A 115,343-nucleotide genomic window follows, 5' to 3' on the forward strand; every position below is an offset into this window, starting at 1 on the left:
TAACTTATCAAATTTCAGATGAAATAGAAAGTGAAACTGTCACATTTTAGGTGACAGTTTCATTGACAAGATCTTTTTTCAACAACGTGAATAGAAAAGCCTCCTTATTGAGGCTTTTCTATTTAAAACTTCATTATCCTTTTCTTCCCTCATAATGTCCTACGTAATAAACTTTACCTTCTTTATCATGTTTTACCTCTATTCCTTTCAGGTACCAATGAACTCCATTTTGATAAAAATAGTTAGCAAATCTATTATCATATCTGATTTCATCCCTTTTAAAAATCGAATCTAATGTACTGAATTCAGTTTTAGGACTAACAGTATTTTCTGTAGTTGTTGTACTTGCTGATGCAGCCCCAATTCCTCCTGTTAATGCAATACCTGTCGCTAAAGCTCCAACTACTAATTTCTTAAACATAACAATTCCTCCTTTAATAATTTTATAACTTACACCCTAAATATAACTTAATTTACAAAAATGTAAATATATTCAAATTATAGAAAAATTTGTTTAATTTTTAGGAATATTGAGATTCTACTTTATCAAAGATTACTAAAAAATATCGATTATACTAGAAGGCGACACTTCCTTATTTTTTAGTTTTAATAACTTGTTTTTAACTACATTACATTGCAAAGGAAAAGACATCTGAAGATCTCATGATTATGAGCCCTCACCAATCGGGCTGTTACGAGTAGCCCTACTCCCACCTATCTTCCTTGCTTCTCTCTGAATCTTGAGGTGGGCGTCTTACTGCCCTAAAATAGCGGGTTAAAAAAATCATTTCGGCACCATAATCTGTACCTTTTGTAAAATTCATTAAAGATATAAAAACAGCCATTCTTTCATGGAGTACCCATGAAAGAATAGCTGTTTTTGATGAAAATGATACATACGTAACCTTAAGTTGATAGATGTTTGACGTGCCCCCTTATTAGTCAAATAACCCGCAATTTATTATTATTTTTGATATAAAAAACAAGTTGATATACACTTCGGAATATATTAAAAATTAATAAATACATTAATCTATAAAAGGACCTACTTATATAGCAAGAAATAGGTCCTTTTATGCTTTAAATTACATAAATACTAAAATATCATAGATAGATTTTCGGCTATTTTACTCCTACTTGATTCCAAGCCGTTTCTACTGCTTTATATGTTGCACTACCATAACCATCATAATCAGCTGCAGATTGTAGTAAAGCTGTACGAGCTTGTTTAAAGTCACTTGTCGGTGTTAAATATGTTGTTAACGCACGATAATAGATTTTTTCTGCTTTCTCTTTACCAATAGCATTAATTGTCAAATATGCAGCCTTATTTGGGATACCACTATTAATATGCACACCACCATTATCTCCTTCTTCAGTTGCCGGAAGATATTGATAATCCCTCATATGAGAAGGTTGTCCATATTTCTCAGGGTTTGATAAACTACGAAGTGCATCTCCAGAAATACCAGGTGTATATACAGCTTCTCCTAAATCCCAGTTTGCAGGATCCACAAAATATCCAAATACGTCAGAGAACGATTCATTTAATGCACCGGATTGATTTACATAACGAAGATCAGCTGAATATTGTGTCACAGCATGAGTTAGTTCGTGCGCAACAACATCAAGAGAACCAGAAAGAGGAGCGAATACGCGCCCATCGCCATCTCCATAAACCATTTGCTGTCCATTCCAAAATGCATTATTTACATTCACTCCATAATTCACACCAGAACGAATTGTTTTTCCTTTTCCATCAAAACTGTTGCGATTATGAACATTTTTATAGTAATCATAGACTTTTCCTGCATGATAATGAGCATCAACCGCAGGTCTTTGTTCTTTATTTATCCAAGCATTATCATCATCCCATAAACGATAGTTAACTGGGTAATCTGCATTACTATGATTTACCGTAAATGTTTCAATATACCCTCCATTCATAGGCTTTGTCGTATCCTTTAAATAGTATTTCCCTTTTACACTGTCAAAAGTTGTATTCAATTCTTTTCGATCACCTAATACTCCGTATCCATATCCTTTTCGAGGACTATCTGCATCTGTAACTGCGTTATATGAATCTATAATTGTTCCATCTTCCGCATTCACATAAATCTGCCAGTTCGCTCCGTAAGGTTTGATAAATTGCAGTTGTACTTTAAACGCTAGATAATAAGTTCCGTCTTTTTCATATACAACTAAGTCTGCTTTTTCATTTGTAGATTCTAAGTTTTCTTTTACTTGATCTAACGTATTTCCATCCACTTTTACTAAAGTATCATTCTTTGTAAGTTTAATATGTTTCCAAGCATTTGAAAGAGCTGTTTCTTTTGTGATTTTTGCTTTTGTATCCCCTTTTAGGTTCTCTTCAGCAGCTGGGTGAATATCTCCATTTACTGTTGTTACCTTACCCTCTTTATCTGTATGAACAACGAATTGTGCACCATCAACAGGTACCTTATTTACAGACCTTGTATAAACATAATGTTTCATACCTAAATCATCAGACTTCACTTCTTTAAGTGTTAGATCCGTTTGTGGATTGATTTTAAATAGTTCTTTATTTTCTTCAAGAAACTCTTTTACTGCTTTTTGACTTTCTACCTTCTTATTAGATAATTCCCCTGAGAGAAATGCTGGACTTCCTTGTCCCTCATTCCAATTTTTTTGTTGGATTTCCATTTTATCCATTGCTTCTTTTTGAAGTGCTTGTTCTTCTGCAAACGCAGTTGAAAAAGGTGCACCTAACATTGTTCCTGCAGCAAGCAATGTAATAACAGTTTTTTTCATACATTTTCCCCCTTCAATATGAGTAAAATAAAACATATAATTACAAATTTAAATATACAATTATTTTCGAATTTTTTATATAAATATGAATAATTGCATATATATATTTTAAGTATAATGTCTATTTTGTAAACGAATGCAGAATATTCTGTCTCTAAAGCAGATAATGGATTTAAAAAAAAGTTGAAGATGTATTTTGAAAACTTCATTTGACCGTTAAAAAAATGAAACTACCTGTCCCCGATTGAGTATAGGGAACAGGTAGCGTAAGTGTTTTATTCCTGTCTCACATTAGTGGTCCAATTCACCATATTAATAGTTTTTTTATTGTGGTAAAAAATGAAACAAATAAAGTTTTATCAATTCTCCATTAATCTAATTAACTTTTACTCAGTCTATTTAATTGTTCCCTCAACACAATATTTTTCACCAGTCGAAGTAATATCGCCTTTAACTGTAATAATTTCATTAAAAATAATATTAATTTCACTTCCCCCCTTATGAACCTAAATTCTTCTTTGACAGATTTAACTTATATTAACTTAATAAAATTATAAAGTACTAGGAATGAAAAAGCCCAATTCAGAGCTGTAATCATTAAGTTAAGGTTATGACAGTCACCCTTTCATATATCAAAGGGTGACTGTTTTTTCATGTCCTCATGAAAGTTAGAAGACCTATCAAAAGTACTGGGAACACATATCGTTATATCAAAATTCACTTCAATAGGCTGCTTAAAAACAAATTATATTGAAGTCTTATTTGAGTACGCCGAATCATTCGTTTAATGATAATCCTAACTTTTCACTAAATACTTCCCGTAAATAGTCTTCTAAGATCCTTGTTGTAAATTTTTCATTACGACCTAAAGCAAATAATTCTCCATCTTGTACAATAATTGTATCAAGAGAAGTAGCTACTTTATCAACAATTTTTGTAATTTCAATTATATTATGTTCAGTATTCACTTCCGTTTTAAATTCGATATTTTCCACTACTATATGCGAACGTAAACCCGATGTAAAAAAAGAAAAATCGGGATTTCTTACAACCCCTATTTTAATTTCTAGTTGATATAAATATCGAAAGATCACATCTCTATGCCCATCCTTAATCATTTTTTCACTCTTCTCGTTTTCTAAATACTCTTTAACTCCTCTTGCAAATTCATCTAGGAAGCTCACTTTTTGATGCTCCTTTCTATATTTAGTATCAGCACGATAAATTAATACAATTGTATCATAGCGAAAAAACATGTTCCTATTAAATGAAAAATAAAAAGAGCAACTATACACAAAGTGCTCTTTCTTCAAAAAAACATATTTTTACAATTCATCTTTCCTATAATAAATATCATACCGTTACATCCTACTAAGTATTCAAAAATTGGTAGCAAAAAAATTGAATGAGCTGTTTAACGGAAGTGACCAAAGTAGTGACTTGTGATTTTTAGAGCAGAAGTGTTTCAATTGCTTTCTCTAATTCTTCTGGCTTTATTTGCGGAGCAAAACGATTCATTACTATTCCATCACGACCAATTAAAAACTTTGTAAAATTCCATTTTACAGCTTTTATTCCCAATATGCCTGGCGCTTGTTTTGTTATATATTGATATAGTGGATGAGCATGTTTACCTTTCACATCAATCTTTGCAAACAATGGGAAGGTTACCTCATAATTCATTTCACAAAAATTTAAAATCTCCTCTTCTTCTCCTGGTTCTTGTCCTCCAAATTGGTTACATGGAAATCCTAAAATTTCAAATCCTTGCTCTTTATACTTCTCATATAAAGATTGTAACCCTTTATACTGTGGTGTAAACCCACATTTACTAGCAACATTTACAATTAAAAGTACCTTTCCCTCATAATCTCGGAGCGACCTCTCTTCTCCAGTCATTGTTTTAACAGAAAAATGATAAACAGTCATCTAATTACACTCCTTTCTCTTCTCTCAAGTTCATTCCATCATATGTATTTTGTTCCCCTCTAATGAGAACGCTTTAATTTTGTTCAAAAATTCGACACAAAATACTAGACATTTTCTTTGGAAAGTTTTACAATTAAATTGTGAACAAAATGTGACAGTTTACATTCTAAATTGTGACATTTTCAATTCCATTATAAATCATAAAAGGATGGTGTTGATAATGAAAACTGCACAACATAAAATGCTTTCCAATCGTGAGTTTTATTTCGTACTATATATGATGTTATTATTTGTCGCTGGCTGGGTAATGGATGTAAACGGACTATTTTTAAGTAAATACTTTACTTTAGCTGGTATGATTACACTTCCACTTGTTGGAGGAATCGTTGGATTCTTCATTATGTCAATCAGTAAAAACCACTCAAAATAATAGCATTACATAAGGGTAGAAAATGATTTTTCATTTTCTGCCTTTTTCTTTTATAATAAAAAAATATGAACTTATAAGGAGCGGTTAAGGCGATTTAGATATACGGAATTTTTCTGACATCAAAAAAAGACATGGCTAATAGTAATTTATAGCCATGTCTTCTTTCCCTTATCTCGGTTTTCTTTTCCCAGTAAATGCAGGTTTCTTTTTCTTTGGTGCTTTCGGCTTCGACTCTACGAATGTGCCTTTAAAAATTTCTTGTTTCTTAAACACGATGCCTAATTTGTTCGCAAATTGCAGTAATTTACGTTCTTCCTGTGGTGTGACAAGAGAAATAACGGTTCCTTCTTTCCCCATACGTCCTGTACGCCCTGAACGGTGAATGTATTGGTCTAACGTATCTGGTAGTTCCAAATGAATGACATGTGTTAAGTCGTTAATATCCAACCCACGAGCCGCTACGTCTGTCGCAAGTAAAATTTCTAGTTTCCCGCTGCGGAATGCACGCATTGTTGCTTCTCGTTCTTGTTTACTTGCTTCTGCATGAAGAGCTGCTGCTTTCATTTTGCGATACTTTAATTTCTCTGCAATTTCATCTAAGCGGTACGGATCGTTTAAGAATGCTACCGCTTTCACTTGACCTGTATGCATAATTCTTCTTACATACTCATTTTTCTCACGGCGCTCACAAACGATATACATATGCTCTACTAAGCTTTTTGTTTCTGCACGTTTCACGCATATGAATTGTGGTTGCACAGCAAAATCACGTGCTACCTCTTCCGCCTCTTTTGTCATTGTTGCCGAGAAGAATACTAATTGGCGGTCACGCATTGTTGATTTGATGACATCAAATATCGTATCTATCATCTTTTGTTTTACGATTTGATCAAACTCATCAAATACAATTGTTTTCACTTCGTGCATTTTTAATTTTTTCATGCGAATTAATTCTAAAATACGTCCAGGTGAACCGACAATTACTTTCGGATGTTTCTTCAATTTCTCTACTTGTCGCTTTATATCAGCACCGCCAATTAAAGATGCACCGGAAATCTCCGTTCCCGCTGTAAACTTTTGAACTTCTGCATGAATTTGCATAACAAGTTCGCGTGTTGGCGCTAAAATCACAACTTGTGGCTGTTTTACTTCTGGATTAATCTTATGTAAAAGGGGTAATAAATACGCTAATGTTTTTCCTGTTCCTGTTGGAGATTCAGCAATAACGTCTTGTCCGTCTAAAATCGTTGGAATTGCTTGTGCTTGAATTTCAGTACACTCTTTAAAACCCGCCTTCTCCCAAGCTTGTTGTAAAAATGGTTGCATATCTTTTATCATTCGTTTTTCTCCTTTATCTCTATTTTTGAAGAAAATGCTGTATTTCTCGCACTGTTTCTATCATGTGAGAAACAACAGCTATTAAATCATCAACATGGTCTTCTGTAATCGCTTTTTGAAATAGAACTTCTGTCTTATTATAATATGAAGTCGCTTGCTTATTATATTCGTATGAAATTGTTTGCACAATCATTCGTTCTTTTCCCCATATCGACTGTAATAGTGTTTCTGTTTTAGGACACATTACTTCTGGTTGTTCTACCGGAAATGAAAATGCTAGTTTCATTTCGCATCCCGGTATAAATTGCGGGACTTCTAATATTTCACCAGACAAATTCTTTGCATCAACAGATAGCGAAAACGTTGCTTCAACCGCATGTTCTAATCGTTCTGTTAATTGAAATGAAATATTGTATATACGACGTAATGATGCAAGATCCATCATATCTTTTCGATTCGTAACAAGAATATCTCCGTGTAAATCGAAATCATAAATAGCTCCCTCTACGATTACTTTTAAATTTTCAAAAGCAGTTGGATCAAACATAATTTCCTCCAAAAAACAGGCGCCTTTCCATCGAAAGGCGCCATTTGATGTATATATAGTTTACAGATAAATGAGATGAATTACAACCTTTTAGAATAAACCGACTGCTTTACCATCTTCATTTACATCCATTTGAAGCGCAGCAGGTTGTTTTGGAAGGCCTGGCATTGTTAACATTGTTCCTGTTAACGCAACGATAAACCCTGCACCAATAGATGGTTTTAGTTCACGAATTGTCACAATAAAGTCAGATGGACGTCCCAATTTTGTTGCATCGTCAGAAAGAGAATATTGTGTTTTCGCCATGCATACCGGCAAGTTCCCCCAACCTTCTCCTTCAAATTGTGCTAACTGCTTACGTGCTTTCGGAGCAAATTCAATATCTTTTGCGCCGTACACTTTTTGAGCAATTGTACGAATTTTTTCTTCTAATGATGCGTTTAAATCATACAGTGGTGCGTATTTATTTTCACCTTTTTCAATTACTTTCAATACTTTCTCGGCAAGATCTACACCACCTTGACCACCTTTCTCCCAAACTTCTGTTAAGGATACTTCGTAGCCACGTTCGTTACACCATTTTTGTAAATATGCTACTTCGGCATCTGTATCTGTAATAAATTTATTAATTGCAATAACGAATGGAACTCCAAAGCTTTGAATCGTTTCAACGTGTTTTTGTAAGTTTTCCATTCCTTTTGCCAATGCATCTACATTTTCTTCTTTTAGCTGATCTTTCGCTACACCGCCATGCATTTTTAGCGCACGAATTGTTGCAACAATAACAACCGCTTCCGGTTTAATTCCTGCCGCACGCGCTTTAATATCAAGAAACTTCTCAGCACCTAAATCTGCACCAAAGCCAGCCTCTGTAATAACATAGTCGCCTAATTTCGCAGCCATTGTTGTTGCGATTACACTGTTACAACCATGAGCGATATTCGCAAATGGACCACCATGAATAATAGCGGGCGTATTTTCTAATGTTTGTACTAAGTTTGGTTTTAATGCATCTTTTAATAAAAGCGTTAACGCACCTTCTACACCTAAATCTTTCACTGTAACTGGTTGGTTTTCAAAATTATAAGCCACTACAATGCGAGATAAACGTGCTTTTAAATCTTGAATATCCGTTGCAAGGCAGAATACAGCCATAATCTCAGATGCTACTGTAATATCAAATCCATCTTCGCGCGGTACACCTTGAACTGGTCCACCAAGGCCAATTACAACATTTCGAAGAGCGCGATCATTTAAATCAACGCAACGTTTCCAAACAATTTTACGCGTATCAATTTGAAGTGCGTTTCCTTGTTGGATGTGGTTATCGATAAATGCCGCTAATGCATTATTCGCTGTTGTAATCGCATGAATATCGCCTGTAAAATGAAGGTTAATATCTTCCATTGGCACAACTTGCGAATAGCCTCCGCCTGCTGCACCACCTTTTAAACCCATCGTCGGCCCAAGGGATGGTTCACGAAGAGCGATGACTGCCTTTTTACCAATCTTATGAAACGCTTGCCCTAAGCCAACTGTAACCGTTGATTTCCCTTCCCCTGCTGGAGTTGGGTTAATTGCTGTTACTAAAACAACTTTTCCTTCTGTTTTTGTTTGTAAGCGCTTAAAAATATCGAGGGATAATTTTCCTTTATAATGACCGTAAGGTTCCAGTTCTTCTTCTAAAATGTCTAATTCAGCTGCAATGTCTTGAATCTTTTTCATACGAGCTTCTTGTGCAATCTCAATATCAGATTTAACTGTTGTAGTAGTTGTCATATACCCTAGTCCCCCTTTAATTGGTTCTGACCATATTGTATCAGTTTTTTGTATTTTCTGCACTCATTTCCCTCCTAAAACGTATGCCTTTCTTTAGATGTTATTTCTTCAACATAAATACCCACAAAAAAGTTAATGCTTGCCGTAGTTCTACAGATAATTGCTCAAGCATTTTTTCATTTACTCCCCGCTTATAAACACCCATGCCATCCACGACTTGGAACCCTTGTTCCTTCGCTAATTTTTCAAATTCCCACGGCATCATCGTATTACAAACAACATTTTCACCGTATAAACGGGGATAGCTATTTTCACGCGGTTTTGCTGTTGGTCCTAAAAGTGCTATGCAAGCATATCCACCACTATATAAAATACGCTTAATCTCATGCAATGACTGCAATGGATCTTCTGTCCATTCTAAAGAATTAATAGCTACTATCGCTGAAAAACGCTCATTTTCAAATGGCAATGCTAATAAATCTCCCTTTATAAAAGATAAATTCTCTCCTTCTCCTCGTTCTTTTGCTTTTTGAATCATCTGCTCCGATAAATCAATTCCGCATACTTTATACCCTGCTATACTTAATTTATATGTACCATACCCATCACCACAACCAATATCTAAAACCTTCTCTCCTTTTTCTACATACTTTTCAAAAAATGGGATAATTGTACTACGGCTACCATGATCCCACATTTCTTGACTATTTCGATTCCAAGATTCTGCATTACGATTCCATTGTTTCTCTGCTGATTTATGCCAATTAAACTTTGTCATCCCTTCCCCTACCTTCCTTTATTTTCATTCATTATCTTTCCACACATTTTTCCTTAATTCCTGTTTATTCTTCCAAAGAGCTGGACATGATAGCAACAGGCTCTATATTCACCAATTTTTTCTTCATTTGGATATAACTCATATTCATGTTCTCTTCTTTGTGAAAAATAATAAAGATACACCCAATTGAAAGAGGGGGATGTATATGCCAAGAAAACGAACACACCACTTTAAAAGTGGTCAAAAAAACGAAGAGTATGCAGCTGAAATTGCACCGCATCACCTTCCTATAAGAAAAAGGCATAAAGAAACCTCAAATGAAGTGGAAGGAAGTAACACAAGTACAATTATTGGTTATGTTGCTTTATTTCTTTCTTTATTTTCAATCGCCTTTTATCCTGTTACACTCGGTTCCCTTTCTATTTTAATTGGTTTGGTAGCTGTTAACTTCGGAGCGAAAACTCTCGGATATACAGCGATTGGGTTTGGTAGTTTTTCTGTCTTGTTTACTTTGTTATATCCGTTCGTTTTGTCAGCATTATAAAAAACACACCAAGTTTCACTTGGTGTGTTCACTCATGATATAACATAATATGTCCACATGCACAGCAGTGTTTTGCGATAATTTCTTGAAATACAGGATAATTCTCCTCATCTCGCTGTTCTATAAAGACTTTCTCAAACCGATACATATTCGGCGCATACGCCCAGTCTTGTTTTGTTCGAGCATATAATGTAGATGTAAAAAAATCCTCTCCTCCGCAAACAATACATACCTTCTTCATTCATACCCCTCCTATGCTTGTCTTACTTTATCTATATGAACAGAAAGATAAAAAAAAGACCTTCTATCACGAGAAAGTCTTTTCTGAAACAAACAAAAATGTACCAAATATACCAAATCCGCTATATTCTTTCTTTTTGCCTGCCTCTGTTTCGAATTTTTGTTTTATTGTTAGAAAGAATACACCATTTCGTGTATCCGTGCTTACAAATTGCATTTTTTCTTCTTGTTTTCCTACCTTTTGTATACATGTAAAGTCATCTTGATGGCAGTTTAAACCATACTTATCCTGTATATATAAGCGAAAATCAGCTTCTTTCGGACAAGTTAAGAGTAATACCGCAATAAGAATAAGACTCGCAATGCCTACAATCGTATAATATTTCTTCATTTGCTCTCCTTTCAAAACAGAAGAAAAACTTGACCAATCCCGTCAAGTTTTTCTTAGTCCGCAATCCATTGCCATTCTTGTTCTTTCTTATCAAAAATAAGCCAACCCGTTTCCGTTGCCTTTCCTTTTAATTCCTCAATGTTATCCACTATCTCGTCCGTACTTTCATACGAACCAATTACATATACAGGAATCTCTAACCCTCTTCTTGACTCGATCTTTCCACCCAAATCAATATACAATCCGTCTTCCATGAGCGGAATCAGTTCAAGAATCACTTCTTTTGAAATAGCTGGGAAAATTTTTGATTTCTGAAAGAACGGAAACCGTTTCTTTCCAAAAGAACCGAACTTATACGGAATCACCTTGCTCAGCATCCCTACAAAATCGGATATTCTACGGTAATATACTTTGTTATACCAACCATCATCATGTGAAAAATACACAAACCGATTTTTGAGCAATGGGAAGAACGCTCTTCCAAGCGGCTCTTTCTTATGAGCCAAGTATAGAAGCTCCGCAATTTCTTTCGGCTCTAACTCATCTAAATCGTTTGCATCATCAAAATCCACCCAACAAAACTCATCAAACTCATCAATTTCAGCTTTTATTAACTTATGTATATTGTCTTCTTCAACATATTCAAATAAAGTATGATAATGAAAATCAGTCCACTCAAAATTATGCTTCAAAAGCAATACTTGATGAAGAGGTGAAGGGATATTATTTGCAAACTCTTCAAATGTAATTCCAGAAGTAATAAAACAATGACCTCGACGATTACCATTAATATATATCATATTCTTTACTTGGTCAGATCCTCCAGACAAAGCACCTAGCCACCTTCGTTTTATATGTTTCAATTCTATAGCATATTTTATCATGAAAAATTTTAGAAACATAGAAAAAACTTCAAAAACTATTTACAATTTCGTAAGTTTTATTACATAGTGATTACAATTAAAAAAACCTGTTAAAAAACAGGCTTTTTTACGCAATTTCATCTGGATTTTGCGGGCGATGCGGCTCAGTCTGTTTTTCATTTTTTTGAAAAATAGACTGGATTTTATCAATGGTTTGCGGGGCCAGTTCTATTACTTTTTCAGCTAAATGCGTCGCATTTTGTAAGTGAAGAATATTCACACCGTCCTTATTCACAACAAGAAACGCTACTGGTGTAATAGAAACACCCCCTGCGCTTCCGCCACCAAATGCAGCATTACCGCTTGTTTTCGGCCCATCATGAGTTTGGAAGTCAGACCCTCCTGCTCCAAAACCAAACGCTACTTTGGATACTGTTAATACAACACCACCGTCAGCCGTTTGAACAGGTTCTCCAACAATTGTATTAACATCGACCATTTCCTTTAAATTTTCCATTGCCGCTTTCATCAATCCTTGAATTGGATGTTCCACCGTTCATAACCTCCTTTGTCATATCTTTCCTAGTTTTTCCGAAACTTCATGAACTAAACATAAATTTTCATATTGCATTTAAAACTAATAAGTAATAATATTTAGAAAAAAGAAAAAGAGGGAATTATAATGATACGGAAATTAACAAAGCGTGATCATGAACAGGTTCTTGCATTTCTAAAAGAGGAAATATCCATTAACCTATTTATCCTTGGTGATATTGAAGCATTTGGATACGATGCAGACTTTCAAGAATTATGGGGGTACTTTACAGAAAATAAAATGTTGCAGTCTGTATTACTACGCTTTCATGATTCATTTATCCTATATGGAAAGGGCAACTTTTCTATTGCGGACTATGAGGTTATTCTCTCTCCTCACAAACCACTTAAAATCTCTGGTAAATCAGACATTGTAGAAAAACTTGAAGATGTACATGGTATACATCTTGGAACAAAAAATAAAACATATTTTTGTGAATGTAAAGATGATACTGCCTTGCCAAAAACGATGATTCATACGGCAATTAAACAAGCAACATTAGAGGATGTCGAGCGCATTATGCATCTTCGAAACAATATTGAAGAATTTCCACAGTCGAAGCAATCTGAAAAAATATTACGACAATCACTCGAAACAAATACAGGACGTACATATTACATTGAAGAAAATGGAGAAATGGTCTCTTCCGCTTCTACATCAGCCGAAAATTCTTTATCTGCAATGATCGTTGGAGTATGTACACATCCGGATTATCGCGGCAAAGGATACGCTTCCTACATTTTACAAAAAATGATTCAAGATTTTAAGAAAGAAGAAAGAACACTTTGCTTGTTCTATAATAACCCAGCTGCCGGGAGGATTTATAAACGGTTAGGATTTCAAGACATTGGAACGTGGACAATGTATCGATAATAACGAAATCCCCCTGGCTATATCTCTCCTTTTCCCTCTACACAGATTTGAGGTGGAGAGGCTCTGTCTTTTTACTAAGGACCAACCATTTCACAGATAAACTTTTTCTTGGCATCTTAAATTTCATAATCCTTCCTTACTCATATTACTCCCTCCTAATCATTTATTATTTTTTGTACTGTGCTTTATAACCTACATATTCTTTTTTCGCGTCTTGATTGTTATCTTGTTTTTTATTAAAGTATGTTTTTATCTGAAATATATATTCTACTAACTTTCCCTCATCATTCTTTTTCTTGTAATCTATATCAATACTTACTTGTAGAATCTGCATTGGACCATTTGCGGAGCCAAGATGAAGTACAATTGTCGCCCCATCATATTCATCATATTGTATGTTTAGCTTATCATTAATAATAGTTTGAAACTCTGATTCCGTTAAGCTATATCCAACTGTATTCGGCTGATCAAATTTTTTTATATCATCACCTGGTTTCATCTTTAGTTTCCCTATTCCCTTTAAACGATCTACAAGTAAATTCACATATGAAACATCTTACGAATTTATATCATGCTTTCATATCAACTCATAAACGTAAAAAGTGCTTTAAATTTATTTCTCAGGATACCGTTCTTTTACAAGTTCTTCGATGTTATTACCTTTTTTGATTTCTTCTGATGATAACCAGGCTTTATATCTTGACCCATCCTTGTTGGTTAAATATATGTCAAATTTTTTATTATATAGTTCCTCTTTAAGGATAGTGGTCACCTTTATCAGATCCTCAATTAAAGGGGGATTGTTTTTAAATTCCATGCCATTGGTATTAATAACTACAGTCACTTTATACTTCGGACATTCTCCGTCTTTCGGATGTGGACAAGTAATATCTTCAATTGCAAAACGGTCGTTTTGAAATTCTTTTAACCTGTCTCCTACTTTTGTTTGAGTTTGAATCAAATATGTCCAATAACTGTCTAAAGTGTTTTTCATTGTTAGTAACAGCTCTTCTTTTGTTATAACTTTTTGTACATTTTTAAAAGGGAGACCTATAGATTTACCATTATGATCCTTAATCTCAAGTTCTGTTATCTTTCTATTACTCTTCTGAATAAGTTGGAATAAAGCATATAAACGATCTAATTCTGCTGATTCAAATTGACTATAATCAATCTCGTTACTCGTTTTTAAAGTTAATAACAACTCATCAGTTGGTTTTTCTTCATCATAATCAACTATATACTGAAGAACACTTTCTTTTTCAAATTCCTCGTATCCTAATTTTTTAATTTCTTTTAAAATTGGTTTAAATTTCTTATATTCCTCATATGTATTTTTTCCGTATTGGTATTCATCACCTTTTATTGTTGAATAGAAGAAGCCATCTACCTCTACTCGAAATTGCATATTTTTGTTGTTTTTTGCTTGAACAGTATGATATGTATGTCCCATATTTCCTTCATGTATACCGCCCCACTCTGTTACAACAACATCAATTCCATGTTTTTCTTTTATGTATTTTTTTACCTGATCTTCATTTTCATAATTACAGCCAATCAAAAATAAGAAACATACCACTAATAACATTACCTTTTTCATTCTTTTCATATACCCCCTAATACCCCTTCTTTCTTTATTTCTTACAGATTTGAATAAAAACATCAAATTTTTCATGTAATACCTACAAACTAACAACTTGTGTTCTAATATAGATTCATTTCCTGTATTATCTATTTTTCAATTTATTTTTTTATTGTGTTTTCGAAATCTCTTACACGCTCTCTCATTTTCTTCCCACGTTATGTTAAATGATTTAAATTTAAATCTGCAATAGACTAATAGTTGAAATTCAGCTGCACCGATTGCTACTGCATACATTAAAATAGCTCCTATTATATACCCACTAAAAGTATCTAACGTATAATCATTATGAAAATAAATTAAAATAAGAAGAATTAGTGCATATATTGCCCCCCCCAGTTATCACATTCCCCTTTTTTTTACTAAAAAATGAAGTGGATCTTTCATCCATACTAAACGCACCTTCACTCGCTTGTTTAAAAGTATCAATCGTTGTCACAATATGAACAATTACTGCTCCTAAAAATAATAAACCCGTATATATTAATGTAATCCGATCAATTGTATTACTGGCCATTTCAGACACAATTAAAGCTGTGAATAATATTGTTGCCATTTGAAATGCATATAATAATACGACAAGTGTTTGTAACTTTTGAAACTTTAAAATTGTAATTTCCCTTCGTCAGAAGATAGATTATAACGCTCCATTATTAACCTCAACTCCTTTCTAATTATTTACTACTATTGAATTGATTTTTATATTCTAGATATTTTGTTTTTGCATTTCGCGTATTTTCTTCTTTATCATCAAACCCTACTAATATTTGTTGAATATGTGTTACCATCTTTCCCTGATCATTTTTTTCTCGTAATCCACGGATATTTATCCGTCCATACTAAATGACCACTTTTATCATAATCATCTTTTGTAAAAGCATACGAATGTCCAGCGCCATTGGGAATTTTATACATTCTTCCAGGAGTGGTAAAATCACCAACGTTTATTCCAATGTGTAACGGATCATTTTCATTAATAATATTCCTAATATTCTTCATATCAAATCCGTCACCAAATTTTTCAACATCTCGATCTAGAACAGGAGCTGGATTTAATGTTAACGCTTCAATATTATCTTCTTGGTGTCTTAATGCTACCGCGTCAGCTATACCACCACCTAATGAATGTCCCGTTACACTAATTTTCGCAGAAGGATTTTCATGTCTCATCCTCATATAAAAACTATCCCCTTGATCATACTGTTTTACCATAAAATCATGGTTCCAAACATTACCCAATACTATTTTATTTGCATTCGTTATATTGTGAACACCAATTTCAGCATCTGTTATTGCATCCGTTCCATCTTCTGTTCCTACATATGTTATTACAATTTCTCCTGTGGTCTTATCTTTAAAAGCATATGCTGCAAATCCTGTCTTTTCATCTACTTCATGATACATAAGCTCTGCATTAAAATTCGCTTGTAATTTATCTATATTTTCTTCTTCGGTTAATTTATTATACGGAGGTTTCCCCGCTTTATAGTCATATATATCCTTACCAGCTAGCTCCAATTTCCCCCAATCAGAAGCTACCTTTAAATCTTTATCCTGTTCCTGTCCCACATTATTCTCCATACTAGGCTATCTCCTTTCTTAATTATTTTTTGTACTGTGCTTTATAATCTACGTATTCTTTTTTGGCATCTTGATTGTTATCTTGTTTTCCATTAAAGTATGTGTGTATCTGTAACGCATATCTTACTAAATTCCCCTCATCGTTCTTTTTCTTGTAGTCTACATCAATACTTACTTGCAGTATCTGCATTGGATTTTTTGCTGCGTCAAGATGAAGTACAATTGTCGCCCCACGATATTCATCATATTGTATTTTTAATTTGTCATTAATAACACTTTGAAATTCTGATTCAGTTAAGCTATATCCAACTGTATTAGGCTGATCAAATTTTTTGATATCATCGCCTGGCTTCATCTTTAGTTTCCCTATTCCTTTCAAACGATCCACAATTAAATTAACGTATGAAACATCAAGATTAGAATCTGCACTCTGTACCTGCCCATTTTCATACATAATATTTGTACTATAGACAATTTCTTTTTTATAATTTTCGTTTGTTCCTTTTTCCTTTTTATTCTCTATGTCAGTAGCAATTGTTTGAGTGGTATCTCCATATAAACTTTTATCTTTCGTATTATATACGCCTTCCGTAGTTTGACGGATTGTTTTAATGTGCTTTCCATCCTCTTTTTCCTCGTACATACTGTATATACCTCTTTGGGTCACATATGCATACCCATCATCACTCGCAGACATAACCGTCTTCATATCTCCTTCATCCAACGCCTTTACAAATGGTTCATATTCAATTTTTGTTTCAAATAAACTGCACCCGCCTAATAAACCCGCAACTATCGTCATAATAATCATCCCCTGAACTTTCTTTTTCACTTTCATACCGTCACCTCGTTCATTACTCTTGGCATTTCGAGTTTTATAATGCTTCCTTTTTGGTAGTAATAGACTTCGTCTTTTCCTAAAGGTGCTTCGTTACTTACGTATTTAATTCACATGAACGTTTATTTCATTTTCTTCTACGATGTAATGCATCACATTGTCTTTATATTGAACGAAGCTATACTCAGCTGTATCTACTAATGTTAAACTATCAAAATAGTCTTTATTCATTTGAGAAAGTATACTTGATACGACTTGTTTTCTCATATTATCATCTGCGCTGTAAATCATTAAATGATCGTTAACTGCAATATCGTGCGCAACAACTTCTATATTTGTGAAGTCAAGCCCAAGTGGAACTTGTCCTGCTTGTAATGTTTTGGCAACGTCCTTGTTTTTACGATATGCGAGAAGATCAATAACTTCTGGCATCATTGGAATTGCCTTCGGACGTTCTCCCCCCCCATTCTTGATCCATTTCACTTGCTTCTTGCTGCAGTAATTGAATTTGCTCTAATTCGTCTTCTGCTTTTGTTGGTAATGCCGACTGGAATAATGTCGGTGAATCTAGTTTTATAATTGCTCGTCCTGCTATTTCTTCTACTTTCAAATCAGATCGGCCTACAATGCCTGAGATTTCACTTTGGTCAATCATATATAGACATATTTGCAGTTTAATGTTGTTGTATAGTTGAATACGCAGTGCACTTTGTCGTCCTGCACTAATTAAGGTATGAATTCCTAGACTAGCTCCTTCTCGGACGATTTGCATAATTAGCATTTCAAATTCCTCATAAAATTTAGCTTCTTTCACTGCATCGTAATTATCGATTGCAACGATGATATTCGGTATTTGTTTACCGCTAGCTTTCTCATACATTTCTATGCTTGCGACGTCATATTCACTGATATGAACGAAACTTTCAAGTCCTTTCCCCATATTTCGGGTTAAAACAATATTTTAGGCAACCCAAAGTAGAGGGTACAAAATTGGGTGTTCCCTCTAAAAAACTTTATACGGAGAGGCGGGCATGATAACCTTACGGGTAAGCGCCAACTTCCTTTAGGAATTTGGTAGCTTGGCGTATGAATCATGTCCGCAGAGGCTCCGTGTCAAGTTTTTTTAAGCGTAATAAAAGCACAATATTCTGCATACTAGGCTATCTCCTTTCTTAATTATTTATTATTTTTTGTACCGTGCTTGATAATTTACATATTCTTTTTTCGCCTCCTGATTATTATCTTTTTTACTATTAAAGTATGTGTGCATCTGCAATATATATTGTACTAACTTTCCTCCTTCATTCTTCTTATAATTCATAACAACGCTCACTTCCAATATCTGCATGGAACCATTTACAGAACCAAGATCAATCACAATGGACGCTCTACCATATTCATCATATTCTATGTTTAGCTTATCATTGATAATAGTTTGAAACTCTGATTCCGTTAAGCTATATCCAACTGTATTCGGCTGATCAAATTTTTTTATATTATCCCCAGGTTTCATCTTTAGTTTCCCTATTCCTTTTAAACGATCTACAAGTAAGTTCACATATGAAACATCAAGAGTAGAATCTGGACTTTGTACCTGTCCATTTTTATACTTAATATTTGTATTATAAACAACTTCCTCTTTATAATTTGTATTATCACCAATGTTTTTCTCATTTTTTATGTCAGTGGTGATTTTTTGGGTTGTCTTTCCATATAAACTTTTATCCTCCGTATTATATACACCTTCTGTAGTTTGATAAATTGTTTTCTTGTGCTCCCCATCTTCTTTTTCTTCGTACCTACTGTATATATCTCGTTGAGTCACATGCGCATATCCATCATCACTCGCAGACATAACCGTTTTCATATCTCCTTCATCCAACGCCTTTACAAATGGTTCATATTGAATTTTTGTTTCAAATAAACTGCACCCGCCTAATAAACCCGCTACTATCGTCATCACTATCATCCCCTGAACTTTCTTTTTCACTTTCATACCGTCACCTCGTTCATTACTCTTGCATTTTAAGTTTCATAACACTTCCGTTTTGGTAGTCATACACTTCGCCTATTCTCAAAAATGCTTCTTTAATTACGTATTTAATATTGAAATAGCATGGCAATGATGCCCGCTAATAGTGTTCTAGGTTTATTCCTTAGGATATCATTCTTTTAGAAATTCTTCGGTGCTATTACTATTTTTGATTTCTTCTGGTGATACCCAGAGTGTATATCTTGTTCCATCCTTGTTGGTTAAATATATGTCAAAATTTTCATTATATAGTTCTTCCTTATGTAAGAAATGCTCCCTAGTTACGTAGCAAATTCAAAGCCATCTTTTCCCACAATTTAAAAAAGCTTTCCTCTTTCCATACAGGAAGAGGAAAGCTTTTCCTTCTTACTTATTTATTGCTACTCTTGCGTTTCTACCGCTTGATCTTGTTGCTTTCTTTTATTTTTCTCTATTACCTTTTCAACAAACTCATTCCGCCATATTTTAAACTTAGCCGCAAATTGACTTTCAATTTTATTTCGATATCCTTCAAATTTCACTTCTACAATATCAGAGTGATTAAATAGTTTATATGTTTCTGCTGTCAAGCCTACTGGATATAATACTCCTCCATAATCATAGAAAGTATTATCATCTAACAAAAGGCCCCTTGTAGTAATTACATAATCTGCGTCTTCCTCTTCCGCAAAACTTACTCTCACTACGCTCCCTAAAGGCAATACTTTTTCCATATAGTCTTTCATATTAATTTACCGTCCCTTTTAATACTACGATTTTCTCTTCGATTTTTTGTCTCTTTTTTTCAAGTTGACGAATTCGATCAATAAAGGCATCACGTGTTTTCCCTTGCAGGTTGCTATCGATACTGCTTTCTAACCTTCTAATATCACTCGTTAAAGCTGAGGCTGCTTTTTCAAGTTGCATAACAACATTTATAATTTGGTCACGTCCGCCATTATTTGAAAATGTACTATGAACTCGAGACATTATCATATGTAAATCCATATTTATTACTCCTTCTTTCATTCTATCAATATGAAATTTTAATAATATGCAACCGCACCTAATTCCTCATCTTTTGCCATCATAGAAAATACTGCTTCTGAAACATCTTCATTTAATTGTTTCAAATCTTTTGAGAGCTCTTTTACATCTTTTGAGATTTCACCTAATAATGAACGGTTTATTCCTCTACTACTATCATTCATAAAAAGATTCAATAAAGAATGACGATGAGCTAAAATATGTTCTGCAACAATCGCAGTCACATTGGTATCTATTTGGAAATCCCCTTTAAACATATCTAGTAAATCTTGTATATAAGAACCAGCTACTTCTTTGGCAATCTCTAAAATTTCACTTGCTGCTAAGTAAACATTGACACTTCCTGCTAAAAAGTCTACAGCTGCATTAAATACACTCTCCAGTACTTCTAATACCTTTTCTTTGCATTTAGCGAGTGTCGTCTCGATCCAATCTACAGCTGTATCTACTGCACTCTTAATTTCTATCGTAGCTGCTATACTAAATTTGATAGCTTCTGTTGCGACTGTTGACTTTATACTTTCGAATTTATTAGCTATTTGACTAAAGTCTCCCGCAGTCGTTATTGCAAATATTAGTGCACCAACTGGCGTACCATTTACCACTATATCTACTATAGCTTCTTCCTTTGCACTAAGATTTTTTTTTCCAGTAAGCCCCTTATACAAATTCCCTGCTGATCCTGACACCTCAAAAAAAGCAGGAGTCCAATCAGGCCCCGTATCATTCACAGCTTTAAGCATATCTAAGCTTAAATTTTTATTTTCATCAAAATATTTACCTTGACGAACATAGGAATGTGATTCCCCGTTCAGCATCATATATACCCTTCCAGGGATAACAAAATCTGCAACTTTTATGCCACCATACAAAGGGTCATTCTCATTTACAATACTGAGGTTATTCTTCATATTGGAACCATCACCGTATTTGGCAACATCCGTATTCAATACAGGTGCAGGATTTAAAGTTAATACAGGAATATTATCCTTTTGATTTCTTAATGCAACTGTATTTGCTATGCCTCCACCCAACGAATGTCCTATTAACGTTATATTATTATTTTGTCCATGATTTCTCTTAATTCTTTCATAAAAATCTACCCCCATATCGTACTGCCTAACGGGGTAGTCTGTATTAAACAAATTATTAAGGCCAATTGACGCATCTGCCCATACATCAGGAGAGTCAATCGCTCCGATACCAAAGTATGTTTGCTTTGGCTGTGTTCCTACATATACTATTGTAATGTCACCTGTATCAATATCTTTAAGCGCATAAGCTCCAAATCCAGTGATTTGATCGTCTTCAAAGTCTATGATTTTACAATTGAATGTACTTTCTAATTTTTCTCGGTTTATTTTTGCTGACTTACTATCATAGTCTCCTTCTCTCCCATTAAAACCATAAATATCTTTCGCTGCTAATTGTAATTTCCCTTCGTCAGAAGATAGATTATAACGCTCCATTATTAACCTCAACTCCTTTCTAATTATTTACTACTATTGAATTGATTTTTATATTCTAGATATTTTGTTTTTGCATTTCGCGTATTTTCTTCTTTATCATCAAACCCTACTAATATTTGTTGAATATGTGTTACCATCTTTCCCTGATCATTTTTTTTCTCGTAATCCACGGATATCTTTAATTCATCTATTTCCATAGGTTTTTCTTTTAGATCTTTGGCCCGGTTAAAATAAATAACAATTGAAGCTGTCCCAAATTTATCATATTGTAAATGTAATTTATCATTAATAATTTGTTGAAACTGCGATTCTGTTAAACTGTACGAAATTCTATTCGGTTCATCGAATCCTTTTCTGGCATCTTCTGGCTTTAATTTTCCAATTCCTTGTAAACGATCTATAATGAATTTAACTGGTAAAATATCAAGATTTTGATTTGAGCTTTGTACTTGTCCATTTTTATAAATGAAATTCGTGCTATATACTTCTTCTTTTTTATAATCATCATCTTTATGCGCTTTATTAGCATTCTCTATTAAATTTGTTGTAGTTTGCTTTGTAGTACCGTATATATTTCTTTCTTCCCAAAAATATATTCCATCTGTTGATTGATATAGCCTCTTAGTATGAGTACCATCCTCTTTTTCCTCCATAACAGATTGTATACTCTGTTCTTCTACATGAGCATACCCATCATCACTCGCAGACATAACCGTCTTCATATCCCCTTCATCCAACGCCTTTACCAATCTTTCATACTCTATTTTTGTTCCTGTCTGAAGTTTTGTCTTAGATGAATCACTACACCCACTAAATAAACCCGCAACTATCGTCATAACAATCATCCCCTTAACTTTCTTTTTCAATTTCATACCGTCACCTCGTTCATTACTCTTGGCATTTTGAGTTTTATAATGCTTCCTTTTTGGTAGTAATAGACTTCGTCTTTTCCTAAAGGTGCTTCGTTACTTACATATTTAATATTGAAGACACTTTGGTCATTTAATGGCATGGCGATGATGCCTGCTGTTAGTTTACTTCGCATTTTCATTGGTAAGGCATCACGGTTGCGATCGATATAGTCATGATGTCCTGCTAGGACAAAGTAAATACCAACTGTTCGAGATAGGTCCATTAAAGTTGTTGCGTCATCTGTTTCTAGGTAAACGAGTCTACTAAATTCTTCAACGTTCGTCATGATGATAAGTTGTTTTGTAAACACTGGTATTTCTCTACCTTCTTGTCTTGCTTGTGATAGTGCAAGAGATCGTTCGCGAATCACTTCCATCCAGTATTTCACATGAACGTTTACTTCATTTTCTTCTACGATGTAATGCATCACATTGTCTTTATATTGAACGAAGCTATACTCAGCTGTATCTACTAGTGTTACACTATCAAAATAGTCTTTATTCATTTGAGAAAGTATACTTGATACGACTTGTTTTCTCATATTATCATCTGCGCTGTAAATCATTAAATGATCGTTAACTGCAATATCGTGCGCAACAACTTCTATATTTGTGAAGTCAAGCCCAAGTGGAACTTGTCCCGCTTGTAATGCTTTGGCAACGTCCTTGTTTTTACGATATGTGAGAAGATCAATAACTTCTGGCATCATTGGAATTGCCTTCGGACGTTCTCCCCCCCATTCTTGATCCATTTCACTTGCTTCTTGCTGCAGTAATTGAATTTGCTCTAATTCGTCTTCTGCTTTTGTTGGTAATGCCGACTGGAATAATGTCGGTGAATCTAGTTTTATAATTGCTCGTCCTGCTATTTCTTCTACTTTCAAATCAGATCGGCCTACAATGCCTGAGATTTCACTTTGGTCAATCATATATAGACATGTTTGCAGTTTAATGTTGTTGTATAGTTGAATACGCAGTGCACTTTGTCGTCCTGCACTAATTAAGGTATGGATTCCTAGACTAGCCCCTTCTCGGACGATTTGCATAATTAGCATTTCAAATTCCTCATAAAATTTAGCTTCTTTCACTGCATCGTAATTATCGATTGCAACGATGATATTCGGTATTTGTTTACCGCTAGCTTTCTCATACATTTCTATGCTTGCGACGTCATATTCACTTAACATGCGTTTACGTTGTTTCATCTCTTGCGTTAATCTTTCAACTAATTTTAAGCACTTTTCTGCTTCGTCAATCGTAATTGTATCCGCAACATGCGGCAATCCTTTTAATGGTAAGAGGCCATTCGTACCAAGGTCGACTAAATACACATGCAAATGCTCCGGACTATTTTGACGCGCTACATCCATAATTAATGTTTGTAAGAACGTCGATTTACCGTACCCTGGGCTTGAGAAGACGGCAACATGTCCATCTTTACTTATGTCTAATGTTAGTGGAGTTTGTGATTGTAATTCTGGTTGATCTACTAAACCAACTGTTGCTTGCAATGGTTTCTTCGCTTCATTCCATGCTTCTTTAAAGTGAACTGGGTGTAAGTCTTGCAGGAATATTTTTTCTGGAAGCGGCGGTAACCATGGTCTTGCAAGTGCTTCGATTTTTCTATCTTCTGCGTAATCATGAATATAATCAATCACGGCTTCAAGTTCAGTTGGTACGGTTGAAACTTCTTTATTTTCTCCAAGTCCGCTTAAGTCCTCACTTAATATTTCATATTGACCTAAGTCGTTAATTGTATAAATAGTTGTATCAAGGTGATCTTGATCGTCTTTATTTTCCACGTAGTCAGCACCGCTCCACGCAGATTGGAATAATTCATAGATTTCATTATTTCCGACCTGTAAGTATGCTCGTCCTGGTAATGTAATTTCTGCTGCGTCAGGTGTTTTTAATATTTCATTACTGTCTGACGTGTTTTGCACTTTAAGTGCTAGTTTAAATTTCGAGTTACTCCAAATTTGATCATCGACAACCCCACTTGGTTTTTGTGTAGCCAGTATTAAATGAATACCGAGAGAACGTCCGATACGCGCTGTTGAAACTAATTCTTTCATAAAGTCTGGCTGTTCTGACTTTAACTCTGCGAACTCATCACTAATTAAAAATAGATGCGGCATTGGCTCTTTTACAATGCCTTCTTTGTATAATTTTTGATATTGGTTAATATGATTCACATTATTTTCGCCAAATAAGCGTTGGCGTTTTTGTAATTCCGCTTTAATTGAAGCAAGTGCACGCATACTTTGCGCACCATCTAAGTTCGTAATCGTCCCTAATAAATGCGGTAAATTTCTAAATAAGTTCGCCATACCTCCGCCCTTATAATCAATTAATAGAAAAGCAACTTCATACGGATGAAAATTAACCGCAAGAGATAAAATGTAAGATTGAATAATCTCAGATTTACCAGATCCTGTTGTACCAGCTATTAATCCGTGCGGTCCATGCGCCTTTTCATGCAGGTTTAAATTTACGATATCTTCTTTCCCTCGCAGGCCAAGTGGTACGGCTAATGATTTATGCGCTGCGTTTTTTGCCCATCTTTGTGTAATATTGAGTTCTTCTACTTTCTCAACATTATACATTTCTAGAAATGTCACACTTTCTGGAATACTATTTTTCAAGTTTTGTAAATGATTAAGTGGCGCTAGAGCTCGCGATACATCTTCTAAATGAAATCCTTTTGGAAAATGATCTGGTACAAAGTAACGATTTACTAGCTCTCCTTGTTCCAAAATAATGTTTCCTTTTTTAGCATCTCTTATATCAATAACTGTTTTTACTTGTTCCGGTAAGCTTTGCATAACATCTTGTACAAAGACAAGTGATACTCCTAAATCAATTGGGTCTTCATTAAAGAATTCCATAACGACATGATCTAACATTAATTTTTCATCAGTAATTAAGACAACATAATGTGGTGAAAAATAGATTTTTTCATTAGAATTGCTTTTTTCATCTACTTTTAATTTTCGTTCTTTTAATATTTGATACAAACTATTTAAAACTTGATCTCTACTTCGGTCATGGTAGACAAAACCTCTGACATTAATATCTCTGACACTTGCATGAGGTAACCAACGCATCCATTCCCACTTATGTTTCTCTTCTTCAGGAAATACAGTAATAAACTGTACATCATAGTAACTATGGAATAACGCTGTTTGCATAACTAATAATTGCAGTTGTTCTAATACTAACGAGCGCTGTCCAATATATCCGACTGGCCCATTCATTAAATCGGTTACAACTGGTACATCTTTTTGTGACAAATATTTTTGTCGCAATTCACGTCCCATTACAATTAGTTCATCTTTATGTTGACTGAACTCTTCTTCATTAAATTCAATCTCAAAACTCGTATCTACATCACCTTTTCCGACGCGGTAATGTAAGAAATCATGATGCATCATTGTTTTTTCATATATACGAGAATTCACTTCTTTTGCCATTTTGCGAATTTCTACAGCATCCGGATAATGATAGTGCAGTGCATGACGTTGTTTTTCACTTTCTGCATATAAATCTTTCGTCTTGCGCGCTAAATATTCGCGGTAACTTTTATCTCGTTCAGCAATGTCAATTTTATATTGTTTTACATTTTTTATGTAATACGTAATAGAAACAATGACAGTCACTAAAGTCATCGCTAAGGATGCATAAATAAAGAGTCCATATGTACGAAATATAGCTAAGATTACCGTTACAACAATCATTACAAGCGCCGGAGCAATTACTCTCCCTAGATGCTCCGTTGGTTTTGTCGGTTTACTAGATGGTTTAGCAATGACCATTTTTTCAACTGGCTCGCGATAAATAATGCGTGGTGAACGATGATAATCAGGATATTCATCGTGGTAAGGGCTGTCTGCTTCTAACAAACGAGGCAATGTCGATTCTACCCGATTTTTCGAAGCAAACATTTGAACATCTTCACTTCCGATATGAATCGTTACACCATCAAAATAAAGATGATCTCCATGTTCTACTATTGCTGTTTCTTCTACTTTTGAATAGTTATGAAAGACGCTTCCTTCATATACATGTATTTTGAACGGATCATCTAATGATTCACGAATGAGCAATACATCAACAGTAGCACCATGAACAGTTATATCATCATAGTCATTTTTACTAATGGCTATGGAACGCCGAGTGGATGTATCATATATAACGCTTTCTTCTACAGTTGTAATCCAAATTCGCATCGTCTTATCATTCTTTAGTGGGATGATATTGACTTCATTCAACAAAAGTGTCTGTCCTTTTATTTTCCAAACCGACAATTCACCGTCCCAATTCATTTCAATCGATTCATCTAAATCAAAATCTGTAATATGATTAGACCAGTCTTTCCCAATCGTTACTGTAGGACGCTCAGATGGATGTAGGCGGCATTTATGTAATTTATTCCCGTAACTTAGTGCAAGTAATTGCTCCATACTTCCCACTTCTCCTTTTGTTTTACTCTCTCTACCCCTTAATAAAAATTACAATTTTATTATTTAGCCTTTTCTTCATTTGTTGTTTCTTTTTCAGTTGATGGTTTTTTATACTTCTTCTCATACTCATTTAATTGTTGTTCAAATGTTTTTAATTTCTCATCACGTTCTTTACCAGATAAATCTGGATTATGTTTTACAGCTTCAATTTGCTTAATAAGCCCATACATAATCAATTGCGGATCATCAATACTTTTTGCTAAATCTAACGATTTATCGAAGTCTCCTTTTCCGTTATACATCCAGTACAATAAATATTTCTCATCACTTTTTAAAGTAACGTTTTTCATAATAGCCTCTTTTTGACTATCTGATAACTTTTCAACTTTAATATACGAGTATGCTAATTCATATTTAGAAGCAAATGGTAATGTTTCAAAGTCTTCCTTGCTCAAATTGCTAATTACCTTATCATAGTCTGTTGCTAAAAAGTTCTTATTTGCCTCTAATAATGTATTTTGATAAGGTATTTTCATAAACATATAATAAACAACTGGTATGAATAAGATGACCGTTGCTGCTGCAAATGAGAATGTTAAGTATTTAAATAACGTAAAGTGCTTTTTCGAAACAAACTGCATTGTTTGTTCTGTTTTAATTTGCTCTTTTTCAAAACTATTTTCGATTAACTCCATTAACTCATCAAAGTTATGTATATTTACAACGTTTTGTTCAAACGATGTGTCTTTCGCACTGTCTAATAAACCCTTATATAAATCATCATAACTATGCTTATTAGAAAAAAGAGCAACGATGAAACATTTAAACTGACGTAAAAATTGCGCTTCTGTAAGCGGTTTCGGCGGAAGGATATCTCGGATGCCTCTATGGATAATGAAAGGCATTAAATTTGCATCGAAAACAATATTCTCAGGATGTAGGAAGAACGTAATTCTTCTATGTAAATACTTATAAAAAGAAGACACATTTCGAATTAAACGAAGCTTGTCATTCCTCCCTAATTTTTGTAAATCTCCCCATTTTAAAAATTTCTTGTCAACTTTATATATAAAAGTAAAAGCATCATCTTGTTCTTCTATCGTTACCGGTAGAAAACCAGATGATGTGTCCATTAATAATTCTAATTGACGGTTGTCTTTTACTTGTGTTTGCGATTTAGCGAGTTCTAATTTCCAAATATTCTCTTCTATTTCAAATCGATATTCCATTGAATCAATCTGAATTGCTTTTTCCGTCATAATTTTCTACTTCTCCTTTTCCTTATCAGCCCTATATGTACTTTTTAAATCCTATATGTTTTATTATGTGATTTATAAAACCTTTAGTATATCTCCATCTGTTACTTTGTGATCTACTAATCTATCATCATCCGTTAATAGCATGGACTTATTTACCACTTTAATAACATAGTTCGATGTGTCATATGCTTCAATTCTCAATGTTTCAACTAAATTTTTAAGCAAGTATTTCACTGTTTGATGAATCGGAATTCGTAAATCATATGTACTTTCATTCCATTTACGAAAATCAACAGTGACGTTAATATGAGTTTGTACAGCCATTTATACTACTCCTTACATCCATATTTTCCGAATAATAATCCCTGTTACAACGCAAATAAATATAATACTAGCCATGATTAATCCGATTAAGACGGGGCTAATAGCGCTATCAGTATTAGTTTGACTTTGGTCCATTTCATTCCCATTCGATGTTACATAGTATTCTTTTGAAAACAACTGTTTCTCCGTTTCCTTCACATTATCAATTTTCTTTGGATTTAAAAATAAAGAGTTGGCTAACTCTTTCATTTCTTTCTGTTCATTCATTTGTTTGTCTTTCATTTGTTTTTCAACTTCTGAATTGAACAATTCAATCCCTGATTTATCAAGCTCTGTTTCCTGCTGCCCTTTTTCGTTTCTTTCTTGATTAGTCTGTTGTACTCGATCTACTTTAAATTCAAGTTTACCATTATCATTTAGGTAACTGTCTGCTGCGCTCCTTATCGGTAGCGCAGCAGACAAGAAAAGAAAAAGGACCAATGAGAATTTAACTTGCTTTATGCACTTCATCATCGCCTTTTTTTTCCTCCCAACCTTTATGCCGTACAAATAAATTAATAATAAACCCAACAATTGCCATCCCAAGAATTACCGCAAAGGTAACATGTCCGTTATTTTCACTATTTATAAAATGATTTAAGTAGTCTTCTACATATTGAAGTGGTGAAAATTCACGTAACTTACTAAAATATGAATCATCTTTCACTTTAATTCCTACAGCTTCTGTTAAAAATAAATATAAGCTTAAGAATGTTAATAAGATAAACATACCTATCATTTTTATTTGACGTAATAAATACGTTGAAATGAATACGAATGCCATCATTGTAATCGTAATAAAGGCTATACAAGTTAATTTTTGGCTACCACTGAATTCTAATAACTTGGCAGCAATGGTTCCAATAATAACCCCTTCAATAATAGCGATTCCAAATGTGATAGCTGTAATCGGCAAATTCATATCTAAAATTGATACCTTTTCTGTAAAGTTATCTTTTGGACTGCGTTTTCTTTCTTGATTAGCGATTGTGTATGATGTAAATAAAGAAACAATAAAGCATACTAACACAATTAAATACGGTGTAAATATATTCCCTGCTGTAATTACACCATCATTTTGTTTTAAAACCGGATTTGCTAAAAATTGATATAGCTTTTCGTTTTGACGATCTCCAATCCGGCTGTTTGCTAATACTTTATTAAAGTTTTTCGAAAAATCTTTATCATCGGTTACTTTTTTAGTTAAATTTTCCAATAATGTATTAGCTTTAGAAACGATGGTTACACCACTATCTTGAATTTCTTTTGCTCGGTTATTGATTTGATCAAATGTTTTATACACATCATCTGATACTTGCAATGTTCCTTTTGAAGTTTCAGCCAACGATTGACTTTTTGTTAATAGCGATTTAAACCCAGAATCTAATGTCATTACAGCTGTTCGTTCACCTTCACGACCACTAACTAAAGTTTTTTGGTCATCTACTAGTTTCAAACTATTTTCACGCCATTTTGCCAATGCATTCAAATACTCTCTTAAGTTTGTATTCATAACATTTGTTTGATCTGATATTTGCTTTAATTTTTCCGCAAAAGGAACAGAGGATTGCTCAGCGTTATTCACGATACTTTGAAACGCTTTCATCTTGTTCTTTAAATTCCCTATATCAGATGATACCTCTTCTTGAATTTCAGCTGAAACAAAGCTTGTAATCACATCGATTACATTTTGCTTATTTAACATGTAATAAAGCGATTGCGGCGAAGCAAGAGCATTTAATGAACTTGATTCCAACTGTTCTACTAAATTCTCTGATTTTAAATCCAAACCATAATATACTTGATATAGGTTCGATAACTTCTCATAATTTTCCACCACTTCGATTGCTTCTTTCATAAGCTCACTTGATGATACTGTTGATAAAGTCTCCGATTTTTGATGAACAATATGGTCATTCGTACGTTCAATTTGTTTCACAGAACCGTTTTCATCTTCTGGCTTTTGTTCATTTTCGTCATTCGGTTTTGTTGTATCTCCTGGCTTTTGTTCATCTTCGCCATTCGGTTTTGTTGTATCCCCTGGTTTTTGTTCGCCTTCGTCATTCGGTTTTGTTGTATCCCCTGGTTTTTGTTCGCCTTCGTCATTCGGTTCTTTTGTACCTTCTGGCTTTTGTTCGCCCTTGTTATTTCCAGCTGTTCTTTTGTTATCTACCACTTGGTACAGTGAATGTATAGGCACCTTTGCTCGATTTGTTAATTGTACAACTTGCACATTTGAATGATCATCATTGTTTTCACCTTGTTCCGAAGGCTTTGTCACTTCAGGATCAAGATTATTCGTCACCTTCTCAGATGTATGAGTCAAATCCCATTTCCACGTTACCGGTTTAAAAACATCGATATTTGCATCGTTATTCAGCAATTTAGCATGAACACGAATAGATAAATTCTCTTCCGCTTGCGCCGGCAACATAACATTTCCATTACTTAAATATTCCGCGGTGTAATCTATACCATTGATGATTAAAGCACCGGAATCTTCATATAGCCCAAATCCTTCTGGAAGTTGTAGAGTGAATGTTTGCGCTGCATCCATCTGTGGCTTTCTTTCTGTATCTTGAAAGACAACCCCATCCGTCATAAGTGTTGTTTTAATGGTTTCAATTGTATTGGTTAGCGGCGCTCCATTTTCTTCCTTATTATTAAAATCATTTTCATAACTATATTTTTTAGAAACCTCTACTACATTTTTCAAAGTTCTCTTCGTTTCATCAGGCAAAGTAAGCTTATCAATTTCTTCTATATTCATACTTGGAAGTTGATTAATGAGACTCTCAATTTGCTTTTTCATTCGGTTATTCGGTTCTTGCAATAATGTTGTTATATTTACTTCTTTTTTATCATTTCCAGACAGCTTTTCTTTTAATCTCGTATTGATGGACTCTTGCATATTTGTTTGTAACTTATTTGTTAGCTCCGCATCATAGTCTTTCATTTTATTATTTACATCTTTTAAATATTCTTGAATGATTGCCGCATCAAGTAAAACATTTGTCTGATTCTCCACTTTATTAAAATGATTGGCTATTGCTTTATTAGCGGATTCCAATAAGCTCAATTGTTTTAATGTATCAACTTCATTCAGTTCACTAGTAAATTGATTGAATTGATTGGAAAAGTTATTTTCTAATACGCTATTATTCTTTTTGAGATTTTGTAGATTATTAAATTCTTCTAAATAGGTATGATTCCATTTCGCATCTTCATCAATTGTTTGTCCAAACCGTTGTAATACACCTTGAAATCCTTTAAAACTATCAACAGATGCACCTGTATAATCTTGCACAGTTTTAAATTGGTTTGTATAGTTTGCCAGTGGACTATGTATATTTGACTTGTACATTTTCATATGCGATTGCTCTTTATCCACAATTGTTTCAATATTATCTTGAGCTGCCTGTAATTTCCCAATGATACTCGCGAAATAAACATCTATAATGCGACGATTAAAATCTTCTAAAATCGATGCAGCTGTTTTCTCAGCTTCTGCTTTCAATTCTTTATTTCCTATTGCATTTACTTTATAACTTAATGTCAATTTCTCTGGCGACTCAGAATTAATAGATACAGCCTTTCTAGAAAAATCATTTGGTATTACAATCATCAGATTATAGTTATTATTCTTCAAGCCGCTCTCTGCCACACCACGACTCACGACATACCATTGATGATTCTGATCCTTATTAATGTTGTTTATATATTGATCCCCAAATGCTATTTTATTTCCCTCAAAGACAGTTCCTTCGTCTTCATTCACTAAAGCAACCGCCATTTTCGGAGTGTATTTGCTATCTTCATTTTTTAACTTTTTATTTAAAGCTAAATAGGAAGTACTTGTTGCAAATACGAGTGCTAAAACAAGAAACAACAAAGTACTCCACTTCATTTTTTTCAATCCATATCACTCCTGCAAATAAAAATCATGATCCTAGTTGTAAAAAATTAACCATGCAACAGCAGTTGCATGGCTAATTGAAAAACTCACATATGTAGAGTAATCAGTGTCTCTTACTTTAGACCAAAATTACGTGATAGCTCTTCATCATGAGCTGCAACTGCTTCTGCAGTTTTTGAAAGTTGAATATTAATCTCTTGTAATAATTGTGCGAAGTTTTCTACTTTCGGTCTTAATTGATTAAATTGTTGATCAAATCCTTCGAAAGCACGTCCTTCCCATTCCCCTCTCAATTCATCTTGCAATCTTTGTAATCGACTCAGAATTTCATCGATTTGTTGTGAACTTTGTCCATATAAGCTAGCTTTTGACTTCAGCTCTTCTGGACTCATACGAATTTGTCCTGCCATACATATTTCCCCCTTAACAATAAAATGAAAGAATGTATATATAATTCATTCTTCTTAGTTAATTATAGAATAATGGTAAAAATTTGAAAAGTAGTTTTTTTACAACACTTAAAATTCATATATATCAAGATTGTTTCCCATTTTCTCATTTTCTCTTACGTATAACTGTAATACCCATCATTTTTTAACAAAAATATTATATCTTATAAGCGAAAACTATTTGCAGGAATTCAATCCATAGCCATCCTTTTATATTCCTTCACTCTTTCACTTCACGTAATTCCTCCCATTCTTCACGAATAATCCCCATTCGAATAGAATCATAATATATTCCATTATAATAACGGCATTTTCGCATGCGTCCTTCTAACTTCATTCCGATTTTCTCAGCCACTTTCATCATTCGCTCATTTCCAGACCAAGTTGTTAAGCCCACTCTACCAATTTCCATATTTTCAAATAATAAATCTCTATATAATTGTAAAGCCTCTGTACCATAGCCACCGTTCCAATATGCAGGATTATAAATGACAATCCCCATCTCTAACCAGCGCGTCGGTTTATACTCCCAATAAAAACCAACTATTCCGATAATTTCACCTTTAACCTCAATAATAAGTTGAGACAAGGGGTCCTCTTTTAACTTAGATTGTAACTTCTCCCTGTATTCCGAGTACTCTTGCATAGAAAATGGAAAATATGGGGCATCCCACTTTTTCCATTCCGGTTTTTCTTCTTTGTATATTTGTTCATATAACGAATGAATATCTGCCTCGTCTATCTCTCTCACAATCACTTTTTTACCTTCTAAATATATACGCTCCATACTCCCTCCTACATCAACCTAAATATTTGAATTTATTATATTATCAATATACATTGTAACATTACCAAAAAATTCTAACAACAATTCGCATTTCGTTGTATAATATTGTAAAAAGTTGATGGAGGAGGTTTCATGTTACATAAAATATTTTCATTCATAAGCAAACTTTTATCGATTATCTTATCACTCTTACTATTATTAAATTTACCTTACTTGTTTATCACACAAGAGAGATTTACCTTTCAGCCATTTCAATTTTTCAAGCATTTCTTTACTATGTTAAAAGAAGTTTTCTCACCAACGTCTTTAATCGTTCTATCATCAGATACGCCATTCGGTTATTCAAAAAAAATACCATTATTTCCAACCGTATTAGAACCTTACACATATTCTTTTACTGTTTTGTTCGCAGCTTTTATTCTTGCGCTCTTTCTTTCAGCTGGCATGGCATTTTTCTATTTTTTAGCAACGGATTCTATTAAAAGGTGGATAAACAGATTTATTTTTGTATTAGAGGCTATCCCTGATATGATGATAATGATTTGTTTACAAATGTTTTTCATCTGGTTTCTTAAGCAGTTCGGGGAATCTCCAGTCACCATTATATCTTTTCAAGAAAATCGAGCCTATTTACTTCCTATTTTATCCTTAGCAGTGTTACCTACTATACAAATGTTTAGAATGATGATTTTATACATATACGAAGAACATAGGAAGCAATATGTAGAGGTGGCTTATGGAAAAGGTCTATCATCAAGTTATATACTATGTATTCATTTATTCAAAAATATATCCATCCACCTCTTCCACCATTTAAAAACAATTTTTGTTTTCTTACTTTCTAATTTGTTCATCTTAGAATTTATTTTTAACATGCAAGGGATTGTTCAGTTTTTATTTAAAAAGGCATTTATTTCACCCTCTGCTATATTTATCATACTTATGATGATTATTTTACCGTTTTATATTATCTTTCAAATACTCTCTTTTATGATGAATAGATTGCAAAAACAAATGAAAGGAGAACTGTTATGAGGGGGATTTGGAAATCAAAACGCTTTTTAATCGGATTCACTTATCTTTTTCTCTTCATTACAGCTAGCTTTATTTATAGCTTCTTCTTTAAAGATAGTATACCGGAAGCCCCCTTGCTACTTTATAATGACAAGAACGAATTAATTGGAAAAGCTCCTTTTCCCCCATCTGTAATGCCACCTTTTGGCTCTGACCGTTTTGGAGAACCTATTTTCTTACAAATTTTAGATGGGGCAAAATTTACAATTTTATTTGCTATAACAATTAGTTTGTTACGTATTTTATTTGGAACATGTATAGGAATCTTCTTAAGTTTATATGCTGCAAAATTCAAGAGATTTTCCCAAGTATGTTCTGAAGTATTTTACTATATTCCAACTTTATTTATCGCGTTCATACTCATAGCACCCGTTAATATTCTCATCACATCAAATGCGGATCAACTAAACCCTAATATTTCATTTGCATTTTATCAAGCAATTGTACTCATTTTTATCGCTTTACCTACAATTTCTTTATATATTTCTTCGGAAGTTGATGAGTTTATGCAACAAGACTATATATTAAGCTCACAACTCATGGGAGCAACTCGTTTCCATATTATAAAGAAACACTTACGAGTCTTATTACTCGATCGCATATTCGTTCTATTTATGGAGCATATTGTTCAAACACTCATACTCATGATTCATCTAGCACTACTTAACATTATAATCGGTGGGATACAGATGAAAGAACTAACCGAAGGTGAGTTCAAACCTGTTTCACTCTCGAATGATTGGGCAGGCTTAATTGGATTAAATCATTATGAAATGAACCTTTCATTATGGATTATTTTTTATACACTCGTTACATTCTTTATTACGATCCTTTTTATTAAACTTATGATAACAGGAATACAAGACGCACGAAAAGCAAGAGATTCTCAAACAATTGTAACACTTTCTGTTCCAGATCAAAAAACATATGCGAAAGATAAAGATGCCTTTTCATTTGCTTCTTTAGAAAAAAGAAAACAATCTTCGCCGCATTTATAAAAAAGGAGCACACGAAAATTACTTCGAAGATGAACGAAGTAAGACATTAAATGAAATAAAAATTCGATATCAAAAATAAAGAAGGAGCTTAAAGATGCCCCTTCTTTATTTTAATTCCTTCCAGAACGAATAACTCACTTTTTTATATTTTGCTCTTTCATAAAAACGATGTGCATCTACACGCTGCATAGATGATGTCAGAGCAATGCACTTACAGCCTTGTTCTTTTCCCCATCGCTCTATATATGAGAGTAATGTTTCACCATATCCTTTTGATCGGTACGTTTCCGCTGTTACAAGGTCATATACAAAAACATGCTTGTTATTATAAAAGTTCGTACCCACAGCTACACCAGCAAGACTAACCGCTTCACCATTTTCGTTCATTAAAGAAAATAGCTGATAATGTTCTTCTTTCATCCGGCGAAATAAAACCCGTGCTTCCTCTTTTGTAAGAGTCGTTCGTAATTGTTGTAAAACGGGTAATACCTCCTCTAATTGTTCTTCTGTTTTTATTTCGATAATATTCATCCGATCTCCCCTAACTATTTATAAAACTTTCTGAATGTTATATCATTACTTTAAATCGAAACTGGCCTTCATTTAAGTGACAGTTCATTTCTTTTTTACAAGGCCAGTTATTGAAGGAGAGCAAATACTATGGATTTAATCATTCCTCTACAAGTAGAAAGTCGAACACCTATTTATATACAAATTTACGAATTTATAAAACAAGAAATTTGTAAAGGCACTCTTCCTGCTGGGACACGTCTTCCTTCTCATCGAAACTTAGCATTACAGCTTGGAGTTAGCCGCATTACAATTGAGTCAGCGTATCAGCAATTGTCTGCAGAAGGATATGTGGACAGTAAGCCAAAGCGTGGTATATTTGTCGCTGAAATAGATGCAAATGTGATTTCATATAAACAACAAATTCCCCCTTATCCATTTGAAAAAGTCTCAAACAAACAAATCTATTTTGATTGTAGTCAAGGAAATATTGATCAAACAGCCTTTCCTCTCTCAAATTGGAAAAAGGCACTTCAAGAATGCTTACTACAATATGAAAACGACTTATTTACAAAAGAAGACCCGCAAGGAGAGCTTATACTTCGTACTCATATTTCAAAATATTTATATCACGCTCGCGGAGTTCACTCTTCGCCCAATCAAATCATTGTTGGCGCTGGTATACAGCCACTTCTTTGGTTGCTTATTCAACTGCTTGGACGACAAAAAGTATATGCAATAGAAAACCCTGGATTTCATCGTGTAAAAGCTATTATCCAAAGCTGTGGTCTTCCTATTCACCCTACTCCGTTAGATGAAAAAGGAATAGACATTTCATTTCTCAGCAATTGTGATGCAAATGTTGCTTATGTTACACCTTCTCATCAATTTCCATATGGGATGATTATGCCACTATCAAGGAGACTAGAGTTATTAAAATGGGCAAACGATCAGGATGGCTATATTATTGAAGATGATTACGATGGAGAATTTCGCTATATTGGCAAACCCATTCCCTCACTGCAAGGACTTGATACAAATGAACGCGTCATTTACATGGGTACTTTTTCAAAATCATTTTTACCATCTTTAAGAATGGGGTATATCGTTCTTCCGAATCATCTTTTAGAAACTTACAACAAGCTTGGTGGCATTTTTAAACAAACCGTTTCCAAATTACAACAACTTGCTCTTGCTCACTTCATGCAAAAAGGAGACTGGGATCGACATTTAAACCGTGTTCGTACACTATATAAGAAAAAACATCATACATTAGTGAAATCCATTAGAAATCAAATGGGTGCAGATGTTAATATACTTGGAGAGCAATCTGGGCTTCATATTGTGCTCCATGTTCATAATGGCATGAATGAGCACGAACTCATTCAATCAGCTGCTGAAAAATGTGTAAAAGTTTATCCTTTATCCATATACGATTCAATCTATGATTTACAAAGAGAACCTTACGTTCTACTAGGATTCGGAGGGATACCAGTCAATGCAATTGAAACTGTTGTAACATTATTAAAAGAAGCTTGGTTTACTAAAAAAAGCTGTTTTTTGCAACAATAATTGCAAAAGCAGCTTTTCATACTTGATTATGTTAGTTTTTTGAACGTGATGATATTTCTAAACTTTTTACTTCATTTGTTTCCGTTGAATAAGAATCTTCTATTTATTTCAAAAAGAACGAGATAGCATCTCTTTTTTAAATTTCATTATTTCATCTACTGCTTTTTGATATCCTCCTGCTTTCCGTAAACTTAACCCTACTGTTCTACTTCCCTCTTTATAAATTTTATTATTAAGGAGATGACTTACCGCCTTTTGCAATGCAGCTGGTGTGATATTCTGATAATCTAAAACAATACCAGCATTTAATTCTTCAACCCGTTTTGCTACAAGAGGTTGATCATTTGTAATTGGTAACACAAGAAGTGGTGTATCATAATAAAGCCCTTCATTCACGCTGTTCATACCACCATGTGTAATAAATACATTCGTATATTTTAAGACTTCTAGTTGTGGAACGTAAGGACGCACAATAAAATGAGATGGAATATTTGTAAGTTTCGTCATATCCGTGTCCTTACCAACAGAAATTACAACTACTCCATCAAATTCTTCTAAAGCACGGAAACATGTGTTATATAGTTCGATCTGTTGATTCAGCTCCGTTCCCATTGACAAGTAAATTACTTCTTTTCCTATTAGCTTATCAAATGGAAATTCCACTCTCTCCTCACGTGCAATGATAGAAGGACCTATAAACTTCACATTACTATGAAATTGCTCTGCGTGTGGCTGGAAATATTCAGAAGTAAAAACGAATGTCATAGCACTCTCATAATAAAAAAGTTGTTTCATAGAAGTAATTTGCAGTCTATAGCGATTTCGGATTCTATCTAAAATCTTTTGACATTCCTTATATAAAGCTGAATCTACTTTACTTTTTGGGGCAGATAATTCCGCAACCATCTCTTTGCTGATTGCAAATGTTGTACAAGAAGCTATCGTTGGTAATTGTAGGATTTCAGCTAAAATTCTCCCTAACAAAAAATGTTGGTCGTAAATGATATAATCAAACTTTTCACAGCTCATCTCTTCCAAAAGAAAAGGAAGCGCCTTTTCAGTTGCATTTAAGAATCTATATATCATTTGCACTGGATTAAACATATCCTTCATTCTGTTTTGCAAACGAATTTCCTTCAAATAATCCTTATAATTTCGAAATTCAACACCAGTATTTTGTAATTTAGAACGATATTCTTCCTCACAATAGTAAATAACCTCTTCCCCTCTATCCACAAGCTCTTTGACAAGAGCTATTGTCGGGTTAATATGACCTTCTGCTGGAAAATTTATTACAAGTACTTTTGACATCAAAATCACTCCGTTTTCTATACATTTTCATTAGAGTAGATTTCTAGTTGTCACTTACTATTTTTTAATTGAAAGCATGATTTATGCATAGCACCTGAGGTGAATGTTACAATTTCATCGACAGCTCGTCTATATCCACCTGCCGCGTGTAAAGATTCCCCTATTTTACGACTTTTTTCTCTAAAACTTTTATTATCTAGTATCATTTCTACCGCTTCACGTAATATTTCAGGGGTTATATTTGTACGATCCAACTGAATTCCTGCTCCTAATTCTTCGACTCGTTTTGCCACAAAAGGTTGATCCCCCATAACGGGAATGACAACAAGTGGAACTCCATAATATAACGCCTCACTAGAACTATTCATTCCTCCATGTGTAATAAATACATCTGTATGTTGTAATATTTCTAATTGTGGTACATAGTTATACACATTAAAATTCGCTGGAATTTCTTCAAATTGACTGATATTTATTTTCCTCCCCACTACTAACACCACAGTTACATTTAAATCTCGAAATGCTTTGAAACATGTTTCATATAGTTCTGGTTGTTGGTTAAAAATCGTTCCCATCGAAATAAAAAGGACTGGCTTCTTTTTTGAAAATTTGAGTGGAAAGCTTTCCACATCTTTACGCGGTGCGATTGAAGGTCCAACAAATTTATATGATTCATCAAATGTATGAGCGTAAGGTTGATATTGTTTTGACGTATAGACAATCGTAATATCTCCTGGATGATTCATAATATCCAATAAGTCATTGCATTTGACTCCATATTTTTCTTCCCATTTTTTCATACCTAATACACAAGACTGATAAAGCGGAGAACTTTCATCTATTTGTCTACGTTCATTTTTATCATGAAGAGAGGTTTCTTTATTAAAAGCAAAAGTTGTACAAGAAGAAATTTTTGGTACCTGCAAGGTTTTCGCCAAAATGTATCCGACTGCAAAATGATTATCATAAATTAAATAATCATATTGTTCTTCTTTTATTTCCTCTAGAATATTCTCTACAATACGATCAGTAGCTTCAACCATCTTTGCCAACATCTCTAGAGGGCTATTCCCTTGTTTTATTCGCTCCATAATATTGATTTCAGGAAGAAAATTTTCATATATTCGAAATTCAACACCTGTCGTTTCAATTTTATTTCGATACTCTTCAATACAATACGAAACAACTTTTTCGCCTCTTTTTATTAATTCACTTAGCACTGCCAATGTCGGATTGATATGCCCTTCTCCCGGAAAATGAATTACAAGAACTTTCGCCATCATATTCTCCTTTCTTAATTATTAACAGAGTTAACTTAATAATTAATATTATTAATGATTTGTCATTTATTATATATGATAATCTATTAACTTTTTATATATTCAAACCACTTTTATTATTGAGAAATATTTGTATAATCATACTCTTTTCCACTTTACACATCTATTTTTCAACATTATATTCTTTATATATATCTAATTTCCCATTCAACACAATTTATGAATTCCTTATTATGCCCCTACTAATCATACAAAAAAATTGAAAAATATGATTTAGATAATTCCTATAGAAATAGAGAAAATTGAGGCTCGTGCTTTCCAAAAAGGTTACGAAACAATCATGCCCATTCCTGATGTAACACAATGCAGAGCACCATATCGATACTTATATCGATTACTATCCGTTCAAGGGAATATTGATTTAGATGAATGGTTACAACATCCTTCTTAATTTTTAATTATTGTAGATTACAACAGCTTTCTAATATACATATTGAGTTTTAAAAATGAAAAAGGACTAAATTACATTGCTGCAACTCAGTCCTTTTTCTTAGTTATTTTTTCTTAATATATTCACAACCGCAGTTGTTTCACCATTTTCTTTATAAGCGCGTGGAATTCTTCGATCTAACATACAAGTCACTTCATAGTTAATTGTATCTAATAAATCTGCAACTTCCTCAACCGAAATTTCTTCATCACCTTGTTTCCCGTAGAAAACTACTTCATCACCTACACGTACAGGCATCGCCTTTGTAACATCAAGCATTAATTGGTCCATACATACACGTCCAAGAACAGGTACACGAATACCATTGATTAATGCATGACCTTTATTTGATAACTGGCGATTGTAACCATCCGCATAACCAATCGGAACGGTTGCAATCCATTCTTCACCTGTTGTCATATACGTATTCCCATAACTCACACCACGATTTTTTTTCGCACGTTTAATATGAGCTACTTTCGATTTTAACGATAATGCTGGCTGCAAAGATACAACTGTATGATCTACTTCTCTTGAAGGGTACATACCGTAAATCCCAATCCCAACGCGAACCATATTTTGAAACGTATTGCTAAGTTCCATTGATCCTGCACTATTAGAACTGTGAATATAAGGGATTGGCATTCCTAGTTCTTTCGCCGTATTCACCGCTTTCTCAAACAACTTTGTCTGCATATTCGTATATGTTTTATCCAATTCATCAGCTGTAGAGTAATGCGTATACATTCCTTCTACTTCTATATGATTCATCTTTTGTAATTCTTTTAAAAAAGGAGCAACTTCCTCTTCTTGTAAACCGATACGACTCATACCGGTATCAATCTTCACATGAACACGTGCTTTCGTTTGAAGCTGTTTCGCAATTTCATTTATACTTGATAATTCTTCTATTCTATATACCGTCATCATAATATCATATTCGATTGCATCTTGAGCAGCTTCTACAGGTGTATATCCTAAAACTAAAATTGGAACTGTCACACCTGCTTCACGTAGCTCAATTCCTTCATCTACAAATGCAACAGCAAGTTGCTGAACACCTGCTTCAGTCGCTGCTTTTGCGACTTCCACTGCTCCATGTCCATATGCATTTGCTTTTACAGCTGCCATCATCGTGATATTTTCATTATGAATTCTCTTTTTAAATTCTTTCACATTATGTTTAATAGCATCTAAATTCACTTCAACAATTGTATTTCTTCCATATCTCGAACTCATTGGTCTAAACTCCTAACTCAATAATTGCTTTCGATTCTATTTCTCGTTTCATACGACCTTTTACAATATAATACTTTTCATTTTTCTAGTCAAACTACTAGAATCTTCTGAATTTTAAGTATGATATAATGCTCTCAGAAAACTATTATATACGGAGATGAGGAGAATTACAATGTTTGTTCAAGCTGCCTTACATCAACTAAAAATTGCGATTCATACATCTATCAAAATGCTGAATCAACTCACTGAATCAGATTTAAACATAAAACCAATTCAACATAAGCGATCGTTATTTGAAATGTATGCTCACCTTGCTCTTATTTGTCATGCAGATTTACTCATTTTAAATGAGACTCCACAAGAGGAATTACATACTTTTTATCGTAAACATACACCAAAAACCATTCATGAAATACAGCAAACCATGCTTCAGGGATATGATCTTCTTTCTGAAACGTTTCTATCTTATTCACACGAAGAGTTAGCACATATCACAACTGCATATTGGGGTGTTTCTTATTCCCGATTCGAATGGTTACTTGAAATCATTGCACACGTTTATCATCATCGGGCTCAAATTCACATGTTAGTAACCGAACATATTCAAGATCCTTCAGTTGCTTTGTTCGAGTAAATTTCCTACTCGGATAAAGCAACTATAGAATCTTTTTCCTATTCTTATCAAGCTCTTATTTCTAGATGACTTGCATCATTCATAAAGTGAACCATTCTTTGCTTTCCTGTCAATTCAAGCAAACTGATTCCCGTATCCCCCATTTTAAAGTAATAATCTTTATTTATTGGCATTTGAAAAAAAGCACTCAATATACAAGTAATTACTCCACCATGGGCTACAATCGCAATTCTTTCATGGGTATTTTCCGTTACAATCTTTGAAAATATCGTCTCAATTCTCATGCGAAACTCTATAAAAGATTCCCCATTTTCAAAGAGATCATAAAGATATTTTGACTCTGGGTATTTTTTTGCTTCTTCAAAAGACAGCCCAGCCTGTACACCGTTATTAAACTCCATTAATTCTTCTTCAAATTTCACCGGACATCCAACTGCTTCTGCCAAAGTTTCCGCAGTTTCCTTAGCTCTTTTCAATATACTAGCTCATATGTAATCTGGAGGAAATTCACTTTTTACTTTTTGGACTAACTTTGCAACTTGCTCTCTTCCTTTCTCCGTTAGTTCAAAGTCTGCTCGTCCCTCATGTACATGTCAAATATCTGCTTCTGATTCCCCGTGCCGATTAATAGTATTTGCATCATGATCTCATCCCTTTTTTCAATATTGCCAAAATAAAATCCTATCATGTTTTCTCTTTCACTTCAAACTACAGAAAGAGAAATGGAAACCCATTTCTCTTTCTTCTTATTATTGCTCTTTTGGCGCGTCAGAAGAAGGCGATGTCTTCGCTTGTTTTTCTTTAAAGATTTCTCCAATTGCACCAAGAGTTCCAAGTGTTTCAATTGCATTTGAAGGGATAAATACTTTATTAGCTGGTCCTTTTGCTACTTCAGCTAATGATTCGAACGATTTATACGCAAGAATACGTTCATCTAAATTAGCTTCTCGTATGAATTGAATGCGATTTTGTTCCGCTTTTGCGATGATTTCAATCGCTTTCGCTTCCCCTTGTGCCTCTAGCTCTTTCGCTTCTCTTACACCTTCCGCTTCTCGAATCCGCGCTTCCTTATCCCCTTCAGCCATTAATATTTTACTTTGTTTTTCCCCTTCTGCTCGAAGTACTTTATCTTGTCTCGCAGCTTCTGCTTCTAAAATAATAGCACGCTTATTACGCTCTGCTTTCATTTGTTTTTCCATTGCTGCTTGCACATCTTTTGGAGGATTAATATCAACTACCTCTACACGTTCGATACGGACGCCCCATTTTTCTGTTGCTTCATCAAGAGCTAGACGAATTTCTGTTGAAATTTTCTCACGTCCTGATAAAGTTTCATCCAATTCCATTTTCCCAATGATTTGACGCATTGTTGCAGATGTAATATTACGAACACCGTATTCATAATTTGAAATACCATATGTTGCAAGTTCTGGTTCAACAATTTGATAAAAGATAATTGTATCGATTTCTACTTGTACGTTATCACGTGTAATTACTTTTTGCGGTGGCACATTCGTTTGTTGAATACGTAAATCATGATAAACACGAACACGATCAACAATTGGAACGATAAGGTTTAATCCCGGATTCAGAACACATCGAAATTTACCAAATCTTTCAACGACTCCCACCTTTTGCTGTGGAATAATTTTAATCGTTAACGCGATAAATATAATAACAATCAATGCAAAAATAATCGTTAATGTTAATGCTACCACTCTTATTCACTCTCCTTTTTCACATATAAAACTGTACTATTCCTCTTTATAACAATGACTTTCTCCCCAATTGAAATAGGCACATCAGAAATAGCAGTCCAAGTGTCCCCATCTACTTTCACAATTCCATTCTCTTCATTTGTAATCGCCTTTGTAATAATCCCCTTTCTCCCCTCAAGTTTATCAACAGTATCAGTAAATCCTTTTGCTTCTCGAAAATTTTTAGAAATTCTCTTTGTAAAGAAAGTCAATGTCAAACTTACAACTGCCCCTGCAACAACTTGTAGAAATAATGCTTCTGGAGCAAACAGTGCAATAAGACCTCCGACAACCGCTCCTATCCCAAGCCAAAGCATATAAAAAGTAATGGATAACATCTCAGCGATAAATAAAATTCCAGCTATAATAAACCAAACAACCCATGCGGCCATATACAACCCTCGCTTTCTATTTTCTATATGTATATGAAAAAAAGAATGGTTTATCCCACTATTCACGGGCAGTAATTTCCTTACAAATAAATCAGTTCTTTCGTTCATCATGCTCTATACGGGATATGGTTGACTATTGACTGAAAGCTACTATAGATATTCACTGTTACAATAATCATCAATAAAGTCATATATTAATATATTTCTTATTATACATTAAAAACCCTTGTGTAAAAGTTACAAAAAATAAAATTCTTTCAAAATTTTCGTTTACAAATTAACATGAATATAAAGATAATTATTTATTCGGAAAGAATATCTCATGTTTTTCCGAATAAATAAATAACTCTAAGGTAGTGAAGGCATTGAAAAAGTGGCCAATTTGCAAAAATAGCACGTATCTCATCAAAATGCTGAGTGTAAAAAAGGAGTCTATCGCCTGTATATAGTAGGTGATAGACTCCTTTTTATAAATATATAAAAATACATAATCAACTGGTGGAAGATCCCCTCTCTCTTAACCCCTCAAACCATTGTCTATTCATAAATGGCCTTTTGCAGTGGACTCAGATTCGTATGTTTTATTTTTTCACAACATAATATTTTTTCAAGAAGAAATTTCCGAATTGTTGAAATACACGGTCCATAAAGAATCCCATCAATCCGAGTATAACCAACCCAACAAAAATCCAATCTGTTTTAAAATATAGCCGGGAATTCCAAATCATATAACCAATTCCTTCATTAGCCGCAACCATTTCAGCTCCAACAATGGCCATGAAAGATGATCCCATTGCAAGCTTTGCACCAGTATACATATATGGAAGTGAAGCTGGGATGATGACATGAAGCATAATTTGCCATTCTGATGCTCCCATACTTCTTGCAGAGCGAATCTTATCTTCTTCCACAGCCTGCACACCAGTAATTGTATTAATAATTACAATAAAGACAGTCGCATACATAATAAGAAAGATTTTAGATTGTTCGCCAATACCAAACCAAAGCATAAATAATGTGATAAATGCAAGTGGCGGAATAAACCGAATAAAGTTTATGACGGGATCAAATAGTGCTTTCAGAAATGGAATGCGCCCAATTAATAACCCTATTGGAATAGCTACAAGATTTCCTAATATCCACCCAGTAATGACTCTTAAAAAGCTAATCCCAATATATAGAGCGAGAGAACCATTTTGACTCAGTTCAATTGCACCATAGAATACCGCTTCTGGACTTGGAAAAAATTGCGGATTGGAAAAACTCGCTACAACACTCCAAATCGCAAGAACAAGCAGCCAGCCAATAACCCCACTTTTTAACAACCTCTTTTGTAAATTCATTTTGAAATTCTTTTTTTGATATGTAGCTACTTGACTTAAATTTTCATTCTTTACAATTCTCATATTCTTTCCTCCTTTCAATCAAAATGAGCTTGAATCTTTTGGTAAAAATGACCAAATTCTTTATCTATGAAATTTCTTGGATATGAAAGAGGGATATGATAAATTTTTTCAATTTTTGAAGAAGGTCCTTTAGACATTATACCAATTCGTTCTCCTAGTAATATCGCTTCTTGAATATCATGCGTGACAAAAATAACCGTTTTGTTTGTCTCTTTCCAAACTCGAACCAGCTCTGTTTGCATCGTTCTTCGAGTCATTGCATCCAGCGCTCCAAATGGTTCATCCATCAATAAAAATTCAGAGTCATTGGCTAAAACTCTTGCTAATTGCACGCGCTGTTTCATTCCTCCCGAAAGCTCTCTTGGAAATTTCCTTTCATGCCCTTCTAAACCAACTAGTTTTATATATTGAGCTGAAATTTCACTTCGAGTACCTTTTGTTACTTTTTTCATTTTCAATCCAAATTCAATATTTTCTTTTACTGTTAACCAAGGAAAAAGCGCCGCATCTGCTTGCTGAAAAACAACACCTCGATTCCTGCTGGGCTTTGTCACTTCCTCACAATCAACAAGCAATTTCCCGTATGTTTTTTCAATGAATCCAGCAATCATACTCAATAATGTAGATTTCCCGCAGCCACTTGGACCAAGCAATATAAAAAATTCCCCCTTTTGAATAGTTAAATTTACATCTTCTAAAATAAAGTGATGATTGTTAAACGATTTAGATAGTCCAGAAATTTCAATAGCGACAGAGGAATTTATTCCTTCCTTTTTCCTTACTATATTCACCACGCTTCACCCCTTCTTACTTATAAGTAACCGATTCAGGAAATGCCTTTTTAAGTGGTTCAAGATTCAGTTTATCTTTCAACTCATATTGATCTTTTAATTTCCCTTTTTTCTTTAGCCATGTTTTCATATCTTCAAGATGTTTTTTATCTTCTTTTGTAAATCCAAGAACATAATTTTGCTTCTCAATATCCTTTAATGCATCTTGTTCTGGTAATTTTAACTGTTCAAAAGCAAGCTTAGCAGTTTCTTGCTTATTGTTTTTCACATATTGAATCCCTTCTGAAAGAGCTTTTAGTATATTTTCGACAGCTTCAGGGTGCTTCTCAGCAAATGACCTTTTCGCTAGCAAATAACTATCAATGGTAATACCTGCGCTTTTTAAATCATCTAATTTTTTTACCCCGTTTATACTCTTAAATTTATCAGTCATTGCACCAGAACTCCAAACAGCATCTATATCGCCTTTTTTCATACCAACAATCGCTTCATCTGGTGTACTATATGGGACAAATGTAATATGCTTCTCATTAATATGTTTAGCTTCTAAATATTTTGACCAGACATATTCCGTTACGGTTCCTTTAGGCACACCTAACTTTTTCCCTTTTAAGTCGCTCTCTGTCTTTATATTACTTCGGACGAGAAGTTGATTATCTCTTAACGATTTTTCGTTTCCTCTGGTAAGCGTTGAAATTATGACCATATCTCCTTTTCCTAAAGAGTTTAAAAGTGCGTAGTCAGCTGCAAGACCAGTATCAGTCTGTTCCGTTAATATGGCATTGACTGTATCGATTCCATAAGCAAAGTTTGATAATCGGGCTTGAATCTCATTTTTTTTAAAGTATCCTTGTTTCTCAGCAACTCGAAATTGAAAAGATCCTCCAGCTGCTGTATCTATAGCCATTTTCACCGTTTTTTTTTCGTTATTTTTGGCATTTCCTGCACCTTCTTTTGTAGAACTAGAGCACCCTACAATAGATAAACTAGCAATCATGGATAAACTTAATACTATCCGTTTTAGTTTTGCCATACATATTTCCTCCACAATTATTTGTCCCAATGTTAAATAACCGTTACATTCTTCATAGAAGATAACCTTTCTTATCTTATTAACTACTTGCTTTACAATGTAGATTATCGGTTTTTATGAGTGCTTAGGAAATTGTTCCTAAACACTCACTTCCTTTGTTATTCTTCATGTATACTATACTTTATATATTCTCTTTTTTATTTGTTTCATCTAGTGTCGGTACACAGAAAGCTCCGTCTTCATAGGAAATAGTCCCTTCAACAGTGACAACAGATTCTGAACCAATAGTTGCAGCATTTGGCACTCTAAATGTTGCGATATCAAGAGGAGCAATTTCTTTCTCTACCGGATTTTCTAATTGTGGTATCCATTCATATGGAACACGGTAAGCGCGATAAACCATATTTGAGTTTCTGTTATTTTTATAAGGAGAAATATACTCCCATACAAGCTCGTGCTCACGAGTAACTTCGAAAATTCGGCCATCTGCTCCTTCTGTAATCAGCGTGTTACCATTCGGTAATCTTTGTGCTGAACTAATATAGGGACTATAAAATCTATACGAATCTAAAGGGGCTTGATACCCAGCTTCAGTTGAAGTATATTGCCACTCAATTTCAAGTGTTATTGGATTAATCTCTAAAATTCTCGAATGGTCACGAACAGCATTTTTCAAACCATATAGAGATGCTGGATTAGGGAGACCATAGCCAGCCCAACCACCGTTATCAAATACAAGTAAATTTCCTTCCCCTGGCAATCCTTTTGGAATAATATGAGCATGATGCTGCCCAATAATCCATCCTAAATGTTTAACATCTGGTGTTGAATAATCTGGACCAAGCTTCCAAACAATATTTCCAGATTTCTTATCAATAATCGCAATAATATTAGCTTCTCTAGCATCCCAAATAATATTGTCTGGATGGAAGCGCTCGTCTCCTTGGTCATAGAATTTATTAGGGCCTATCGTAGACATAGAATTTATATGTAGCCAATCCCCATCAGAAATCCCCCCAAATGATCTTACATTTGGATTACGGAAAAGAACATTTTTTGCACTTTCCTCAAATCCAAGTTCTTCAAAATGATCACTTGCCGCCCATTTCCAAACAATATTTCCTTTCCAATCCACTTCAATAATCACATCATCTAATAAAGGCTTATCAGATATTTCGTGTTTCAATACGTTTTCATGAGCTAAAATCAACGTATTGCCCCTTTCTGTTTTTGGCTTTAGTTCAGGAGCATAGTAACCGACAGGATTTCCTTCGCGCTGATAATCATGATGTACTCTGGCCATCCACTGAGCATCATGACCAGGGTCTTCAATATATTCCAAATGATTAAATTTCCAAACAATATTCCCTTCCCAATCAACTTGCACTAAATCAATTTCATCTTGAAATCCATATTTAGGATCCCTTTGTGCTGTATGACCTAAAACATATCCACCTGGTAATATCTTATTCGGGAACCCACGAAGCCCTTTCCATAAATGAACCTCTTTTCCATTCATATCAATTAACAAAGCACCAAGATTTGCAGCTTGATAAATCGTATAGCCATTCCATGCTTTTTTAGGATTATAAATCGTTGCCCCTGTTGGATAAATTGTTGGATGTCCCATTCTTTTTTCACTCCTGTCAACATTATTCGTAATGCGAAAACACTTTATTTTTCTGATGTTACCAACGATTCACCATATCACTTTCTTTCCTCTTCTTTTCATCCGATATTTCTATAACCGTAATAGAAGAGTGTTCGAAGTGATGAATCCTCCCTCTTATCCCCAATCGTTTTATATCTCCTCCGTCCTAAGCCCTTTCATACTATAAAAGGCACATATATCTTTCACTCTTTGTAAATAATGAAAGGTATATGTGCCTTTGGTTGTCCAATCAGCTATTTAAGTTATTTTCATGTTAAGTTACTAACTATTAACATATCTACATGTTATACCTACAATTCCTATATGTCAAGTATGAATTATTCTCTTTATTCTTTTCATATTATGCAATACGACTTAAAACATTTATGACACGTTGCGTTCTTAATCACATCTTCTAAATGAATCCATTTCATTTTCTTTTTAAAACAATCTATTTCTACTTATACTCTCTTTATTTCAAACGTTTCCCTTTCAAAACATATAAAAAAACCGCTTCTCTAATTTGTTAGTTCTACCTTTAACAAATTGAGCGCGGTTTACTTCATCAGATTGTCTTTATTTTACATACATCCCTTCAAGCAAACGATAAATAAATTCACCTTGCTTTCCTGTTAATGCAGGACCTCTCTCTATATCAACCCATTCATAGCAAAATGTTGCGCTTTGGTTTTCTTTAGTTACTATATGTTCCCATGTATCCTTCACCTTTGTTAACAATGACATATGAAAAAAGTGATGTTTTTCGTACTCCTGTCTTTCCTTCACATAGATTATATAGTCATCGATAAAACGCTCAATATACAAATGACGTAGTCCCGTTTCTTCCATTACTTTACGTAATATAGCAGCTTCCAAACTTTCTTCCGGCCTTACTATACCACCAGGAATTTGTATCCTCTCTTTTGGCACATCACGATGTGTAAAAACAAGCAACTGCATAACTCCTTCTTTTTCCCTTGTAATATATGCATATACTTTCTTCTTATATAACATGGCCATTTCATCTTCTCCCCTCACTATATTACTTCATCGCTTCTTCTAAGGTGAGGTTATTTTCATATAAATATGTAGCTTGCGGGTTTCCTACATACCGTACATGCCAAGGTTCATAACGATATCCTGTAATTCCTTCTTTTTCTTTTGTATATCTAATAACAAACCCAAATTTATGGGCATTTTTAGCCAGCCATTTCCCCTCTTTTGTTTCTCCGAAGACAGATTCTAACTGAAATTTTGCAGATTGCGATGTAATATCCATTGCGAGACCTGTTTGGTGTTCACTCGTTCCTGGAACTGCACTAGACATCGCCGTTTTCGCTTCTCCATCTTGTATTTTATACATGGTATTTAGCGCCTTTTGCCGATCAAACGATCTAAATCCAGAAGCTGCAAATAGAAATATCCGCTCCTTGTCTCCTTGTTGAAACATTTTCTCCAGCGCTGCAGCCGCTTCTTTCCGCATCTTTTTTTTCTCTTGATTTCCTTCACTTAAAAAACGTACATTTGGAATAACTAGATCTTGCGGCTTATAGTGATCTGGTAACCGCCTACTCTTATTTACAAGTACAAGGATAGAATTCGCATTATTGACAACTGCGATATTTCCTTCCATCTTTGAAATTGTTTCTTCAGATTTTGGAAACATTACAGTCGCATTAACTTCTTGCGCTTGCTTTTCCTTATATATTTTGTAATTGATACCCGATACTCCAACGATAATTACAACTACTATAATACCTAGTAGGGTCCACCTTTTTTTCATAAAACGACCTCTTATTTTAATAATTTAGCCATGCAATACTCATTGACGCACTTTCCATTAATAATAAGAGAAGCTTTTTTTAACCCTTCCTGTTCAAATCCTACTTTCTTATAAAGTGCCTTTGCTCTTGTATTGTGGGCTATTACTGTTAGCTCTAAACGCCATACATCATGTAATCTTGCCCATTTTTCTATCTCTTTAAACAAAGCTGTTCCTATTCCACGTCCACTATACTGTTGTAAAATCCCAATGACAATTGTTACGGCGTGCTTTTTTCGTTGGACATCCATACCATTCGTTATAATAAATCCTATTATTTGTTCTTCATGCGTCGCTACAAGTATTGTAGAATTGTTATTGTTTATAAATCGTTCAATCATTTTTTGCTGCTGCTCTACTGTCATCTTCCGTTCTCCTGGTTCAAATAACATAAAAGCAGTTTCTTCATCTAACTTCTTCCCCAACTGTAAAAACGATTCTGCATCTTCTACTCGGATTTCTCGAATCATCTCTATCATCCCGTTCCTTTTATCCTGCGAAAAGATTGTTTATAAAGAAAATTTCGATCTTTTATAAAGGAATTCCTGTCTGTTTCTTTTTGAAGAAAGAGACAAATTTCGATGAACTTCTTAATTTATTTCTAAAAGAAAAAAAGACGCAAGACTATATGCTTCCGTCTACCCATTTACCTTCTCTGCTTGCCAAAAATATTCGCTAAATGCCTTCGCAAGCGCATCAATAGAACGATTTAATTCGTCAGCTGTATTATCTACACCACCTACTTCAATTAAAAGCGCCTGTCCTGATAAATCTTGATTGTAGACACCATTCCCTGTTTGAAATCCTTTTTGAATAACGCCTCGACTTACTCCTGGATACTTTTGATTAATAGCCTCATGCAGTGCAGTCGCCAATTGTAAATTTTTTGCATAATTTTTATTTCCTTTTCCGATAACAAATGCAAGCTTTGCATACGATTTATCTCCAATCACCTTTGTCGTTACGTTTTTCCGAGCACTGTCTCGGTGCAAATCAAAAAAGTATTGCAATTCTTTATTACGTGCCATCGCTTCCTGTACAATTTCACGTGATTCTTTATATGAACTATTGCTATTTAGACCTTTACTAATTAGTCTTTTCCCGACATCTGTTTTATCCTCAATTGCTCCTATTCCCTCGTTTTCTAATTGTTCTCGAAGCCGTTCACCTAGTATTGAAATATTTGTAACCGAGCTTGTCGCTTTATTTGGATTTGGATCATTTGTTAAATTTAGTAACGGTAAAAATGATTCCCAACTATGCGTATGATAAATAAAAGCAACCTTTCGTTCTCCCGTTGTTTGATCCGGTTGTTTCTTTTCTACATTTGAATCTTTCTTCTGAACTTGTCCTGCTTCCCCAGTCCGTTCTTTCACAACTTCTTCAAGCGGAACACTCGACTCGATTGGAAGATTAGAATAGTTTGTTCCTTCTCCTGCAATAACAATTTCTGTATCATACTTTCCAAAACCAGGAAGTTCTCTCCCAACAAAGCTTCGGACATCGTCGAATCGAATATTGGTGGCTACAGAAAACAAAAAGGATGAAATAGAAAAATCCGGATTTAAATTACGATACTCCTGTGTAAAGTAATGATTTTCCTTTCCAATCACATACATATATCCGTTCATTGACAGCTCATTTAACCAATTATATAAATAGGTTGACTTTGTTTCTTTCAATAAAGTAACTACCACTCCGATTAGAAAAAAAGTCGCTAACAGTGTACTAACAGTAAATAAAATTAACTTTCGAACACTTGTGAAATTCACATAAAAAAAGCCTCGATTCATAATATCACCCTCTCTATTTCAACTTATGTACAAGCTTTATAGAATAGACCGCCTAAATTTGGGCAATATTGTATGAGAGGTGAAATGAATTGAAGCTAATTATCGGTATCGTTCCTATTGTTTTGTCAAGTGTGTTTTTATTATTTGCAGCACACCCTAAAGTCCGTGTTTTCTTAGATATTTGCGCATACCTTTCATTATATATACTCGGTATACTAACCGCTTTTAACATTTATGATGTTGTACTGCATGACTTAGTATTTATGACAACCATTCACGGTATCTTGTTGAATCCACTCTTTCTCATCACCGGAGCTTATATTGGAGTGTATTCCTTATATCTCCTTATTTACAAACTAATAACCCATTTAAGAAGGACATAATACTTATTTTTAATGGAGTGTAAAAAAATGCAACCAACTTTCATATGTCATAAATGCCAGAAAAAAATCGTCAGAAAGCAAGATCTTCTTACCACAATGCTCTACGTACGCATCTACTTATTTCACAATACTTGTTTTAGCCAACAATTTTTCTTTTCTCGTTTTATCCCCATAAATACAGTATTAGGATTATATTTCACTTGGTATACCTTTGCTGTAGGGATTATTTTAACCATAACTGAGCCATCAGTTATTTGGATCTTCTTTTTAATACCTACTCTATACCGTTTCATGTCTTACTATTATATTGAACGTCACTTTTGGAGATAGCGATTAGGCTGTTTCTTTGGAATACTTAAACACTCCCACTCTTTTTCTTTTAACAATTTTCCAACATAAATCATTTGTCCGATATGTGATGAATAATGAACGATTTGTCTCTCAATCGCTTGCATAACACTATGCGCTTCTCCCCGAATATGCACAACCTTTAAAAGGTCTTGCGGCGTTAATAATTGCAGCGCTTGAAAAACATACTCCCATCCTACTTTCCACGCTATTAGTGCTTCTGCTTTTGAAGCATACCCCCCTTCAAATTCACCATCACGATTTCGCTCTAACTTTTCACCATCTGTCGTTAAAAAATCTGTCCATCTTGAGCGCATATTTCCATGTAAGTGTTTGATTATAATCGCAATACTATTTGCCTCTTCATGAGGTTTCCAACTTATTTGTTCATATGATAATTGTGAGAGCGTCTGGTCTCCTTGCTTTTGCATTGCCTTAAAGTTTTGAATTGCACATTCTAAATAGCCTTTTCCAATATCCATTCTTAATCCTCTCCCCTATTAACGAATTGGTATTCCATTAGGGATGTCTATATCTGGATGCAGCAAGATTCCGTCTCTTTGCTCTAGTACTCCACCTAACACAAACACTTCTGCTTTTTTATCGTTCCTACACATACATTTCATTGTAACAGATCCAAAACCAACTGTTTTTTCACTCCTTCCAGCCTAATATTTAGACAAAATATATGAATTTCCTCTAAAAAAAGAAAGATGCCTAGGCACCTTTCTTTTGTAACGTATTTGATTCGTTTGGTCTATATAAAAAGTAACCAATCATCCCACCAATACATGATGGCAGTAACCAACCAATTCCTTCCTTATATAAAGGAAGCATTTCTAGCACATTTGTTACGGTATCAAACTTAATATTTGCACTTTCTAAACCGTTAAATAGACTAATAACGAGTGCCCCTAAAATTGCACCGATATATATTGTATTTCGCTGTTCAATCCATTTATGAAAATACGACAGTACAATTAGTACAATTGCAACAGGATAAATAATCATCAATACTGGTAATGTTACAGCAATAAGTTGTGTTAACCCTAAATTTGATACAACTAAACTAAACACACATACCATTGTTACAATCATTCTATGTGATAATTTTGGGAATAATTTTGTAAAAAATCCCGCACACGCTGATGTAAGTCCAACTGAAGTTGTTAAACAAGCCAGTGTAATAACAAGACCTAATAGTATTTTGCCACTCGTTCCATATAACTCATTTACAACTTTCGTTAAAATAAGACCTCCATTATCAGAAACACCAAGTGATGTACTTGTCGAACCAAGATAAGCAAGAGATAAATAAATTAACGTTAAACCAAATACAGCTATAATTCCAGAAGTAATCGTTGTTTTTGCAATTTGATTACTTTCTGTTATCCCTTTTGAACGTATAACTTGCACCACAACAATTCCAAATACAAGTGCACTAATAGCATCCATCGTTAAATAGCCTTGAATAAATCCACCAAAAAATGCATTATCTTTATATACATCTAATGGTGCAGCTGGTTCCCCAATCGGATCAATAATCGCCTTACTAACAATAACAGCAACGATAAGCACCAATAGTGGCGTAAGAAACCTTCCAAACCAATCAATCAATTTCGATGGATTCAAAGATAAATACCAAGTTGTCCCAAAGAAAACAGCTGTATAAAGAAATAAAATATACCACTCCGATACAAGTCCCTCTGCTAGAAAGGGCTTCATTCCCATTTCAAAGGAAACGGCCCCTGTACGAGGAATTGCAAAAAATGGTCCAATTGCCAAATAGCTAACTAGCGGGAAAATAAAAGCAAATATAGGGTGCACTCTAGAGGATAACGCTTTCAAGTCCCCCCCTACAAAAGCTACAGCAGTTACTGCTAATAGAGGAAGGCCGACTCCTGTCACTAGGAATCCAATTGTAGCAATCCAAACATTTTCTCCAGCTTGTTGACCTAACACGGGTGGAAAAATTAAATTTCCTGCTCCTAAAAATAATGCGAATAGCATTAAACCAATCGCTACTGTATCTCCTGACCTTAATGTTCCCTTCATCTCTTTCATTTGCATAGCATCTGTTATTGTTTTTCTCCCTTTCACAAATATGCTACGCATCCTCCTCCCTGCTCGTGATGATAATAAACTTTACCTCTTTATAGAACAATGTCTTTCTGTAATTTCTCCACTTTACCTTTTTATTACTCCGATTAATATTTTTGATTTTTTAGAATTTTCAGACCGTTACAACACTGCATAAAAAGTAATAAGTCAGACCTCTTTATCTTTATCACACATATAGTAACATATTTAGTTGAAAAATAGAAATATATTTTATAAAGAATTTTTTAAAAAACAAAATAATATCTACAACTTTTTTCATTCATTCTTTCACAAAAGAATTTAGCTCCTTTTCCATTTTGTTTCATAAGACAATTATGTAAAAATAAAGTAAAACTTGAATCAGTGGGAGTCTGCATCCTCGCTGATTATGCCTCTCGGGCTGTTATCGCCCTAAAATAGCGGGATAAATATATATTCTTCCAAAAAATATTTTTCAATTAAAAAGAAAAGTCGAGGAGACTTCACCTTCACTTCGTTTAGAGGAGGAGGTCTTCTCGATTAAGACGATAAAACAACGGTCTGTCGTACTATTCAATCATCTCGATTTCATGTGGATTATTCATTTCCTCTACATATACAACACGAAATCCGTAATTTTCCAAATCCTTCAATAAAGAATCTAATTCTTCTCCTTGAAATTCTTCACCTAGTGTAAACATAATTCTACGAACTAATAACGCATTATTATCAAATGTCATTAAACTTTGAATACCACTATATTTTTTCAAAACGGTAGATAGTTTCTGAATTGCACCATTGTAATCTTGTGTTCCGACCATGACAGAATATTTGCTAGAATGAATCCCCCAAGCATCTTCTAACAATTCAAACACTTTTTTATGCGTTAAAATTCCCAGGAATATTCCTTTTTCATCAATAACTGATAAGAATGGCAGTTTTTTAATTGAAAAAAACACTTTAAAGAAAGAAGAATCTTCTTTCACATATCCATCTTTATCGTTCAATAATTCTGATAAATCATCTTCTAATGATCCTTTGTATTCTAAAATATCGACTTTATATATATTTCCTAAAAATTTTTCCTTCTTTTCATCTAAAACTGGGACACAACGATAACCCGTTTTATTTAAATGCTCTAGCGCTTCACCTATTGTAAATGAAATCGTACAGTATAAAACCTCTTTTTTAGGTACATAATTCCCTCTTATTCTCATAAAAATCCTCCTTATGCTAAAATATTTTCTGTGTCATAACTATATTATATTTTTAGAAAAAAAGGAATGATTTATTTCATTTTTCTGAAAACTATTCACATTTCTGTCATAAGTTATTCATAAAATCGATTATCGATCTTTTTCAAGTAACTCCTATCTTCTTTATTTCTTTCTGAATCTTGCTGCCTAAAAATAGCAAGATCAAATTATAGATTATACCAATATGTAAAGAAAAAGATATTGTAACTTCTTCAAAAAAGCGCTAAAATAAAAATAAGAATTTTCTGAATCTTCAAAGAGTAGGTGAGTTTTATGACTTCTTTAGTTCGATCTTACATATTTCGCTTTTTGATTGGGTTTCTCATTCTCCTTATGTTCAGCCCACTACCCTCGTTATTATTAACACAGGAAGGCTCTTATTTTAAAAGCTTATTTAAGATTTTTTATCATTTTATTCATTTCTCTTCAATTTCCATCCCTATGATTGACTGGATGCATGAATCCGTTCTTTTTTCACCTCAGCTCATTATAAATTCAGGAGCTCCCTTGCATGCTTCAGAGCATTCTACACCTTTGTTCCCTTACGTATGGAAGATGTATTTTTTCTCACTGACACGTTTTATATTTACTTTAGTAATCGGTTTTTCGATTAGTTTCGCAATGGGACATATTTTTTTAAGAATTCCAAAATCGATGAAAAAATATGCCTCACTATTATACTGGATTCCTTATTCATTCAGCGCTGTTATATTGCAATGCACAGTGATTTTATTTTCACTCTATATCGCAAAACATATCATCATTCCATCTTTCTCTTCCATAGTAATAATCCTGAGTGCAGCGATGATTATTGTTATGCAAGCAATAAAAAAATGGATTCCTTTTTTAAGTCATGCCGAAACACATGAAATTCATACCCATTCCTTTCTTATAAATACATTATTTACCACTCTTATTTCTAATCATAAATCTCTTTTCAGTTCTATTATTGTTTCATTTTGTTTCATGGAGTGTATTTTTCATACGAATGGTTTATTACAATTTATGATTCAATTTGGAGGAGCTTCACCAACTATAGTCGCAATTTGTCTGCTCCTTCTTTATATTCCGTATATTATTCTTTCTTTTCTCCAATCGGTTTGGAGAACAAAAGATTCAAAACATGCAACATCCCCTGTAACTAGAACAATGTTAAAATGAGGTAAAACTTGAATCTGCGAGGGTTTCTTCACCATATCCTAATTATGAACCCTCACCAATCGGGCTGTTACTCCCCTAAAATAGCAGTAAATAATGAAGCAATCTAGTTTCGTCCACAACCAATTCCTTTCTCCTTCCATTTTCAAACATGTAAATGGAAGGTTATTCTTTATCAAGAAGGATAAAATAACAAAAAACGATTAACAATTAGCAAAACATGTCAATTTCTGCGTGTTTTCTTTGACTATTATTTTCGTTTCGATTTATTATAAAAGTATAACATACTTGCAGGAGGTGACATCTTTATTCCACTTTGGAGTAAGGAACACACTTGGACATATTAAATATTTTTCTTGTTATTTTACTTATTCTCATCTCAGGCTTCTTCGTTGCCTCTGAATTCGCAGTTGTAAAAGTACGAAAAAGCCGAATTAATCAACTCGCAAACGAAGGAAATAAACAAGCCTTAGCTGCTAGAAGCGTTGTTTCAAATTTAGATGTATATTTATCAGCTTGTCAACTCGGCATCACAATCACTTCTTTGGGACTCGGTTGGCTTGGTGAACCAACAGTAGAGCATTTACTGCATCCTGTATTTGAAAAAATAAATATTACTGGTCCAATGGCTAATACACTATCTTTTATTATGGCCTTTAGTATTATCACCTTTTTTCATGTTGTATTGGGTGAACTTGTACCAAAATCTTTCGCTATTCAAAAAGCCGAAACAATTACTTTAATGTTCGCTAAACCACTTATTTGGTTTGACAAAATTATGTACCCTTTCATTTGGCTATTAAATCATACAGCCTTATTTTTCACAAAACTATTTGGCTTACAACCGGCAAAAGAAAATGAACTTGCTCATTCTGAAGAAGAATTACGACTTATTTTAGGCGAAAGCTTTAAAAGTGGAGAAATTAATCAAGCGGAATATAAATATGTTAATAATATTTTTGAATTTGATGATCGTGTTGCAAAAGAAATCATGGTTCCACGAACAGAAATGGTTTGTCTCTCTACTGAAAATACATTGGAAGAAAATATGGAGACTGTTGCCTCCGAGAAGTATACACGCTATCCAATTATTAAAAAAGATAAAGATGATATCATCGGCATGATTAATACAAAAGAAATTTTCCATGATCAAACAAAAGGGATTCATAAGCCTTTAGAATCCTATATCCATCCTGTGTTAACCGTCTTTGAGACGGTTCCAATCCGTAAAACATTAATTCATCTTCAAAAAAATCGCGTGCAAATGGCCATTGTAATGGATGAATATGGCGGAACAGCTGGATTGTTAACGATGGAAGATATTATTGAAGAGATTATTGGAGAAATACAAGATGAATTTGATGATGATGAATCACCGATGATTGAGAAAAGAACCCCTAAGCTCACTGTTTTAGATGGGAAAGTTCTTATTTCTGAAGTGAATGACATGTTTGGCTTACATATTGATGATAGTGATTTAGATACAATCGGTGGTTGGTTGCTTTCTCAAGCAGTTGATTTAAATATTGAACCTGGATATTCAGTTGAATATGATGGATTTCAATTTAAAGCTTTAGACCTTGACGGCCATCAGATTAAAAAGATCGCTGTACATAAATTAGATACTATAAAGGAGTAGTAAAGTGACTGTTATATTAACTCTTTGTATCATTGCATGTTTTATCGTTTCATTTATTGCGTTTATCTATCCGATTATCCCTGGCATACTTGCTTTGTGGGCTGGATATTTTATTTATTATTTTGGGATAAATGGTGGTGAGTTAACCACTTCTTTTTGGGCCATTCAAATTGTATTTACGATTATTATTTTCATTGCTGACTTTATTGCCAATGGATATTTCTTAAAAAAATACGGAAGCACGAAGTGGGGCGAACGTGTTGGCATAGTATCTATCATCGTAGGTTCTTTTTTCTTCCCGCCCTTTGGTCTTATTATCATCCCATTTCTATCTGTATTTATAACGGAACTGATCCACAAAAAGACGCCAAAGGATGCTTTCATGGTTGGGATTGCAACCGTTATTGGTTTTTTAAGTAGCACAGTAGCAAAAGCTATTTTACAAATCATTATGATTACCCTATTCATTTGTTATATCCTTTTCTAACCATCTCTTTTTAGGGATGGTTTTTTATATGCAGCACCAACGCGGCTATTTTCATATCTTTTCTACTATTTTTTGATTAAAAAGCTTCCCCCATAAATAGAGGAAGCTCTGCTATATAGATCATACAAACTTATTTCTTTTCTTTTGAATCTGAAGATTGTGTATCTCCACTCGTTTCCTTATCTTTCTTTTCATCTTGTTGTGTTGTTGTTTCCTCATCTTTCTTTTTTTCTTCTCCATTATTACAACCTACCATAAATAAAGAGCTCGCAAGTGCCATAGCAGTTAAAGATTTAACCCATTTATTCATTTGCTTATCCTCCCTTTGATAGAATATGTACACTCTCATATTACTTTCTATTTTTAAAGCTAATATTAGAAAACAGTAAATATATAGTAAATGTTTGTAAATTTCAAAATAAAAAAAGCGAATATTTTTTATTTTGAAGCACTTTCTTCTATAATGAAAGTACTATAGCAAAGAAAGGTGGATACAGATGGAACTTGGATTATCTGGTAAAACAGCATTGGTTGTAGCTTCTAGTCAAGGCTTAGGAAGAGCAATTAGTACAGCACTTGTAAAAGAAGGAACAAATGTTATGTTACTCAGCCGCAATAAAGAAAGTTTAATCTCATTGCAAAAAGAATTAACCGCTCTTAATATGGGAAAAGTTATGTATACAGTTTGTGATATTACAAACAAAGAAAATATTAAAGAAGCGGTAAAGTATACAGGAGACACTTTTGGCACAATTGACATTTTAGTCAACAATGCTGGTGGTCCTAAACCTGGTACATTTGAGCAACTAGCCGATGAGGACTGGTACCATTCATTTGAGCTAAACTTATTAAGCTATGTACGTATGATTCGTGAAGTTCTTCCATATATGAAAGAACGTGGCGGAAAAATTCTTAATATCGCATCTTCTTCTATAAAAGAACCGATTCCTGGATTATTGCTATCAAATACGTTCCGTACTGGCATTACAGGGCTGTCAAAAACTTTAGCCGCAGAACTTGCTCCCTATCATATTTTAATTAATACAATTGCCCCAGGTCGTATTGCTACCGATCGCGTTGCTTCTTTAGATGAAATGGCTGCTGAAAAGCGCGGTATAACAGTGGAAGAAGTTCAAAAACAATATGAATCTATGATTCCTCTCGGAAGATATGGTCAACCTGTAGAATTTGCTACGTTTGCTACATTCCTTGTCTCTGAGGCAAATTCATATATGACAGGACAATCTTTTCTCGTTGATGGTGGCATGGTGAAAAGTCTATAAGGTGGAAGGGGGATTATTGCAAAAAAGACGGTGTGAGCCGTCTTTTTATGCAAACTTCTCATTCATAAATACCTGTCCAATACTATACTCTTGCTTCACTACATATTGCCAAACACAATATGCATAACGATTCATTTTCACAAAGCATTTTTCTAAAAAAGCACGAAACTCAGGATTAGCAACCTCTACAGCTACTTGCGCAAAATATAATGCTAATTTTTTCAAATGCAAAATATATGAAATCGCAATTCCTATATCTCCTGTACTAATCCTTTCTATCTCTATATGATTTTGAATACGCGGAGAGATTAATTGCTCACAAATCATCTGCTGTACATTTTCTCCTTCTTGAAAATTCACCTGTTCATTATATGCTTGTAACATATATGGTAACTGTTGCTGAAGTATACCTTTTAATTCTTCATCTTGGATTTCATTCATGTACTCTCCCATATTATATATAAGAGAATAGCTATGCCTCATTAGCTCCTCTATACAATTCATTGAATCGCTCCCTTCACTTTCTTTATACACTTATAAATATGGGGCAAAAACATTCGCTATTCTTGCTATCAACCAATCCCAACTACTAATTTTCTCGAAATCCTTCTCATGGAGACGTTTTGAGCTATGAAAGTCTTCATCAAGTTTCCTCTTTACTTGATCAACAACAGCTTTATCATATATAAAACATTCCGACTCCGTATTCAGATAAAAACTTCGATTATCAAAGTTAGCTGTCCCGACATCAACACTCATTTCATCAACAATTGTCACTTTCCCATGAAAAAAGCCATTTTGATACTGATAAATTTCTGCCCCATCATCAAATATCTTCTTTAAATATGGATAGGCAGCTTGTTTAAGAAAAAGAGCATCACTTTTTAAAGGAACGAGAATCTTCACTCTTACTCCTCGATTTAATGCTTCTTGTAATCCTTTCATCATTTCCTTACTCGGAATAAAATACGGGGTTGCAATTACTAATGATTTCTTAGCCCGTCCAATAAATGTACCATATTCATTCCATAACCCTTTTCCATCTGAAAATACATATTGATATGGTACGTTATTTTCTATTTTCGGTCCTTTATATAAAGAAAGCCCTTCCCCAGTATCAGCTTGCCAGTCTTTTGCAAACTGTTTCTCCATATCAACTGCCCCATCTCCTTCAATACGCATCTGATAATCACGCCATTTTCCAAACTTAGGATTTTGACCGAGATATTCCTTTCCTATATTAAATCCTCCAATATAGGCTACCTTTCCATCAATCGCAACAATACGTCGATGATTTCGTTGATGGAGGGTGAAAAAGAAATGTTTAAATGTAGGTCTTTTACTAAAAGTAAATTTGACCCCTTTTTTTCGTAAATGTTCGATTGTTTTTTTCTTCATTTTATAGCCACCAATACGATCTACTGATAGCTTCACATCTACACCGCTTTCGGCTTTTCTCTCTAACAGATGTAAAAATTTTTGACTTATTTTATCTTTGCCCACAATATAAAAATGAATATATACATACTTTTCCGCACGCTCTATATCATCAAATAATTTGTCATATAAATCATTTCCATCTGTATACACTTGGAAATTACCGTAACGTATGTTTGATATTTTATGTTCAGTAATCATTTTTTTCCCCATTTCTACATCGATATTCATCCATGCACCTATGAGACATAATATAAAAAATATAAAGTGCTTCACGGATAAAGTCCTTTCTTCATAAAGTGAAACTTTGATCATGGGTGATTATGAGCTCTCACCAATCGGGCTGTTACAGGCAGGCGAGCTCCCACCTATCTTCCTTGCTTCTTTCTGAATATTGAGGCGGGAGTCTCACTTACCTAAAAGAGCGGAATACACTTTCCTGCTTATATCTTTCCTTTTTCCACTCATTAACATACAACAAAAAAATCTTTTCCTATATGATATATGTCCCTGTCAAATAACCAAAAAATGACATATTGTATGTTGTACCTTAAAATAAAGGAGGAAGTAACAATGGGTTTTGCATGTGGTAATGGCTTTGCGTTACTAGTCGTATTATTTATCCTCTTAATTATCGTCGGCGCTGCTTGTTTCTGCTAATGAGCACCTCACGATACGCAGATGAAAAAACTATAAAAGCGGACCCCTAAAATAGGTGTCCGCTTTTCATTTTGCACATATATGTATTACAAATTTAACAATGTCGCAATTTTTTTACTCTCAGCTTTGTGAATATAGCGCTGATTTGCACGTAAAACAGCAATTTCATACAGTTTTTTCTCCGCCTCTGTTTCTGGAATCACGCGAGGGACAGGAACCGGCTTATTCTCTTTTCCAAGTGCAACAAATGTAACAAATGATGTTGCCGCGATACGCTGATTACCTGAAATTAAATCTTCCGCTACGACTTTCACAAACACTTCCATCGAGGTGCGCCCTGTCCAAATAACGAATGATTCATAACTTACACAATCTGTAGAACGGACTGGATGTAAAAAATCTACCCAATCCATTGATGCTGTTACACATTCCTTCCTTGAATGCCTTGTTGCCGAAATGGATGCAATCATATCCATTTCAGCTAATATTTTACCTCCGAACAACGTATTATGGTCATTTAAATCCGTTGGAAATACCCGACTCGTTTTAAAAACTCTTGATTCATTCACTGTTTTTCCCTTAACTTCTCCCATTTCCTTCACCTCTTTAATCATTGTTTTACATAAAAATAGTAATCTTTCTATTTTCTCTAATATGACAGATATTAAACTAGGTGAATTACATATTATATATTAACAATTTTTAGAACTTTGCGTCTATTAAAAAGAACCGATTGTTATCAATCGGCTCCTCTAAATACATATTGCTCCTTGGGCTGTTCCACTTTATTCCACTTCGTTACTTCTAATACTGGAATATTCGCACGAAATGGTTGATAAAATTCAGTTGAAATGGTTCCCTCAACTTGAATCCAGTCATCATTTTTCCATTCTACTCCTTCTGGCTTTTTAACCAACATACCATATACACCGGAATCAGCAACACAATGAATAATCCCAAATCGGAATAAGAAATATTGTTCTTTCGTTGAAGAATCATCACGGAACACAAATCCTTTAAATGAAAGGGTCTTATCTGTAAATTCACCCGGATAATTATAAATTGTCTCCATTCCTTTTAAGAAATCCTCATCCTTTAAAGTAATATGTTTTTTTGTAACATATTCTTTTTTCCCTTTCTCCATTACACCACGATATCCTTCTTTTCCATAGTAAATGCTCGTATCAGGTCTTAAAAATTGCCTTCTCATAAATGGATCTGTACTATCAGCTTGTACAACAGGAAAATGAAATCCTTTCGTTTTCACAATATCTGAATCTAATGTTGCAATCGGAAAAAAGAGGCCTGAAATAATAGGAAAACAAAATAATGTATATGAAAATATTCGTTTCCACCATGTATTTTCATCTTTCGAATGATCATGTCCGCAGTGACTATGATTACAACTACAATCATGCTGTTGTTTTTCTTTCTGATGTTCTTTTTGAAACGTAACCACAATTTGCACAAATGTTAAAAAACCAAAAATAATAGCTGCTGTTGTAGATAAATACGCGTACTTCATATTAATATACTTTGTTATATTCCCTGAAATATGAAGCTGCGCAATTAAAATTGTAAATCCAAGCAAAATATACGCTCGAAACATAAACTACCACCCCATCGCATAAATGAGTAGTGAGCTTGCATAAACGACAAATGTAACTGTAGCTATCACAACAATTACAAATTTTGTTTTAAATGTCGCAAGCATCATAAACATATTTTTAATATCTACCATCGGTCCATAAACGAGGAACGCGACAAGTGATGCTGTTGAAAATGTACTTTGGAACGAAGATGCAATAAAAGCATCAGCTTCTGAACAAAGCGATAAAATATATGCTAACCCCATCATAACAGCTGATGAAGAAAATGGCCCTTGTCCAATCGCTAGTAACGTTGATGTTTGTACAAACGTTTGAACTGCAGCAGCAATGAGCGCCCCAATGACTAAATATTTTCCCATTGAGAAAAATTCTTCAACAGCATGTGTACATACATCCCACATTTTCTTACGTAAAGGGCGCTTATGATTGATTTCCGGAAAATGATTATCACGTAGCTGATGGTTTTTAAACATAAATGACAGTATAAGCCCAACAATAATTGCTACTACAATTGCTACAATGGAACGATACCATACCATTTGCATATTACTTCCAAATGCAACGTATGTTGCAAATAATACGACTGGGTTAATAATCGGTCCTGTTAACATAAATGCAATTCCAGCATATGGGGGAACACCTTTTCCAATTAAACGTCTTACAATGGGAACAATTCCGCATTCACACCCTGGAAACATCATGCCAAGAAAAGTCGCTAAAAGGACTGATAAAAATCGGTTTTTCGGCATCCATTTTGCTACCATGTCCTCTGTCACAAACATTTGAATAAGTCCTGAAATAAATACACCAATTAGCACAAATGGTAGTGCTTCAATTAAGATTGAGATAAAAATCGTATTCATTTGCAGGAATGCTTTTGGTAATTGAAACAATTCCATGATGTATTTCCTCCACTTTTTCATTAACAATATGTAATTTTAACCCTTATTCATAAATCGAGCAACCCTTATGAAATTTCGAATTTTATAAAATTATATATTTTTTACATAGACAGCTAAGACGCGATAATAGCGAAAAAAGCTGTTCTAGCTTCATTTTCATACTAAGCTAGAACAGCTTTCTTGATTATTAAAAATAACGTTTCTTCCAAAAAATAAAGGCTAAACTGCAAGATAGTACCGCACAAATAATCATAACAACTAGAAAACCATGCGGATTATTTTCAAGCGGGATTGCTACATTCATTCCAAAAAAACTTGAAACCATTGTTGGCAAAGATAAAATAATTGTAATAGAAGTTAATAATTTCATCACACTGTTCAAGTTATTTGAAATAACGGAACTAAACGTATTCATCATTCCGCTCAAAATATTGCTATATATTTCAGCCATTTCAATAGCCTGTTTATTCTCAATTAATACATCTTCTAACAAATCTTGATCATCTTCATACATCTTAATAAACGTATTATTGCGCATTAATTTTTGAATTACAATTTTATTTGCTTTTAAAGATGTTGTGAAATATACTAAACTTTTCTCAAGGCCTAATAAGGTGAAAATTTCTTTATTTTTCATCGACTTATTTAATTGATGTTCTAAGTCGACTGTTTTCCGATTAATTTGCTTTAAGTATCTTAAATAATACGTTGAAATCGTATATAAAAGTTGCAGTGCAAACCGCGTCTTTTTAAACGTATAAAATTCTTTAATACGCTGATTAATAAAACGCTCAAAAATCGGATTTTCTTCTAAACAAATGGTAACAAAACATTCTGGCATAACAATCATACCAATTGGGATTGTATCATATATTGAATTCCCTTCTTCATCATGCCTTACGGTAGGGATATCGACAATAATCAGTGCATTGTCATCTTCTTTTTCAATACGCGAACGTTCTTCGTCATCCAAAGGGTCTTTAATAAAGTCTAATTCTACATTCAATGTTTGTACGAGAAATTGAATTTCCTCTTCTGTTGGATGAAGTACATTAATCCAACAACCTTTTTGAATTTCGTCAATTTCTTGTAATTTTCCGTTTCGGTCTGTTAAATAAATATTTAACATACTATCACCCCGATTCTTTTTACATGTACATGTGGGAATCTACCTCACTTAAATAACAGTTTTTAAACCACCATGTTCAGCATATGAAACAAATGTTGAAATTTCAATAGAAAAATTATTTCGAAACGCTTTCCCACAAATCTTTTCAAATAGAAAAAGACAGAGTTGACCCTGCCCCTCAGAAAGCTTATGTTGCCTTTATAACATATTTAGAAAGCATCCACAAGTTAAATAAAACTGAAATCGTGTATCCAGCATATGTTGCAATAATAAAGCTGACATAATCTAAGTATGGCAACAACATAATGTTTAGACTAACTTTCACAGCAACTCCAATCAACAAACCTAGCACTGTTTTTTGCTGTTGATTGATTCCTTGAAGCATTGCGGCAGTCACTGTAAATAATGAAAATAAAATACATGCGGGTGCATAGTACTGTAAAATACTACTTCCCATATAAGGATCATTCCCCACTCCAAATAAAAACGTGTACACTGGTTTTGCTAACACCATCATTCCAATTGCTGCTGGAAAGGTTATGCCAACTACTAATACATTTGTTTTTGTAAAATGTTTATACAATCGTTGTGTATTACCTGCTGTATAAGCTTTTGTCATTTCCGGAACAAGAGACATGCTAAAGGCTGTCGCAACAGAAACTGGAATTAGTACAACCATTTGCACGAGACCGATGATTGCATTAATCTTCTCAGCCTCTCCCTGTCCATATCCAACTTGTATTAATAGCTTATTAATCGTAAATGTATCAATCGTCTGGTAGAGCGGAATTGCTAAACTGACTACAACAAATGGAATCGAATAAGTAAAAAGTTCTTTATATAATGAGAAAAAAGATTTTGTTGTTTTTGGAACACTGGTTACTTCTTTTTTCTTCAAATACTTTCGCCTTCTCATATAATAAGCACTTAAAACACTTAATCCAGCTACCGCTCCCATAAACGCTCCAAAAGTTGAAACACCAACCGCTAACGAAATAGATGCTTTACATATATGCAAAACAACAAAACTTCCTATTAAAATTGTTAAAACGCGAAATATTTGTTCAATCACAACACTTGCCGCTGAAGGGCCCATAGATTGAAACCCTTGAAAAAAACCGCGTAGCAAACTCATCACAGGTACAATGAATAAAGCAAAACTTACGATTTGAATGTTATACGTAACAGCACTTATGCTATTTCCAGTTTGATCATTTCCATCAATTACAATTTCGGCAAGGTGTGGCGCTAACATAAATAATAATAGAAACGAAATCATTCCCATAAGTATCATAAAGATGACTCCACTTTTCAGAACTCTTTTAACCGTATGGTAATCATTTAACTGATCATATTTTGAAACCATTTTTGAAACAGCAAGAGGCAACCCCATTGTTGCGATACTTAACATAATCGTATACGGTCGATATGCATAGGTGTAAAGTACATATCCACTCGTTCCTACCATAGCTGTAAACGGAATTACATATATGAAACCTAACATTTTTGATATCATTGTTGCCGACGTTAAAAATACTGTTCCACGTACAAACGGTGATCCTTTCATTTCATTCCCCCGCTACGCTTTATTATTACACATTATGGACAACTTCTTCCCTTTAGAACAACAATATAAAAAAGCCAATGAAACCACTGGCTTTAACGAACTGTTTTTCTCTTTTTTAAAACTTTCAATCCAAAATATATAGCAATAAACAATACTGCTCCAATAATGATATAATGCGTATAATCAGCGGCGTATTCTTTTATATGACGCCAATTTCCTCCGAGCTTTTCCCCTAAATAAATAAAGAAAATAGACCAAGGTATAATCGCTACAACTGTATAAAGAGTAAAAAGTTTTAACGGCATTTTAGCTAACCCTGCCGGAATAGAAATCGCATGGCGTACTACTGGTATAAATCTAGCAGAGAAAATGACACCAGCGCCGTAGCGCTTAAACCAATTTTCAGCTATATCTAAATGATGCTTATTAATCAGCAAATATTTTCCATACTTTTCAACTACTGGACGACCTCCGTAATACCCTAACCAATATAAAAAGATTTGTGCTAATGTCCCACCAATTGTACCTGCAATTACCGCACCTACAAAACTAATCTTCTCCTGCGCAACTAAAAAACCAGCATACGAAAGAACAATCTCACTTGGGATAATCTCAATCATCAATCCTAGGGCAACACCAAAATATCCTAGACTTGCGAAAAATTGCAATAATTGCTCTATTAAATTCGCTAACATGTCCTTACCTATCTCCTTTTCTGTTCACATACCTTCCTATTATCCCACAAAGATTTATTCATGCCAATATATTCATGATTCTCTTTTGAATGTATGCATCATAATGCAGCAATAGACCACATCAAACTATTCTTTCTCATCTCTTTATTCAATCTAGCATTGGTTCTTTATGCTTATCTTTCATAAATGTAAACATTTCTTTAATTTGCCATTCTGTATTTCTAGCAACAGATAATTCCGGCATTTCATTCTCTCCAAAAAACTGCACATCTTCTGTTTCTATGCTCGTTTGCTTTTTGCCTCCAACAATTTCACAGCCAATAAATATCTTATATATGTGTGTTGCCGATGGCGATGAATGATGTTTCTCCTTATCTAATATTGCTAATAACCTAAAATGATCCACTTCATATCCAGTTTCTTCATAAACTTCCTTTGCAGCGACTTCTGTTGGTGTGTAGCCAATATCTGCCCAACCGCCTGGTAACGCCCATTTCCCATCACTTTTTTCCTTTACAAATAATAACTTCTCATCTTGAAATACGACAGCTCGAATATCTACTTTTGGCGTTTGATATCCCGTCTCACTTGCAAATAACGTTTTGACCACTTCCCAATCTGTCTCTGTATAATGGGACATGATTGAGATGGATAAATCACGCAATTGTTGAAATCGTTCAATATCATATACATCTTTTGAATACGTTAATCCAGCTTGGGCAATAGCCTGTATTTGTTTGACCCATTCCACCCATTTCCCTTCCATTTTCATATCACCTGCTTCTTATTTCATCTTTGATCATTTCAACACTTTTCTTATGCTATATTTCACGAAGCCCTATTTCCATTATAGAACAAAAAGGAGATTGATAGTGAGCTCAATCTCTTTTTTTATCATCCCAATTCATGAAGATGCTCATATATATATTGCCTTCGATTTATGATATACTGAAAAATCATCTCAGCTTCTTGATCAAATGTTTCTATCTTTTCTTTCATATACGGATCTTGCATCATAAAGGGACGAATCGATTTACACAATTCTTCTACTTTTGGTCTCATAAAAGAAACTGTAAATTTTTCTTCTAAAATCTCTTCTAAAATACTTCGATATTGTTTACGAAAAGCTGGTATATCCAAAAGTCTTGCACTTAATGTATTATATCCTTGAATGCGAATATACTCGTGATTAAGGGGTCTTCCTTCTACATCTCGCCCCCAAGTTGCATCATAATCCCACGGTATGACTTCAAATAAGTTTGTTTCATCATTATGATACAATGCGTAGTTATGCACAAATCCATCAAAATTTTGAGTGAAAATTACACCTGCCAGCCACCGCAAATACTTTTCAACATGAAGATATTTTACAATTTCCTTTTCATATTTTTCACGAGGAATCACATTTGCTTGATAAACAAATTCACTGAGTTGCTCTTCACTATTTTCATTCGCACACTTAAATTCGTATCCTGAAAAAAGTTCTGTTTTCACATCTTGATTTCGTTCACTTATTAAAGAAAAATTCGCATCATCATCAACCGCATAAAAAATAGATCCACTTGGTAATCCTCTGCTCTTCAAAAAGTTTTCATCAACTGATTCTAATTGTAAATATACTCCTTGCACTTGACCGTTTATTTTCACAAACACATGTTGTGATTTTGGGGAAAGTACTCCTATCTCATCAAAAAAATCCAGTGACAACTTGTTTCGAATAAGAGATGGATCTTTGAACTCAGAATTCAAATGAAATTCTTTTACCCCATGAAAGTGCTTTGGCTTATAAAACATCACATGATACGATTTCTTCTCAAATTCACGAATATGTGCTCCACGGTAAACAATATCAATATCATATTTTCTCTTACCATACGTTAATTTTGCCGGGACAGGACTATCTGACCAAATATCCTTCTTTAGCTCTACCAAATACATTGGATGAATAAAAAAATCGTAAGAAGGCAACATTCTTTTTCCCCCTCTTCTCATTTCTCTTCATTCAATGTATGCTAATTGTTTTGTCCCTACATCCGCTATCTATCTATTTTTCTAAAATTTACACTCTTGTCTCATTCACGAAATATCTCCCTCTCATATTATGATTACTGGTAAGAAAATACAAATATATTTACACTATACTAAGGAGGACTTTCTATGAAAAGGGATATAAGAAAAGCTGTCGAAGAAATCAAAAGTGCGGGTATGGAGGACTTTTTACACCAAGATCCGTCTACTTTTGAATATGATGACCATTCGAGCCAAAAGTGTGACAAGCATTCTCGTGGTCATCAATGCCGTAAAAAATGTCGTTGTCCTCGTACAAAATGTACGCACGTTAAACATTGTACATTTGTCTCGAAATGCACACGCGTCAAACACTGTACATTTGTTACAAAACGCACTCGTGTCCGCGTACAAAAATGGACATTTGTTACAAAATGTACACGCGTTAAAGATTGCAAATTCGTTACAAAGCGTACACGCGTAAAGAAATGCACGTTTGTTACAAAATGCGTTCGTTATGAGAAAAAACATTATTGGACAAAACGATGCTACTGTAAAAAATGTGTGTTCTATCCAAACAATCACGGCCATCATCAGGATGACTATCACGACAAAAACTCGAATCAAAAAAAGAAAAAATATGATTATTGGTGGTATCGAAAACGTCATCAAGATCATTGTGATGAGCACGAAAAATAAGAAAAGGCCGCGGATAGCGGCCCTTTTTCCTTCTAATAAAATGTCATATGTGGTTTCGCTTCCTTATAGTATTGTAACCGCTCTTCTAATGTACCTGTATGACATTCAAACTTATGTCCATCTGGATCAGTAAAATAAATAGATTTACAATCTCTTACATCTCGTTTTCTTCCTTGCAAAATATGAACATCATTTTCTTTTAATCGCTGTAATAATCGCTCAAAATCTTCTTTCTCGATAGAAAAAGCAATATGTGTATAAGATTGATGGATTTCCTTTCTAGGAATATCAGTCTCTTCATTCAGTGCTACCCAAGTTCCACATATACGAAAATAGGCAAGCTTTCTTCCCTTAACTAATAATTCTCCTTCTAATACTTTTTCATAAAATGCAATGGATGTCTCCAAATTCGAAACAGAAAAACAAATATGATTGATTCCTTTTATCAACATGATTCCTCCTAGTGCAAAAAGATGAGTGAAAATTCACCCATCTTTCATTTTACTACTTTTTCGTTATATATGCCCATTTATAACTAAAATCACCACCAAAAGTATGATTAGCAATCCCTTTTACATATGGCTTTTCTAAATATGCTGTACTTTGTTGATACGATGGTGAAATGGCAGCATCTTTACCAATTAATATTTTCTCAGCCTCAGCAAGCGCCTTCCAGCGGGCAGCATCATCTTTCAAAAGTTCACCTTTTGATTTCGCTATAAGCTCATCATATTCCGGATTCGAATAAGCCATTTCGTTAAATGAACTTCCTGTTATAAACATATCTAAATATGTCATTGGATCTGGATAATCGGGGCTCCAAGCTGAAAGTGAAAATTCATATTGTAATTTCTTCTCTAAATCTAACTTTTGCTTATATGGCTGTTGTTTTAAATTTACTTTTAAACCTGGTAAATTTTTCTCTAGTTCCTCTTTAATAAAGTCCCCAACTTTCTTACGGCTACCGTTATCATCATTTAACAGTTCTACAGTTATTGTCTCTTGACCGAGTTCTTTCTTCGCTTCCGCCCATAATTTTTTTGCTTTTTCTACGTTATCTTTTTTATCGCGGAAATTTTTATTCACAGTACGGAAATCCTTTCCATCAGGTCCTGTTGTGAACTTTTCTGGTACTAAGAAATACGCGGGTAAAGAACCATCATTTAAAATAACATTTGCAATTCCTTTTTTATCATATGCTAAGTCAATCGCTTCTCGAACCTTTTGATTTTTAAACGTGGGATTTTGTTGGTTAAATCGTAAGAAATACATACGTGGGTCTAATTTCGTCTTAAACTCATCTGGTTTATTTTTTTTATATTTATCCACAAATTCAGAGCTTAAAATAACGCGATCTGCTTGATCACTGTCATATAGGTTTACACCCGTGCTCGTTTCTTTTACAACACTTACGTTAATTTCCTCTAACTTCACGGTATCTTTATCCCAATAATTTGGGTTTTTCTTTAATTGATAACTTTGTTCATGTTTCCATTGTGACAATGTAAATGGTCCATTATACAAAATGTTATCCGCTTCTAATGCGTACTTATCGCCTTGTTCCTTTACAAACTTCTCATTTAAAGGGAAAAAGGTTGGGAACGAAGTCAGTTCAAGAAAATATGGTGCGGGTTGCTCTAATTCAACTACTAATGTTTTATCATCTTTTGCTTTGACCCCAAGTTGATCAAGCGGGAGTTCCCCTTGATTTACTTTTTGTGCATTTTTCACATCAAATAAAATAAAAGCATATTCAGCAGCCGTTGCTTTATCAAGCGCACGCTGCCAAGCATATACAAAATCTTGAGCACGAACTGGTTCTCCATTAGACCATTTTGCATCGCGTAGTTCAAATGTATATGTCTTCTTATCTTCACTAATCTTTACATCTTTAGCCATACCTGGAGTCGGTTTATTATCTTTATCTAATCGATATAAGCCTTCCATTGCATTTACAAATACTCGAAACGACACAGAATCTGTTGATTTCGATATATCCATCGAAGGAATTTCTGCCGTTTCTAATAAGTTGAGCACTTGTTTATCAGCTATTCCTTTACTTGATTCCTTCTTTGTTGTTGATACCTTCTCCCCATTTCCACATCCTCCAACAAACATACTAGTTGATAACATAAATACAGCAAGTGTTGCAACTTTTTTCTTCATCGATCCTTCCCCCCACTCTGTATGTATACAATAAAGCATGTATGATTGTATTATACAAAAGATTCTGATTTTTTAAAATAATTTGTTTGAATAATCAAAAAAAAACGCACGGAAAACAATATTCCCATACGCTTTTTACAGTATCTTTTTCGAATCATCCCATTGCAATTCATCATCTAACTCAAATGAATTTTGAATTTGAAATACATCTTCCATCATTTTCAAAAATTCTTTTTCTCCTTGCGGCTGTCCATTTATCGAAAGAGAATACGGTTCAATCTCATGCAATTGATAATCAACAACGAACTGAATCATAACTTTTCTTCTTGGCATATCTCGGGTATATCCATGAAATTCAACCAACTCTAAACCATCAGTTCCCCGATAATAATCCCATTGTGATTGCTGAAAATACAAGTCAAACGATTCACCAATCGTAAAGAATGGGTACTCATAAAGCGAACTTGTTCGTACCTTTCGGATCACATCTTGATCAGTCGGAAAGAAAAAATGACTTAAAAATATACTAGTAGCTGTTAAAACAGTAACAATTGCTGCTCCTATTTTGCTTGTTCCGCCACTATCACGAATCAAATAACTTTCGATTGCTTTATCTTTAATTTCTTTCGCCCTTATTCGATATATTTTTCTCTCAGCAAATCGATAATATAGTCCATTTGCAAAGAGCCCCACTCCTATCATCATTAAAATGAGGAGTAAAAATGTAAGCGGAGCTATATTAATAATAGGAAGTGCTACATTAAAACCCATATAGTAAGAAAACGCATCGCATGCTACTAACGAAATTACAAATAAAAAGGCTGGCAAATAATACTTACGATACCCAAACCATCCAACATTAAAAATAGCTGCCCAGCCGTTCCAACTCCATCTTGCAATTCTTTTATTCTCTTTATCCCATTTCTTTCTATAATATGGATAATGCACTCCAACAAATTGTTCGATAGCTGTTTCAAGTGGAGAAATTCCCCCGTTTGATTCATTATGCAATATTCGCTGACAATCATTACAATTCCACCGATTATCAGCACAAGGATTTCCACAATTTATACACTGCAAAACGATCCCTCTTTCCATGACTTTACCCTATTCATTAACTTACAGATATAGTAAATAGAAGATTTCTCCTCCGTTCACTCCACGACTTTTTTTCATAGAGGATCTATTTTTATTTCAAAATCCCCTCATGCTTTAATAACCATTCTTTCCTCCATAATCCGCCTGTATAACCAACAAGCTTTCCACTTTTTCCAATTATACGATGACAAGGAACAATGATTGAAATTGGATTTCGACTATTCGCTCCACCTATTGCTCGCACAGCTTTTTGGTTCCCAATTTTTTTTGCAATATCTAAATATGAAGCGCTCGTTCCGTATGGAATGGTATAAAGAGCTTCCCAAACCTTTTTTTGAAATGCTGTTCCCTCTGCTGATAGTGGAACAGAAAACACTGTTCTCTTCTGATTAAAATATTCATCTAATTCTGCAATACACTGCTCAACAACAACATTTGGGTTCTCTTCCCCTTGTTCTTCAACAAATAGAATAGATGTAATCCCTTTTTCATTTGCTGTAACTTCAAGTAATCCTACTTCACTTTTATAATAAGCTCGATACATATTCTATCCCCCAGTATATTTCATATTTGTAATTGTAACACAAACTACAACTTTAAGCAGTGAAGAACCCCTTTCCGTTCTTTTTCAATAAGCGTTTTATTATGGAAATCAAGATGATAATGATACAATGATGAAAACGACTGCAAGGAGGAATAAATGTGAATACGCAACTTTTCTCACCATTTACGATTCAAAATGTTACATTAAAAAATCGTATTGTCATGTCACCAATGTGTATGTACTCATCTGAAAATGAAGATGGCAAGGTAACGAAATTTCACCTCATCCATTACGGAACAAGAGCGATGGGTCAAGTCGGACTTGTCATGCTTGAAGCAACAGCTGTTGCCGCCGAAGGACGCATTTCAAATAAAGATTTAGGCATTTGGAATGATGAACATATTGAAGGATTACAGAAAACCGTATCATTTATCAAAGAACATGATTCAAAAGCTGCTATTCAATTAGCTCACGCTGGACGAAAAGCCGAACTACATACAGATCCAGTTGCTCCTTCAGCTATCCCTTTTAACGATAAAATGAAAGTTCCAGTCGCAATGAGTAAGGAGCAAATTCAAGATACAATCACATCCTTTCAGAAGGCAGCAATCCGCTCAAAACAAGCTGGGTTTGATGTAATTGAATTACATGGTGCACATGGTTATCTCATTAACGAATTTCTTTCTCCACTATCCAATAAACGAACAGATGAATATGGAGGAACGGCAGAAAATCGCTATCGTTTTTTACGCGAAATCATTCATGCTGTAAAAGAAGTTTGGGAAGGGCCTTTATTCGTTCGTATTTCCGCGGATGATTATCATCCTGAAGGACTGACAGTAAATGACTATGTTCAATTTGCAAAATGGATGAAAGAGCAAGGCGTAGACCTGATTGATTGCAGTTCTGGTGCAGTCGTTCCTGCTCATATCGATGTTTATCCTGGCTACCAAGTCAAATATGCGAAACATTTAAAAGAACATGCTCAAATCGCAACCGGAGCAGTTGGTCTTATTACAAGCGGTGTACAAGCGGAACAAATTTTAGTAAATAGCGAAGCCGATTTAATTTTTGTTGGTCGTGAATTACTGCGCAATCCCTATTTTCCGAGAACAGCTGCGAATGAACTTGGCTTTGAACTAAAAGATCCTCACCAATACAGCCGTGCTCCTGGTAAAATTGCAAATACATCCAATTGAACTATCCCCACTTAACACTCTTACGAGCTGTTTAAAGTGGGAGATTCCTAAGAACACCAACCTAACGGTTAGTTATTGATTAGGCTATCCCCGTAGTCCCTACGGTTAGAAGTCTTATTGCTTCATTTTTAAGATTTTCTCCTGCATTCATATCTCTATCGTGATGTGTGCCACAAGAAGGGCAATCCCATTCACGCAGGTTGAGATTCTTAACGTCTTTGTTTTGGTAGCCACAAACTGAACATAATTGAGAACTTGCAAAGGTTTTAAACACAGTTACTACCTGTTTGTCATACCACTTTTCTTTGTACGCTAACATCGTTCTAAATTGCGACCACGATACTTCACGAATGGCTTTAGCTAACTTATGGTTCTTCCACATATTTGACACTTGCAAATCTTCGATACCGATTACATCGTGGTTTTTGATGATTTCAGTAGAGATTTTTTGCAAATAGTCTGTTCTTGCATGCGTGATTTTCTCATGGATGCGAGCTACTTTACGTTTTTGCTTTTGATTGTTTTTTGCTTCATCCAGTTTGCGAAACCATTTAGAATTGCTAAATACTTCACCCGTTGAAAAAATCGCAAAATCTTTCAGACGAACATCTACACCAACAGACGATCCGGTTTTAGGAGGTTCTTGAACGTTTGTTTCAGCAAGAATGAATACAAAATACGGTTCTGGTGCAAATAATATGTAGATTAGAACTAGCAGTGTAGATTCCTAATGGAATCTACTACTATGCGGTGAGACCGACAAGTTGATTAATTAACTTGATTTGTTTTTTGACAGACTTCTCCCCTTGTAAAGTCTGTCCTTTTTTAATCATTCTCATCGCTTCTAGTCCAGCCAACACTCGTTTAGCTGATTGAAAAGATTTCAATCCTAACATGGTACGCACTCGCTTCTTGATAAAGCGATGATCTTGCTCGATTATGTTATTCAGATATTTTATTCGCCTTATTCGGATGTCAGCGAGCATCCGTTGTTCTTTCTTCAATTGTTCTATTGCGATAGGATAAGCTGGATTTTTATCAACGGTCACAACACGAGGTTTAGAAACATGAAAAGACTACAAAGCTTTCTTAAAAAAGCGCTTTGCAGCCTTGTAATCTCTTGTTTTACTGAAGATAAAATCAATGGTGTTTCCTTAATTATATTTTACATAAACTATGAAAAAAGTGGTTTTGATATAATAATATCTTTTGATTATTTTTATGAACGTACAAATCTCCAAGTTAGTAGAGCGGCTCCAAGATAAGCAATCCCCATTATTAAGAAAGAAATCTTGGCTCCACTGTACCAATTTTGGGCTTCATGAAGCACTATCCCCATTATGGCAACACCTACTAAAGCCCCAACCTGTCGATTAGCATTTAATGTAGCTCCTGTTATATTTGCATGTTCCTTACCTGCGGCCTGCATTACAGTAGCAGTCATTGCTGGAACTGCAACACCAACTCCCAAATTGGCAAGTGCATAAATAACAGCTAATATCCAATAAGGTGCACTAGGAACAATAAGCATTAAAAGTAATGAACTAATTCCAGCTATTGCGATAGACGCTAGCATTAGGAATTTAACTCCTAAGCGTGTTGTTAAGCGGGTAAATAGTAGGTTTCCTATTATAAATACTGTCATCATTGGTAATAACTCTATACCAGCTATAAAAGGGCTTGCACCTTCTGCCTTTTGAAGAAATAAACCAAACATAAAAATCCCTCCAAAAAGAGCAAAATTAATTAAAAATCCAACTAAATTCGCTGATAAAAAACTTGAATTATTGAATAATTTTATAGGAATAATTGGTTCTTTTACTCTACGTTCTGTATAGATAAAAAGAACTGCAGTAATAACAGTTACAATACTTGCAATTATTATTGGAAAAGTGGACCACCCTAATGATGGACCTTCAATAAGAGTAAAAGCGAGTCCAGCTAAGGCGATAATGCCTAAAATATGATTTAGAATGTTCAACTCACCTTTTTTTCCTGGTGGATGTGTCACAATTAAATAGGCCATTAATAGGCCAATAATACCTATTGGAATATTAATTAAAAAAATACTTCGCCAGCCGAATATATTAACTAATACACCACCAACAAAAGGTCCTAAACCTGACGCTATGGAAACAACAGCTGACCAAATACCAAACATTTTTGCTCGCTTTTTCGCATCTGGGTAAGAAACTGCCAATAGGCTTAAAGAACTCGGCATAAATAATGCAGCTCCCCCCCCTTGAAGAGCGCGAGCTATTATAAGTATAGCTCCAGTAGGTGCTAACGCACATAATACAGATGCAGTTACAAAAATCATTAGCCCAATCAAATAAATATTTTTAGCACCATATCTATTTGCTAATGAACCACCCGCTAGGAGTAAAGAAGCAAAGGTTAACATATAACCATCAACAATCCATGTTGTACTCGAAAGACTCATTTGTAGTTTTTCTTGAATATCAGCAATTGCTACATTTACTACCGTAACATCAAGTGTAGCCATGACGAATCCCATAGCTAAAGCTACTAAAACCCAAATATCAGAAGTAGTTCGGGGATGCGTCTTAAATAACTCAGTTTCGCTGCTATTTGTCCCTTGTATTGTCATTTTTATCACTTACCTCACATTTATAATTAAATATATTGATTCTCAAATTATAACTTGTTATAAATTTGCTATTCATAGATTAGTGGCCATCTTAAAACAACAAACTTCCCGTTATTATCCACAATATCACTTCCTTTAAATTGCTAACTTTTACATGCTTTATGTTAATATAAGATTAAGAAGTTATTATTTACCATTTTCACCTCATAAAATATAATAAATGAAGTGCTACATTTATGAAAGTACTGTTTTTTTATATAGTAACTATAATTTTATATAGTATAAGGTGGGAAAATCATATGCAGAAGCAAAAAGAGGGCATTTTATCTACATGCCCAATCGAAAAAACCATGATGATAATTGGTGGAAAGTGGACATTTGTTATTCTTAGAGATCTTTTTTCGGGACCAAAACGATTTGGTGAATTAGAAAAATCTTTAAAAGGAATTAGTCCCAGAACACTATCCTTAAGACTGAAAGAATTAGAAAATGAAGAAATTATTAAACGTGTCATTTACTCTAGTATTCCGCCACATGTAGAATATTTTCTAACAGAAAAAGGAGAGACTCTTCGTCCAATCTTTAGTGAAATGAAAACATGGGGAAATAAGTGGGATGTATTAGGGCTTAAGAAAGAAAATGAATAGTTAATGTATTACCGGTTCTAGTGTTTTAATAGCAAAGAACATTTGAGTAAAATGATAAACAAGTAAGAATCAGAAATCACTCCTGTATCTATTCAGGAGTGGTTTTTTAGGCTATAGTTACTACATTCAAGCATGCCTGTTTAGTGCAAAATGAAAGTGGTTCTTACGGACTTTTGGTGAATTGCTCTTTTGTGTACTACATTGATATAATAAAAGAAAAGGAGTGAACCATGATGTACCTTATCTCTTGGTTAAGTCCAGATTCTTTTCTCGAATTGATAGATGTATCTACAAAAGACCAACATCTTCGTTCCACTGTAAAAAGTAATCGTATTTCCGCAAACTGTCCATCTTGTCATTCTATTTCTTCTCGTCGTCATAGTCGTTATACCCACCTTATACAAGATCTTCCTATTACATGTGACCGACTTTAGTTTAGCGGTTACATTGCAGATCAAACCGTCATTCTTCTTATTTCACACAAGTCGGTTTGTGATAATTCTTGTTGTTCTATTAAGGTTTTTACAGAACGATATGAATGGGTAGCCCCCAACGGACGTCGCACACTTCGTGTAGAAAAAGTTTTACGAAAAATTGCATTTTCTACAAGTTGCTTAGCTGGAGAGAAAGTTGCTCGTGCCATCCATCTTCCAATCAGTCATGATGCATGACGATCCATTGTTCGTAAAACTCACATAGATACAAAGGTGTCTCCCTTTCGTTGGTGTAGATGATTTTGCTTTCCGTAAAGGACATACGTATGGGACACTTATTTGTGATCTACGTAATGAAACAGCGTTAACAAAAGCAGAAAAAATAAAACTCATACGCCAGAAACGAAAGTGGGGCTTGATTCAAGAAATAAAGGAAGCCCATCGCTCTAGGAAATCTATCAATTCCCTAACGAAAGAATATCATTTAAATTGGAGAACGATTAAAAAATACATGAAAATGATGACTTCACCTACTACCAATCGTTGTCGCATCAGTCCAGCTCAAGGGTATCGTGAATCTATTATTCGTCTTGAAAAAGAGGGAAAAACACTTAAAACGATTGATCAACTTATCCGTTGTAGATTTAAATATTTATTGTTAAAATCCATTTTTGACTTATCAGATGTAGATGTTGTCGAACGCTCAAAATATGACATGTCCTTTAAATATTTCCTAGATATGGCACCAGAAGATATGGTGATTGACCCTAGTTCGTTAACGAAACTCCGCAAACTTCGTTTAAAAGGTGTAGGGTTACTTGACATGCTCATCCAAAAAACAGTGGAAATCGCACTGGAAAAGGATCTCATTAAAAGTAAATCTATTATCGTTGATGACACTCACACAAAGGCACGATTCAATCAGAAATCACCAAAAGAATTTTTAATGGAGAAATCCAAACTACTCCGCAAAGCTGTTTATCAAATCGATAAAGGAATGAAAGAGAAATTCCCCCACCCAAAAAACAACGACAGACGATTTAGCTGATGAACTCGACTATTGCCAAAAAATTATTGAAACCGTGGAAAAAGAAGAAATCATTCGTGAATATCCAAATGTGAAAGAAAAGCTCAACTATTTAAAAGAGATTGTAGAAGATCATCAAGAACATCTTCAATTTTCACAAGATCCTGTGGACATAAAACAGCTGACTCTTCGTTCTTTGGATATAAAACACATATTGCGATGAATGAAGAACGTATTATTACAGCGGCAGTGATTACAACAGGTGAAAAGAGTGATGGAAAATACCTGCAAACATTAATCGAAAAAAGTCGTGAAACAGGAATGGAAATGGATACAGTCATTGGGGATACTGCTTATTCGGAGAAAGATAATATTCGATATGCCAACCGAAAAAATGTACAATTCGGTTCCAAACTGCACCCTATTTTTACACAAGGAGCACGTAAAAAAGAAGATGAATTTGAGTTCAACAAAGATGTGGGTATGTATGTTTGTAAAGCTGGACATATGGCCATTCGCAAGGCGCGCACTGGTAAAAAGGGTACAAACAATAATCAAAGTCATACATACTATTTTGATATTGAAAAATGTAAAGTATGTCCATTCAAGAGCGGATGTTACAAAGAAGGTGCAAAAAGTAAAACATATTCTGTGACAATGAAATCTACAGAACATAAAAAGCAACAGGAATTTCAAGAAAGTGCATATTTTAAAGAAAAGGAAGAAAAACAAAAGTTAATGGAAAAAATTGATAGGCTTGAAAGGGAATTAGATAGTACACAAACAAAATTATTACAAATTCAACATATAGTAGAAAAGATTGTTCAAATTGCTTTTTCTAATGATTTTAAACAAGATTTAGATTATATTTCTTTACTACAATGTTTGAATGGTGACGAATCTTATCAAGTAAAAATGCTTCCTTATCATGTTGAAAAACAATATCGTAAAACGGGAGAAGCTCCAACTTTAGAAGAATATCATGATCAGTTGCTTGAACGTTTAAAAATTGAAGAAAGTGATAAAATAAATTATTCTATCAATCTTTCTGTAAACATGTTAAAGGATTTAAAAGATCCTATATATATGAATGAATTTACTTTTCTTAATAAAACTTTAGAAGATTAACCAAAAAGGGGCTGTGTTTGCGTTTTCGTTACTTCCTCGTCGCCAGGAAGAATAGGGATTGGCAAAGAACATTGCGATTTTCAAATCTTTTTCCACTCGTTGATAACACGAAAATTCTTTTCCTCTATCAACTGTAGCTGTTTGTAAGGCAGTGGTTGGATACATGGAAGCCATTTGTTTGATGGCGCATTCCCTAGATTCCGCTGTTCGATCTGGAATCACAATCGCTTGATAATACCGTGTTTTCCGTTCTACAAAGGTCGCAAAACATCCTTTACTTTTACCACGACTTGAAACGATCGTGTCCATTTCCCAATGACCAAATGTTTCTCGTTTCTTTACTTCAGAAGGCCGTTTTTGAATAGATTTCCCTATATTGAAACGTCCGCGAGTTTCTCTCGGTTTTTGGCGTTTCCCCTTTTGTCTTAAGACAGAAAGATCCTTTGTAAATTACTTTCCTTGATACAGCCAATTATAGATAGTTTTAAAGGATAAGATACCTTTTAGACAACCGTACTGGATTTGTTCGGGCGACCAAGTTGCATTTCATTTATCTTGAATTTGTTTCACCAGTTCTAAAGACCATTTTCCGGTTGACTTACAGGTTTTACGACGCTTCACATATTTTTCTTGTGCTTTTTCACTGTAATATTCGCCGTCTTCATGAGTATTTCTTTTCAATTCTCGTGCAATAGAAGAGTGATGACGCTTCAGAATGGCACCAATTTCTCTAGTTGAATGACCTAATTTATGAAGTGCTTCTAGTTGTCCACGCTCAAACGTGGTAAAATGGGAATAGCTCATACTCGTCCTCCGTGTAATTTGTGGTGTGGTAACTTCTATTTTACACGAAACGAGGTGAGCTTTTTTGTTTTTCTAGGTGTCGCACTTAATAATACAATCCGTCAAATAAATAAGTATTAAGGCCATTTGCCAGTATATTATTATATACTAACAACACCACCTTATGTTCAACCATTAGATTAAATAACTTCCTTGAAGATATGTATTTATTTTCAAAAACATATCTTCACCATTCAACATCAGTTTTTTAGGATTTAGTTTTGCTAATTTAAGAATTATTTCTTCCTCAAACCCTAATGTAGTCATATAAATCCCCCTATTAACTAATTAAATATTAAATCATATCTAATTTATTCAAAAAAGTGGGTGGTAAGTAGTGCTTTAAATGTTCTGTCCAATAATCATAGTTCTCATCCCAAGCCAAGTATTTACTGGCGTGGTTTCATTAAACTTTAAAACATTAAATACTTTTGATGGATCAGGCATTAATGGCACAACTGCTATATCATTAATATTAGTAATTTTTTTAACTTACCAATGCTCCCCTGCAAAAATTTCACACCCCCATGTTCTAGTGCTCTATTCAGTATTACACTTTTCACACGTTTCTTTTCATTTTCAGACATTAAGCTTAAAGTTCCTACAGCAGAAGCAAATGCTCCTCCTAATAATAAATCACTAACTAGCCATACATCTGAATTAGCTTCTTCTGCAACTACAGCATTAGCGAGACCATCACCTAATTCCGTTAATTCCGTAGGACATCCTGCTCTTCGATAATAATTGCATCTGATTCACTAATTAAAGATTGTAATGACCCTCTAACAATATCATAATATTCAGATTAATAAGACAGATATTCGTTTATACCTTGTACTCCAAGATATTTACTCATTACATAAACTTCGTATTGTTGATCTAATGAAAAATTGTCAACTGCTGGTCCTACATTTGTGAGAGGCTTTAAATATATAGGAGTATGCCCTGTGCCTTGTGCTGCACAAGCCATACTAGGTGGTATAAACCCTCCTGAAGATAACTGATATTTTTTGTTATCCATAGCTTGCGCTTTAAACACTTGCGTTCTATATCCTGCTCTATTTAATAATCTTGCTAAACCTATAGTAATTAAACTCTTTCCAATTCCTACTCTTGTTCCTTGTATCATAATACGAATTGGTTCTCTTTTCATACTCTATTCTCCTTTTCTCTAGATCTAACAACATATTTATTTGTTAATCTTGATTTAAATTCTTGAATCCACTTTTTAGCTAAATAATTAATATCGTTTTTCTTAGCGAACTCAATAGAATTTTTAGACATGTAATTCCATAATTCATAATCATTTAATAGCTTAACCGTTTTAATTATAAAATCCTTTTGATATTCTGGAGAATACGGATCCCCTTCAATTAGATAACCCATATACCCATCTACCACCCGCTCTTTTAAAGCTACTCTATTTGAAGTAATTATTACCGATCCCGCAGCAGCTGCTTCTAAAGCTGTTACACAAAAAGAATCATCATAGGTACTGGGATATAAAAATAATTTAGAGCGTTTTTGAATCTCTAGCATTCTTTGAAATCCAAGAGATTTATTTTTTTCTCCATCTCAATTATATTTTTAACATCCAATTCTTCTAAAGCTTTTGCACTATTATAATATCTTCTACTTTTAATTAAATTTTCATCTTTTGAATCACCCCAAACCATATAACTAGAAACTAGTTCCAACCTACGAGAACTTCTTGTACCCCATAGCACATCTCTCCTTAAAGATAATAACGCTCGGTCGAAAGACCTCACTACGCCTCCTCCTGAAAGCAAACATATGCTCTTCTTCGTTGTATACATACAATACGATTTTTTCAACATCTAATTAAGAATTCTACTATGCAAAAGAAAAGAGGATATATGCTCATATATTGAACATAATATCCTCTTATTATTTTAGTCTATTTAATTTCAAAACGTCGCGACTTTTTTATAAACAGTTCATCTTTTTTTAAAACGGTACGACTTTATTTCAAATTTTTAATAAGGCCACTAAATCTTGTGCGCGGTATTTACTTTTTCGTTTAACAAATCCTATATTTTTAGCTAACTATTCCAAAGCATGCGATGACATATATCGTTGCAATTATTTAGAGAATAATTCTAATTCATCAGAAATTGATAAATTCATACTAAAACGCCACCCTTTCTGTATATTTCTACAAAAAGAATAGCGCTTTTTTTGTTATATAGATACAAGATTAGCTTAAATTATTTCTGTCCCAACTTATCTAACGTACAGAAAAATGTTTTTCTTTTTTGCTAAACAACATTCCTGTTGTAATAAATGCAAATAGTGCCAATACCACTAACATACAAAATATTGTATGTAAGCTTACAACTAATGCTTCGCCTTTTAATTGGTCACTTAACCATAAACCAGATACAGCAATACCGATTGTTTGCCCTAAGTTTCGCATTAAATTATTTGATCCCATGGCTGCTCCTCGCATATTCCAATCTACTGAAGATTGGATAGCGACTGTAAATACGGTGAGTGATAATCCGAAACCCAATCCCAAAATGCCTGTTACGACCATTATCCATGGCACCACTGTATTTGCATGCAATAAAACTAAACCGATACATCCAATTACAATTGTAGAAACACCTGTAAATGCTATTCGACCAATGGATGTTTTTCCTAACCATTTTCCAGATAAAATAGCTCCAATTGGCCATGTAATTGACAGTGGTAACATTGCAATACCAGAATAAGTAGCATTTAAGTTTTTAACTCCTTGTACCCATAATGGGATATAAAAGGTTACTGTTACCAATATAAAACCAAGTAAAAATCCTGCGATATTTGAAATAGTTATAGATCGAATAGTAAATAAAGAAAGCGGCAGCATCGGTTCTTTTCCTTTTACTTCAATCCAAATAAATAAACAAATTCCCACAAATGCTACAACAATTAAAGATACTATACTACTTGAGATTTGTTTTTGTTCTTTCCATAAAGTTAATGCGTATAAAAAAGCTGTCATACTTACCGTAAATGTAAAAATACCTGGGTAATCGATTATTTGTTTTTTCTTTTCAACTTGTTCATGCAAAGATATCCACAATAAAGTGAGAGCAATGATTCCAAAAGGAAGATTCATGTAAAAAATCCAATGCCAAGATATCATATCCACTATAAAACCACCAGCAAGCGGACCAACAATACCTGAGATCCCCCAAACACTGCTAATCCACCCCTGCACTTTTGCACGTTGTTCAAATGTAAAAATATCCCCAATAATTGTATAGGGGATTGTCGTTAACGCCCCTGCTCCTATTCCTTGAATCGTACGAAATATAACAAGCTGTCCCATTGTTTGTGAAAATCCTGAGAGCATCGAACCACTTAGAAAAATGACAACTCCAATTGTAAACATAATTTTTCTTCCATATAAATCTGCTAACTTTCCAAAAACAGGTGTACTTATAACGGTTGCTAGTAGATATACAGATATTACCCACGTATATAATTGGTTACCTCCTAAATCTTCTACAATTTTTGGCATTGCTGTACTTACAATGGTTCCTTCAATTGCAGTTAGGAAGGTTGCAATTAATAATGCAATAATAACAGGCTTCTTTTTTGTTTCATGATTCATTTTTCTCTCTCCTGATTTTGGCTCTCTATGAACCCCAAATGTTTTACTAGCCGATTTAAGTAAGAAGAAAATTGTAATATTTCTTCGTCAGTAAAAATCGAAAAGGATTGGCGGTTGCTGTCTATACGTAACGGTTTTATCTTACGCATTGTCTCTTCTCCTTTTTGTGTTAAAGAAACAAGTGTAGAGCGTTTATCCTTCGGATCAATAATTGTTTCAATAAATCCCCCTGTTTCTAATCGTTCTACAATTCCCGTTATTGATTGCTTTGTAACCAATGCATTTTTCCGTAATTCTTTTAACGGTAACGTACCTGCCTCATAAATACTTCCAAGCACATTCCATTGCTGAACCCTACTTAAACCTGCTTCACATACAATCCTACCTCCTATTCGGTTAAGTAGGTTATTAGATCGCATTACATCTAATACGACCTCAACAAGAACATCATCTTTATTTTCCATTTCACTCCACCTCCTCTTTCTACCTTAATACCCTTTTGTAATTTAGTCAATAAATTGACTAAATTTATATACCTATATTAACCAAAATATCTGAGACCGTATATTTCGTACAAAACAATAAACCCTCTATAGAATAAATGGATATGAAAATGTTCCGTTATGGGGGTACAAGTTTATCTTAGGTTGATGAGCATGAGTCTTCCTCCATGATACGATTATTCCATGGGTCATTCTCAAGATGTTGAATCATTCACCCTAGATACATTGCAGAAACAGATATTAGGCGAGAAGATATTCAACTAATCGAAATAGAAAAGTGGATGGAGAATAAAGCAAAAAACAACAATAATTAGTCAAGATCAGTTTCCAGAAATATCAAATTATATTAAAATTTATTCGAAAGAGGTTTACCAAATTATGTTTAAAAACGAAAAAGAGCTAAATAAGGCTTTTGAGGCTGCAAAAGCGACTTTAGAAATTGAAGGAATGACCGTTACAAAGGAAATGGAAAAAGTTATAAAAGCTAAGGTGGGAGGGAAGATAACTCGGCAACAATTTCTTGAACTAGCCGATGCTATCGCAAGACGTGAAAAGCTCAAATGAACAATCAAAATATTGCTATCCTGGAACTGATATATTAAAAAATAAAAAACGAGAAAACTCTGTTCTTCTCGTTTTTTATCCTCTCTTTATGGACAATACGCTCCCACTAATAGAAAGTTTCATTTATTTCATTACGGTAATTTCTGTTGAATTATAAATATGAATACCAGCCTCTTCATGAAGCGCTGCAAGATACATGCCTCTAGCAACTTGTTCGGCAGAAATGGGTTTATACTTTTTTAACGTACCTTTAAATATGAATGGTAACAGGCCAAAGATTTTCCCTGCCATTCTTTCACCAAAACGAAATTCTTTTCGCTCTCCTAATAATAACGATGGCCTAAAAATATGAATACCTTCGATTCCTAATTTTTGCAATTCTTCTTCCATTTTCCCTTTTACTTGTAAATAGAAAAAAACGGACTTTGAGTTTGCACTCATAGAAGAAATAACAAGAAAATTTTGTACGCCTTGTTTTTCAGACAAACAAGCTGCACGCAATGTATACTCATAGTCTACCTTTTTAAAATTAGCTTTCGTTCTTGCTTTCTTAATCGTTGTTCCTAAGCAGCAAAATACATCATCAACAGCAAAAAACTCTTTATACTCTTCCAAGATCGAAAAATCCACTTGTTTTTGTTGTAATTTTTCATGCTTTAGTTGCAGCGGTTTTCTCACAAAAATAGTAACCGAATCATAGTAATCAGAATCAAGCAATAGCTGTGTTACTTCTTGTCCAACTAAACCGCTTGCGCCGAGTACCAATGCTGTTCGTTTATTCATTTACATTTATACCTCTTTATCTACTTTTATTCCGCTTAAGCGGAAAGCATATCTCCTAGTTTATCCAGCTATTTGTAGGCAGTAAGACTCCCGCCTCACAATTTTAACAAAAGCTTTGGAGAGAGTCTGCTACCCATAAAAAACTTCGCTATATAGGAGTTTCCTCTTTAATATTTTATCATAAGTACGAAACAATGAGTTATTTAAACGTCCTGCTCTTTTTCTTTTTCTACTTCCGCTGGCAACTTTGTTACCAATGTAGAATCACCTAAATTATGAATAACTGCCTTTAAAAAAATTAACACCCAAACTAACGGTACTACGACTGCCAATATAAATAAAATTGCCAATGCCGTGTAACTCAATCGCTCATCCCCTTTTTCTTTCTCTCCCTCAATATATGAAAACAATGTTGTCACATATGCACGTTCCCTAAAATTTAATACTGTTCTTTTTTACAAATTTATAACAAAAAACAAATCGTAATCATTATTATTTATTGCAACTTTTCTAAGAATGTATTATACTAAGTTCGCAACTTAAAACGTAATTATTCCGTTTTATAACAATAAATGATTTTCTTCATTTATTGGGAAAGAATAATCTTGTAAAAAAAACGAAAAGAGGAGAATTACATGAATAAAAGATTAACCTTATTTTCATTTCTACTAGTTTTCGCATTAATCTTTGCTGGCTGTTCCGCTAAAAATAATAGTGTTGCAAAAAAAGGTGATAAACTTTCTGTGTATACAACTATTTTTCCACTTGCCGATTTTACTAAAAAAATTGGTGGTGATTATGTAAATGTCGAAACCATTTATCCACCAGGTGCTGATTCTCATACATATGAGCCTAGCCAAAAGCAAACTGTTCAAATTGCAAAAGCAGACTTATTTGTATATAACGGTGCTGGTTTAGAACCATTTGCGGAAAAGATGGAAAAAACATTGAAGCAGGAAAACGTACAAACTGTAAATGCATCCCAAGGTATTGATTTGCATGCTTCATCTGAAGATGAGCATCATGAACAAGAAAGCGACCATAAAGAACATGGTCATCATCATGATCAAGATCCACACGTTTGGTTAGACCCGATTCTTGCGATGAAACAGGCAGAAAAAATTAAAGATGCACTTGTAAAACTACAACCTGAACATAAAAAAGAATTTGAAAAGAACTTTGCAGCCCTACAAACAAAATTTACTGATTTAGACGATCATTTTAAATCTGTAGTTACCAATGCAAAAACAAAAGAAATTTTAGTTTCTCATGCAGCATATGGATACTGGGAACATCGTTACGGCTTAAAACAAATTCCAATCGCTGGCATCTCATCTTCGGAGGAACCATCGCAAAAAGAATTAGCTGCGATTACAAAAACAGCAAAAGAGCATGGTTTAAAATATATTTTATTTGAAACATTTTCTACTCCAAAAGTTGCTGAAGTAATTCAAAAAGAGACTGGTACAAAAATTTTGCGTTTAAATCATCTTGCTACAATATCTGAAGATGACGTAAAGAAAAATAAAGACTACTTTACGTTAATGGAAGAGAACGTGAACGTTTTAAAAGAAGCTACAAATTAATTTTTTCAAAGGCAGCTGATAATTCAGCTGTCTTTTCATGGTCGATACAGCTTGACTTACATAAAATAACAAGTACAATTATCCATACTATAAAAGATATCATTCAGAAAGTGAGTTGGAACTATGAATCTTCACATTTGTGAAGTAACAGCAAGTAATTGGCGTTCCGTCGCTGCTTTACATGTAGCAAGTGAGCAACAACAATTTATTGAAAGCAATGCGTTTTCTTTAGCAGAATCATTATATGAAGGAAACGGAACGTCAATAGGCTTATATGATGGAGAAACGCTTGTCGGGTACGCCATGTATGGCTGGTATTCTAAAGAAAATAATAGCGTATGGCTAGATCGCTTCATGATTGATTACCATTTCCAAGGACAGGGATATGCCAAACGTTTTCTTCACTTACTCATTCCTTATTTGCAAGAAAAATTTCAATGTGAAAAAGTGTATTTAAGTCTTCATCCAGACAATAAAGTAGCAATGAAACTATATGAATCATTCGGCTTTCGATTAACTGGTGATATCGATGACAGCGGACCTGTTGTAGGTGTTGTGATGGAATTACTGTTACATAAGAGATTCAGCCTATGAAAATAGGCTGTTTTTTATTGATTTCTACTTTCTTCCCCCTATATTTCTCGTTCTTACAACCGAGTATAATTTCCATAAAAAAATAAACCTGCAAAAAATCTGCAGGCTTATTTGATACATTCTTTAAAATGTTCCTGAAACCACTCTTTATTAATGTCTTTTCCGATGAAAACAACTTCGCTTATTCGTTTTTCTCCTTCTTGCCATTCTCGATCATAGGACGCAGCAAATAGAGTATGTACACCTTGGAATACAATTCGTCGATCTACCCCATCAATAGACAAAATTCCTTTATAACGATATAAATACTCCCCGAGTTCCTGAACAACAGCTGACATCCATTCGTTTAACTTTTGTAAATCAAGGGGCTGTTTTTCACGTAATACAAATGATTTTACCCCTTCTAAATGATGGTGCTCTGTATGAGGATAAATTTCTAATGTATCACGCGTTTTAAACGTTTGAATTTCGAGTAAAGCTGAAATATCCACTTCACAATTTGTCGTTGGGATTAATTTTGCTGTTGGATTCATCCCTTGTAATTCAATAAGAAGCGCTTCTTTTTCTACTTCTCCAATTAAATCTAATTTATTCACTAATACAACATCTGCAAAGGCAATTTGTTCTTTTGCTTCCAGTCCTTTTTCAAAATGTTTATGAATATGATAACTATCGATCACTGTCACAACACCATCAACTTTATACGATGATTGAATGACTGGGTCTAAAAAGAACGTTTGAATAATAGGACCTGGATTTGCAAGCCCCGTTGTTTCAATCACTAAACCATCAAAATCCATTTTCCCTTCTGCTTTTACATCTAATAGTTGTTTTAATGCGACAAGCAAATCTTCACGAACTGTGCAACATAAACAACCATTTGTCATTTCCATAATTTCTTCTTCAACATTCATAACCAATTGATTATCAATGCCAATTTGTCCTATTTCATTTACAATAACCGCTAATTTTTTTCCGTGGTCTTCTGACAGGATTCTATTTAGCAATGTCGTTTTCCCGGAACCAAGAAAACCAGTTAAAATTGTTACTGGAATTATTTCGTACATCTGTTGGCATCTCCTTATAACTATCTCTCTATACATTATACTATACAGAAAAAATATATATTGTATATAAAATCCTTATATACAGAGTAGCATACTATATCCCGCTTTTATGCTACAATCTATATCATAAGGCGATAAGATTTTGAACAAACAAAAGAATGATTACTCATGGAAATGATTCGAAATTTGGTTGTCCAATGCTCGTCTTGCATTTTTATGGGCAATTATTTTCGGTTTTTCCTATTTAGGATAGATGAAAATCATTAGACCAATTTTTCAACACGATGTTCAGCAGATTTCATTTTCCTATAAATAAAAGAAGCTCTGTGACTCTATCACTTTTCTTTTTCATATCTATTTTTTATCATCGCAAACACACATGTATCCCTTAATCCATTTCCATCTACTGCTACACTACTATTTTCTAAAATTCCTTCTAATTTAAAGCCTAGCTTTTCAGGTATCGCTCTACTTTTCCGGTTTGTGGGGTCACAACGAATTTCTAACCTGTTTGCTTTCAGTTCAGAAAAAGCATAATCGATAATTCCTTTTACTGCCTCGGTCATATAGCCTTTCCCACTAAAGCGTGTATCAATCCAATATCCAATTTCAAACTGTGGTATTTCCCACTTAATCCGGTGCAATCCAGTAGAAGCAACAAATTCACCAGTCTCCCTTAAAAAGGCTAACAATCTTAAATCTTCTCTCTGTAAAAATTGAATATGTGCCCTTCTTATACTAGCTTCTACTTCCTCTCTCGTTTGTTCTTTTTGCACAAAAGCCATCCAAGATTTTAACTCTTGTATTGATGCTTGAATTGCTTCATAGACCGCTGCCCCGTCTCCAGGTTTAGGCATTCGAATAAATAATCTATCTGTATAAAATTCCGAGGGAAAATCAAGTAACAATGGATTCATTTTCACTACTCCTTAGTATTTTTATATATATAATAATATTTATTCTAAATGTAAGCAACGACTTTTCTGATTTTAAATACACTTCTGATTTTTTTAAATTATTCCCATGTAATGTAGATACACATCAGAAGATTCACAAAAAATACAAACCGTATTGCTCTCAATCCTTTTATTTCCACATATAATAAAGGTGTAGGATAGGAATGTAAGGAAAGGATTGATAAACATGAAACGTACTTACGACTATCATGCAACGAAAAAACAATTAGAACTAAAGAAACAGCAATTATGTAGACAGCTTACGAGTGTAAGACTAACAGAAGAAGAACGAAATCAAATAAAAATGGAAATCGATAACTACGATTACATTTTAAACTTAGTAGAAATGAATCATTATGAACGTGGAATTTCTCATTAAAAGCAGAGAACATCATTTCAAGTGATGTTCTTTTCCCTTTTTTATCATAAAAAAGCTTACAATGGGCAAAAAAACGTTCTAAAACAAAAAAAGACAACAATGTATATATTGTTGTTTTCAACTTACACAATCTTCTTTTTATCCGGTTTACTAGAAACTAAATAATGTTTCTCTGATATATATAAATCCCTTTTTAATATACGATTTAAATATGGTGCTAATTTTATGCCACATATAAGACGATCTTCATTGTCTTCTACAATAGGGAATGTTTCTTTCTCTGTTACATATTGATCTACTGCTTTTTGTACAAGATCAATCTCTTTTACAAGTTCTAAATTTTCATCTGTATGTTCAAACACCTCTAGCGTTTCCTTTGTAATAAGAAACTTATTTGTTGGAAAAGCTTGTAAATAAGGCTTTAATAAGTCATAATTCACTGTATAGTCATCATTAACTAATACTGTGTACACAATATTTGTATTAGTCTCTAAAAACTTTGCCATCGCTTGTTCTAGCTCGTCTTTTGTAATTGGCCTCTCCTCTTTTCCACTTTTGAAAAAGCGAAACATTGCATCGCCTCCTTTTTACTATATTATACCATAAAGAGAAAACTGAAAAATAAAAAAAACCTATTGAACGATTTTTTCAATAGGTTTTTTTGTGAGGGTAAATCATAATTTAATTACTATATCTTATTTTAAGAACGCACTCAACATCCAAACATGCTGTTCTAATGTTGTATGAATTGCTAATAACATGTCAGCAGATGTTTCATCTCCAGCTTGTTCTGCCACTTCCATACCTTCTTTTAACTCTTGAATAATAGCAGAAAAATCATTTACTAATACTTGTACCATTTCTTCCGCCGCTTCTTTACTTGTTCCTTCATGAACTGTTGATGTTTCTAAATATTCTTTCATTGTTGCTAACGGTTTTCCGCCTAATGCTAAAATACGTTCTGCCAATTCATCAATATATGTAGCAGCTTCTGTATAAAACTCTTCAAATTTCTCATGTAATGTAAAGAAGTGTGGTCCTGTCACATACCAGTGATAATTATGAAGTTTCACATATAATACATTCCAGTTTGCTACTTGTTTGTTCAATACTTCAACAACATTTGTTTTCGTACTCATCCAATCCACTCCTCTTACAATTTTAGAATTATTCTCTTTTAATAATCCTATTTTATTGTACCATACTTTTCCTTTCCTTCCAAATCATAAGCTTATATGTACTAAATTTTTAATAATTTTCATCAACCGGGTTCTCTTCACCCACTGATTATGAGCCCTCACCAATCAAGTTGTTACAGGCAACAAGGTTCCCCTCTCTGAATTTTGAGGCAGGAGTCTTATTGCCTAAAATTTATGTACTCTTTCTATCACTTCGCATGTCTAATTGTCCGAGCACTTACATATGCATAGTAATAAGATACGTTCATCATAGTAGAAAGAGGGATGACATGAATAATCAACAATGGCAAGTAGCAAAAAAGGTTGCTGCTACTTATATTGGAACTGTCGTCGGAGCCGGTTTTGCAACTGGAAGGGAGATTGTCGAGTTTTTTACCATCAATGGAATATATGGAACAATTGGAATATGCATAAGCGGATTTTTCTTTATTTGGCTAGGGACAAAAATGATGTTACTTTCTTCTCAAATTGGTGCATTTTCTGCACAAGAATTTAATAAATACTTATTTGGGGATGTATTTGGGAATGTTGTGAATACATTATTGCTACTTGTACTATTTGGAGTTACAAGTGTTATGCTATCAGGTGCAGGTGCCGTATTTGAAGAACAACTTCTTCTCCCAAGACAACTTGGTATTTTTATTACAGTAATCGCTTGCCTCATTATCGGCAGCCGCGGGCTACAAGGTGTTTTTGAGGTAAATACTCTAGTCGTACCAATTATGATGATTTTTATTATTGGACTTGCTATCACTACTTTGCTCCATGGTGCAACACCTATCTATAACGCGGTTCCTGCGGAAAATTGGAATATAAAATGGATTACAAGCCCTATTACATATGTTGCTCTCAACCTTTCACTCGCCCAAAGTGTTCTCGTACCATTAGCAAGTGAAGTAAAAGAGCGCAAAGCAATTATATGGGGGGGAATTCTAGGTGGAGCAGGACTTTGCTTTATCCTATTATGTAGTCATTTAGCCATTTTATCTGTTGAACAGTTTTATCAATACAATATTCCAATGGCAGAAGTTGTCCGACGCTTTAATGCAACTTTCCACTTTTTCTTCGTTCTCATTATTTTTGGTGAAGTATTTACGACTTTAGTCGGTAATATCTTTGGAATGACAAAACAAATGCAATCGATCACAGGATGGAAAAGCAATTATATTGTCTACTTTATTTTACTAATTAGCTACTCTTTCAGCTACATTGGGTACAGTGAACTTCTGCACATTTTGTATCCCATTATCGGGTGGGTTAGCATCATAATACTTCCAATTATTGCATGTAAACAACTTCAAAAAACATAGAAAGAAGTATCCTCAGGCGGATACTTCTTTTCATTCACAATCTTCACACACTTCCCAATACGGCCCCATCTCTATCGCTAAATATGGGTACAACTGCAGACGAATCATACGGCTTGGCATACGCTCTAATACAAATTGAATCGCATCTTTATCTTCTTCTATTTCTATTTTTACGATTGCTATTCGTTGCATTGTCGCTATAGAATTTCCATCTTTATATAAAGTCAGTCTTATTTCATTATGTTCATTAAAATATAATTCCACACTCATATGTGCTACTGCGATATCATTACCAATTAAATATTTTCCATTTTGTTCTTGAATTATATATTTCCAGCCACCTTTTTTCTCTTCTATTGGAGCAACTTGAAATAATCCAACTAAATCCTCGTATAGCATAAGATAACCCCTCTCTTACTAAACAACATGAGTATTATATTATACCCTTTCTATCTACTATATTCATTGTATCATATATCGACTCTATTCCTGCATTCATTTGCTTTGTGCAACGTTGTTCTCATGTGCAATAATATCCTCTTCCTCTACATTCACTCAGCCTTGAAGTAAGAGATCTGACTAAAATAAAACAGCAATATAAAAAGCAGGAATGTTCATATTCCTGCTTTTTGCTAAAATACTTTTCCTGTCGCCGCTAAAGCTAATACTGCAATCAAACTTGCAAACAATAAAGAAACAATAAAACTAATAATCGGTAACGTTTTCTTTTCATTTTTCTTAAATAACAATCTTATACTAAGAATAATATTTAGTGGTACGCCAATAAAATAAAAATACTTCATAATTCTCGCTATACTATTCGAACTATTAAAAAGTGTTCGAAATATAAACACTTCAACTAAAAAAATAAGAAAAAATGAAATACTAAACCAAAATGAAACATAGCTAAGCCAAGAATGTCTTTTCGTTCCCCAATACATTCCCATAATGTTCTCCTTTATATGTAGTCTACTTTATAATATTTATACAAGCATACAACAAATCCCTTTATCTTTCGACAAATAAAACAAAACTTTCATAGATATTTTTCTGATTTCACTGTCAACCTTAACATGGAGAGTTCGATAAAGCGAAATTTTAATCCGTAAGGCTTTTCTTATTATGAGCCCTCACCAATCGGGCTATTGCTGCCTAAAATAGCGGATAAATAAAAAGGAGCTGTCTTTGTAACGGTTCAGTTACCTTAAGACAGTCTCCTTGCGATTTATATCTTAAATTTTTCAATTAAGACTTGTAATTCTTCAGCCATTTGTGATAATGTTCCAGCAGCCGATCCGATTTCTTCCATAGAAGCTAATTGTTCTTCAGTGGATGCAGCAATATTTTGTGTACTTGTTGCATTATTTTGTGCTGTCCTTGCAATTTCACCAACCGAAATCGAAACTTCATTTGCGCCTTTTGACATTTCATTTGCCGTTTCTACCATACTTTCAATTTGCTTAGCAATTTCATTTGTAGAATGCAATATTTCTGCAAAGTTTTGTTTTGTCTCATTCGCAATTACAAGACCTAACTGAACTTCTTCATTGACATGATTCATTGATTTGACTGTCTTGCTCATATCTTCTTGTATTTCACTTACTAGCTTTCCAATTTCGTTTGATGACATGCTAGATTGCTCTGCAAGTTTCCTTACTTCATCTGCAACAATGGCAAATCCCTTGCCATGCTCCCCAGCTCGCGCAGCTTCAATAGCCGCATTTAACGCTAATAAATTTGTTTGATCAGCAATATTTTGTATCACTTCTAATATTTCACCAATTTGTTTTGATTTATCATTTAATAATTGAATCACAGCATCTGATTGAGAGACAGATTTTACTATCGAATTCATTTGATTTACTGTTTTTCCAACTAACTCCCCGCCATTCTCTGCTTTTTCACGAGTATACGAAGAAGAGTTGGCGATTGCCGATGAGCTATTTGCTACATGCTGAATCCCTTCTGTTACATTATGTAATAATACCGCACCGTTTTCAACGCTAGACGTTTGCTCTCTTGCCCCAGTCGAAACTTGCTCCATTGCCGTCGTAATCTGTTCTGTTGCCTCACTAGCCTGTCTGACACTTGCAGTCAATTCTTCAGATGCTGCGGCAACGTGTCCTGCTGAAGTATTAATTCGACTAATTAGTGTACGCAATGATTGTGTCATGTTATTAAAAGCTTTTGCCAGTTGACCAATTTCATCTTGCGAATACATTTCAATCGTTTGTGTTAAGTCTCCCTCACTAATTTCATGTGCAGTAGTTACTAACCTTTTTAAAGGTTTTGTGATAGAAAGGGTTACAAAATAAATGATTGTACCTCCTAAAAGTAAGGAAATTACCATAATAAGTAACGCATTATAAAATACAGGTTGAGCCGCTTCAATGATTTCACTGCTATACATTATTCCACCAATTTTCCAACCCGTTTTTAAATTTGTAGCAAATACCATTTTCTTGTCACTATTTCCATAAGAGTAAGTAAACATACCATGGTTTTCTTGATACAGTCGTTTTGCCCAAGAGTCCGCAGCTTTTTCACCTGATTTCTCCTCTGGATGAGCGATGATTTTTTGATTGCGATCTAAAATAAAAGCATATCCTTTTTTTCCGATATTAATTAATTTTGATGTTTTCAATAAATTGTCAAGGCTTAAATCTAAAGCAACAACGCCATTTTTATCATCCGTTTGTTTTGCGATTGTTACTACAATATGACCATTTCCCTTTGCTTTATATGGCTCGGTTATAATTATGCCACCATTTTTACTGATTGCATCCTTATACCAAGGCCGCGTTGTCGGATCATAGTCTGCCGGCATTTGTACATCCGGTTCCTGTACAAACGTCTTGTCGTTTCCTGCAATATATATCTCTTCAACCTCCGGATTTAGCAATATATATTGAGATAACATTTTCTTTAATTCATCATGATTTTCTCCTGCATACAAGTCACTTTTCATGATTCTTGCAAAATTATTTACATCATTAAATTTTTCTTCGATTACTTGATTAATAAGATTGTCTAATATTTGAATATTTTCATTTGCGCTATTCATAATTTGCGATTCAAAGTTTTTCTTCGCAGTTTGATATGATATCCCACCAATAATTGAAATAGCAACAATTAATATAATAAAAAATGAAATCATTATTTTTTTTGCTACTTTCATATTTTGAAACCATCTTATAAACTGATTCATAATATCCTCCTTTATTATGTGAATATTTAAACTTTAAGATTAAAAACAAAAAAACAAATCATCTGATCACTATCCTTATGACACATGCAAACACTTTGTAAAGTTTAAACAAATAATTTCTTTTTGTCCATATATAAGGATAATTATTATTATAAATTTTACAATCAAAAAAACCAAAAGGATTTCCTTTGTTTTTTATGTAGCTTTCATTATCTTTATTATATGTATGTCTTTTTAAAAAGCCGCTTCAATTCACGTCATTTTCTGATACAAATTAAAAATAGTTGTAATGAAAAATGAATTCGTATAATAAATTGTTCATTACAACTAAACAAATGTATAATCAAAACAAATTTTCTCAATATACTTATATAAAATTGAAAAAGGTATCCGCATATAAAAAACGAATCTTATTCACTAAAAGGAGTGGATTTGATGGAAATGTATCAATGGCTAATTGCTGTTCTCATTGGTGGCATAACTGGCTTCGTTTCCCATCTAATCAATAACCAAGGTAAGTTATTGCTTCCACGCCGTTTAAAAACCTTTTTTCATCTTGGATTTTTCACTGATATATTAGCCGGCAGTCTTGCTGCGCTTCTTGGACTTGTATTATTTGATGCAACTACAATAAAAGAAATTATTAAAGTAGCCATTGTCACTGCTATTTCAGGACAAACCTTTTTGCTTCATCAAGCACTAGGTGGGGAACAGGCAAAGAATATGCAAATTAGTAAAGCTGACGAGAAAATTCAAGAAATTGACAAATTATTACGACGATAATCTATACTTCCGCTAAAAATTACTGTTATAATATTTATAAACTGAACTGTCTGTCAGAAGAAAGGGTGTTTCTTATGCCAAAAAAGAAAATAGAGGATTTCTTAACAGACTCCGAAAAAGAGGAACTAATAGAAAACTATAAATGTTTACGAGAAGCTCGTACAAAACGCGAAGCTAATCATTTTGGCGAAGTAGTAAATCACCTATTAAATAAAGCAAAAAAACGAATTATTGAAGACGCAGGAATTCCTGATGAAAATGCTGCAACTATTCAAACAAAGCGAAAAGCGCTGTTTTAACAAAATGTTAAAACAGCGCTTTTTATTTTGTTTACATAATATAATTATTGTTTGTTATAATGTAACTTTTTGTTTTTCATTCTCTTCTTTTACTAAATCTATCAATCCATTCCCTTCGGATGTTCGCTCATATCCCAATGGAACTGTGCGTTTAATAAGCTGTGCATAAATTTCCGGTTCTGACATCCTTCTTCCATATTCTCTTTCACATTGCTTAATTAGAAGTGCTAATGCTCCGGAAATATGTGGGGTCGCCATAGATGTCCCGCTCAATACAGCATACTTTCCTCCTGGATACGTAGAAAGAATGTCTTCACCTGGTGCTACTAAGTCAATTTCTTGATTCGAATTACTGAAGCAAGCTAACTTTCTTTCTAAATTCACTGCTCCTACTTCAATTACTTCTGAATAAGCACCTGGAAAATCCAATTCTTCTGTTCTGTCATTGCAATCACCACTATTTCCAGCGGCACATACAACTAGCACGTCTTGCTTGACAGCCTTTTGAATCACTTCATGTAATTCTGGTACATCTTCTGGTCCACCAAGTGACATGGAAATAATTCTTACTCGTTCTTGATTTGGTCCTCTCCAGCTTATAGCATAGTCAATCGCATCGATAATATGTTGATAGTTTCCTGATCCGTCCCCTGCCAATACTTTTAATACTAATAATTTAGCCAGTGGTGCAACGCCTAAAACTCCAATATCATTTTCTGTTGCTGCGATTGTTCCAGCAACATGCGTACCATGCCCATTATTATCAAGATAATTATTTGGATCATTTCCATAATCCTCTGTAAAGTTTCTTCCGCCAATAATTCTATCCTTTAAGTCTACATGGTTGACATCACAGCCTGTATCTAATACTGCTACAACAATATCGTTTCCCTTTTCACTCTTTTCCCAAATCTCAGGAGCGTGAATCAGTTGTACACCTGGTGGAATTTCGTTTGCTTGTTCCACCACCCTGTTTACTGTAAACGGAATTAATCGAATTCCTTTTTGCTTATTCGCTGTACTACTGCTCATCTGAATCCCTCCTAAAAGAGTATGATGTCCCTAGCAAATATGCGTACACTTATAGATGAAAATTCTTGTTTCTATTTCAAAATTCCTGCTTCAAAATATTTCTCAATTACAAAATAACTACTACTTTATCTTTTGGGGCCATAAGCTCCATTTCTTTAAGATAAGCATAATTGCCGGAACAAGTAGTGTCCGCACAAGAAATGTATCAACAATAACTCCAAGTGCCACAACAAATCCAAACATAAATAGTTCTAATAATGGCTGGGTCGTTAATACCGCAAACGTTGCTGCTAATATGATACCAGCAGAAGAAATAACACCGCCTGTTGCAGTTAATCCATTCTCGATTGCAACCTGCAGAGGATGTTTCGCAGTTTCTTCTTTAATACGAGAAACGAGCATAATATTATAATCCACTCCAAGTGCCACAAGGAATACAAACGTATATAGTGGAATGCGATAACTCATGTCCTTGTATCCAAATATATGTTCAAACAGAAACATACTAAGGCCTAATGCCGCACAATATGAGAGTAGAATCGTTCCAATCATATAGATTGGCGCAATCCATGATTTTGTTTGTATACCTAACAAAATCAATATCAATATAGATATGAGTACAACAATGCATGTTGTATCGTGATTATTAATCTGGTACAAATCAGCTTGCTTCGCCGTTTCACCAGAAAAGTAAACATGCCCATTCTTCACAAATTCATTTTCCTTCTGCTGCAGAAATTGAATGGTATCCATAGCCTGTAGTGAATACGGTTGATCTTTTAAAATCAGTTGCACTTTCGCTGCTTTTCCATCTTTAGACCGCAATTGATTGGTATTCTTTTGAATCGCCTCAAGAGAAGGATTCACCCTTTCTATCCCTTTTTGTACCGCTAATTTTCCTACAAACTGTACAATTTCCTCATCGGTTACCTTTTCTTCCTTCGCCATTACAACCGTAATAGGAGCTAACTGACCAGGAGAATATTTCTGTTCAATTAACTCATATCCTTGTCTTGATTGTAAATTTTCCGGAAAAGACTTTAATAAGTTAAAAGAGTACTGAATTTGAAATAGATTCAGTGAACATATGACTAGAAAAATAGCAACTGCTCCTCCAACTATATACGGCTTTCTTACTACAATATGGCTCACTTTTCTCCAAATGACATGTTTTTCTTGCCGCTGTCCAACCTTTGGTATAAAAGGCCAAAACGCTTTTCTACCAAATAGTGCAAATAAGGCAGGAAGCAATGTAATTCCCCCTAAAATAATGACAACAAGCGCAACAGAAAATAGTGGTGCAAAGTTACGGTAACCGTTATATACTGCAAAAAAGAGCATGAACATGGAAGCAAGCACGGTACTTCCACTAAAGAAGATTGGTTCCCCTACTTTTCGCATCGCCTGTTTCATACTTTCATATTTATCTTCTCGTTTTTGCAATTCTTCCTTATAACGTGCAAAAATAAATAGAGCATAATCTGTTAATGCTGCAAATAATAAGATTGACATAATAGACAATGATTGCGATTTAATTTCAAGTCCCCATTTACCAAATAAACCGAGACTTCGGTCAATCATTTGGTATACAATAATTGCTGCAATCAGCGGAATAATCGCTAAAAGAGGAGAACGGTAAATTACAATTAATAAGATAAAAATTAATCCAATTGTTGAGAACAACAGGACAAGATCAGCATTTTTAAAAATTTCTAATGTATCCGCAGCAATCCCCGCAGGTCCTGTTATTTTAGCTTCCATATTAGTAGGAAGTTCCTGCTTTAATACATTTTTCATTTCTTTTACTGTATTATGAATCTCTTCTACTTCTAAATTACTTGTCATCGTTACCGGAAGAATAAAACTTGTTTTATCCTCAGATACAAAGCCGTTCAACATTTGAACTGGCATTTCACTAATCGGAATTATTTTTTCAACATGTTCGATTTTTTTAGCCTGTAATTGCTTTGTCACCTCTTGAATACTATGTAACTGTTCTTCTTTCATTTCTTCTTTTTGATGAAAAATAATAATAGCTGGTAATCCTTCATCATTTGGAAAATATTTTTCTACTTGTTTTTCAGCTTGTATAGATGCTGCACTTTCAGGAATCCCATCACCACTCACATTGTTTGCATATTTCTTTGCTGGTTTTGAAATTCCTGTTAAGACAAGCATAGCTACAATCCACGATATAACAATTACTTTGGCACCTTTTTTACTACTTGCAAAGTCTGTTATACGCTGTAACCATTTCCACATACAACCCCTCCTTACCCTATATTTAACAAAGTAAATTAACAACTTTATTAAATATACATATTACTTTCTTACAAACAAATAAAGTGTAAGACAAATATATATATAAAACAAGATTGTTCACAAACATGACAAATACTATTTGTATATAAAGATAAATGATTTTTAAAACAAAAAAAGTATCCAGTCATACTTTGAAGCATCCTGGATCTTTCACCAAAATAATGAAATTGGTATCAATCCTTACATAAAAAACTCCTAACATCATCTGTTAAGAGTTTTTATTGAACAAATTTTGAACAGTGAAGTTTTCATCGCTTCCTTATCGAACTTCTAGATTGAATATTCAATAAAAATAAAATCTATTACCTCATTCTTAATCTTTCTTTCAATTGCATTATATAACGAGAGCGTATCATCACAAAATATATCATTTGAATTCCTACAAATATACTTAAGACGATCGCATTTTCTTTTAGCAAAGAATAGTCAAACATTTGTCCTAAAGCCGTTAATGCAACACCGCCATGTAACGCTGCTACACCAATTGGAACAAAGAATAATAAAGCCAATCGAATTGTGACGACTTGAGATAACTCTCTACTCGTTAACCCTATTTTTCGAATGGATTCAAATAAACGATAATCATCATCTAGGTCAGAGAATAGTCGAAAATATAGAAAACTACCTGCACAAACAAAGAATACAATTCCAATAAAAAATCCGACAAACAAAATTGGACCTGCAAATTGTAATGCTTGCTTGCTCTGATACGCTGCGGCATAAAACTGTGAATGCTCTTGGTACTGCTTTATATGCTCCATTATTTCTTTGCCCGCTTCAAATTCATTTTTCGTTTCTTTTGTTTCATACATATAATCTTTCATTTCTTTAAATCCACTTTGTAATGCATTATATTGCGCATCTGAAATGACATAGACATCACGAAGAAGTACTTTACTAAGAGTAGATGTCTTCACTTTTTTTACTGTCAATACTTGTTCTTCATTCGATAATTGTATCGTTTTTCTTTCTTTTTTTGGTGGTCCTGGCATTTCATTTGATAAGAAAAGTGCTGTATTTTGCTTGAAAGCAACTTCCTGTTCACCTGTCAGTTTCGCATACACCTTATAATCAGATTTTTTTATAAAGGACGCTCTGCGCATCGATTGATCTTCACTTCGTTTCGATGCTATCATGATTTTGCTAGTAGGTATATTATATTTTTTTAATGTTTTCTCAATCAATTGTATATGCTCTGTTTCATTTTCGTTTCCTGTTCCAGAATGATATTGAAAGGCAATTGGTTTCTCCATCATTTCTCTAGTCATAGAAGTAAAACCAACTAAAGTACCAATCGCTGAGAAAGCTACAGTTGAAATAATTGTAACAATAAAAAACATGCGGGCATTATCTCTCATCCGATATGCTAAATCTGAAAGCGTTATGATGTTTGTTCGCCTCCAGTATAAACGTTTGTTCTTCTTACATCTTCGGATCATGAATACGCTCAACTGCTTATACATGAAATAAGTACCAATTGTAACAACCGTCGTAACAGGAACTAACATAATAAAAACCATAGCTCCATGTGAAGATAACGCCCCTATATATCCTACACTAAGTAACAATACGGCTAAAAATGAAGCAATTATAGATACTTTCGGTTCGGGCTTCGCTTTTACCGAACCTCTAAATAACTTCATAATTTGATTTTTACGAATCAACCCAGCACTAAAAAATGAAATAATAATAAATAAAATGACAAACATCAAACTTGTTACACCAATAGCCTTTATTGGTACATAATATGACAAGGACAAGTCTAACTGAAGTAATAGCGGTGCTACGAAAATAAGCAAACCTGAAAATAACATTCCGCAAAGAATACCGGTAATAATCGCTGCAATCCCAAGCATAACATTTTCAAAAAAGATAAGTCGTCTTAATTCAAACTTCGTCATGCCGAGCATCATCAATATCCCTAATTCCCGTTTTCTCGTTTTCAAAAACATGCCCATAGAATACAAGATAAAGAAAAATGTAAAAACATAAATAATAAATTGTGCAAATGACATACTGAAAAATACATATTGTCCTAATTGGCTAGCGCTTAGTACAGGATGAAATGCAAAAAATGAATAAACAAAAAAAGCCATAATAGCAAATGCACTACTTAAAAAATAAGCCGAGTAGATCCTTCTATTACGCGTTACATTTCGAAATGCTAATTCCCTAATGCTCATCTTATTTCTCCGCCCTTTCGATTACTATACTGCTATCATACATAAAGCAAAGAATTGGATTCCATCGATTCAAATGACAAAAACATTACATTCTTGAAAGGTTACAGAAAAATTGATTAACTCAAAGAGTTTATTTATAATAGCTACATTCCTATTCATACATTGTCCTATTGTATATTCGACCGTTTTACGAAATAATAAGAGTGGAGACATATGAATTGAATGTATACATAACAATTTATCGCTCATAGGAGGATATATCATGACTTTACAAGAGCAAATTATGAAAACATTACATGTTCAATCTGTAATTGATCCAAAAACAGAAATTCGAAAACGAATTGATTTCTTAAAAGATTATTTGAGAAAAACAGGTGCAAAAGGGTTCGTACTTGGTATTAGTGGTGGTCAAGATTCAACATTAGCAGGTCGCTTAGCACAGCTTGCAGTAGAAGAAATTCGTAACGAAGGAGGCAGTGCAAAGTTTATCGCTGTACGCCTTCCGTATAAAGTCCAAAAAGATGAAGATGATGCACAACTTGCTCTTCAATTTATTAAACCAGATCACTCTGTTTCTTTTGATATCGCTCCAGCTGTTGATGCATTTTCAAATCAATATAAAGACTTATTAGGCGAATCACTAACAGACTTTAATAAAGGCAATGTAAAAGCTCGCGTCCGTATGGTGACACAATATGCAATTGGTGGTCAACAAGGTTTACTTGTCATTGGAACAGATCATGCAGCCGAGGCTGTTACCGGCTTCTTTACAAAATATGGTGACGGAGGAGCGGATCTTTTACCACTAACAGGCTTAACAAAACGTCAAGGTCGTGCTTTATTACAAGAATTAGGTTCTGACAAACGACTTTACTTAAAAATGCCAACAGCAGACTTATTAGATGAAAAACCAGGTCAAGCTGATGAAACAGAATTAGGAATTACGTATGATCAACTGGATGATTACTTAGAGGGAAAAGCAGTTCCTCAAGATGTAGCAAAAAAAATTGAAAAGCGTTATCTTGCAAGCGAACATAAAAGACAAGTACCTGCATCTATGTTTGATGATTGGTGGAAATAAGTATCCTAAAAAACGAAGCTACTATGATGTAGCTTCGTTTTTTATCGAAATGCTTCTATTTTCTTTTCTAAAAGATTATGTTGTTGATGCAATAATAGAAAGAACTGTAAATGTATTGATCATACGTTCTTCTTCACTCACTTTTCGAATCATTTTACAACACACATAAGTGAAACTTTAATCAGTGGCGCTGTTACGGGCTGTGAGGTTCCCGCCTATCTCCCTTACTTTTCTCCGAATCTTGAGATGGTAGACTTACTCCCCCTTAATAACGGAATAAAAAGAACACCTTTTTAGGTGCTCTTCTTTCATTAATATGTAAATGTAATGGTCGCTAATGAATATCCTGCCATCGCACTATATGGCGCAACTTGATAAGAAACGTGCTTTGCACCTTTCGGCCAGGAAATTTCATTTAATGCTCGGTTAATATCTTGCATTGTTCCATCCATTGATTGTTTATAACGTAGTTCTACTTTTTGTGGCTTCGCTGCAAATTCTTTCTGTAATTTTTGCTTTAATTCATTATAATTATTAGCCCCGTATTGTGTAGATAAATACACTAAATTCGTATCTTTTAGCATTTGGTTATATACAGCCGTTTTTGCACTACCTGCTTTTATTTTATTTATTAATTCATCATAGTAATTTGTAGTTGCTGCTGGATACTTGCTACGGTCCCATTCATGATCTTTGCTCATTTGCTCATCTGTCATATTGTAATATGAGTATGTTACACGCCCTGCTTTATCAGGAACTGGATCATCAAACGTAGTATCTAAATGATACCATTTTCCCTCAATCTTTACTAAATTCCAGGCATGAGCTTGTCCGTTTCCTTTACCAGTGACAAAACGTGTTTGAATCCCTGCTTGCTGCATCAATTGATATGTTAATAGTGTGTATCCTTGGCAAACAGCAGAACGATTTGCTAAAGCTTCATATGCTGTATATGCTTGATAAGAAGTATCATAAGAAACATGTTTCACCACATAATCATGAATCGCTTTCACCTTTTCATGTTCATCCATGCCAGCCTTAATAATTGTGTTAACAATTGCTTTTGCTTGCGCCTTTACATATTGTGTTTGTTCCTTTGACTCACGATAAGAGATATGTAATGTAAACGTATAATTTCCTGGTAATCCACGTATAGAATATCTTGTACTTGCAATATTGTATTTTATATACTCATCTGCATCTACTATTTTATTATATTCTTGATAAAGCATATTCATTACAGATCGAGCATCGCTTTCTTTCGTATTATATTTTAATGTAATATTTTCTTCTTGATTATTAATCTTCTGTTTTAACTCTCGTTTAAAATCTTCCAACAACTTGGCCTCTGTTGATGGAGCTACAATTGATTGATTTGATGCTGCATAAGATATCGAAGGGACTTGTAAACCACCAATCATAATTGTTGAGCAAAGTGCAGCAGCTGTTATATATTTGTTTGTCTTTTTCATTCTTGTTAATCCTCCTTATGTAAAAATATACAACAAAGCTTTCATATATTTATAGAGTATACAATAGTTTGTGAAAAATAAAATATGAGATTATGCATATTTATTAATTGCCATTTTAATATTATTAAAGGGAGTTTCCTCAATATTTCATGAAAATAAAAAAAACAATAGCATAACAAAGTAAACTACTGCTTCTTTTAACTAACATGTTTGTAATATGCAACACGCATTTTCAAAACGACGATGTTTTAAGTCTTCATTTCCAATCAGAAATAAAACATTCTTAAATCTCCCCACATCATATTACAATTGTTATAATCTGAATCTACTTGGAATAAAAGGACCATATCATGCCGGTTTATCCCAATATACTCTCCAGCTCCTTGGAAATCTCCCTCTTCCTTAAAATGACTTTCATAACAAAAGAAATAGAGCATTCCTGTTCGAGGTAAATTATGCTTGAAATCTATATTTTTTAAATCTGCTACGTCAACTAACTCACCACTTATCGTTGGGCTATGCCCTTCACACGATTGAAGTAGGAGATATCCTTGCCGAATACAAATGAAACTGCGCAATAAATTGCAACAGCTCTCCTTTATAAATTGGATATTCGAATGATACAGGCCCATCTGGAACTTCTCCCATTTTAGACTGTTCAATTTCCAACTTATCTTTTTATCTCAGTACTACTTTTATACAAGGAAATATCGTATCCATTAATTCCTGTTTTAAATGTGTTAAATCATACTTTTCCATTAATGATTCAATTTGGGGCTTCATAAATTCTCCCTCAGTCATGTACTTATCCGTATCATAGCATATATATCGTAGTAAATTCATCTTCAAAAATAACATGTCATAAAAAACGGGCTTGCCTCCTATACGCGAACAAGTTTTACAAAGCATAGTATACAGTGTTCCTACAAACACGATACCTCATCATTTCTCTAAGAAACGTTCTATTTATTTTGATTTTTAAAAGGAGGCTTTCCACATGGGTTACGGATATGGCGGTGGCTATGGTTGCGGATATGGCGGCTTCGCTTTATTAATCGTTTTATTTATCCTTCTAATCATTATTGGAGCTAGCTGTTGGGGCGGCTTCGTTGGTTGCTAAGTAATTTGCAAAAACTATTGTAAAAAAGCACGTGATCTACGTGCTTTTTTGCTACCCCAAATCTTTACATGGAAAGGAATTATTTTTTCATGAAAATTGATGGTGTGTTTGAAGGTGGAGGAGTTCGTGGAATCGCACATGTAGGTGCCATTTGCGCATTGAATGAGCGCGGCTACTCTTTCGAACGTGTTGCTGGTACATCAGCAGGTGCCATTATCGCCGCTCTACTAGCAGCTGGTTACTCCTGTACAGAATTAAAAGATATAATAAGTACTTTAGATTATTATCAATTTACGAAAAAAACGTTACTTGATAAAATCCCAGTAATCGGAAAAGGATTAAGTGCATGGACTCGATTAGGAGTTTACTCCAATATTTTTTTAGAAGAATGGTTAGACGATTTATTACGTAAAAAAGGGATTTATTTTTTTAGTGATTTACCTAATCTGAAAAACTTAAAGATTATCGCTTCAGATATAAGCAACGGGAAAATGGTTATCTTTCCTGACGATCTACCAAACTATGGTTTTCCAAATTATCGTTTTTCGATTGCGAAAGCGGTTAGAATGAGCGGAACCATTCCCTTCTTTTTCGAGCCCATAAAGTGGAAAACACCAAAGTGGAAACAACCTTGTTACATGGTGGATGGCGGAATCTTAAGCAATTATCCGATTTGGATTTTCGATTCGCCAACGCTGCCTCGCTGGCCTACCTTTGGATTTCACTTTGTAAAAGATGAAATTCAAGCAGAACCCGTTCTTTACAAAGAACCCCTTTCAATGTTTAAAGGATTATTTAAAACAATGATGCAGGCGCATGATTTACGCCATTTAGATAAAGAAGCAAAGGCAAGAACAATTAAAATTCCAACCGGTACGATTACAAGTACGAACTTTCAATTAACTACCGCTGAAAAAGGTTGGCTGTATCAATCTGGATTCGATGCTGCTACTACGTTTTTACAAACTTGGAACTTTAAAAGATATATTAACCAATATCGAAGTGGAAATCAAAAAAGAAAAACATATCATTCACAAAACAAATTAGATTTATAATCTTTGTTCATTTCAATAAGCCTAATACATACTCATTATATTAGGCTTATTTACAATTAAATATTTTTTCAATGAAGCACCCTGTTATCACTTCTGAATTAAGGATATTCCAATCCTTCTGCCTCTTTAGCTGAAATTACTACATACCGCTCTCCTGTTCTCAATCCTAATAGCTCTGCCTTTTCAATTGCTTCTTGCTTTGTCTCTGCATAAGCTGCTAAATATTTCGTCCCGGCAATTACTTGACAAATAACAAATTGTTTCATACTTTCCTCCTTTTTTCATTTTACTTCTTGTTGCTGTACAAGAAGGATCTACTATACTGCCGCCCTTCTCTTGGCTAACAACACCCCTTTATATCTTTTATTGTATATGGGATAGATTATCTAGAAAAGTAGAAACCTAAAAGAGTTACATAACAAATAAGCAATTTCCTAAAAAAATAAATATTTTTCGCTATGTAATCTACATACCATTTTGCCTACAATCGGTATGATAGGAGCAAACTCCATTCAATATGAAGGGACATAAATGTAGATTTTCCATTTTTATTTATTGGGTTTGGTTTATCGGGCTCGCTCTTGCGGGGAGACCATTGAAACGAATGGATTCATCAGGAAAAATAAAGTTTCGAGAATTATTATATGGGGCATTTCTCTTTATATGGTAAAACAACTCATCTTTTCGCTACTTCTAAACGGACAGTGAGAATGATTATCACCCCTATTTAGAAGCCCTGATAAAAATTTTCATTCTATCAGGGCTTCTATACCTTTATTTACTTTTAACATACATAACAAAAGAAATTGGATAACCATTTAGCATTACTCCTATTCTGCCAATTCTTATACGAAGATATCCGTACTATTTAATGGAATTTGTATGTCTTACATCAAAAAAAGAAAGGAAGATTTCTTCCTTTCTCCTTTTACGCTCCACTTTTAGCGATTGTATCCTCCACCAAGTTGCTGTTCTGCCATCGCTACAAGACGTTTTGTAATTTCACCACCTACAGAACCATTTGCACGTGAAGACGTATCAGCTCCAAGTTGTACACCAAATTCTTGTGCAATTTCATATTTCATTTGATCAAGAGCTGCTTGAGCTCCATTTGAAGCGAATTGATTAGAATTACGATTTCTAGCCATTGTCGTCACCTCCTTTATATATTAAAATGCAAAGAATCATGTTTTTTTATTCACCTTATTTTCAACATTTTTTACCATTGAGAATCAATTCATGTACAAACATAAAAATTTGAACTACATACAATTAAAATGTTAAAAATAGATTTTCTTACAACAGAGTTAAATTTTCATACAGATCTCTAATATCCCTCCAACAATATGCCGTCTCTTCTACACCCCATTTCTCTATCATTTTTGTATCTACTCGCTCTGGCTTGAATTTTTCATAAAAAAGTTTTGAAGGATTATTTGACACAACCCACACCAGTACGGAATGGATATCATATTTAATGAATTCGGAAATCATCATTTGAAATAATCGTTGTCCAATTTTATATCCTTGATATTCTTTTATTAAATAAACCGCATATAATTCACCATCACAACTATAATTTCCAGTTCTTTCCTCACCCCCATCAATGAATCCTACAATTTCCCCTTCTGTTGTTTCTGCAACATATCGATATTGTTTAGAAATATTTTGTTTAAAAATATTTTCCCACTGTTTTTCTCGACGCCTATATGTCATATTCTCTAAAATCTCCTTAGGTAACAATCCACTATATGTTGTTCTCCAACTATCAACGTGTACTTTTGCGATACTAGGAATATCTTCTTTTCGTGCTATTCTAATCTTTATTTGCATTTCTTTCCCACCTTTTGTACTTATAACGATTTAGTCTATAAAAAATAAATGATTGTAAGCTCCATCCATTTTTCTATATCATTTATTTTCGACAATGACTCTTAACAATCCTATGTATACAACTTCTTTCGTTTTCTCTGAACACTAAATGAAGATCTTATCAACCAGTAACGAGGTACAAAAATTGTCCCAAATAAAAAAAGGATGATATTCGTCACCCTTCTTTGCTCTTCTTATCTACTTTCCACTTCAACTGAAACGATATGATCAATTTCTTTTAAAGTACTATATAACTCTGTTGTATATAAACCCTCCGGTACCAATATCACCATCTCTAATTTTTGTGATGTACCATTCTCAATGTCTTTTATTTTAACTCGTTTCACTTGCATATTTAAATTTTTTATTTGCTTAAAAATTCCATCTAACTCTCTGTGCTCATTTACAATAATTCTTATAGATAAATCTTTTTGTCTTAACGAATAAGGACCAGCAATTTTAATAAGTTGAGGCATTACATTAATTGCTAATATAATTAAAACCATAGCTACTGTCGCTTGTATATAAAAACCAGCCCCAATTGCGATCCCTAAAGCTGACGCTGCCCATACCATAGAGGCTGTAGTTAATCCAGAGATTACATCATTATTTCTGCGTAAAATGACCCCTGCCCCTAAAAAACCAACACCACTTACAATTTGAGCTGCTAAGCGCATTGGATCCATATTAGTATGCCCTGGCGAAGAATATACATTTACTGATTCAATCGAAACCATTGTAATTAAACAACTTGCTACCGAAATAACCATACTTGTTTTTACACCAAGCGGCTTATTCTTAAGCTGCCTATCAACTCCAATAAATAAACCTAAAAAAAGCGCTAAGCCTAATTTCAGTAAAAATTCATATGACATATTTCATTCTCCTTACTTATATGATGCTCATCATTTTATATGTTAAACATCATCTTTCTCTAAAGAATAAACTATAACTCTTTTATAGTATGGATTCCAGTCTTTTCTATAAAGAAAACGAAAAAAGTCGAAAAAATATGTATATATTTTTTCGACTTTTTTCATTATTTATCTTTCTTTCCTTCTTTTATCTTAATATTGGCATTTTTATAAAAGGCTACTTTTCCTTCATTATATTCTTTTGTATATTGGTTAAATTTCTCTCTCTCTTTTTGAATTTCTTCGCTCAATGTATTAAAAGCCTTTACTTTTTCGCCAATTTCTTTTAATTTTGTTTCTTTTACTTTCAATTTCTCATATAATTCTTTTTCAATTGTCAATGCCTGCTTATAACTTTCATTCATCTTTTTGAAAGATTCATAACGATTTTTATAAGCTTCATTTACTTTCTTTGCCTGTTTTTGAATTTTTTTATCTTCAATTTTATCTGCATAATCTGGAACAGATTTTATCTCTTTTTGCGCTTTTTCAAGCAAATCTTTTTCATTTGTAATTATTTTCTCTCGTTCATCTACATTTGCAACCGCTTGGTCAATTTTTTGAATAACCGCTTCATTATGCTCTTTTCCTTCTTTCATAATTTGAGCATATAATTCTTGGTCTTGCTTCTCTAACTTTTCTAATTTTTTCACATCATCAGAAAGCATCTTTTCTTGCTTTGCTGCGTTTTCAAAGGCAACAAAAATGTTTTCTTCTGGCTTCTCACCAAAACAACCAGATAATAATCCTACTGATAATGCTCCAACAAGTGCTACTTTTCTATAAATCACTTTCCATTCCTCCATCAAATACG

The 115,343-nt window shown here is 34.0% G+C and carries 112 protein-coding genes and 14 pseudogenes (1 of these 126 running past the window's edge); 31 read left to right on the forward strand and 95 right to left on the reverse strand.

The genetic code is table 11. The annotated features are described in order from the left end of the window. Positions 1–133 precede the first annotated feature (133 nt). From MR056_RS08585 to MR056_RS08600, 4 genes are all read right to left on the reverse strand, one after another. Positions 134–421 (reverse strand): LCI fold-containing protein, encoded by a 288-nt coding sequence (locus MR056_RS08585; protein ID WP_012094085.1) that lies wholly within the window; start codon positions 419–421, stop codon positions 134–136. 701 nt (positions 422–1,122) lie between these two features. Next, complete coding sequence (locus tag MR056_RS08590; RefSeq protein ID WP_012094084.1) at positions 1,123–2,793, reverse strand: M4 family metallopeptidase; 1,671 nt, start codon at positions 2,791–2,793, stop codon at positions 1,123–1,125. 776 nt (positions 2,794–3,569) lie between these two features. Continuing rightward, on the reverse strand, positions 3,570–3,977 hold the full coding sequence (locus tag MR056_RS08595; RefSeq protein WP_041810341.1) for a DUF3942 family protein: 408 nt from the start codon (positions 3,975–3,977) through the stop codon (positions 3,570–3,572). Positions 3,978–4,242: 265 nt separating this feature from the next. Next, positions 4,243–4,722: a glutathione peroxidase gene (locus MR056_RS08600; RefSeq protein ID WP_012094082.1), complete on the reverse strand. Its 480-nt coding sequence runs from the start codon at positions 4,720–4,722 to the stop codon at positions 4,243–4,245. A gap of 208 nt (positions 4,723–4,930) precedes the next feature. On the opposite strand from MR056_RS08600, the gene MR056_RS08605 reads away from it, so the two are divergent. Continuing rightward, positions 4,931–5,152 (forward strand): DUF3925 family protein, encoded by a 222-nt coding sequence (locus tag MR056_RS08605; protein WP_176371929.1) that lies wholly within the window; start codon positions 4,931–4,933, stop codon positions 5,150–5,152. 168 nt (positions 5,153–5,320) lie between these two features. On the opposite strand, the gene MR056_RS08610 is transcribed toward MR056_RS08605, so the two are convergent. The 4 genes from MR056_RS08610 to MR056_RS08625 all read right to left on the reverse strand — a co-directional run bounded on the left by MR056_RS08610 (position 5,321) and on the right by MR056_RS08625 (position 9,594). Further along, entirely contained in the window at positions 5,321–6,490 is a 1,170-nt protein-coding gene (locus tag MR056_RS08610) for a DEAD/DEAH box helicase (RefSeq protein ID WP_012094080.1), read from the reverse strand. Between the two features lie 19 nt (positions 6,491–6,509). Further along, complete coding sequence (locus MR056_RS08615; protein WP_012094079.1) at positions 6,510–7,037, reverse strand: hypothetical protein; 528 nt, start codon at positions 7,035–7,037, stop codon at positions 6,510–6,512. A gap of 90 nt (positions 7,038–7,127) precedes the next feature. Next, positions 7,128–8,816 carry a formate--tetrahydrofolate ligase gene (locus MR056_RS08620; RefSeq protein ID WP_041810338.1) on the reverse strand — a complete coding sequence of 563 codons (1,689 nt, stop codon included), beginning with the start codon at positions 8,814–8,816 and terminating at the stop codon, positions 7,128–7,130. Between the two features lie 100 nt (positions 8,817–8,916). Further along, positions 8,917–9,594: a class I SAM-dependent methyltransferase gene (locus tag MR056_RS08625; RefSeq protein WP_012094077.1), complete on the reverse strand. Its 678-nt coding sequence runs from the start codon at positions 9,592–9,594 to the stop codon at positions 8,917–8,919. 205 nt (positions 9,595–9,799) lie between these two features. On the opposite strand from MR056_RS08625, the gene MR056_RS08630 reads away from it, so the two are divergent. Next, positions 9,800–10,138: a hypothetical protein gene (locus MR056_RS08630; RefSeq protein ID WP_012094076.1), complete on the forward strand. Its 339-nt coding sequence runs from the start codon at positions 9,800–9,802 to the stop codon at positions 10,136–10,138. A 28-nt stretch (positions 10,139–10,166) separates the two neighbouring features. Here MR056_RS08630 and MR056_RS08635 read toward each other — a convergent pair whose 3' ends face one another. From MR056_RS08635 to ytfJ, 4 genes are all read right to left on the reverse strand, one after another. Next, on the reverse strand, positions 10,167–10,379 hold the full coding sequence (locus MR056_RS08635; protein WP_012094075.1) for a hypothetical protein: 213 nt from the start codon (positions 10,377–10,379) through the stop codon (positions 10,167–10,169). Positions 10,380–10,445: 66 nt separating this feature from the next. Beyond that, a complete protein-coding gene (locus MR056_RS08640; RefSeq protein WP_087098547.1) occupies positions 10,446–10,769 on the reverse strand; it encodes a hypothetical protein in 324 nt (107 codons plus the stop codon). A 53-nt stretch (positions 10,770–10,822) separates the two neighbouring features. Continuing rightward, the gene (locus MR056_RS08645) at positions 10,823–11,599 is read right to left on the reverse strand and encodes a hypothetical protein (RefSeq protein ID WP_041809655.1); all 777 of its coding nucleotides are present in this window, start codon (positions 11,597–11,599) and stop codon (positions 10,823–10,825) included. Positions 11,600–11,759: 160 nt separating this feature from the next. Then, a complete protein-coding gene (gene ytfJ, locus MR056_RS08650; RefSeq protein ID WP_012094072.1) occupies positions 11,760–12,185 on the reverse strand; it encodes a GerW family sporulation protein in 426 nt (141 codons plus the stop codon). Positions 12,186–12,314: 129 nt separating this feature from the next. Here ytfJ and MR056_RS08655 point away from each other — a divergent pair, with 129 nt between their 5' ends. Further along, on the forward strand, positions 12,315–13,100 hold the full coding sequence (locus tag MR056_RS08655) for a GNAT family N-acetyltransferase (protein WP_012094071.1): 786 nt from the start codon (positions 12,315–12,317) through the stop codon (positions 13,098–13,100). Positions 13,101–13,266: 166 nt separating this feature from the next. Here the strand turns inward: MR056_RS08655 and MR056_RS08660 are convergent. The 19 genes and pseudogenes from MR056_RS08660 to MR056_RS08745 form a co-directional block, all read right to left on the reverse strand. Next, a pseudogene (locus tag MR056_RS08660) lies at positions 13,267–13,656 on the reverse strand (DUF3952 domain-containing protein); the annotation flags it as partial. A 57-nt stretch (positions 13,657–13,713) separates the two neighbouring features. After that, positions 13,714–14,709 (reverse strand): hypothetical protein, encoded by a 996-nt coding sequence (locus MR056_RS08665; RefSeq protein ID WP_087098545.1) that lies wholly within the window; start codon positions 14,707–14,709, stop codon positions 13,714–13,716. A 129-nt stretch (positions 14,710–14,838) separates the two neighbouring features. Then, a pseudogene (locus tag MR056_RS08670) lies at positions 14,839–15,346 on the reverse strand (hypothetical protein); the annotation flags it as partial. 215 nt (positions 15,347–15,561) lie between these two features. Continuing rightward, a pseudogene (locus tag MR056_RS08675) lies at positions 15,562–16,323 on the reverse strand (Tle-like phospholipase domain-containing protein); the annotation flags it as partial. Positions 16,324–16,345: 22 nt separating this feature from the next. Further along, on the reverse strand, positions 16,346–17,161 hold the full coding sequence (locus MR056_RS08680) for a DUF3952 domain-containing protein (protein ID WP_087098541.1): 816 nt from the start codon (positions 17,159–17,161) through the stop codon (positions 16,346–16,348). Further along, a pseudogene (locus MR056_RS08685) lies at positions 17,158–18,071 on the reverse strand (type VII secretion protein EssC); the annotation flags it as partial. The gene MR056_RS08680 and the pseudogene MR056_RS08685, both read right to left, overlap by 4 nt. A gap of 273 nt (positions 18,072–18,344) precedes the next feature. Next, positions 18,345–19,130 (reverse strand): DUF3952 domain-containing protein, encoded by a 786-nt coding sequence (locus MR056_RS08690; protein ID WP_375293711.1) that lies wholly within the window; start codon positions 19,128–19,130, stop codon positions 18,345–18,347. 443 nt (positions 19,131–19,573) lie between these two features. After that, complete coding sequence (locus MR056_RS08695) at positions 19,574–19,918, reverse strand: DUF4176 domain-containing protein (protein ID WP_087094841.1); 345 nt, start codon at positions 19,916–19,918, stop codon at positions 19,574–19,576. 1 nt (position 19,919) lies between these two features. Beyond that, positions 19,920–20,180 (reverse strand): hypothetical protein, encoded by a 261-nt coding sequence (locus MR056_RS08700; protein WP_012094066.1) that lies wholly within the window; start codon positions 20,178–20,180, stop codon positions 19,920–19,922. Between the two features lie 38 nt (positions 20,181–20,218). Continuing rightward, positions 20,219–21,688, reverse strand: a complete 1,470-nt coding sequence (locus tag MR056_RS08705; protein ID WP_242136543.1) for a lipase family protein — start codon at positions 21,686–21,688, stop codon at positions 20,219–20,221. 23 nt (positions 21,689–21,711) lie between these two features. After that, complete coding sequence (locus MR056_RS08710) at positions 21,712–22,560, reverse strand: DUF3952 domain-containing protein (protein WP_242136544.1); 849 nt, start codon at positions 22,558–22,560, stop codon at positions 21,712–21,714. Beyond that, positions 22,557–26,759: pseudogene (gene essC, locus MR056_RS08715) on the reverse strand (type VII secretion protein EssC); the annotation flags it as partial. The gene MR056_RS08710 and the pseudogene essC, both read right to left, overlap by 4 nt. A gap of 27 nt (positions 26,760–26,786) precedes the next feature. Continuing rightward, a pseudogene (locus tag MR056_RS22840) lies at positions 26,787–27,062 on the reverse strand (FtsK/SpoIIIE N-terminal domain-containing protein); the annotation flags it as partial. A gap of 59 nt (positions 27,063–27,121) precedes the next feature. Further along, complete coding sequence (gene essB, locus MR056_RS08720; protein WP_087094837.1) at positions 27,122–28,321, reverse strand: type VII secretion protein EssB; 1,200 nt, start codon at positions 28,319–28,321, stop codon at positions 27,122–27,124. Between the two features lie 72 nt (positions 28,322–28,393). Beyond that, on the reverse strand, positions 28,394–28,645 hold the full coding sequence (locus MR056_RS08725; protein ID WP_012094061.1) for an EsaB/YukD family protein: 252 nt from the start codon (positions 28,643–28,645) through the stop codon (positions 28,394–28,396). A 12-nt stretch (positions 28,646–28,657) separates the two neighbouring features. After that, positions 28,658–29,158, reverse strand: coding sequence for a type VII secretion protein EssA (gene essA, locus MR056_RS08730; RefSeq protein WP_012094060.1), 501 nt, complete (start codon positions 29,156–29,158; stop codon positions 28,658–28,660). Further along, positions 29,133–32,591, reverse strand: coding sequence for a type VII secretion protein EsaA (gene esaA / locus MR056_RS22845; RefSeq protein WP_242136549.1), 3,459 nt, complete (start codon positions 32,589–32,591; stop codon positions 29,133–29,135). The genes essA and esaA overlap by 26 nt, the downstream gene beginning before the upstream one ends. A gap of 122 nt (positions 32,592–32,713) precedes the next feature. After that, positions 32,714–33,010, reverse strand: coding sequence for a WXG100 family type VII secretion target (locus MR056_RS08740; RefSeq protein ID WP_012094058.1), 297 nt, complete (start codon positions 33,008–33,010; stop codon positions 32,714–32,716). Between the two features lie 259 nt (positions 33,011–33,269). Continuing rightward, the gene (locus tag MR056_RS08745; RefSeq protein ID WP_012094057.1) at positions 33,270–33,836 is read right to left on the reverse strand and encodes a GNAT family N-acetyltransferase; all 567 of its coding nucleotides are present in this window, start codon (positions 33,834–33,836) and stop codon (positions 33,270–33,272) included. Between the two features lie 132 nt (positions 33,837–33,968). Here MR056_RS08745 and MR056_RS08750 point away from each other — a divergent pair, with 132 nt between their 5' ends. After that, on the forward strand, positions 33,969–34,871 hold the full coding sequence (locus tag MR056_RS08750; RefSeq protein ID WP_012094055.1) for an ABC transporter permease subunit: 903 nt from the start codon (positions 33,969–33,971) through the stop codon (positions 34,869–34,871). Further along, positions 34,868–35,908, forward strand: coding sequence for an ABC transporter permease (locus MR056_RS08755; protein WP_048722840.1), 1,041 nt, complete (start codon positions 34,868–34,870; stop codon positions 35,906–35,908). Before MR056_RS08750 ends, MR056_RS08755 begins: the two co-directional genes overlap by 4 nt. Positions 35,909–36,013: 105 nt before the next feature. Here MR056_RS08755 and MR056_RS08760 read toward each other — a convergent pair whose 3' ends face one another. Next, the gene (locus tag MR056_RS08760; protein ID WP_048722839.1) at positions 36,014–36,439 is read right to left on the reverse strand and encodes a GNAT family N-acetyltransferase; all 426 of its coding nucleotides are present in this window, start codon (positions 36,437–36,439) and stop codon (positions 36,014–36,016) included. Positions 36,440–36,568: 129 nt separating this feature from the next. Here MR056_RS08760 and pdxR point away from each other — a divergent pair, with 129 nt between their 5' ends. Then, a complete protein-coding gene (gene pdxR / locus MR056_RS08765) occupies positions 36,569–37,990 on the forward strand; it encodes a MocR-like pyridoxine biosynthesis transcription factor PdxR (RefSeq protein WP_012094052.1) in 1,422 nt (473 codons plus the stop codon). A 108-nt stretch (positions 37,991–38,098) separates the two neighbouring features. On the opposite strand, the gene MR056_RS08770 is transcribed toward pdxR, so the two are convergent. After that, positions 38,099–39,301 carry a macrolide family glycosyltransferase gene (locus tag MR056_RS08770; protein ID WP_012094051.1) on the reverse strand — a complete coding sequence of 401 codons (1,203 nt, stop codon included), beginning with the start codon at positions 39,299–39,301 and terminating at the stop codon, positions 38,099–38,101. A gap of 50 nt (positions 39,302–39,351) precedes the next feature. After that, entirely contained in the window at positions 39,352–40,581 is a 1,230-nt protein-coding gene (locus MR056_RS08775; RefSeq protein ID WP_012094050.1) for a macrolide family glycosyltransferase, read from the reverse strand. A 304-nt stretch (positions 40,582–40,885) separates the two neighbouring features. Here MR056_RS08775 and MR056_RS08780 point away from each other — a divergent pair. Next, a pseudogene (locus tag MR056_RS08780) lies at positions 40,886–41,032 on the forward strand (nitrate reductase); the annotation flags it as partial. Between the two features lie 99 nt (positions 41,033–41,131). Here the strand turns inward: MR056_RS08780 and alr are convergent. Beyond that, on the reverse strand, positions 41,132–42,310 hold the full coding sequence (alr, locus tag MR056_RS08785; RefSeq protein WP_012094048.1) for an alanine racemase: 1,179 nt from the start codon (positions 42,308–42,310) through the stop codon (positions 41,132–41,134). Between the two features lie 172 nt (positions 42,311–42,482). Between alr and MR056_RS08790 the strand changes: the two genes are divergently transcribed. Next, the gene (locus tag MR056_RS08790; protein ID WP_012094047.1) at positions 42,483–42,944 is read left to right on the forward strand and encodes a DinB family protein; all 462 of its coding nucleotides are present in this window, start codon (positions 42,483–42,485) and stop codon (positions 42,942–42,944) included. 47 nt (positions 42,945–42,991) lie between these two features. On the opposite strand, the pseudogene MR056_RS08795 reads toward MR056_RS08790, so the two are convergent. From MR056_RS08795 to spoIIP, 11 genes and pseudogenes are all read right to left on the reverse strand, one after another. Further along, positions 42,992–43,584 (reverse strand): annotated as a pseudogene (locus MR056_RS08795) (histidine phosphatase family protein). A 109-nt stretch (positions 43,585–43,693) separates the two neighbouring features. Then, complete coding sequence (locus MR056_RS08800) at positions 43,694–44,662, reverse strand: SPFH domain-containing protein (RefSeq protein WP_012094046.1); 969 nt, start codon at positions 44,660–44,662, stop codon at positions 43,694–43,696. A 2-nt stretch (positions 44,663–44,664) separates the two neighbouring features. After that, positions 44,665–45,093, reverse strand: coding sequence for an NfeD family protein (locus MR056_RS08805; protein WP_012094045.1), 429 nt, complete (start codon positions 45,091–45,093; stop codon positions 44,665–44,667). A gap of 581 nt (positions 45,094–45,674) precedes the next feature. Further along, entirely contained in the window at positions 45,675–46,499 is an 825-nt protein-coding gene (locus MR056_RS08810; RefSeq protein ID WP_087098536.1) for an ABC transporter permease, read from the reverse strand. A gap of 14 nt (positions 46,500–46,513) precedes the next feature. Continuing rightward, positions 46,514–47,290, reverse strand: a complete 777-nt coding sequence (locus MR056_RS08815) for an ABC transporter ATP-binding protein (protein ID WP_375293710.1) — start codon at positions 47,288–47,290, stop codon at positions 46,514–46,516. A gap of 16 nt (positions 47,291–47,306) precedes the next feature. After that, positions 47,307–48,323: an ABC transporter substrate-binding protein gene (locus MR056_RS08820; RefSeq protein ID WP_087098532.1), complete on the reverse strand. Its 1,017-nt coding sequence runs from the start codon at positions 48,321–48,323 to the stop codon at positions 47,307–47,309. Positions 48,324–48,504: 181 nt separating this feature from the next. Next, the gene (locus tag MR056_RS08825) at positions 48,505–49,953 is read right to left on the reverse strand and encodes an aryl-sulfate sulfotransferase (protein WP_087098530.1); all 1,449 of its coding nucleotides are present in this window, start codon (positions 49,951–49,953) and stop codon (positions 48,505–48,507) included. Positions 49,954–50,550: 597 nt separating this feature from the next. Further along, on the reverse strand, positions 50,551–50,994 hold the full coding sequence (locus MR056_RS08830; RefSeq protein ID WP_087098528.1) for an NUDIX domain-containing protein: 444 nt from the start codon (positions 50,992–50,994) through the stop codon (positions 50,551–50,553). Positions 50,995–51,016: 22 nt separating this feature from the next. After that, positions 51,017–51,757 carry a M15 family metallopeptidase gene (locus MR056_RS08835; RefSeq protein ID WP_048722826.1) on the reverse strand — a complete coding sequence of 247 codons (741 nt, stop codon included), beginning with the start codon at positions 51,755–51,757 and terminating at the stop codon, positions 51,017–51,019. An 11-nt stretch (positions 51,758–51,768) separates the two neighbouring features. Next, positions 51,769–52,275 carry a GNAT family N-acetyltransferase gene (locus MR056_RS08840; protein ID WP_087098526.1) on the reverse strand — a complete coding sequence of 169 codons (507 nt, stop codon included), beginning with the start codon at positions 52,273–52,275 and terminating at the stop codon, positions 51,769–51,771. Between the two features lie 159 nt (positions 52,276–52,434). Next, positions 52,435–53,589 (reverse strand): stage II sporulation protein P, encoded by a 1,155-nt coding sequence (spoIIP, locus tag MR056_RS08845; protein WP_012094041.1) that lies wholly within the window; start codon positions 53,587–53,589, stop codon positions 52,435–52,437. 89 nt (positions 53,590–53,678) lie between these two features. Between spoIIP and MR056_RS08850 the strand changes: the two genes are divergently transcribed. Beyond that, positions 53,679–53,972 carry a hypothetical protein gene (locus tag MR056_RS08850; RefSeq protein ID WP_012094040.1) on the forward strand — a complete coding sequence of 98 codons (294 nt, stop codon included), beginning with the start codon at positions 53,679–53,681 and terminating at the stop codon, positions 53,970–53,972. Between the two features lie 27 nt (positions 53,973–53,999). Next, positions 54,000–54,302, forward strand: a complete 303-nt coding sequence (locus tag MR056_RS08855; protein ID WP_242136546.1) for a permease — start codon at positions 54,000–54,002, stop codon at positions 54,300–54,302. Here MR056_RS08855 and MR056_RS08860 read toward each other — a convergent pair. From MR056_RS08860 to cbpA, 4 genes are all read right to left on the reverse strand, one after another. Further along, the gene (locus MR056_RS08860) at positions 54,287–54,802 is read right to left on the reverse strand and encodes a DUF1572 family protein (RefSeq protein WP_087098524.1); all 516 of its coding nucleotides are present in this window, start codon (positions 54,800–54,802) and stop codon (positions 54,287–54,289) included. The genes MR056_RS08855 and MR056_RS08860 overlap by 16 nt on opposite strands. Positions 54,803–54,820: 18 nt before the next feature. Beyond that, on the reverse strand, positions 54,821–54,946 hold the full coding sequence (locus MR056_RS08865; protein ID WP_095206564.1) for an export-like chaperone csaa: 126 nt from the start codon (positions 54,944–54,946) through the stop codon (positions 54,821–54,823). Positions 54,947–55,037: 91 nt separating this feature from the next. Then, on the reverse strand, positions 55,038–56,375 hold the full coding sequence (gene brnQ4, locus MR056_RS08870) for a branched-chain amino acid transport system II carrier protein BrnQ4 (RefSeq protein WP_420950858.1): 1,338 nt from the start codon (positions 56,373–56,375) through the stop codon (positions 55,038–55,040). A gap of 593 nt (positions 56,376–56,968) precedes the next feature. Continuing rightward, the gene (gene cbpA / locus MR056_RS08875; RefSeq protein WP_012094037.1) at positions 56,969–57,616 is read right to left on the reverse strand and encodes a cyclic di-AMP binding protein CbpA; all 648 of its coding nucleotides are present in this window, start codon (positions 57,614–57,616) and stop codon (positions 56,969–56,971) included. A 312-nt stretch (positions 57,617–57,928) separates the two neighbouring features. Here cbpA and MR056_RS08880 point away from each other — a divergent pair, with 312 nt between their 5' ends. The 3 genes from MR056_RS08880 (at position 57,929) to MR056_RS08890 (ending at position 60,939) form a co-directional block, all read left to right on the forward strand. Next, positions 57,929–58,816 (forward strand): hypothetical protein, encoded by an 888-nt coding sequence (locus tag MR056_RS08880; RefSeq protein WP_087098522.1) that lies wholly within the window; start codon positions 57,929–57,931, stop codon positions 58,814–58,816. A gap of 331 nt (positions 58,817–59,147) precedes the next feature. Further along, the gene (locus tag MR056_RS08885) at positions 59,148–60,452 is read left to right on the forward strand and encodes a hemolysin family protein (RefSeq protein WP_012094035.1); all 1,305 of its coding nucleotides are present in this window, start codon (positions 59,148–59,150) and stop codon (positions 60,450–60,452) included. 4 nt (positions 60,453–60,456) lie between these two features. Next, positions 60,457–60,939, forward strand: a complete 483-nt coding sequence (locus tag MR056_RS08890) for a DUF456 domain-containing protein (protein ID WP_012094034.1) — start codon at positions 60,457–60,459, stop codon at positions 60,937–60,939. Between the two features lie 130 nt (positions 60,940–61,069). On the opposite strand, the gene MR056_RS08895 is transcribed toward MR056_RS08890, so the two are convergent. Next, entirely contained in the window at positions 61,070–61,249 is a 180-nt protein-coding gene (locus tag MR056_RS08895) for a hypothetical protein (protein ID WP_012094033.1), read from the reverse strand. 187 nt (positions 61,250–61,436) lie between these two features. On the opposite strand from MR056_RS08895, the gene MR056_RS08900 reads away from it, so the two are divergent. Next, complete coding sequence (locus MR056_RS08900; RefSeq protein WP_012094032.1) at positions 61,437–62,222, forward strand: SDR family oxidoreductase; 786 nt, start codon at positions 61,437–61,439, stop codon at positions 62,220–62,222. A 45-nt stretch (positions 62,223–62,267) separates the two neighbouring features. Here the strand turns inward: MR056_RS08900 and MR056_RS08905 are convergent, their stop codons facing one another. Then, a complete protein-coding gene (locus MR056_RS08905; protein WP_012094031.1) occupies positions 62,268–62,726 on the reverse strand; it encodes a spore coat protein in 459 nt (152 codons plus the stop codon). Between the two features lie 30 nt (positions 62,727–62,756). Further along, complete coding sequence (cls, locus tag MR056_RS08910; RefSeq protein WP_048722819.1) at positions 62,757–63,935, reverse strand: cardiolipin synthase; 1,179 nt, start codon at positions 63,933–63,935, stop codon at positions 62,757–62,759. A gap of 297 nt (positions 63,936–64,232) precedes the next feature. Between cls and MR056_RS08915 the strand changes: the two genes are divergently transcribed. Then, a complete protein-coding gene (locus MR056_RS08915) occupies positions 64,233–64,319 on the forward strand; it encodes a YjcZ family sporulation protein (protein ID WP_081428364.1) in 87 nt (28 codons plus the stop codon). Positions 64,320–64,405: 86 nt separating this feature from the next. Here the strand turns inward: MR056_RS08915 and MR056_RS08920 are convergent, their stop codons facing one another. The 8 genes from MR056_RS08920 to cotH form a co-directional block, all read right to left on the reverse strand. Then, positions 64,406–64,912 carry an acyl-CoA thioesterase gene (locus MR056_RS08920; protein WP_012094029.1) on the reverse strand — a complete coding sequence of 169 codons (507 nt, stop codon included), beginning with the start codon at positions 64,910–64,912 and terminating at the stop codon, positions 64,406–64,408. A gap of 146 nt (positions 64,913–65,058) precedes the next feature. Beyond that, positions 65,059–65,928: a TIGR03943 family putative permease subunit gene (locus tag MR056_RS08925; RefSeq protein ID WP_012094028.1), complete on the reverse strand. Its 870-nt coding sequence runs from the start codon at positions 65,926–65,928 to the stop codon at positions 65,059–65,061. A 3-nt stretch (positions 65,929–65,931) separates the two neighbouring features. Continuing rightward, the gene (locus tag MR056_RS08930; RefSeq protein WP_087098518.1) at positions 65,932–66,828 is read right to left on the reverse strand and encodes a permease; all 897 of its coding nucleotides are present in this window, start codon (positions 66,826–66,828) and stop codon (positions 65,932–65,934) included. 190 nt (positions 66,829–67,018) lie between these two features. Continuing rightward, positions 67,019–67,960: a magnesium transporter CorA family protein gene (locus MR056_RS08935; RefSeq protein ID WP_012094026.1), complete on the reverse strand. Its 942-nt coding sequence runs from the start codon at positions 67,958–67,960 to the stop codon at positions 67,019–67,021. A 187-nt stretch (positions 67,961–68,147) separates the two neighbouring features. Next, positions 68,148–69,527, reverse strand: a complete 1,380-nt coding sequence (locus tag MR056_RS08940; RefSeq protein ID WP_087094819.1) for a putative polysaccharide biosynthesis protein — start codon at positions 69,525–69,527, stop codon at positions 68,148–68,150. 92 nt (positions 69,528–69,619) lie between these two features. After that, complete coding sequence (uptA, locus tag MR056_RS08945; protein ID WP_048722816.1) at positions 69,620–70,222, reverse strand: undecaprenyl phosphate transporter UptA; 603 nt, start codon at positions 70,220–70,222, stop codon at positions 69,620–69,622. A 148-nt stretch (positions 70,223–70,370) separates the two neighbouring features. Then, entirely contained in the window at positions 70,371–70,988 is a 618-nt protein-coding gene (locus MR056_RS08950; protein WP_012094023.1) for an NUDIX hydrolase, read from the reverse strand. Positions 70,989–71,116: 128 nt separating this feature from the next. Further along, positions 71,117–72,193 carry a spore coat protein CotH gene (cotH, locus tag MR056_RS08955; protein WP_012094022.1) on the reverse strand — a complete coding sequence of 359 codons (1,077 nt, stop codon included), beginning with the start codon at positions 72,191–72,193 and terminating at the stop codon, positions 71,117–71,119. A 186-nt stretch (positions 72,194–72,379) separates the two neighbouring features. Here cotH and exsB point away from each other — a divergent pair, with 186 nt between their 5' ends. Next, on the forward strand, positions 72,380–72,928 hold the full coding sequence (gene exsB, locus MR056_RS08960) for an exosporium protein ExsB (protein ID WP_012094021.1): 549 nt from the start codon (positions 72,380–72,382) through the stop codon (positions 72,926–72,928). A 32-nt stretch (positions 72,929–72,960) separates the two neighbouring features. Here the strand turns inward: exsB and fosB are convergent, their stop codons facing one another. The 4 genes from fosB to MR056_RS08980 all read right to left on the reverse strand — a co-directional run bounded on the left by fosB (position 72,961) and on the right by MR056_RS08980 (position 76,736). Further along, the gene (fosB, locus tag MR056_RS08965; protein ID WP_041809648.1) at positions 72,961–73,377 is read right to left on the reverse strand and encodes a FosB/FosD family fosfomycin resistance bacillithiol transferase; all 417 of its coding nucleotides are present in this window, start codon (positions 73,375–73,377) and stop codon (positions 72,961–72,963) included. Positions 73,378–73,432: 55 nt separating this feature from the next. Then, positions 73,433–75,094, reverse strand: coding sequence for a peptide ABC transporter substrate-binding protein (locus tag MR056_RS08970; RefSeq protein ID WP_087098516.1), 1,662 nt, complete (start codon positions 75,092–75,094; stop codon positions 73,433–73,435). Between the two features lie 135 nt (positions 75,095–75,229). Further along, positions 75,230–76,192, reverse strand: a complete 963-nt coding sequence (locus tag MR056_RS08975; protein WP_242136547.1) for a DUF2628 domain-containing protein — start codon at positions 76,190–76,192, stop codon at positions 75,230–75,232. Between the two features lie 91 nt (positions 76,193–76,283). After that, a complete protein-coding gene (locus MR056_RS08980; protein ID WP_012094017.1) occupies positions 76,284–76,736 on the reverse strand; it encodes a methylated-DNA--[protein]-cysteine S-methyltransferase in 453 nt (150 codons plus the stop codon). Between the two features lie 158 nt (positions 76,737–76,894). Here MR056_RS08980 and namA point away from each other — a divergent pair, with 158 nt between their 5' ends. Next, complete coding sequence (namA, locus tag MR056_RS08985) at positions 76,895–77,935, forward strand: NADPH dehydrogenase NamA (RefSeq protein WP_087098512.1); 1,041 nt, start codon at positions 76,895–76,897, stop codon at positions 77,933–77,935. 79 nt (positions 77,936–78,014) lie between these two features. Here the strand turns inward: namA and MR056_RS08990 are convergent. From MR056_RS08990 to MR056_RS09000, 3 genes and pseudogenes are all read right to left on the reverse strand, one after another. Further along, a pseudogene (locus MR056_RS08990) lies at positions 78,015–78,614 on the reverse strand (RNA-guided endonuclease TnpB family protein); the annotation flags it as partial. A 64-nt stretch (positions 78,615–78,678) separates the two neighbouring features. Then, positions 78,679–79,089, reverse strand: a pseudogene (locus MR056_RS08995) (IS6 family transposase); the annotation flags it as partial. A 65-nt stretch (positions 79,090–79,154) separates the two neighbouring features. Then, positions 79,155–80,546 (reverse strand): MFS transporter, encoded by a 1,392-nt coding sequence (locus MR056_RS09000; RefSeq protein ID WP_087098510.1) that lies wholly within the window; start codon positions 80,544–80,546, stop codon positions 79,155–79,157. Positions 80,547–80,845: 299 nt separating this feature from the next. On the opposite strand from MR056_RS09000, the gene MR056_RS09005 reads away from it, so the two are divergent. The 3 genes and pseudogenes from MR056_RS09005 to MR056_RS09015 form a co-directional block, all read left to right on the forward strand. Continuing rightward, complete coding sequence (locus MR056_RS09005; RefSeq protein WP_087098509.1) at positions 80,846–81,193, forward strand: winged helix-turn-helix transcriptional regulator; 348 nt, start codon at positions 80,846–80,848, stop codon at positions 81,191–81,193. Between the two features lie 230 nt (positions 81,194–81,423). Next, positions 81,424–81,627, forward strand: a complete 204-nt coding sequence (locus MR056_RS09010; protein WP_242136548.1) for a hypothetical protein — start codon at positions 81,424–81,426, stop codon at positions 81,625–81,627. A gap of 643 nt (positions 81,628–82,270) precedes the next feature. Beyond that, positions 82,271–83,416, forward strand: a pseudogene (locus MR056_RS09015) (transposase); the annotation flags it as partial. Positions 83,417–83,797: 381 nt separating this feature from the next. Here the strand turns inward: MR056_RS09015 and MR056_RS09020 are convergent. The 7 genes and pseudogenes from MR056_RS09020 to MR056_RS09045 all read right to left on the reverse strand — a co-directional run. Beyond that, positions 83,798–84,586, reverse strand: a pseudogene (locus MR056_RS09020) (IS30 family transposase); the annotation flags it as partial. A 174-nt stretch (positions 84,587–84,760) separates the two neighbouring features. Beyond that, complete coding sequence (locus MR056_RS22245; protein ID WP_255815748.1) at positions 84,761–84,892, reverse strand: hypothetical protein; 132 nt, start codon at positions 84,890–84,892, stop codon at positions 84,761–84,763. Positions 84,893–85,430: 538 nt separating this feature from the next. Then, positions 85,431–85,778 carry a nucleotide-binding protein gene (locus MR056_RS09025; RefSeq protein ID WP_087098502.1) on the reverse strand — a complete coding sequence of 116 codons (348 nt, stop codon included), beginning with the start codon at positions 85,776–85,778 and terminating at the stop codon, positions 85,431–85,433. Next, positions 85,775–86,164: a glycosyltransferase gene (locus tag MR056_RS09030; RefSeq protein WP_087098500.1), complete on the reverse strand. Its 390-nt coding sequence runs from the start codon at positions 86,162–86,164 to the stop codon at positions 85,775–85,777. The genes MR056_RS09025 and MR056_RS09030 overlap by 4 nt, the downstream gene beginning before the upstream one ends. Continuing rightward, positions 86,158–86,394 carry a hypothetical protein gene (locus MR056_RS09035; protein WP_087098498.1) on the reverse strand — a complete coding sequence of 79 codons (237 nt, stop codon included), beginning with the start codon at positions 86,392–86,394 and terminating at the stop codon, positions 86,158–86,160. The genes MR056_RS09030 and MR056_RS09035 overlap by 7 nt, the downstream gene beginning before the upstream one ends. A 479-nt stretch (positions 86,395–86,873) precedes the next feature. Further along, the gene (locus MR056_RS09040) at positions 86,874–88,247 is read right to left on the reverse strand and encodes an MDR family MFS transporter (RefSeq protein ID WP_087098496.1); all 1,374 of its coding nucleotides are present in this window, start codon (positions 88,245–88,247) and stop codon (positions 86,874–86,876) included. After that, positions 88,244–88,711, reverse strand: coding sequence for a MarR family winged helix-turn-helix transcriptional regulator (locus MR056_RS09045; protein WP_087098494.1), 468 nt, complete (start codon positions 88,709–88,711; stop codon positions 88,244–88,246). The genes MR056_RS09040 and MR056_RS09045 overlap by 4 nt, the downstream gene beginning before the upstream one ends. Positions 88,712–89,128: 417 nt before the next feature. On the opposite strand from MR056_RS09045, the gene MR056_RS09050 reads away from it, so the two are divergent. Beyond that, positions 89,129–89,314, forward strand: coding sequence for an antitoxin VbhA family protein (locus tag MR056_RS09050; RefSeq protein ID WP_255815749.1), 186 nt, complete (start codon positions 89,129–89,131; stop codon positions 89,312–89,314). 123 nt (positions 89,315–89,437) lie between these two features. Here the strand turns inward: MR056_RS09050 and MR056_RS09055 are convergent, their stop codons facing one another. Further along, the gene (locus MR056_RS09055) at positions 89,438–90,097 is read right to left on the reverse strand and encodes an oxidoreductase (protein ID WP_048722809.1); all 660 of its coding nucleotides are present in this window, start codon (positions 90,095–90,097) and stop codon (positions 89,438–89,440) included. 203 nt (positions 90,098–90,300) lie between these two features. Beyond that, positions 90,301–90,516 carry a hypothetical protein gene (locus MR056_RS09060; RefSeq protein WP_012094014.1) on the reverse strand — a complete coding sequence of 72 codons (216 nt, stop codon included), beginning with the start codon at positions 90,514–90,516 and terminating at the stop codon, positions 90,301–90,303. A gap of 216 nt (positions 90,517–90,732) precedes the next feature. Here MR056_RS09060 and MR056_RS09065 point away from each other — a divergent pair, with 216 nt between their 5' ends. Next, complete coding sequence (locus MR056_RS09065; protein WP_048722807.1) at positions 90,733–91,683, forward strand: metal ABC transporter substrate-binding protein; 951 nt, start codon at positions 90,733–90,735, stop codon at positions 91,681–91,683. A 123-nt stretch (positions 91,684–91,806) separates the two neighbouring features. Then, positions 91,807–92,277, forward strand: a complete 471-nt coding sequence (locus tag MR056_RS09070; RefSeq protein ID WP_012094012.1) for a GNAT family N-acetyltransferase — start codon at positions 91,807–91,809, stop codon at positions 92,275–92,277. Between the two features lie 107 nt (positions 92,278–92,384). On the opposite strand, the gene MR056_RS09075 is transcribed toward MR056_RS09070, so the two are convergent. Then, a complete protein-coding gene (locus tag MR056_RS09075; RefSeq protein WP_041810333.1) occupies positions 92,385–93,335 on the reverse strand; it encodes a CobW family GTP-binding protein in 951 nt (316 codons plus the stop codon). Between the two features lie 344 nt (positions 93,336–93,679). After that, positions 93,680–94,261: a GNAT family N-acetyltransferase gene (locus tag MR056_RS09080; RefSeq protein WP_012094010.1), complete on the reverse strand. Its 582-nt coding sequence runs from the start codon at positions 94,259–94,261 to the stop codon at positions 93,680–93,682. A gap of 226 nt (positions 94,262–94,487) precedes the next feature. On the opposite strand from MR056_RS09080, the gene MR056_RS09085 reads away from it, so the two are divergent. After that, positions 94,488–94,679, forward strand: a complete 192-nt coding sequence (locus MR056_RS09085; RefSeq protein ID WP_012094009.1) for a DUF3896 family protein — start codon at positions 94,488–94,490, stop codon at positions 94,677–94,679. 122 nt (positions 94,680–94,801) lie between these two features. Here the strand turns inward: MR056_RS09085 and MR056_RS09090 are convergent, their stop codons facing one another. Both MR056_RS09090 and MR056_RS09095 read right to left on the reverse strand, forming a co-directional pair. Then, positions 94,802–95,251, reverse strand: a complete 450-nt coding sequence (locus MR056_RS09090; RefSeq protein WP_012094008.1) for a DUF3939 domain-containing protein — start codon at positions 95,249–95,251, stop codon at positions 94,802–94,804. Positions 95,252–95,374: 123 nt separating this feature from the next. Continuing rightward, positions 95,375–95,818 (reverse strand): Dps family protein, encoded by a 444-nt coding sequence (locus MR056_RS09095; RefSeq protein WP_012094007.1) that lies wholly within the window; start codon positions 95,816–95,818, stop codon positions 95,375–95,377. Positions 95,819–96,147: 329 nt separating this feature from the next. Between MR056_RS09095 and MR056_RS09100 the strand changes: the two genes are divergently transcribed. Further along, positions 96,148–97,188, forward strand: a complete 1,041-nt coding sequence (locus MR056_RS09100; RefSeq protein ID WP_048722806.1) for a YkvI family membrane protein — start codon at positions 96,148–96,150, stop codon at positions 97,186–97,188. A gap of 30 nt (positions 97,189–97,218) precedes the next feature. Here MR056_RS09100 and MR056_RS09105 read toward each other — a convergent pair whose 3' ends face one another. From MR056_RS09105 to MR056_RS22850, 3 genes are all read right to left on the reverse strand, one after another. Beyond that, entirely contained in the window at positions 97,219–97,587 is a 369-nt protein-coding gene (locus MR056_RS09105; protein WP_087094817.1) for a DUF3979 family protein, read from the reverse strand. A 233-nt stretch (positions 97,588–97,820) separates the two neighbouring features. Next, positions 97,821–98,135 carry a hypothetical protein gene (locus MR056_RS09110; RefSeq protein WP_012094004.1) on the reverse strand — a complete coding sequence of 105 codons (315 nt, stop codon included), beginning with the start codon at positions 98,133–98,135 and terminating at the stop codon, positions 97,821–97,823. Between the two features lie 278 nt (positions 98,136–98,413). Continuing rightward, positions 98,414–100,396 carry a methyl-accepting chemotaxis protein gene (locus tag MR056_RS22850; protein ID WP_012094003.1) on the reverse strand — a complete coding sequence of 661 codons (1,983 nt, stop codon included), beginning with the start codon at positions 100,394–100,396 and terminating at the stop codon, positions 98,414–98,416. Positions 100,397–100,831: 435 nt separating this feature from the next. On the opposite strand from MR056_RS22850, the gene MR056_RS09120 reads away from it, so the two are divergent. Both MR056_RS09120 and MR056_RS09125 read left to right on the forward strand, forming a co-directional pair. Then, complete coding sequence (locus MR056_RS09120; protein WP_012094002.1) at positions 100,832–101,179, forward strand: DUF4257 domain-containing protein; 348 nt, start codon at positions 100,832–100,834, stop codon at positions 101,177–101,179. Between the two features lie 74 nt (positions 101,180–101,253). After that, complete coding sequence (locus MR056_RS09125) at positions 101,254–101,478, forward strand: hypothetical protein (RefSeq protein WP_012094001.1); 225 nt, start codon at positions 101,254–101,256, stop codon at positions 101,476–101,478. A gap of 54 nt (positions 101,479–101,532) precedes the next feature. On the opposite strand, the gene MR056_RS09130 is transcribed toward MR056_RS09125, so the two are convergent. From MR056_RS09130 to MR056_RS09140, 3 genes are all read right to left on the reverse strand, one after another. Next, positions 101,533–102,510, reverse strand: coding sequence for a S8 family peptidase (locus MR056_RS09130; RefSeq protein WP_087098490.1), 978 nt, complete (start codon positions 102,508–102,510; stop codon positions 101,533–101,535). Positions 102,511–102,630: 120 nt separating this feature from the next. Further along, positions 102,631–104,772 (reverse strand): MMPL family transporter, encoded by a 2,142-nt coding sequence (locus MR056_RS09135; protein WP_087098488.1) that lies wholly within the window; start codon positions 104,770–104,772, stop codon positions 102,631–102,633. 362 nt (positions 104,773–105,134) lie between these two features. After that, complete coding sequence (locus MR056_RS09140; RefSeq protein ID WP_087098487.1) at positions 105,135–107,015, reverse strand: ABC transporter permease; 1,881 nt, start codon at positions 107,013–107,015, stop codon at positions 105,135–105,137. 262 nt (positions 107,016–107,277) lie between these two features. Between MR056_RS09140 and nadE the strand changes: the two genes are divergently transcribed. Beyond that, complete coding sequence (gene nadE / locus MR056_RS09145; protein ID WP_012093997.1) at positions 107,278–108,096, forward strand: ammonia-dependent NAD(+) synthetase; 819 nt, start codon at positions 107,278–107,280, stop codon at positions 108,094–108,096. A 311-nt stretch (positions 108,097–108,407) separates the two neighbouring features. Here the strand turns inward: nadE and MR056_RS09150 are convergent, their stop codons facing one another. Together MR056_RS09150 and MR056_RS22620 are read right to left on the reverse strand one after the other, a co-directional pair. Beyond that, the gene (locus tag MR056_RS09150) at positions 108,408–109,568 is read right to left on the reverse strand and encodes a transglutaminase domain-containing protein (protein WP_087098486.1); all 1,161 of its coding nucleotides are present in this window, start codon (positions 109,566–109,568) and stop codon (positions 108,408–108,410) included. 201 nt (positions 109,569–109,769) lie between these two features. Next, positions 109,770–109,915, reverse strand: a pseudogene (locus MR056_RS22620) (DUF1963 domain-containing protein); the annotation flags it as partial. Positions 109,916–110,565: 650 nt separating this feature from the next. Here MR056_RS22620 and MR056_RS09160 point away from each other — a divergent pair. Then, positions 110,566–110,688 carry a YjcZ family sporulation protein gene (locus MR056_RS09160; protein ID WP_041809642.1) on the forward strand — a complete coding sequence of 41 codons (123 nt, stop codon included), beginning with the start codon at positions 110,566–110,568 and terminating at the stop codon, positions 110,686–110,688. Positions 110,689–110,777: 89 nt separating this feature from the next. After that, positions 110,778–111,743: a patatin-like phospholipase family protein gene (locus MR056_RS09165; protein WP_087094811.1), complete on the forward strand. Its 966-nt coding sequence runs from the start codon at positions 110,778–110,780 to the stop codon at positions 111,741–111,743. A gap of 98 nt (positions 111,744–111,841) precedes the next feature. On the opposite strand, the gene MR056_RS09170 is transcribed toward MR056_RS09165, so the two are convergent. After that, complete coding sequence (locus MR056_RS09170) at positions 111,842–112,009, reverse strand: DUF3933 family protein (protein ID WP_012093994.1); 168 nt, start codon at positions 112,007–112,009, stop codon at positions 111,842–111,844. A 187-nt stretch (positions 112,010–112,196) separates the two neighbouring features. Here MR056_RS09170 and MR056_RS22855 point away from each other — a divergent pair. Next, positions 112,197–112,451: pseudogene (locus MR056_RS22855) on the forward strand (LysE/ArgO family amino acid transporter); the annotation flags it as partial. 233 nt (positions 112,452–112,684) lie between these two features. Here MR056_RS22855 and MR056_RS09175 read toward each other — a convergent pair. The 5 genes from MR056_RS09175 to MR056_RS09195 form a co-directional block, all read right to left on the reverse strand. Then, positions 112,685–112,891 carry an alpha/beta-type small acid-soluble spore protein gene (locus MR056_RS09175; protein WP_012093993.1) on the reverse strand — a complete coding sequence of 69 codons (207 nt, stop codon included), beginning with the start codon at positions 112,889–112,891 and terminating at the stop codon, positions 112,685–112,687. Between the two features lie 148 nt (positions 112,892–113,039). Then, positions 113,040–113,576, reverse strand: coding sequence for a GNAT family N-acetyltransferase (locus MR056_RS09180; RefSeq protein ID WP_087098484.1), 537 nt, complete (start codon positions 113,574–113,576; stop codon positions 113,040–113,042). A gap of 233 nt (positions 113,577–113,809) precedes the next feature. Then, entirely contained in the window at positions 113,810–114,490 is a 681-nt protein-coding gene (locus MR056_RS09185) for an MgtC/SapB family protein (RefSeq protein WP_087098482.1), read from the reverse strand. 164 nt (positions 114,491–114,654) lie between these two features. Next, a complete protein-coding gene (locus MR056_RS09190; RefSeq protein WP_012093990.1) occupies positions 114,655–115,320 on the reverse strand; it encodes a YkyA family protein in 666 nt (221 codons plus the stop codon). Positions 115,321–115,334: 14 nt separating this feature from the next. Further along, positions 115,335–115,343 carry the 3' end of a peptidoglycan-N-acetylglucosamine deacetylase gene (locus MR056_RS09195; RefSeq protein WP_210351556.1) on the reverse strand. 813 nt of this gene lie beyond the right edge of the window, so only the last 9 of its 822 coding nucleotides appear in the window; its start codon lies beyond the right edge, outside the window; its stop codon occupies positions 115,335–115,337.

The sequence above is a fragment of the Bacillus cereus group sp. BfR-BA-01360 genome (genome assembly GCF_022663595.1).
Lineage (GTDB): Bacteria > Bacillota > Bacilli > Bacillales > Bacillaceae_G > Bacillus_A > Bacillus_A cytotoxicus.

What these genes read in the sequence shown, in the direction of transcription:
- MR056_RS09120 (WP_012094002.1), top strand. Translation starts at nt 100,832, where the DNA reads ATGGAAATGTATCAATGGCTAATTGCTGTTCTCATTGGTGGCATAACT.
- MR056_RS09125 (WP_012094001.1), top strand. Translation starts at nt 101,254, where the DNA reads ATGCCAAAAAAGAAAATAGAGGATTTCTTAACAGACTCCGAAAAAGAG.
- MR056_RS08905 (WP_012094031.1), bottom strand. Translation starts at nt 62,726, where the DNA reads ATGAATTGTATAGAGGAGCTAATGAGGCATAGCTATTCTCTTATATAT.
- alr (WP_012094048.1), bottom strand. Translation starts at nt 42,310, where the DNA reads ATGAGTTCGAGATATGGAAGAAATACAATTGTTGAAGTGAATTTAGAT.
- MR056_RS08690 (WP_375293711.1), bottom strand. Translation starts at nt 19,130, where the DNA reads ATGATAGTGATGACGATAGTAGCGGGTTTATTAGGCGGGTGCAGTTTA.
- exsB (WP_012094021.1), top strand. Translation starts at nt 72,380, where the DNA reads ATGAAAAGGGATATAAGAAAAGCTGTCGAAGAAATCAAAAGTGCGGGT.
- MR056_RS09005 (WP_087098509.1), top strand. Translation starts at nt 80,846, where the DNA reads ATGCAGAAGCAAAAAGAGGGCATTTTATCTACATGCCCAATCGAAAAA.
- MR056_RS08840 (WP_087098526.1), bottom strand. Translation starts at nt 52,275, where the DNA reads ATGATAGAGATGATTCGAGAAATCCGAGTAGAAGATGCAGAATCGTTT.
- MR056_RS08810 (WP_087098536.1), bottom strand. Translation starts at nt 46,499, where the DNA reads ATGAGAATTGTAAAGAATGAAAATTTAAGTCAAGTAGCTACATATCAA.
- MR056_RS09185 (WP_087098482.1), bottom strand. Translation starts at nt 114,490, where the DNA reads ATGTCATATGAATTTTTACTGAAATTAGGCTTAGCGCTTTTTTTAGGT.
- MR056_RS08695 (WP_087094841.1), bottom strand. Translation starts at nt 19,918, where the DNA reads ATGAAAGACTATATGGAAAAAGTATTGCCTTTAGGGAGCGTAGTGAGA.
- MR056_RS09100 (WP_048722806.1), top strand. Translation starts at nt 96,148, where the DNA reads ATGAATAATCAACAATGGCAAGTAGCAAAAAAGGTTGCTGCTACTTAT.
- esaA (WP_242136549.1), bottom strand. Translation starts at nt 32,591, where the DNA reads ATGAAGTGGAGTACTTTGTTGTTTCTTGTTTTAGCACTCGTATTTGCA.
- MR056_RS08590 (WP_012094084.1), bottom strand. Translation starts at nt 2,793, where the DNA reads ATGAAAAAAACTGTTATTACATTGCTTGCTGCAGGAACAATGTTAGGT.
- MR056_RS08920 (WP_012094029.1), bottom strand. Translation starts at nt 64,912, where the DNA reads ATGGGAGAAGTTAAGGGAAAAACAGTGAATGAATCAAGAGTTTTTAAA.
- MR056_RS09040 (WP_087098496.1), bottom strand. Translation starts at nt 88,247, where the DNA reads ATGAATCATGAAACAAAAAAGAAGCCTGTTATTATTGCATTATTAATT.
- MR056_RS08930 (WP_087098518.1), bottom strand. Translation starts at nt 66,828, where the DNA reads ATGGAATTGTTTCAATTACCAAAAGCATTCCTGCAAATGAATACGATT.
- MR056_RS08975 (WP_242136547.1), bottom strand. Translation starts at nt 76,192, where the DNA reads ATGGAAAGAGGGATCGTTTTGCAGTGTATAAATTGTGGAAATCCTTGT.
- MR056_RS09030 (WP_087098500.1), bottom strand. Translation starts at nt 86,164, where the DNA reads ATGCTAGAGATTCAAAAACGCTCTAAATTATTTTTATATCCCAGTACC.
- MR056_RS09105 (WP_087094817.1), bottom strand. Translation starts at nt 97,587, where the DNA reads ATGCTATACGAGGATTTAGTTGGATTATTTCAAGTTGCTCCAATAGAA.
- MR056_RS22245 (WP_255815748.1), bottom strand. Translation starts at nt 84,892, where the DNA reads ATGACTACATTAGGGTTTGAGGAAGAAATAATTCTTAAATTAGCAAAA.
- MR056_RS09130 (WP_087098490.1), bottom strand. Translation starts at nt 102,510, where the DNA reads ATGAGCAGTAGTACAGCGAATAAGCAAAAAGGAATTCGATTAATTCCG.
- MR056_RS08865 (WP_095206564.1), bottom strand. Translation starts at nt 54,946, where the DNA reads ATGAAATGTATGTGTAGGAACGATAAAAAAGCAGAAGTGTTTGTGTTA.
- uptA (WP_048722816.1), bottom strand. Translation starts at nt 70,222, where the DNA reads ATGTTAGCGAATTTAATAGAGCAATTATTGCAATTTTTCGCAAGTCTA.
- MR056_RS08925 (WP_012094028.1), bottom strand. Translation starts at nt 65,928, where the DNA reads ATGTTTCGAGCGTATATTTTGCTTGGATTTACAATTTTAATTGCGCAG.
- spoIIP (WP_012094041.1), bottom strand. Translation starts at nt 53,589, where the DNA reads ATGAATCGAGGCTTTTTTTATGTGAATTTCACAAGTGTTCGAAAGTTA.
- MR056_RS08770 (WP_012094051.1), bottom strand. Translation starts at nt 39,301, where the DNA reads ATGTCAAAAGTACTTGTAATAAATTTTCCAGCAGAAGGTCATATTAAC.
- MR056_RS08630 (WP_012094076.1), top strand. Translation starts at nt 9,800, where the DNA reads ATGCCAAGAAAACGAACACACCACTTTAAAAGTGGTCAAAAAAACGAA.
- MR056_RS08625 (WP_012094077.1), bottom strand. Translation starts at nt 9,594, where the DNA reads ATGACAAAGTTTAATTGGCATAAATCAGCAGAGAAACAATGGAATCGT.
- MR056_RS08605 (WP_176371929.1), top strand. Translation starts at nt 4,931, where the DNA reads ATGGTGTTGATAATGAAAACTGCACAACATAAAATGCTTTCCAATCGT.
- MR056_RS08940 (WP_087094819.1), bottom strand. Translation starts at nt 69,527, where the DNA reads ATGAAAGGATCACCGTTTGTACGTGGAACAGTATTTTTAACGTCGGCA.
- MR056_RS08705 (WP_242136543.1), bottom strand. Translation starts at nt 21,688, where the DNA reads ATGGAGCGTTATAATCTATCTTCTGACGAAGGGAAATTACAATTAGCA.
- MR056_RS09000 (WP_087098510.1), bottom strand. Translation starts at nt 80,546, where the DNA reads ATGACAATACAAGGGACAAATAGCAGCGAAACTGAGTTATTTAAGACG.
- MR056_RS08665 (WP_087098545.1), bottom strand. Translation starts at nt 14,709, where the DNA reads ATGAAAAGAATGAAAAAGGTAATGTTATTAGTGGTATGTTTCTTATTT.
- MR056_RS09050 (WP_255815749.1), top strand. Translation starts at nt 89,129, where the DNA reads ATGTTTAAAAACGAAAAAGAGCTAAATAAGGCTTTTGAGGCTGCAAAA.
- MR056_RS09110 (WP_012094004.1), bottom strand. Translation starts at nt 98,135, where the DNA reads ATGGGAATGTATTGGGGAACGAAAAGACATTCTTGGCTTAGCTATGTT.
- MR056_RS09140 (WP_087098487.1), bottom strand. Translation starts at nt 107,015, where the DNA reads ATGAGCATTAGGGAATTAGCATTTCGAAATGTAACGCGTAATAGAAGG.
- MR056_RS09045 (WP_087098494.1), bottom strand. Translation starts at nt 88,711, where the DNA reads ATGGAAAATAAAGATGATGTTCTTGTTGAGGTCGTATTAGATGTAATG.
- MR056_RS08750 (WP_012094055.1), top strand. Translation starts at nt 33,969, where the DNA reads ATGTTACATAAAATATTTTCATTCATAAGCAAACTTTTATCGATTATC.
- MR056_RS08620 (WP_041810338.1), bottom strand. Translation starts at nt 8,816, where the DNA reads ATGACAACTACTACAACAGTTAAATCTGATATTGAGATTGCACAAGAA.
- MR056_RS08740 (WP_012094058.1), bottom strand. Translation starts at nt 33,010, where the DNA reads ATGGCAGGACAAATTCGTATGAGTCCAGAAGAGCTGAAGTCAAAAGCT.
- MR056_RS09095 (WP_012094007.1), bottom strand. Translation starts at nt 95,818, where the DNA reads ATGAGTACGAAAACAAATGTTGTTGAAGTATTGAACAAACAAGTAGCA.
- MR056_RS08655 (WP_012094071.1), top strand. Translation starts at nt 12,315, where the DNA reads ATGATACGGAAATTAACAAAGCGTGATCATGAACAGGTTCTTGCATTT.
- MR056_RS08860 (WP_087098524.1), bottom strand. Translation starts at nt 54,802, where the DNA reads ATGGATATTGGAAAAGGCTATTTAGAATGTGCAATTCAAAACTTTAAG.
- MR056_RS08820 (WP_087098532.1), bottom strand. Translation starts at nt 48,323, where the DNA reads ATGGCAAAACTAAAACGGATAGTATTAAGTTTATCCATGATTGCTAGT.
- essA (WP_012094060.1), bottom strand. Translation starts at nt 29,158, where the DNA reads ATGATGAAGTGCATAAAGCAAGTTAAATTCTCATTGGTCCTTTTTCTT.
- MR056_RS09180 (WP_087098484.1), bottom strand. Translation starts at nt 113,576, where the DNA reads ATGCAAATAAAGATTAGAATAGCACGAAAAGAAGATATTCCTAGTATC.
- MR056_RS08825 (WP_087098530.1), bottom strand. Translation starts at nt 49,953, where the DNA reads ATGGGACATCCAACAATTTATCCAACAGGGGCAACGATTTATAATCCT.
- MR056_RS08895 (WP_012094033.1), bottom strand. Translation starts at nt 61,249, where the DNA reads ATGAATAAATGGGTTAAATCTTTAACTGCTATGGCACTTGCGAGCTCT.
- MR056_RS08725 (WP_012094061.1), bottom strand. Translation starts at nt 28,645, where the DNA reads ATGGCTGTACAAACTCATATTAACGTCACTGTTGATTTTCGTAAATGG.
- MR056_RS09165 (WP_087094811.1), top strand. Translation starts at nt 110,778, where the DNA reads ATGAAAATTGATGGTGTGTTTGAAGGTGGAGGAGTTCGTGGAATCGCA.
- MR056_RS09055 (WP_048722809.1), bottom strand. Translation starts at nt 90,097, where the DNA reads ATGAATAAACGAACAGCATTGGTACTCGGCGCAAGCGGTTTAGTTGGA.
- MR056_RS09010 (WP_242136548.1), top strand. Translation starts at nt 81,424, where the DNA reads ATGATGTACCTTATCTCTTGGTTAAGTCCAGATTCTTTTCTCGAATTG.
- MR056_RS08640 (WP_087098547.1), bottom strand. Translation starts at nt 10,769, where the DNA reads ATGAAGAAATATTATACGATTGTAGGCATTGCGAGTCTTATTCTTATT.
- nadE (WP_012093997.1), top strand. Translation starts at nt 107,278, where the DNA reads ATGACTTTACAAGAGCAAATTATGAAAACATTACATGTTCAATCTGTA.
- MR056_RS08805 (WP_012094045.1), bottom strand. Translation starts at nt 45,093, where the DNA reads ATGGCCGCATGGGTTGTTTGGTTTATTATAGCTGGAATTTTATTTATC.
- MR056_RS09175 (WP_012093993.1), bottom strand. Translation starts at nt 112,891, where the DNA reads ATGGCTAGAAATCGTAATTCTAATCAATTCGCTTCAAATGGAGCTCAA.
- MR056_RS09085 (WP_012094009.1), top strand. Translation starts at nt 94,488, where the DNA reads ATGAAACGTACTTACGACTATCATGCAACGAAAAAACAATTAGAACTA.
- MR056_RS08790 (WP_012094047.1), top strand. Translation starts at nt 42,483, where the DNA reads ATGTTTGTTCAAGCTGCCTTACATCAACTAAAAATTGCGATTCATACA.
- cbpA (WP_012094037.1), bottom strand. Translation starts at nt 57,616, where the DNA reads ATGAGAATAAGAGGGAATTATGTACCTAAAAAAGAGGTTTTATACTGT.
- MR056_RS08900 (WP_012094032.1), top strand. Translation starts at nt 61,437, where the DNA reads ATGGAACTTGGATTATCTGGTAAAACAGCATTGGTTGTAGCTTCTAGT.
- MR056_RS09170 (WP_012093994.1), bottom strand. Translation starts at nt 112,009, where the DNA reads ATGAAACAATTTGTTATTTGTCAAGTAATTGCCGGGACGAAATATTTA.
- MR056_RS08760 (WP_048722839.1), bottom strand. Translation starts at nt 36,439, where the DNA reads ATGAATATTATCGAAATAAAAACAGAAGAACAATTAGAGGAGGTATTA.
- MR056_RS08915 (WP_081428364.1), top strand. Translation starts at nt 64,233, where the DNA reads ATGGGTTTTGCATGTGGTAATGGCTTTGCGTTACTAGTCGTATTATTT.
- pdxR (WP_012094052.1), top strand. Translation starts at nt 36,569, where the DNA reads ATGGATTTAATCATTCCTCTACAAGTAGAAAGTCGAACACCTATTTAT.
- MR056_RS08935 (WP_012094026.1), bottom strand. Translation starts at nt 67,960, where the DNA reads ATGTTAAATATTTATTTAACAGACCGAAACGGAAAATTACAAGAAATT.
- MR056_RS08615 (WP_012094079.1), bottom strand. Translation starts at nt 7,037, where the DNA reads ATGTTTGATCCAACTGCTTTTGAAAATTTAAAAGTAATCGTAGAGGGA.
- MR056_RS08635 (WP_012094075.1), bottom strand. Translation starts at nt 10,379, where the DNA reads ATGAAGAAGGTATGTATTGTTTGCGGAGGAGAGGATTTTTTTACATCT.
- MR056_RS08980 (WP_012094017.1), bottom strand. Translation starts at nt 76,736, where the DNA reads ATGTATCGAGCTTATTATAAAAGTGAAGTAGGATTACTTGAAGTTACA.
- MR056_RS09160 (WP_041809642.1), top strand. Translation starts at nt 110,566, where the DNA reads ATGGGTTACGGATATGGCGGTGGCTATGGTTGCGGATATGGCGGCTTC.
- MR056_RS08950 (WP_012094023.1), bottom strand. Translation starts at nt 70,988, where the DNA reads ATGGAAGGGAAATGGGTGGAATGGGTCAAACAAATACAGGCTATTGCC.
- MR056_RS08835 (WP_048722826.1), bottom strand. Translation starts at nt 51,757, where the DNA reads ATGAAAAAAAGGTGGACCCTACTAGGTATTATAGTAGTTGTAATTATC.
- MR056_RS08610 (WP_012094080.1), bottom strand. Translation starts at nt 6,490, where the DNA reads ATGATAAAAGATATGCAACCATTTTTACAACAAGCTTGGGAGAAGGCG.
- MR056_RS08855 (WP_242136546.1), top strand. Translation starts at nt 54,000, where the DNA reads ATGCAACCAACTTTCATATGTCATAAATGCCAGAAAAAAATCGTCAGA.
- MR056_RS09090 (WP_012094008.1), bottom strand. Translation starts at nt 95,251, where the DNA reads ATGTTTCGCTTTTTCAAAAGTGGAAAAGAGGAGAGGCCAATTACAAAA.
- MR056_RS09080 (WP_012094010.1), bottom strand. Translation starts at nt 94,261, where the DNA reads ATGAATCCATTGTTACTTGATTTTCCCTCGGAATTTTATACAGATAGA.
- MR056_RS08585 (WP_012094085.1), bottom strand. Translation starts at nt 421, where the DNA reads ATGTTTAAGAAATTAGTAGTTGGAGCTTTAGCGACAGGTATTGCATTA.
- brnQ4 (WP_420950858.1), bottom strand. Translation starts at nt 56,375, where the DNA reads ATGAAGGGAACATTAAGGTCAGGAGATACAGTAGCGATTGGTTTAATG.
- MR056_RS08600 (WP_012094082.1), bottom strand. Translation starts at nt 4,722, where the DNA reads ATGACTGTTTATCATTTTTCTGTTAAAACAATGACTGGAGAAGAGAGG.
- MR056_RS08700 (WP_012094066.1), bottom strand. Translation starts at nt 20,180, where the DNA reads ATGGATTTACATATGATAATGTCTCGAGTTCATAGTACATTTTCAAAT.
- MR056_RS08830 (WP_087098528.1), bottom strand. Translation starts at nt 50,994, where the DNA reads ATGGCCATGTTATATAAGAAGAAAGTATATGCATATATTACAAGGGAA.
- MR056_RS09135 (WP_087098488.1), bottom strand. Translation starts at nt 104,772, where the DNA reads ATGTGGAAATGGTTACAGCGTATAACAGACTTTGCAAGTAGTAAAAAA.
- MR056_RS09065 (WP_048722807.1), top strand. Translation starts at nt 90,733, where the DNA reads ATGAATAAAAGATTAACCTTATTTTCATTTCTACTAGTTTTCGCATTA.
- MR056_RS09025 (WP_087098502.1), bottom strand. Translation starts at nt 85,778, where the DNA reads ATGAAAAGAGAACCAATTCGTATTATGATACAAGGAACAAGAGTAGGA.
- MR056_RS08745 (WP_012094057.1), bottom strand. Translation starts at nt 33,836, where the DNA reads ATGGAGCGTATATATTTAGAAGGTAAAAAAGTGATTGTGAGAGAGATA.
- MR056_RS08880 (WP_087098522.1), top strand. Translation starts at nt 57,929, where the DNA reads ATGACTTCTTTAGTTCGATCTTACATATTTCGCTTTTTGATTGGGTTT.
- MR056_RS09070 (WP_012094012.1), top strand. Translation starts at nt 91,807, where the DNA reads ATGAATCTTCACATTTGTGAAGTAACAGCAAGTAATTGGCGTTCCGTC.
- MR056_RS08680 (WP_087098541.1), bottom strand. Translation starts at nt 17,161, where the DNA reads ATGAAAGTGAAAAAGAAAGTTCAGGGGATGATTATTATGACGATAGTT.
- MR056_RS08775 (WP_012094050.1), bottom strand. Translation starts at nt 40,581, where the DNA reads ATGGCGAAAGTTCTTGTAATTCATTTTCCGGGAGAAGGGCATATCAAT.
- essB (WP_087094837.1), bottom strand. Translation starts at nt 28,321, where the DNA reads ATGACGGAAAAAGCAATTCAGATTGATTCAATGGAATATCGATTTGAA.
- MR056_RS08755 (WP_048722840.1), top strand. Translation starts at nt 34,868, where the DNA reads ATGAGGGGGATTTGGAAATCAAAACGCTTTTTAATCGGATTCACTTAT.
- MR056_RS08710 (WP_242136544.1), bottom strand. Translation starts at nt 22,560, where the DNA reads ATGAAATTGAAAAAGAAAGTTAAGGGGATGATTGTTATGACGATAGTT.
- cotH (WP_012094022.1), bottom strand. Translation starts at nt 72,193, where the DNA reads ATGTTGCCTTCTTACGATTTTTTTATTCATCCAATGTATTTGGTAGAG.
- MR056_RS22850 (WP_012094003.1), bottom strand. Translation starts at nt 100,396, where the DNA reads ATGAATCAGTTTATAAGATGGTTTCAAAATATGAAAGTAGCAAAAAAA.
- MR056_RS09150 (WP_087098486.1), bottom strand. Translation starts at nt 109,568, where the DNA reads ATGAAAAAGACAAACAAATATATAACAGCTGCTGCACTTTGCTCAACA.
- MR056_RS08970 (WP_087098516.1), bottom strand. Translation starts at nt 75,094, where the DNA reads ATGAAGAAAAAAGTTGCAACACTTGCTGTATTTATGTTATCAACTAGT.